The 111907-nt window shown below is 63.7% G+C and carries 104 protein-coding genes, 1 tRNA gene, 1 pseudogene and 1 riboswitch (2 of these 107 cut by a window edge); of the genes and pseudogenes, 55 read left to right on the forward strand and 51 right to left on the reverse strand.

Features of this window, described 5'->3' with window-relative positions; genetic code table 11:
• Positions 1–96: the final stretch of a single-stranded-DNA-specific exonuclease RecJ gene (recJ, locus tag QAZ22_RS18375; RefSeq protein ID WP_278202158.1), read on the forward strand. The gene continues 1689 nt to the left of window position 1, outside the view; the window shows 96 of its 1785 coding nt (coding positions 1690–1785); the start codon falls outside the window, past its left edge; its stop codon occupies positions 94–96.
• A 20-nt stretch (positions 97–116) separates the two neighbouring features.
• Here recJ and QAZ22_RS18380 read toward each other — a convergent pair whose 3' ends face one another.
• The 3 genes from QAZ22_RS18380 to folE all read right to left on the reverse strand — a co-directional run bounded on the left by QAZ22_RS18380 (position 117) and on the right by folE (position 2530).
• Entirely contained in the window at positions 117–1088 is a 972-nt protein-coding gene (locus QAZ22_RS18380; protein WP_278207880.1) for a patatin family protein, read from the reverse strand.
• Positions 1089–1172: 84 nt separating this feature from the next.
• Complete coding sequence (gene hisI / locus QAZ22_RS18385; RefSeq protein WP_278202159.1) at positions 1173–1631, reverse strand: phosphoribosyl-AMP cyclohydrolase; 459 nt, start codon at positions 1629–1631, stop codon at positions 1173–1175.
• Between the two features lie 272 nt (positions 1632–1903).
• Positions 1904–2530: a GTP cyclohydrolase I FolE gene (folE, locus tag QAZ22_RS18390; RefSeq protein ID WP_040969653.1), complete on the reverse strand. Its 627-nt coding sequence runs from the start codon at positions 2528–2530 to the stop codon at positions 1904–1906.
• Between the two features lie 236 nt (positions 2531–2766).
• Here folE and QAZ22_RS18395 point away from each other — a divergent pair, with 236 nt between their 5' ends.
• Positions 2767–3213 carry an iron-sulfur cluster assembly scaffold protein gene (locus tag QAZ22_RS18395; RefSeq protein ID WP_278202160.1) on the forward strand — a complete coding sequence of 149 codons (447 nt, stop codon included), beginning with the start codon at positions 2767–2769 and terminating at the stop codon, positions 3211–3213.
• 13 nt (positions 3214–3226) lie between these two features.
• On the opposite strand, the gene QAZ22_RS18400 is transcribed toward QAZ22_RS18395, so the two are convergent.
• The gene (locus QAZ22_RS18400) at positions 3227–4132 is read right to left on the reverse strand and encodes a LysR substrate-binding domain-containing protein (RefSeq protein ID WP_278202161.1); all 906 of its coding nucleotides are present in this window, start codon (positions 4130–4132) and stop codon (positions 3227–3229) included.
• Positions 4133–4460: 328 nt separating this feature from the next.
• Between QAZ22_RS18400 and yidD the strand changes: the two genes are divergently transcribed.
• A complete protein-coding gene (yidD, locus tag QAZ22_RS18405; protein WP_278202162.1) occupies positions 4461–4835 on the forward strand; it encodes a membrane protein insertion efficiency factor YidD in 375 nt (124 codons plus the stop codon).
• 140 nt (positions 4836–4975) lie between these two features.
• The gene (gene blaOXA, locus QAZ22_RS18410) at positions 4976–5785 is read left to right on the forward strand and encodes a class D beta-lactamase (protein ID WP_278202163.1); all 810 of its coding nucleotides are present in this window, start codon (positions 4976–4978) and stop codon (positions 5783–5785) included.
• Positions 5786–5788: 3 nt separating this feature from the next.
• On the opposite strand, the gene QAZ22_RS18415 is transcribed toward blaOXA, so the two are convergent.
• Positions 5789–6634 carry an SAM-dependent methyltransferase gene (locus QAZ22_RS18415; protein ID WP_347566916.1) on the reverse strand — a complete coding sequence of 282 codons (846 nt, stop codon included), beginning with the start codon at positions 6632–6634 and terminating at the stop codon, positions 5789–5791.
• 216 nt (positions 6635–6850) lie between these two features.
• Between QAZ22_RS18415 and thrS the strand changes: the two genes are divergently transcribed.
• Together thrS and QAZ22_RS18425 are read left to right on the forward strand one after the other, a co-directional pair.
• The gene (gene thrS, locus QAZ22_RS18420; RefSeq protein ID WP_278202164.1) at positions 6851–8824 is read left to right on the forward strand and encodes a threonine--tRNA ligase; all 1974 of its coding nucleotides are present in this window, start codon (positions 6851–6853) and stop codon (positions 8822–8824) included.
• 176 nt (positions 8825–9000) lie between these two features.
• Entirely contained in the window at positions 9001–9942 is a 942-nt protein-coding gene (locus QAZ22_RS18425; RefSeq protein WP_278202165.1) for a GNAT family N-acetyltransferase, read from the forward strand.
• A gap of 28 nt (positions 9943–9970) precedes the next feature.
• On the opposite strand, the gene QAZ22_RS18430 is transcribed toward QAZ22_RS18425, so the two are convergent.
• Positions 9971–10936: a hypothetical protein gene (locus tag QAZ22_RS18430; RefSeq protein ID WP_278202166.1), complete on the reverse strand. Its 966-nt coding sequence runs from the start codon at positions 10934–10936 to the stop codon at positions 9971–9973.
• A gap of 162 nt (positions 10937–11098) precedes the next feature.
• Here QAZ22_RS18430 and QAZ22_RS18435 point away from each other — a divergent pair, with 162 nt between their 5' ends.
• Together QAZ22_RS18435 and QAZ22_RS18440 are read left to right on the forward strand one after the other, a co-directional pair.
• The gene (locus tag QAZ22_RS18435) at positions 11099–11683 is read left to right on the forward strand and encodes a nitroreductase (protein WP_278202167.1); all 585 of its coding nucleotides are present in this window, start codon (positions 11099–11101) and stop codon (positions 11681–11683) included.
• 1 nt (position 11684) lies between these two features.
• Complete coding sequence (locus QAZ22_RS18440) at positions 11685–12293, forward strand: flavin reductase family protein (RefSeq protein WP_278202168.1); 609 nt, start codon at positions 11685–11687, stop codon at positions 12291–12293.
• Here QAZ22_RS18440 and QAZ22_RS18445 read toward each other — a convergent pair.
• Positions 12247–12984: a TetR/AcrR family transcriptional regulator gene (locus QAZ22_RS18445; RefSeq protein ID WP_278202169.1), complete on the reverse strand. Its 738-nt coding sequence runs from the start codon at positions 12982–12984 to the stop codon at positions 12247–12249. The genes QAZ22_RS18440 and QAZ22_RS18445 overlap by 47 nt on opposite strands.
• Positions 12985–13123: 139 nt before the next feature.
• On the opposite strand from QAZ22_RS18445, the gene QAZ22_RS18450 reads away from it, so the two are divergent.
• Positions 13124–13798 carry an isoprenylcysteine carboxylmethyltransferase family protein gene (locus tag QAZ22_RS18450; RefSeq protein WP_278202170.1) on the forward strand — a complete coding sequence of 225 codons (675 nt, stop codon included), beginning with the start codon at positions 13124–13126 and terminating at the stop codon, positions 13796–13798.
• Positions 13799–13802: 4 nt separating this feature from the next.
• Here the strand turns inward: QAZ22_RS18450 and QAZ22_RS18455 are convergent, their stop codons facing one another.
• Both QAZ22_RS18455 and QAZ22_RS18460 read right to left on the reverse strand, forming a co-directional pair.
• Complete coding sequence (locus tag QAZ22_RS18455; RefSeq protein WP_278202171.1) at positions 13803–14684, reverse strand: CoA ester lyase; 882 nt, start codon at positions 14682–14684, stop codon at positions 13803–13805.
• Positions 14684–15136: a MaoC family dehydratase gene (locus QAZ22_RS18460; protein WP_278202172.1), complete on the reverse strand. Its 453-nt coding sequence runs from the start codon at positions 15134–15136 to the stop codon at positions 14684–14686. The genes QAZ22_RS18455 and QAZ22_RS18460 overlap by 1 nt, the downstream gene beginning before the upstream one ends.
• Positions 15137–15288: 152 nt before the next feature.
• Between QAZ22_RS18460 and QAZ22_RS18465 the strand changes: the two genes are divergently transcribed.
• On the forward strand, positions 15289–16410 hold the full coding sequence (locus QAZ22_RS18465) for a DUF2336 domain-containing protein (protein WP_278202173.1): 1122 nt from the start codon (positions 15289–15291) through the stop codon (positions 16408–16410).
• Between the two features lie 108 nt (positions 16411–16518).
• Here the strand turns inward: QAZ22_RS18465 and QAZ22_RS18470 are convergent, their stop codons facing one another.
• Both QAZ22_RS18470 and parE read right to left on the reverse strand, forming a co-directional pair.
• Positions 16519–18585, reverse strand: coding sequence for an FUSC family protein (locus tag QAZ22_RS18470; RefSeq protein WP_278202174.1), 2067 nt, complete (start codon positions 18583–18585; stop codon positions 16519–16521).
• 42 nt (positions 18586–18627) lie between these two features.
• Positions 18628–20685, reverse strand: a complete 2058-nt coding sequence (gene parE, locus QAZ22_RS18475; protein ID WP_278202175.1) for a DNA topoisomerase IV subunit B — start codon at positions 20683–20685, stop codon at positions 18628–18630.
• A 255-nt stretch (positions 20686–20940) separates the two neighbouring features.
• Between parE and cpaB the strand changes: the two genes are divergently transcribed.
• From cpaB to QAZ22_RS18520, 9 genes are all read left to right on the forward strand, one after another.
• Positions 20941–21879, forward strand: a complete 939-nt coding sequence (cpaB, locus tag QAZ22_RS18480) for a Flp pilus assembly protein CpaB (RefSeq protein WP_278202176.1) — start codon at positions 20941–20943, stop codon at positions 21877–21879.
• An 82-nt stretch (positions 21880–21961) separates the two neighbouring features.
• Positions 21962–23356 carry a type II and III secretion system protein family protein gene (locus QAZ22_RS18485; RefSeq protein ID WP_278207882.1) on the forward strand — a complete coding sequence of 465 codons (1395 nt, stop codon included), beginning with the start codon at positions 21962–21964 and terminating at the stop codon, positions 23354–23356.
• Positions 23357–23360: 4 nt separating this feature from the next.
• Complete coding sequence (locus tag QAZ22_RS18490; protein ID WP_278202177.1) at positions 23361–23636, forward strand: hypothetical protein; 276 nt, start codon at positions 23361–23363, stop codon at positions 23634–23636.
• Positions 23637–23649: 13 nt separating this feature from the next.
• The gene (locus tag QAZ22_RS18495) at positions 23650–24864 is read left to right on the forward strand and encodes a response regulator/pilus assembly protein (protein WP_278202179.1); all 1215 of its coding nucleotides are present in this window, start codon (positions 23650–23652) and stop codon (positions 24862–24864) included.
• Entirely contained in the window at positions 24861–26282 is a 1422-nt protein-coding gene (locus tag QAZ22_RS18500) for a CpaF family protein (protein ID WP_278202180.1), read from the forward strand. Before QAZ22_RS18495 ends, QAZ22_RS18500 begins: the two co-directional genes overlap by 4 nt.
• Before the next feature lie 3 nt (positions 26283–26285).
• A complete protein-coding gene (locus QAZ22_RS18505) occupies positions 26286–27251 on the forward strand; it encodes a type II secretion system F family protein (RefSeq protein ID WP_278202181.1) in 966 nt (321 codons plus the stop codon).
• Between the two features lies 1 nt (position 27252).
• Positions 27253–28218: a type II secretion system F family protein gene (locus QAZ22_RS18510; protein WP_278202182.1), complete on the forward strand. Its 966-nt coding sequence runs from the start codon at positions 27253–27255 to the stop codon at positions 28216–28218.
• Positions 28219–28496: 278 nt separating this feature from the next.
• Positions 28497–28970, forward strand: a complete 474-nt coding sequence (locus tag QAZ22_RS18515; protein ID WP_278202183.1) for a hypothetical protein — start codon at positions 28497–28499, stop codon at positions 28968–28970.
• A gap of 175 nt (positions 28971–29145) precedes the next feature.
• Positions 29146–30318: a GGDEF domain-containing protein gene (locus tag QAZ22_RS18520; RefSeq protein WP_278202184.1), complete on the forward strand. Its 1173-nt coding sequence runs from the start codon at positions 29146–29148 to the stop codon at positions 30316–30318.
• Between the two features lie 4 nt (positions 30319–30322).
• Here QAZ22_RS18520 and gcvP read toward each other — a convergent pair whose 3' ends face one another.
• From gcvP to gcvT, 3 genes are read right to left on the reverse strand one after another with little or no spacing between them, the layout of a single operon-like run.
• Entirely contained in the window at positions 30323–33133 is a 2811-nt protein-coding gene (gene gcvP, locus QAZ22_RS18525) for an aminomethyl-transferring glycine dehydrogenase (protein ID WP_278202185.1), read from the reverse strand.
• A gap of 16 nt (positions 33134–33149) precedes the next feature.
• On the reverse strand, positions 33150–33518 hold the full coding sequence (gene gcvH / locus QAZ22_RS18530; protein WP_126093472.1) for a glycine cleavage system protein GcvH: 369 nt from the start codon (positions 33516–33518) through the stop codon (positions 33150–33152).
• A gap of 7 nt (positions 33519–33525) precedes the next feature.
• Positions 33526–34626 carry a glycine cleavage system aminomethyltransferase GcvT gene (gene gcvT / locus QAZ22_RS18535; RefSeq protein ID WP_278202186.1) on the reverse strand — a complete coding sequence of 367 codons (1101 nt, stop codon included), beginning with the start codon at positions 34624–34626 and terminating at the stop codon, positions 33526–33528.
• A gap of 149 nt (positions 34627–34775) precedes the next feature.
• A riboswitch (glycine riboswitch) is annotated at positions 34776–34862 on the reverse strand.
• A 348-nt stretch (positions 34863–35210) separates the two neighbouring features.
• Here gcvT and QAZ22_RS18540 point away from each other — a divergent pair.
• On the forward strand, positions 35211–37184 hold the full coding sequence (locus tag QAZ22_RS18540; protein ID WP_278202187.1) for an acyltransferase family protein: 1974 nt from the start codon (positions 35211–35213) through the stop codon (positions 37182–37184).
• Positions 37185–37470: 286 nt separating this feature from the next.
• Here QAZ22_RS18540 and QAZ22_RS18545 read toward each other — a convergent pair whose 3' ends face one another.
• On the reverse strand, positions 37471–38301 hold the full coding sequence (locus QAZ22_RS18545) for a transporter substrate-binding domain-containing protein (protein WP_278202188.1): 831 nt from the start codon (positions 38299–38301) through the stop codon (positions 37471–37473).
• A gap of 239 nt (positions 38302–38540) precedes the next feature.
• On the opposite strand from QAZ22_RS18545, the gene QAZ22_RS18550 reads away from it, so the two are divergent.
• On the forward strand, positions 38541–38939 hold the full coding sequence (locus tag QAZ22_RS18550; RefSeq protein ID WP_278202189.1) for a hypothetical protein: 399 nt from the start codon (positions 38541–38543) through the stop codon (positions 38937–38939).
• A gap of 50 nt (positions 38940–38989) precedes the next feature.
• Here QAZ22_RS18550 and QAZ22_RS18555 read toward each other — a convergent pair whose 3' ends face one another.
• From QAZ22_RS18555 to QAZ22_RS18585, 7 genes and pseudogenes are all read right to left on the reverse strand, one after another.
• The gene (locus tag QAZ22_RS18555) at positions 38990–39418 is read right to left on the reverse strand and encodes a GNAT family N-acetyltransferase (RefSeq protein ID WP_278202190.1); all 429 of its coding nucleotides are present in this window, start codon (positions 39416–39418) and stop codon (positions 38990–38992) included.
• Positions 39418–40227 carry a molybdopterin-binding protein gene (locus tag QAZ22_RS18560; RefSeq protein ID WP_278202191.1) on the reverse strand — a complete coding sequence of 270 codons (810 nt, stop codon included), beginning with the start codon at positions 40225–40227 and terminating at the stop codon, positions 39418–39420. Before QAZ22_RS18560 ends, QAZ22_RS18555 begins: the two co-directional genes overlap by 1 nt.
• Position 40228: 1 nt before the next feature.
• A complete protein-coding gene (locus QAZ22_RS18565) occupies positions 40229–41101 on the reverse strand; it encodes a cytochrome b/b6 domain-containing protein (protein ID WP_278202192.1) in 873 nt (290 codons plus the stop codon).
• A 99-nt stretch (positions 41102–41200) separates the two neighbouring features.
• Positions 41201–41878: pseudogene (locus tag QAZ22_RS18570) on the reverse strand (DUF1345 domain-containing protein).
• A gap of 25 nt (positions 41879–41903) precedes the next feature.
• Complete coding sequence (locus QAZ22_RS18575) at positions 41904–42371, reverse strand: YaiI/YqxD family protein (protein ID WP_278202193.1); 468 nt, start codon at positions 42369–42371, stop codon at positions 41904–41906.
• Positions 42372–42451: 80 nt separating this feature from the next.
• Positions 42452–43021, reverse strand: a complete 570-nt coding sequence (gene gfa, locus QAZ22_RS18580) for an S-(hydroxymethyl)glutathione synthase (protein WP_278202194.1) — start codon at positions 43019–43021, stop codon at positions 42452–42454.
• A 67-nt stretch (positions 43022–43088) separates the two neighbouring features.
• Positions 43089–44216 (reverse strand): S-(hydroxymethyl)glutathione dehydrogenase/class III alcohol dehydrogenase, encoded by a 1128-nt coding sequence (locus tag QAZ22_RS18585; protein WP_278202195.1) that lies wholly within the window; start codon positions 44214–44216, stop codon positions 43089–43091.
• Positions 44217–44481: 265 nt separating this feature from the next.
• Here QAZ22_RS18585 and QAZ22_RS18590 point away from each other — a divergent pair, with 265 nt between their 5' ends.
• From QAZ22_RS18590 to QAZ22_RS18615, 6 genes are all read left to right on the forward strand, one after another.
• On the forward strand, positions 44482–46494 hold the full coding sequence (locus tag QAZ22_RS18590) for an acetyl/propionyl/methylcrotonyl-CoA carboxylase subunit alpha (RefSeq protein ID WP_278202196.1): 2013 nt from the start codon (positions 44482–44484) through the stop codon (positions 46492–46494).
• A 99-nt stretch (positions 46495–46593) separates the two neighbouring features.
• Positions 46594–50121, forward strand: coding sequence for a DNA polymerase III subunit alpha (gene dnaE, locus QAZ22_RS18595; protein WP_278202197.1), 3528 nt, complete (start codon positions 46594–46596; stop codon positions 50119–50121).
• Positions 50122–50499: 378 nt separating this feature from the next.
• On the forward strand, positions 50500–51720 hold the full coding sequence (locus QAZ22_RS18600; protein ID WP_278202198.1) for a glycosyltransferase family 2 protein: 1221 nt from the start codon (positions 50500–50502) through the stop codon (positions 51718–51720).
• Between the two features lie 43 nt (positions 51721–51763).
• A complete protein-coding gene (locus tag QAZ22_RS18605; RefSeq protein WP_278202199.1) occupies positions 51764–52714 on the forward strand; it encodes a glycosyltransferase in 951 nt (316 codons plus the stop codon).
• 128 nt (positions 52715–52842) lie between these two features.
• The gene (locus tag QAZ22_RS18610; RefSeq protein ID WP_278202200.1) at positions 52843–53217 is read left to right on the forward strand and encodes a GtrA family protein; all 375 of its coding nucleotides are present in this window, start codon (positions 52843–52845) and stop codon (positions 53215–53217) included.
• A gap of 2 nt (positions 53218–53219) precedes the next feature.
• A complete protein-coding gene (locus QAZ22_RS18615) occupies positions 53220–53843 on the forward strand; it encodes a class I SAM-dependent methyltransferase (RefSeq protein ID WP_278202201.1) in 624 nt (207 codons plus the stop codon).
• Positions 53844–53938: 95 nt separating this feature from the next.
• Here the strand turns inward: QAZ22_RS18615 and QAZ22_RS18620 are convergent, their stop codons facing one another.
• Entirely contained in the window at positions 53939–54802 is an 864-nt protein-coding gene (locus tag QAZ22_RS18620) for a methyltransferase domain-containing protein (RefSeq protein ID WP_278202202.1), read from the reverse strand.
• 310 nt (positions 54803–55112) lie between these two features.
• Between QAZ22_RS18620 and QAZ22_RS18625 the strand changes: the two genes are divergently transcribed.
• Positions 55113–56813 (forward strand): hypothetical protein, encoded by a 1701-nt coding sequence (locus tag QAZ22_RS18625; RefSeq protein WP_278202203.1) that lies wholly within the window; start codon positions 55113–55115, stop codon positions 56811–56813.
• A gap of 56 nt (positions 56814–56869) precedes the next feature.
• On the opposite strand, the gene QAZ22_RS18630 is transcribed toward QAZ22_RS18625, so the two are convergent.
• The gene (locus tag QAZ22_RS18630) at positions 56870–57751 is read right to left on the reverse strand and encodes a DMT family transporter (RefSeq protein WP_278202204.1); all 882 of its coding nucleotides are present in this window, start codon (positions 57749–57751) and stop codon (positions 56870–56872) included.
• Between the two features lie 178 nt (positions 57752–57929).
• Here QAZ22_RS18630 and QAZ22_RS18635 point away from each other — a divergent pair, with 178 nt between their 5' ends.
• Positions 57930–58433, forward strand: a complete 504-nt coding sequence (locus tag QAZ22_RS18635; protein ID WP_278202205.1) for a hypothetical protein — start codon at positions 57930–57932, stop codon at positions 58431–58433.
• A 24-nt stretch (positions 58434–58457) separates the two neighbouring features.
• On the opposite strand, the gene QAZ22_RS18640 is transcribed toward QAZ22_RS18635, so the two are convergent.
• Positions 58458–59786, reverse strand: a complete 1329-nt coding sequence (locus QAZ22_RS18640; RefSeq protein ID WP_278202206.1) for a DNA polymerase IV — start codon at positions 59784–59786, stop codon at positions 58458–58460.
• Positions 59787–59851: 65 nt separating this feature from the next.
• Here QAZ22_RS18640 and QAZ22_RS18645 point away from each other — a divergent pair, with 65 nt between their 5' ends.
• Entirely contained in the window at positions 59852–60427 is a 576-nt protein-coding gene (locus QAZ22_RS18645) for a GNAT family N-acetyltransferase (protein WP_278202207.1), read from the forward strand.
• 102 nt (positions 60428–60529) lie between these two features.
• Positions 60530–62038, forward strand: a complete 1509-nt coding sequence (locus QAZ22_RS18650) for a hypothetical protein (protein ID WP_278202208.1) — start codon at positions 60530–60532, stop codon at positions 62036–62038.
• A 9-nt stretch (positions 62039–62047) separates the two neighbouring features.
• Here QAZ22_RS18650 and QAZ22_RS18655 read toward each other — a convergent pair whose 3' ends face one another.
• Positions 62048–62701 carry a hypothetical protein gene (locus QAZ22_RS18655; RefSeq protein ID WP_278202209.1) on the reverse strand — a complete coding sequence of 218 codons (654 nt, stop codon included), beginning with the start codon at positions 62699–62701 and terminating at the stop codon, positions 62048–62050.
• Positions 62698–62997 carry a DUF3572 domain-containing protein gene (locus QAZ22_RS18660; RefSeq protein ID WP_278202210.1) on the reverse strand — a complete coding sequence of 100 codons (300 nt, stop codon included), beginning with the start codon at positions 62995–62997 and terminating at the stop codon, positions 62698–62700. Before QAZ22_RS18660 ends, QAZ22_RS18655 begins: the two co-directional genes overlap by 4 nt.
• A gap of 238 nt (positions 62998–63235) precedes the next feature.
• On the opposite strand from QAZ22_RS18660, the gene QAZ22_RS18665 reads away from it, so the two are divergent.
• Positions 63236–63607 (forward strand): response regulator, encoded by a 372-nt coding sequence (locus QAZ22_RS18665; RefSeq protein WP_027166515.1) that lies wholly within the window; start codon positions 63236–63238, stop codon positions 63605–63607.
• A 21-nt stretch (positions 63608–63628) separates the two neighbouring features.
• Entirely contained in the window at positions 63629–65002 is a 1374-nt protein-coding gene (locus QAZ22_RS18670) for a PleD family two-component system response regulator (RefSeq protein ID WP_278202211.1), read from the forward strand.
• 777 nt (positions 65003–65779) lie between these two features.
• On the opposite strand, the gene rpmG is transcribed toward QAZ22_RS18670, so the two are convergent.
• From rpmG to QAZ22_RS18715, 9 genes are all read right to left on the reverse strand, one after another.
• Complete coding sequence (gene rpmG, locus QAZ22_RS18675) at positions 65780–65947, reverse strand: 50S ribosomal protein L33 (protein WP_040995604.1); 168 nt, start codon at positions 65945–65947, stop codon at positions 65780–65782.
• Between the two features lie 155 nt (positions 65948–66102).
• On the reverse strand, positions 66103–66465 hold the full coding sequence (locus tag QAZ22_RS18680; RefSeq protein WP_278202212.1) for a nuclear transport factor 2 family protein: 363 nt from the start codon (positions 66463–66465) through the stop codon (positions 66103–66105).
• Positions 66466–66505: 40 nt separating this feature from the next.
• Positions 66506–66946, reverse strand: a complete 441-nt coding sequence (locus QAZ22_RS18685) for a hypothetical protein (protein ID WP_278202213.1) — start codon at positions 66944–66946, stop codon at positions 66506–66508.
• 98 nt (positions 66947–67044) lie between these two features.
• Complete coding sequence (locus tag QAZ22_RS18690) at positions 67045–68220, reverse strand: MFS transporter (protein ID WP_278202214.1); 1176 nt, start codon at positions 68218–68220, stop codon at positions 67045–67047.
• 20 nt (positions 68221–68240) lie between these two features.
• A complete protein-coding gene (locus QAZ22_RS18695) occupies positions 68241–68981 on the reverse strand; it encodes an NUDIX hydrolase (protein ID WP_278202215.1) in 741 nt (246 codons plus the stop codon).
• A 205-nt stretch (positions 68982–69186) separates the two neighbouring features.
• Positions 69187–69603 carry a DUF983 domain-containing protein gene (locus tag QAZ22_RS18700; protein ID WP_278202216.1) on the reverse strand — a complete coding sequence of 139 codons (417 nt, stop codon included), beginning with the start codon at positions 69601–69603 and terminating at the stop codon, positions 69187–69189.
• Positions 69603–71921 (reverse strand): ribonuclease R, encoded by a 2319-nt coding sequence (rnr, locus tag QAZ22_RS18705; protein ID WP_278202217.1) that lies wholly within the window; start codon positions 71919–71921, stop codon positions 69603–69605. The genes QAZ22_RS18700 and rnr overlap by 1 nt, the downstream gene beginning before the upstream one ends.
• A gap of 6 nt (positions 71922–71927) precedes the next feature.
• Entirely contained in the window at positions 71928–74495 is a 2568-nt protein-coding gene (gene topA / locus QAZ22_RS18710; protein WP_278202218.1) for a type I DNA topoisomerase, read from the reverse strand.
• Between the two features lie 318 nt (positions 74496–74813).
• Positions 74814–75191, reverse strand: a complete 378-nt coding sequence (locus tag QAZ22_RS18715) for a hypothetical protein (protein WP_278202219.1) — start codon at positions 75189–75191, stop codon at positions 74814–74816.
• 167 nt (positions 75192–75358) lie between these two features.
• Between QAZ22_RS18715 and QAZ22_RS18720 the strand changes: the two genes are divergently transcribed.
• From QAZ22_RS18720 to QAZ22_RS18750, 7 genes are all read left to right on the forward strand, one after another.
• Entirely contained in the window at positions 75359–76105 is a 747-nt protein-coding gene (locus tag QAZ22_RS18720) for a cytochrome c biogenesis CcdA family protein (protein ID WP_278202220.1), read from the forward strand.
• A complete protein-coding gene (locus QAZ22_RS18725) occupies positions 76063–76626 on the forward strand; it encodes a nuclear transport factor 2 family protein (protein ID WP_278202221.1) in 564 nt (187 codons plus the stop codon). Before QAZ22_RS18720 ends, QAZ22_RS18725 begins: the two co-directional genes overlap by 43 nt.
• Positions 76627–76752: 126 nt before the next feature.
• Complete coding sequence (gene glmU, locus QAZ22_RS18730; protein WP_278202222.1) at positions 76753–78120, forward strand: bifunctional UDP-N-acetylglucosamine diphosphorylase/glucosamine-1-phosphate N-acetyltransferase GlmU; 1368 nt, start codon at positions 76753–76755, stop codon at positions 78118–78120.
• Positions 78121–78371: 251 nt separating this feature from the next.
• Positions 78372–80195: a glutamine--fructose-6-phosphate transaminase (isomerizing) gene (gene glmS / locus QAZ22_RS18735; protein ID WP_278202223.1), complete on the forward strand. Its 1824-nt coding sequence runs from the start codon at positions 78372–78374 to the stop codon at positions 80193–80195.
• 154 nt (positions 80196–80349) lie between these two features.
• The gene (locus QAZ22_RS18740; RefSeq protein ID WP_278202224.1) at positions 80350–80637 is read left to right on the forward strand and encodes a GIY-YIG nuclease family protein; all 288 of its coding nucleotides are present in this window, start codon (positions 80350–80352) and stop codon (positions 80635–80637) included.
• Positions 80638–80878: 241 nt separating this feature from the next.
• Positions 80879–81178, forward strand: a complete 300-nt coding sequence (locus QAZ22_RS18745; RefSeq protein WP_278202225.1) for a HigA family addiction module antitoxin — start codon at positions 80879–80881, stop codon at positions 81176–81178.
• An 84-nt stretch (positions 81179–81262) separates the two neighbouring features.
• A complete protein-coding gene (locus tag QAZ22_RS18750; RefSeq protein ID WP_278202226.1) occupies positions 81263–82018 on the forward strand; it encodes a DUF502 domain-containing protein in 756 nt (251 codons plus the stop codon).
• On the opposite strand, the gene recG is transcribed toward QAZ22_RS18750, so the two are convergent.
• Complete coding sequence (gene recG, locus QAZ22_RS18755) at positions 81970–84078, reverse strand: ATP-dependent DNA helicase RecG (RefSeq protein WP_278202227.1); 2109 nt, start codon at positions 84076–84078, stop codon at positions 81970–81972. The genes QAZ22_RS18750 and recG overlap by 49 nt on opposite strands.
• A gap of 93 nt (positions 84079–84171) precedes the next feature.
• On the opposite strand from recG, the gene QAZ22_RS18760 reads away from it, so the two are divergent.
• The 4 genes from QAZ22_RS18760 to QAZ22_RS18775 all read left to right on the forward strand — a co-directional run bounded on the left by QAZ22_RS18760 (position 84172) and on the right by QAZ22_RS18775 (position 90477).
• Entirely contained in the window at positions 84172–84459 is a 288-nt protein-coding gene (locus QAZ22_RS18760) for a succinate dehydrogenase assembly factor 2 (RefSeq protein ID WP_278202228.1), read from the forward strand.
• Between the two features lie 14 nt (positions 84460–84473).
• Positions 84474–87971, forward strand: coding sequence for a transcription-repair coupling factor (mfd, locus tag QAZ22_RS18765; protein ID WP_278202229.1), 3498 nt, complete (start codon positions 84474–84476; stop codon positions 87969–87971).
• A gap of 237 nt (positions 87972–88208) precedes the next feature.
• Entirely contained in the window at positions 88209–89582 is a 1374-nt protein-coding gene (locus tag QAZ22_RS18770; protein ID WP_278202230.1) for a 3-deoxy-7-phosphoheptulonate synthase class II, read from the forward strand.
• A gap of 190 nt (positions 89583–89772) precedes the next feature.
• Positions 89773–90477 carry a hypothetical protein gene (locus QAZ22_RS18775; RefSeq protein WP_278202231.1) on the forward strand — a complete coding sequence of 235 codons (705 nt, stop codon included), beginning with the start codon at positions 89773–89775 and terminating at the stop codon, positions 90475–90477.
• A 68-nt stretch (positions 90478–90545) separates the two neighbouring features.
• Here the strand turns inward: QAZ22_RS18775 and QAZ22_RS18780 are convergent, their stop codons facing one another.
• The 3 genes from QAZ22_RS18780 to QAZ22_RS18790 form a co-directional block, all read right to left on the reverse strand.
• Positions 90546–91313 carry an RES family NAD+ phosphorylase gene (locus QAZ22_RS18780; RefSeq protein ID WP_278202233.1) on the reverse strand — a complete coding sequence of 256 codons (768 nt, stop codon included), beginning with the start codon at positions 91311–91313 and terminating at the stop codon, positions 90546–90548.
• Positions 91273–91650 carry an antitoxin Xre/MbcA/ParS toxin-binding domain-containing protein gene (locus QAZ22_RS18785; protein WP_059185195.1) on the reverse strand — a complete coding sequence of 126 codons (378 nt, stop codon included), beginning with the start codon at positions 91648–91650 and terminating at the stop codon, positions 91273–91275. The genes QAZ22_RS18780 and QAZ22_RS18785 overlap by 41 nt, the downstream gene beginning before the upstream one ends.
• A gap of 85 nt (positions 91651–91735) precedes the next feature.
• Positions 91736–92806 (reverse strand): GGDEF domain-containing protein, encoded by a 1071-nt coding sequence (locus tag QAZ22_RS18790; protein ID WP_278202234.1) that lies wholly within the window; start codon positions 92804–92806, stop codon positions 91736–91738.
• A gap of 319 nt (positions 92807–93125) precedes the next feature.
• On the opposite strand from QAZ22_RS18790, the gene QAZ22_RS18795 reads away from it, so the two are divergent.
• Complete coding sequence (locus QAZ22_RS18795) at positions 93126–93545, forward strand: GFA family protein (RefSeq protein ID WP_278202235.1); 420 nt, start codon at positions 93126–93128, stop codon at positions 93543–93545.
• A 78-nt stretch (positions 93546–93623) separates the two neighbouring features.
• Positions 93624–93983 (forward strand): diacylglycerol kinase, encoded by a 360-nt coding sequence (locus QAZ22_RS18800; protein WP_278073989.1) that lies wholly within the window; start codon positions 93624–93626, stop codon positions 93981–93983.
• A 16-nt stretch (positions 93984–93999) separates the two neighbouring features.
• On the opposite strand, the gene QAZ22_RS18805 is transcribed toward QAZ22_RS18800, so the two are convergent.
• Both QAZ22_RS18805 and QAZ22_RS18810 read right to left on the reverse strand, forming a co-directional pair.
• Entirely contained in the window at positions 94000–94614 is a 615-nt protein-coding gene (locus QAZ22_RS18805) for a DedA family protein (RefSeq protein ID WP_278073990.1), read from the reverse strand.
• Complete coding sequence (locus QAZ22_RS18810; RefSeq protein ID WP_278202237.1) at positions 94614–95174, reverse strand: DUF1003 domain-containing protein; 561 nt, start codon at positions 95172–95174, stop codon at positions 94614–94616. The genes QAZ22_RS18805 and QAZ22_RS18810 overlap by 1 nt, the downstream gene beginning before the upstream one ends.
• A 200-nt stretch (positions 95175–95374) precedes the next feature.
• Between QAZ22_RS18810 and QAZ22_RS18815 the strand changes: the two genes are divergently transcribed.
• From QAZ22_RS18815 to QAZ22_RS18830, 4 genes are all read left to right on the forward strand, one after another.
• Positions 95375–96094 (forward strand): DNA-3-methyladenine glycosylase I, encoded by a 720-nt coding sequence (locus QAZ22_RS18815; RefSeq protein WP_278202238.1) that lies wholly within the window; start codon positions 95375–95377, stop codon positions 96092–96094.
• Between the two features lie 106 nt (positions 96095–96200).
• On the forward strand, positions 96201–97913 hold the full coding sequence (locus QAZ22_RS18820) for an NAD+ synthase (RefSeq protein ID WP_278202239.1): 1713 nt from the start codon (positions 96201–96203) through the stop codon (positions 97911–97913).
• A 26-nt stretch (positions 97914–97939) separates the two neighbouring features.
• Positions 97940–98347, forward strand: coding sequence for a GNAT family N-acetyltransferase (locus QAZ22_RS18825; RefSeq protein ID WP_278202240.1), 408 nt, complete (start codon positions 97940–97942; stop codon positions 98345–98347).
• A gap of 377 nt (positions 98348–98724) precedes the next feature.
• The gene (locus tag QAZ22_RS18830; protein WP_278202241.1) at positions 98725–100530 is read left to right on the forward strand and encodes an ABC transporter ATP-binding protein; all 1806 of its coding nucleotides are present in this window, start codon (positions 98725–98727) and stop codon (positions 100528–100530) included.
• A 155-nt stretch (positions 100531–100685) separates the two neighbouring features.
• Here QAZ22_RS18830 and QAZ22_RS18835 read toward each other — a convergent pair whose 3' ends face one another.
• The 5 genes from QAZ22_RS18835 to QAZ22_RS18855 all read right to left on the reverse strand — a co-directional run bounded on the left by QAZ22_RS18835 (position 100686) and on the right by QAZ22_RS18855 (position 104231).
• Complete coding sequence (locus tag QAZ22_RS18835; protein WP_278202242.1) at positions 100686–100997, reverse strand: PilZ domain-containing protein; 312 nt, start codon at positions 100995–100997, stop codon at positions 100686–100688.
• A 114-nt stretch (positions 100998–101111) separates the two neighbouring features.
• Positions 101112–101600 carry an NUDIX hydrolase gene (locus tag QAZ22_RS18840; protein ID WP_278073996.1) on the reverse strand — a complete coding sequence of 163 codons (489 nt, stop codon included), beginning with the start codon at positions 101598–101600 and terminating at the stop codon, positions 101112–101114.
• Positions 101601–101806: 206 nt separating this feature from the next.
• Entirely contained in the window at positions 101807–102307 is a 501-nt protein-coding gene (gene gpt, locus QAZ22_RS18845; protein ID WP_278202243.1) for a xanthine phosphoribosyltransferase, read from the reverse strand.
• A 278-nt stretch (positions 102308–102585) separates the two neighbouring features.
• A complete protein-coding gene (locus tag QAZ22_RS18850; protein WP_278202244.1) occupies positions 102586–103419 on the reverse strand; it encodes a universal stress protein in 834 nt (277 codons plus the stop codon).
• 71 nt (positions 103420–103490) lie between these two features.
• Complete coding sequence (locus QAZ22_RS18855; protein ID WP_278202245.1) at positions 103491–104231, reverse strand: competence/damage-inducible protein A; 741 nt, start codon at positions 104229–104231, stop codon at positions 103491–103493.
• A gap of 126 nt (positions 104232–104357) precedes the next feature.
• Here QAZ22_RS18855 and QAZ22_RS18860 point away from each other — a divergent pair, with 126 nt between their 5' ends.
• Complete coding sequence (locus QAZ22_RS18860) at positions 104358–105332, forward strand: alpha/beta hydrolase (protein ID WP_278202246.1); 975 nt, start codon at positions 104358–104360, stop codon at positions 105330–105332.
• 170 nt (positions 105333–105502) lie between these two features.
• The gene (locus QAZ22_RS18865) at positions 105503–105790 is read left to right on the forward strand and encodes a hypothetical protein (protein ID WP_126093523.1); all 288 of its coding nucleotides are present in this window, start codon (positions 105503–105505) and stop codon (positions 105788–105790) included.
• A 69-nt stretch (positions 105791–105859) separates the two neighbouring features.
• On the opposite strand, the gene QAZ22_RS18870 is transcribed toward QAZ22_RS18865, so the two are convergent.
• The 3 genes from QAZ22_RS18870 to QAZ22_RS18880 form a co-directional block, all read right to left on the reverse strand.
• Positions 105860–106099, reverse strand: a complete 240-nt coding sequence (locus tag QAZ22_RS18870) for a DUF2188 domain-containing protein (RefSeq protein WP_278202247.1) — start codon at positions 106097–106099, stop codon at positions 105860–105862.
• Between the two features lie 31 nt (positions 106100–106130).
• On the reverse strand, positions 106131–106409 hold the full coding sequence (locus QAZ22_RS18875) for a DUF982 domain-containing protein (protein ID WP_278202248.1): 279 nt from the start codon (positions 106407–106409) through the stop codon (positions 106131–106133).
• 93 nt (positions 106410–106502) lie between these two features.
• The gene (locus QAZ22_RS18880; protein ID WP_278202249.1) at positions 106503–107606 is read right to left on the reverse strand and encodes an NADH:flavin oxidoreductase/NADH oxidase; all 1104 of its coding nucleotides are present in this window, start codon (positions 107604–107606) and stop codon (positions 106503–106505) included.
• 268 nt (positions 107607–107874) lie between these two features.
• On the opposite strand from QAZ22_RS18880, the gene QAZ22_RS18885 reads away from it, so the two are divergent.
• The gene (locus QAZ22_RS18885; protein WP_278202250.1) at positions 107875–108453 is read left to right on the forward strand and encodes an NUDIX domain-containing protein; all 579 of its coding nucleotides are present in this window, start codon (positions 107875–107877) and stop codon (positions 108451–108453) included.
• A 21-nt stretch (positions 108454–108474) separates the two neighbouring features.
• Here the strand turns inward: QAZ22_RS18885 and QAZ22_RS18890 are convergent, their stop codons facing one another.
• Positions 108475–110286, reverse strand: a complete 1812-nt coding sequence (locus tag QAZ22_RS18890; RefSeq protein WP_278202251.1) for a hypothetical protein — start codon at positions 110284–110286, stop codon at positions 108475–108477.
• A gap of 329 nt (positions 110287–110615) precedes the next feature.
• On the opposite strand from QAZ22_RS18890, the gene QAZ22_RS18895 reads away from it, so the two are divergent.
• Positions 110616–110700 (forward strand) — tRNA-Leu (locus QAZ22_RS18895).
• 1101 nt (positions 110701–111801) lie between these two features.
• Positions 111802–111907, forward strand: partial view of a hypothetical protein gene (locus QAZ22_RS18900; protein WP_278202252.1) — the 5' portion only. It continues 98 nt past the right edge of the window; the window shows 106 of its 204 coding nt (coding positions 1–106); the start codon lies at positions 111802–111804; its stop codon lies beyond the right edge, outside the window.

The raw sequence follows: 111907 nt of genomic DNA on the forward strand, positions 1-111907 counted from the left end.
GGCAAGACCGTGCATGTCGCCGGTTCGCTGTCGGGCAATTACTGGAATGGCAACCGGACGGTCCAATTCCGCATCACGGACGCCGCGGTTGCTTGAACTTTGACTGCGGTTTCGGATCAGGCGAGCACCGTCTGCAACCGCGTCAATTCGCTGATCTGGGACATCGTCGCCTGATAGCCGAGGCGGATCGCCTCGTCGGCGCGATGGAATTCGGTCAGGCCGATATGGCTGAGCTTCGGCTGCAGCGACATGTCTGGTGGGTCGCCGGCGAGCCTGGCGCGCGAAATCCGGTCCTGGATGATGTTGAAGGCCTCGACCATGACGCCGGTGATGCCGAGGCGCGTCTGGTGCGGCTGATGCTGAGGGTTGACCTGGCCGGGGCGCGGCGCGTCGCTCTCGACGACGAGCTCACCCGCGCTGTGCTTGATGACCGCGGCACGTCCGAACAGATCGTAATGCAGGTTGACGGCCACCACGAGCGGCTGCTCGTAGGCACGGCAGACAGACACCGGCACCGGATTGACCAGCGCGCCGTCGACCAGCATGCGGCCGTTGCAGTTCACTGGCGAGAAGACGCCGGGCAGCGCGTAGGACGCGCGCATGGCGGTGATCAGCGAGCCGTGCGACAGCCAGATTTCGTGGCCGGTGCGGATTTCGGAAGCGACGGCGACGAAAGGCTTCGACAGGTCCTCGAAACGGATACCGTCCACGTGCTCACGCAGACGCGCATCGAGCTTCATACCGCCGAACAGGCCGCTGCCGCGCAGATTGAGATCGAGAAGCCCGAAGATGCGGCGCTTGGTCAGGCTCCTGGCGAATTCCTCCAGCTCGTCCAGCTTGCCGGCAAGATAGCAGCCGCCAACGAGCGCGCCGATCGAGGTACCGGCGATCATCGACACTTCGATGCCGGCTTCGTCCAGAGCGCGCAGCACACCGATATGCGCCCAGCCCCGGGCGCAGCCGCCGCCGAGCGCCAGCGAAATGCCCGCCTTCCTCGCCGTTTTCGATCCGGGCACGCCGCCGGACGATGCAGGGCCGTTGGCTTCCTGAACGTCAGGTCTGCTGCGCAATGACGCCCATTCGAGCATCATGATCTCCCTTGTCCCGTATCCCTTCTACATCAAGGATATTTGAGAATAGTGAATGTGAGTGGTTTGTGAATATTGAATGGTTCACACCGGCTTCCGATACGTTTGTTGCGCATCGAACAGCGGCTTGCTGCCATCGTCGGCAAGCGTCGCCTTGCCGTCGTCGAGCCCCACCGTCCGATAAAAGCAGGAACGCCTGCCAGTGTGACAAGTTGCGTCGTGGCCCAATACTTTGACGCTCAACCATATCGCGTCCTGGTCACAATCCGTGCGCATCTCGACGACGCGTTGGAAATTGCCCGAGGTCTCGCCCTTCTTCCACAGCGCGTTGCGTGAGCGCGACCAATAATGCGCGACGCCGGTTTCCAGCGTCAGCGCCAAAGCCTCCGCGTTCATATGCGCGACCATCAAAAGCATGCCGTCGCCGGCGTCGGTGACGACGACGGTGACGAGGCCGGCTGCATCGAAGCGCGGAGAAAGAACGGTGCCTTCCTCCAGCGCCTTCTTGTCTGCTGGAGCTTCGGGAAATTGCAGTGCCGACATCGCCGGTCCTTGTTTTGATCCATGCTGATATTCAGCGGAGGCCGGGCCTGCGTAAACGGCGGCTCCTTGCGCTTCCGGTGCTCGCGTACTTCAAATACGCTCCGCTCCGGATTTCGGAAACCACCATTTTCGACTCAGCCTACGCCTTTAGCAGGTGACGGCGGGCGCTTAAAGCGCGTCGCGATCTTTCAGATTCGCTCCATGCGCTTTAGGTTTTTGATTTTAAGCATGTCTTTATCCCGAAACCGGTTCCCACTTTCGGGAGACATGCTTTAGGCGCGCACCATGGTGACGAAGCGCACCTGCTCCTCGGGCGTGTCCTTGAAGACGCCGGTGAAGGTCGAGGTGAGCGTGGTCGAACCCTGCTTGCGGATGCCGCGCATGGCCATGCACATATGCTCGGCCTCGATCATGACGGCGACGCCGCGCGGATTGAGCACGTCCTGGATGACGCCGGCGATCTGCGCGGTCATCGCTTCCTGCGTCTGCAGGCGATGCGCGAAAATGTCGACGACGCGGGCGATCTTCGAGAGGCCCACGACCTTGCCGTCCGGCAGGTAGCCGACATGCGCCTTGCCGATGATCGGCACCATGTGGTGCTCGCAATGGGAGTGGAACTTGATGTCCCTGACGATGACGAGATCGTCATAGCCGGCCACTTCCTCGAAAGTGCGGCCAAGCTCCTCGGCCGGGCACATGTCGTAGCCGTTGAACATCTCGCGGAAGGCCTTGGTGACGCGCTTCGGTGTATCGACGAGGCCTTCGCGATCCGGATTGTCGCCGGTCCAGCGCAAAAGCGTGCGCACGGCGGCCTCGACCTCAGCCTCGCTCGGGCGATCGGTGACAGGCTTCTCCATATAGGAGGCGGGGGGCATGAGTTTCTTGATGACGGCATCCATAAAGGCGTCTCCCGTAGTCCCACTCAAAGGTGGGACGAGTTGAACGGACCACGACCTTTCGGGTGAAACTCGCCCGGTTTCCAGCCCGTAAGCGGCGTGAACAGATGAGCAATGACAATGGCTTGAGCTTGCCTTGTCGATGCCCGGCTGCCAGCATTATATATGGTCGTGCAGAGCGAAAGGAAGACGCAACAGCGGCAAACCCTGTTCGCTTGGCGGCGACGGATTGGAAAAATATGATCGACGACGTCTACAATGCGAAAATTCTGGGCTTCGCTGGAAACATTGCGCGGATCGGCCGGCTCGACCACCCCGATGCGACCGCCAGGGCGCACTCCAAATTATGCGGCTCGACGGTCACCGTCGACCTCAAGATGGATGGCGATATCGTAACCGATTTCGCTCATGACGTGAAAGCCTGCGCGCTCGGCCAGGCATCCTCGTCGATCATGGCCCAGCATGTCATCGGCGCCAAAGCCGGCGAGCTGCGCGCGGTGCGCGAGACCATGCTGAAGATGCTCAAGGAAGACGGCGCGCCGCCGGAAGGCCGGTTTGCCGACTTGAAGTATCTGGAGCCGGTGCGCGACTACAAGGCGCGCCACGCATCGACAATGCTGACCTTCGACGCGGTGGTCGACGCGATCGGCCAGATCGAGAAGAAGCGCGCCGGACAGGCGGCTTGAGGACACTCCCCTACTAGGCCGCGCCCCTGCTTTGGGCAAATTCGCTCCGTATCCAGTCGGCGAAAGCCCTGGCCGGCTCGGAAAGATCCCGCAAATTTCTCGCCACCAGCCAGTAGGCGCCGGACGCGACGTCGATGTCGAAGGGCTTGACCAGCGCGCCGGAGGCGAGCTCGTCGCCGATCTGCAAGAGATCGCCGAGGGCCACGCCATGGCCGAGGAGTGCGGCCTGCTTCGAGAGCGAAGCGTCGGAGAGCATCGGACCGCGCGCCGGCACGGCATCGGCCGGCACGCCGGCCGCCTCGAACCAGCGCGCCCAGCCCTGGCGGTTTTCCTCATGCAGCAGTGTGTAGTGGCGAAGGTCGACCGGCTTCTCAAGGGGAGGGCCGGACGCCAGCAGCGCCGGCGACAGGACCGGTGAATCGACGGTCGAGGCCAGCCGTTCGGCATTGCTGCGCGGCCACGCGGTCGCGTGCGCGCTGAAGCGCAAGGCGAGCTCGGGCTGGTCGCCGCGGAACTCGATCAATCTCGGATCGACGTCCAGGGAAACGTCGATATCGGGGCGCAACTGACGAAACCGGTTGAGCCGCGGCACCAGCCATACCGCTGCAAGCGAAGGTTCGACGCTGACGCGCACTAGCGACTGTGCCGGCGAGCCCGCAAGTTCCGAAAGCAAGCGATCAATGTCGTCGAAGCTTCTAACCAGTTGGTCGAGCAGCCGGCGTCCGGCATCCGTCAGCTCGACGCGGCGGTGGAGGCGGACAAACAGCGGCTGTCGCAGGAAGGTCTCGAGCTCGCGGATCTGCCGGCTGATCGCGGCCTGCGAAACATAAAGCTCCTCCGCCGCGCGGCTGAAGCTCAAATGCCGGCCGGCCGTTTCGAAACTTCGCAATGCCGTCAGCGGCAGCCGGCCCCGCTTCATATCGCATAACCTCAAGTTATCTGACGCGGAAATTATACTCGTTTGAGGGCCAAGGCCAGCGGCGGTCTAATCGGACTCGAAGGAGCAACTGCCATGAACCAGTTCCTGGCCATTTTGAGCGACGTCATGCGGATCGCCACCTTTCAGTGGCACGGCGAAGCCCGGCACGGACGCGGCTGCCATGACCATCGGCATATTTCATGTCACCACTCACCGTGGACGGACAGGTATCCTAACCGTCGCTCCAGACCATGAGGGCAAAAGATCATTGCGTTCACGATTCGAAGCCCACATCTATCGCGAAGAAGAACGCTGTGGAGCAAGGTGGTTGGCTGACCACGATGGGCATACGCATGGCGCCCGGCCGATCCGGCACGGGCGCAACTGGCCGGGACCTTGGCGCAAGACTCCGGGACGCATCCTTGGCACGTCGCTGGTGCGCCTTTACCAACTGACGCTTTCCGGCTTCGTCGGCAACAGCTGCCGGCATCTGCCGACCTGCTCCGAATATGCGCATGAAGCGATCGCCCGCCATGGCCTGTGGGCCGGAGGCTGGATGGCGCTGTTTCGGGTTTCTCGCTGCGGACCGTTCGGAACGCACGGCATCGACCGCGTGCCGGAGACGCTTGGCGCGCGCTATGTCTGGTTCATGCCGTGGCGCTACTGGCAGCTCGGCCGGAAACGCGGGCAAGCGGAGCGCTGACCGCATCGACTTTCCGCAGGCCGTGTTTACGATCTGGTAGGGTTAACGCCAAGCTGCACAAACACTGCCAATTTGAAACAAAATCGAGACAAGACGCCTCGCTAAGCCGCTTCCCGTAATCCCTTTCCGGAGTGGCTTCGATGCGCCAAATGGACCGCTATCCCTTCTTTATTGCCATTATTCTGTTCCTTCTGGCCTGGATGCTCGGCCTGCCGATGCGGGCGCAATCGGCACCGCTCGAGGACATCCACTGCACGCTGATCCAGGATTCGGAAAGCGGCGCGACGCTTTACCAGGACGGTGTGTGCGACCGGCGCGTCAGCCCGGCTTCCACCTTCAAGGTGCCTTTGGCGCTGATCGGCTACGATTCCGCAATCCTGAGCGACCAGCATACGCCGAGCTGGGACTACAAGCCGGAGTTCAACGCGGTGAAGCGCGACCGCAAGACCGTCGACCCGACGATCTGGGAACGCGACTCCATCATCTGGTATTCGCGCGAGATCACGCGCCGGCTGGGAGCGGATCGTTTCGCCGGCTATGTCTCGAAGTTCGTCTACGGCAACGCGGATGTTTCGGGGACCGCCGGCAAGAACGACGGCCTCACCAATTCTTGGGTGGATTCCTCGCTCGAAATCTCACCCGTCGAGCAGACGGCGTTCCTGCGCCGGCTGCTCGCCGGCAAAATGCCGGTTTCGGCCAAGGCGCATGAGATGACGAAAGCGATTATCCCAACCTTCGAGTCGGGGGACTGGACCGTGCAGGGCAAGACCGGCAGCACGAGGCTCGGCAAGAGCAAGCGTTCGCTCGGCTGGTTCGTCGGCTGGGCCGAGAAGGACGGACGTCGCATCGTCTTTGCAAGGCTGGTCGTCGACACGAAACGCACCGACACGCCGAAGGGGCTCGCCACGCGAGCGGCGTTCCTGAAGGATCTACCGCAACTGGTAAAGTAGTTCTCAGACGCTGCGGCGGGCGCGCAGGATGTGCCCGCCAGAATTGCGGCGGCCGGCTTCGGGAGTCCTGGCAAAACGGACGGCAATGTCGCCGTTGTCGAGATCCTCGATCTCATCGAAGCCGAGATCGGCGAGCGACTTCGCCAATTCATCGGGGACCAAGAAGCTGATCCAGGGCTCGCCGATCGCCGCGACACGCGCGGCATAGAAGGCAAGCGTCGCCTGGCCCGCGGCGTCGCGGTTCCCGGCCGGCTCGCTGTAGTCGAAGACGACTTCCGAACCGGGGATGCCTGCAATGTAGTCAAGCGTGGTAAAAATCGCTTCGCGCGTCAGGTAGGGCACGACTCCCAGCCAGATGAAGAAGCTCGGCTCGGTCGTGTTCAGACCAGCCGCCGCCAATTCGCCTGCCAGACTCTGGCGTTCGAAATTGACCGGCACGAAGGCGGCCCCTGCCGGCTCGGCAAGACCGGCCTCGGCGATGCGTTGGCGTTTCCAGGCCTGTGTGGCCGGATGATCGACCTCGAACACCGTGACGCCCGGATATGGATTGCGCAGCGCAAAAGTGTCGAGGCCGGCGCCAAGCACCACGACCTGTCGCACGCCGCGCCGCACCGCCGCCGCCAGCCAGTCCTCGGCAAGGCGAGCGCGTGAGGCAACGAACAGGCGCATGCGACGCCCGTGCTCGTCTTCCTGCGAGAGTTCCCCGGCGTTCGGCGCGGCCTCGCCCAGAATCGCGAGCGCATAGGGATCGCGAAACAGCGCCGCCTGCGGTGAAAACTGATGCAGCGCCCGCAAGCGTGCGACGCGAAGGGCGGTTCGGCTGGGTGTGGCGTCTTCCATTCCGGTCATCCAAATCTGTCCCGGCATTATTCGCAAGCCTTCGCGACCGGCCTGCGACATCGCTGGCGACAATTCCTGACGGGCCGCTCTTTACCTGAGGCGGCGCTGCCTCTAAAACCGCGCCCGCCGGCCCTCCGGCTAACCCCTCTGCATGCCCCAGCGCATTCCTGCGACATGCATTTTCACCACCCGCGCTCGTTTGCGGGACTGGATAGGAGAAGATTGATGCTGAATTCCGTTTCCCTGACGTTTCCCGATGGTTCGGTCCGCGAGTACGACGCGGCGATGACCGGCGCCGGTCTTGCCGAATCGATCTCGAAGTCGCTGGCCAAGAAGGCCGTGGCCTACAGCCTCGATGGCACCGTGCGCGATCTTTCCGATCCGCTCGGCAAGTCCGGCAAGGTCGAGATCATCACCCGCGAGGATCCGCGCGCGCTGGAACTCATCCGCCATGACGCGGCACATGTGCTGGCCGAGGCCGTGCAGGAGCTTTGGCCGGGAACGCAGGTGACCATCGGGCCGGTGATCGAGAACGGGTTTTACTACGACTTCGCGCGCAACGAGCCGTTCACGCCGGACGATTTCCCGGCGATCGAAAAGAAGATGCGCGAGATCATCGCCCGCAACAAGCCGTTCACCAAGGAAGTCTGGTCGCGCGAGAAGGCGAAGAAGGTCTTTTCCGACAAGGGCGAGCGCTACAAGGTCGAGCTGATCGACGCTATCCCCGAGGATCAGGAGATCAAGATCTACGCGCAGGGTGATTGGTTCGACCTCTGCCGCGGTCCGCACATGGCCTCGACCGGGCAGGTCGGCAATGCCTTCAAGCTGATGAAGGTGGCGGGCGCCTACTGGCGCGGCGATTCCAACAACCCGATGCTGACGCGCATCTACGGCACCGCCTTCGCCGACCAGGCGCAGCTCGATGCCTACCAGACGCTGCTCGAGGAAGCCGAGAAGCGCGATCACCGCAAGCTTGGCCGCGAGATGGACCTGTTCCATTTCCAGGAAGAGGGGCCGGGCGTCGTGTTCTGGCATGCCAAGGGCTGGAAGATGTTCCAGAACCTGGTCAACTACATGCGCCGCCGCCTCGACGAGCACGGCTACCAGGAAGTCAACGCGCCGCAGGTGCTGGACAAGAGCCTTTGGGAGACGTCGGGCCACTGGGGCTGGTATCGCGACGCGATGTTCAAGGTCACCGTCGCCGGCGACGATACCGACGACGACCGCATCTTCGCGCTGAAGCCTATGAATTGCCCCGGCCATGTGCAGATCTTCAAGCATGGGTTGAAGTCTTACCGCGAACTGCCCGTGAAGCTTGCGGAGTTCGGCAACGTGCACCGCTACGAGCCATCGGGCGCGCTGCACGGGCTGATGCGCGTGCGCGGCTTCACGCAGGACGATGCGCATATCTTCTGCACCGAGGAGCAGCTCGCCGCCGAATGCCTGCGCATCAACGACCTGATCCTGTCGACCTATGCCGATTTCGGCTTCGACGAGGTCGCCGTGAAGCTGTCGACGCGGCCGGACAAGCGCGTCGGCACCGACGAGGCCTGGGACCATGCCGAGGCGATCATGAGAAACGTGCTGGAGACGATCCGCACGCGCTCCGGCAATCGCATCAAGACCTCGGTCAATCCGGGCGAGGGCGCTTTCTACGGCCCGAAGTTCGAATATGTGCTGAAGGATGCCATCGGCCGCGAATGGCAGTGCGGCACCACGCAGGTCGACTTCAACCTGCCGGAGCGGTTCGGCGCCTTCTATATCGGCTCGGATTCGGAGAAGAAGCAGCCGGTCATGGTGCATCGCGCGGTGTGCGGCTCGATGGAACGCTTCCTCGGTATCCTGATCGAGAACTATTCCGGCCATTTCCCGCTGTGGTTCGCGCCGCTGCAGGTGGTGGTGGCGACGATCACCTCGGATGCCGACGAATACGCGATGAAGGTCGTCGATCGGCTCAAGGCGGCTGGCCTGCTGGCCGAAGCCGACCTGCGCAACGAGAAGATCAACTACAAGGTGCGCGAGCACAGCCTGGCCAAGGTGCCGGTCATCCTCGTCTGCGGCAAGCGCGAGGCGGAAGAGGAGACCGTCAACATCCGCCGGCTCGGTTCCCGTGACCAGGAATCGCTCAAGCTTGCGGATGCGGTGACGTCGCTCGCCGAGGAGGCGGTCTCTCCGGACCGCAAGCGCCGCGCGGCCTGATTTTTCCCAAACACTCTTAAAGCGCATCGCGCTGCGACGCGCTTTAAGTTCTTCGTTTTGATGCATGTCGTTTTCCCAAACCGCCGCACACTTTTGGGCGACATGCATCGGAATGGCGGTGGCATGGTCCACCGCCATTTCACACGCCTGTCACGCCAAACCTGTAACGAGCCGCCATGCTCAAGCTGAAACTGCGGGAAAGGCCGTTTCCCGAGCTCTCCTACGCCAACCAGCATCAGCCGGCGCTGACGCGATGGTTCATCCATTCCGTCGAAGGCCTGTCGGGCCGCGACCGGTTTGCCGTGCTCTATGATTTCTGGCGGCGCCAGGTGGCGCCGACCGGTGAGCGCGTGTTCAGCCGCATGCTGGAACTGATCGACGTCAGGGTGCGCAACGCCGGCCATTGGCCGCCGGTGAATTTGCCGGACACGCCGCTGGTTATCGTCGCCAACCATCCGTTCGGCATCGGCGACGGCATTGCCGTGCTGTCGCTCGCCGAGCAACTCGGGCGGCCGTTCCGGGTCATGATCCACAAGGATCTGCTCAAGATCCGCGAGATGGAAGCCTATTCGCTGCCGATCGATTTTTCCGAGACCAAGGAAGCGCTGAAGAACAACATGGCCGTGCGCCACGAGGCGGTGCGGCTGCTGAAGGAAGGCGTCACCATCGTCGTCTTCCCGGCCGGCGGCGTCGCCACGGCGCCGAAGGGTTTCGGCCGGGCGATCGACCTGCCCTGGAAGATGTTTCCGGCCAAGCTCATCCAGGAGGCCAAGGCCTCGGTCATTCCGATGCATTTCTCCGGCCAGAACGGCCGCCTGTTCCATCTGGTCAGCGGCCCCATGAACATGGCCGAGCGCGACAGCCGCGTGGCGAAGTTCGTCGGCAAGGCGTCGCTGACGCTGCGCACGTCCTTGCTCATCCGCGAGTTCGCGCGGCTCTCCGGCAAGGCGATCGAGGTGCGCCTCGGCGATGTTCTGAGATGGGGTGAGCTCGAGCCGCTGCGCGACCGCAAGACGCTGCTCGACCGGCTCTATCGCAGCGTCTTCGACCTCGCGCCGCCGGCTGCGCCGCGCGGGCGCGTGCCGTTCCTGCCAAAGCGGATGCGGAAAGCCGCCTGAGCCTTTTGGCAATTCCGGACCGAAAACCTCAGTCCGCGCCTTCCTCGGGATCGATGGCGGACGTTTCGTTGGCCACGACCTCGATCTCCTGGTTCTGGCCCGCCACGACGGTGAAATCCTTCTGGTAGATGCGGTCGCGGTTCTTGGCGATGATGGTGTACTGGCCCTCGGCCAGCACCATCGAGGCGAAGGCGCCGACGGCTTCCTTGATCGGATCGCCGGATTCGTTGAGCAGCGACCATGAGGTGTCGGCGATGGCTTCGCCGCCGGGCTCGCGCACGAGCTTCATCGTCATCTCGGCCGCGCGATGCTCGACGGTGGCTTCGGTCAGCTTGCCGGCCTCGACTCGGATGTCGGAGCGGATCACGGCGTTGACCGCGCCATAGGTGGAGACGACGTGGTAGGTGCCGGCATTCAGCCGCACCACCGTATTCGGCTCGACATCGGGGACGATCAGCGCGCGGTCGCCGTTGGTCGCGGCCTGGCCTTCATAGATCGCAAAACGGAGCTTCTTCGGCGGAATATGCGCGCCGCCCGAGGTCACGGCGTCGAGCTTCAGGCCGCCGGCATCGAGGACGAGGTTCTCGCGCTTGGCATCCTTGCCGACGGTGATGCGCTTGGTGGCGCCGGCCCGCCCGTAAGAGGCATGGACCAGATAGCTGCCGGGGTCGAGCTGGAACACCGCCGTGCCGCCATGCGCGGACGCCACCATCGGCAGCTTGCCGTCGCTGGCGGGTTCCGGCTTGAACACGCGCCAGACGATGCCGCGGGTGATGTCGGCGCCCTTGTCGGTCAGTTGCGCCGAAAGGGTGATCGCGCCGCCGCTACCCAGCGCCAGCGACCTCTCGCTCTTCGGCGTCGCATAGCTTGAAATGCCCGGCAGCTTGATGTTGCCGACGTCGTTGGCGTTCTGGGCCAGCGCGAACGAAACCGGCACCGCGAACAGCGCGGCGATGAGCCCGATCACGAAAAGGCGCAGAGTCCCCTCAAACATGCCTTGCGTTGAAGCCCAAGGCGGTGGCAATTTCAAGGCTCAAGAGCCTGCCGCCTCCCGCCAGGGCTCTTTATCCGGCGCATAACGCGCCATTGCCCGAGCCGCCCGACCTCCCGATGGCGTGCTTCAGCTCAAAATTGAATGCTTAGGAGACTTGCGCCCATGGCGTCGCCGATCATCGACTTCCTGCTGACCCGCAATTCCGCGCCGATTCCCGACCTCAAGGAGCCGGCGCCGAGCGATGCGGAGATCGCCACGATGATCGCGGCCGCCTCGCGCGTTCCGGACCACGGCCGGCTTGAGCCCTGGCGGTTCGTCCTCTACCGCGGCGAGGCACGGGTCGAGATCGGCAGGAAGCTCGCGGCCCTTGCAGAGCAGCGCGAGGGGCCGCTGCCCGAGGGGCGGCGCAATCAGGAACTGGCGCGCTTCTCGCGCGCGCCGCTGGTGATCGGCGTGGTGTCGGTGCCGCGGGAGAACCCGAAGATCCCGCAATGGGAGATGTTCCTGTCGGGTGGAATGGCGGCTATGAATCTGATGATTGCGGCCAACGCGCTGGGCTATGGCACCAACATGATCAGCAACTGGTATTCCGACGTCGCGGAGGGCAGGGCGATCCTCGGGCTGTCGCCGCAGGAGCGCGTCATCGGCTTCGTCCATATCGGCTCATACCAAGGGCCAGCGCCCGAGCGGCCGCGGCCCGATCCGGCGAAGCTCTATGCCGACTACGCGGGACCCTGGGCCGGCTGACATGTTCTACGAGCCGTCCAAGGGGCACGGCCTGCCGCACGATCCATCGAAGGCGATCGTGGCTCCCCGCCCCATCGGATGGATATCGACGTTGAACAGGGCCGGTGAGATCAACCTTGCGCCCTATTCTTTCTTCAACGCGTTTTCGACGCGTCCCTTCATCGTCTGGTTCTCATCGGAAGGCGCGAAGGACAGCGCCACCTTCGCTGAAGAAACAGGCGAATTCGTCGCCAATCTCGTCAGCCGCGAGCTGGCCGAGAAGATGAACCGCACGGCCGTGGACGCGCCGCGCGGCGTCAGCGAATTCGCCTATGCCGATCTCGCCATGGCGCCGTCGCGCCTCGTCGCGCCGCCGCGCGTGGCGGAGGCGCCCGCCGCCCTCGAATGCAAGGTGACGGAGATAATCCGGCCGCGGGCGCTGGACGGCACCGAGACCAGCGCCATCGTCGTCGCCGGCGAGGTCGTCGGCGTCCACATAGACGATGCTTATCTCAAGGATGGCCTGTTCGACATCGTCAGGGCCGGCAACGTCGCCCGGCTCGGCTACATGGACTATGCCAGCGTCAACGAGATCTTTTCGATGCGTCGGCCGCGCTGGGGGAAGGATTAGCGCGGCGCGCGGTCATCACGGCGCGCACATAGCCTGGCTCGCCGATCCTGATGCTGCCGTCGGGAAGCCCGAGAATGCGGTCGAGCGCGATCTCATAGAGCCTGACGCGCTTTTCCAAGGCTTCGATCGCAACTTCCATGTCGGCATCGCTGCCGCTGGCAAAAGCCTTGGCGATGACGTCGTGCGTGGCCATGCCGAACTGCATGACGATATCGGCGACCCCTTCCGGATCGAAGGTGCGGAACGTGCCGTCCGCGACGCCTTGCCGGATGATCTCCACCAGCACGGGGGAAAACGACGCGCTGGCCGCCAGATTGATGCGGTGGAACAGCACCAGGTTTTCCGGCCGAAACAGCGTTTCGAACAGCGCCCAGGCTTCCGCGGCGGTTTCGATCTTTGCCTGCCGTGATTTCGCCAGGAGCGCATTTAGTCGACCCAGCGGGTCGAGGGCCGGATCGGCGACAATGTCCTCGACGCCGGCGAGCGCCTGTTTCGCAAAGCGCCCGGCCAGCGCTTCCAGCAGCGCCTCCTTGGAGGGAAAGTAGTGGTAGAAAGCGCCCTTCGAGATGCCGGCTGCGGCGATCACGTCGTTGAGGCTCGCTTTGTCATAGCCATGCGTGAGGAACAGGGCCTGGGCATGGTCCAGCAGTTCTTCGCGCCTGAGTTCCGGGTGCTTGACGATACGGGGCATGACGAAACCTTGTGCATGCGACGGCCGTTCCCGTCCAGATGACGACAGTCGACGCTTGAGCTATAGACCGTTGGTCGGTATGATAGACCAGTGGTCGGATTCGACCAATAGCGGCGGGGCATGTCATGGCAGGTGGGTCATGGTCGCGAAATTGATTATCCAGACATTCCTGTGGTTCGGCTTCATGGGCGCGTTGCTCTTCATGTCGGCCGGAACGCTGCATTGGCCTGGAGCATGGGCCTATCTGGTCCTGATGGTGGGGCTCAGCCTGACACTGGGCGTGGCGCTGGCGCGGCGTGATCCCGGCCTGATGAACGAGAGGCTCAGCCCGCCGATCCAGAAGAACCAGACGGCGGCCGACAAGGTCCTGCTCTCCGTTCTGCTCGCCGGCATCTTTGCCTGGCAGATCCTGATGGGTCTCGATTTCCGCTTTGGCTGGTCGGCCGTTCCCGCTTGGCTGCAGGTGACCGGCGCGATCGTGCTGCTGGTCAGCATCTGGATCTGCTACCTGACGATGCTGGAGAACAGCTTCGCGGCGCCTGTCGTGAAGATCCAGGACGAGCGCGGCCAGAAGGTCATCACCACCGGCCCCTACAGCTATGTCCGCCATCCGATGTACGCCGGGGCCATCCTGTTCTTCGCCGGCACGGCGCTGCTGCTTGGCTCGTGGTGGGGGCTGGTATCGGTCCTCGCCTTCATCGTTCTGCTCGCCATCCGCACCTTCATCGAAGAAAAGACGCTGCGTACCGGCCTGCGCGGCTATGACGACTATGCAGAGAATGTCCGCTACCGGCTGATCCCGATGGTCTGGTAACGGTTCAGGCGGAAATGCCGGCGGCTTTGGCGCGGGCGAGCAGCCGCTGGGCGAGCCGCAGATGCGGGCGGTCGTACATCTTGCCTTCGATGCCGACGACGCCCGGATTTCCCGCCGCCGCGAAGGCGTCGACGATCGCCTGCGAGCGCTCGATCGCCTCGGCCGACGGTGTGAAGGCGGCGTTGATGACCGGCACCTGCGCCGGATGGATCGCCATCTTGCCGGTAAAGCCGTCGCGTTCGGCCTCGCGGCACTCGGCCTCGAAAGCGGCCATGTCGCGGAAATCCGGAAAGACGGTGTCGATCGCCGCAACCTCGGCCGCGCCGGCTGCCAGGATCGTCAGCGTGCGCGCAAGGCGGAATAGATCGGTATAGCGGCCGCTCTCGTCGCGCGCCGAGCGCGCGCCGATCGCGGCGGACAAATCCTCGGCTCCCCAGGTAAGCCCTGCGAGCCGGGTGCTCGCTCCTGCATAGCTTGCCGCCGCCAACACGCCTGCCGCGGTTTCGGTGATGATCGGCAGGATTCTTATGCCGCCGTCCGGCAATCCGTTTTCGGCCTCGTGCACGCGAAGCTTGGCCGCCAACTGCTGCACATCCTGACCGCTGTTCGACTTCGGCAGCATGATGCCGTCGGGCTTCACCGGGACAAGTGCGGCAAGGTCGTCATCGGTCATGCCGGTCGTGAGGTCGTTGACGCGCACATAGATGGCGGAGCTGATCTGCTGGCTTCTATCCGAGATGAAGCGAGCCGCGACTTCGCGAGCGGCCGCCTTGTTGGCGGCGGCCACGGAATCCTCAAGGTCGACGATGACCACGTCAGCGCCGGCGCCGAAGCCCTTTTCCAGCTTGCGCTCGGAATCGCCGGGCGCGAAAAGCAGTGAGCGCATCAGGCCGCCTGCTTCTTCATCATCGCCTGCCTCGTGCATTTGGCGACGAGCACGTCGTCCTGATTGTAGGCGCGGTGCTCGAACTCGACGATGCCGCGATCCGGCTTCGACTTGGATTCGCGCACCGAAACGACCGTGGTCTCGACTCTGATGGTGTCGCCATGGAAGACCGGGTGCGGAAACACGGTTTCCTTCATGCCGAGATTGGCGACGGTTGTGCCGATGGTGATGTCGTTCACCGAAATGCCGATCATCAGGCCGAGCGTGAACAGCGAATTGACCAAGGGCTTGCCCCATTCGCTCTTCGCCGCGAAGTCGAAATCGATATGCAAGGGCTGCGGGTTCAGCGTCATCACCGAAAACAGCATGTTGTCGCTTTCGGTGACGGTCTTGCGCAGCGAGTGGCGGAAGACATGGCCGACGACGAACTCTTCCAAATAAAGCCCGGCCATGGTCGATCTCCTCCGCTTGTCCCTGCTTGATAGGCGTTGGTCGCGGCTCCATCAAGCCGGTTAAGAAACATGGTGAACCGTTCGTAAACCATTTCCAGACTACCGTTCACAACGGGGCCGGGAACATTCCGGCGAGGGCGTAGCTGGTCGGCATGATTGTTTCGCATTTTCTAAAATGGATTGATACGGCAAGGGTTTCCGAGCGCGCCGCCGCCGCGAGCGCGCTGGCCCGCGCCTACATAAACTCCGACCTGCCGTTCGAGGATCGCTGCGCCGCCGAGGCAGCGCTCACGCTGCTGCTCGACGACGTCTCCGCCAAGGTTAGGCAGTCGCTCGCCGAGGCGTTGTCGATGAGCCACCACGCGCCGCCGCAGGTGATCGCAGCACTCGCTTCCGACCAACCTGAAGTGGCGGCGCTGGTGCTGGCGCGTTCGCCTTTGCTTACCGACGCCGATCTCATCGACCGCGTCGCCGGCCGCCAGAAGGCCACCCAGAAGCTGATAGCCAACCGTCCCGTCGTCTCGATGTCGTTGGCGGCAGCCATTGCCGAGATCGGCGAGCCGGAAGCCTGCGCAACGCTCATCGCCAATAGTGGCGCCGACATTGCATCGCTGAGCTTCCGGCGCATGGCCGAACGCCACGGCCATGTGCCGCTGGTGCGCGAGGCGCTGATCGCTGACGCGCGTCTGCCTGCCGATTGCCGGCACATGCTTTTGGTCAAGCTCGGCGAGACGCTGAAAGGGTCGCCTCTGGTCTTGGCGCTGATGGGCGCCGCCCGCGCCGATCGCGTGATGCGCGATGCCTGCGTGAAGGCCTCGGTGACATTGATCGAGGGCACACGCGCCGAGGAGCATGCCGCGCTGATCGAGCATCTGAGGCTGCGCGGCGATCTCACCGCAGGCTTCATCATCCGCACCATCGCGCATGGCAAGGTCGACTTCTTCGGCTCGGCGCTGGTCGCGCTTGCCCAGCAGTCCGAACAGCGGGTGAGGGCGCTGCTGGCCGGCGGCCACGACGTCGCGCTGCAGGCGCTGTTCCGCAGCGCCGGCCTCGCCGCCGCCACGCACGGCATCATCTTGCGGGCGCTGAAGGTCTGGCGCGAGGTCGCCAACGGCAAGCGCGTCGCGGGCGTTCAGGAAGTGAGCTGGCTGATGCTGAAGGAGCTCGGCGGGCAGACGGCCGAGGGCGATCTGGCAGGGCTGGTGAAGTCGATCCATCTCGACGCGCTGCGCGAAAACGCGCGCGGACACGCGCTGGCGATAGCGGCGGCTTAAAGCGCGTCGCGCTGAAGCGGATTCAGGCGATGCGCTTTAAGCTTTTGTTTTGATGCATGTCGTTTCCGCAAAACCGCTGCACACTTTTGCGCGACATGCATTAAGGCGTCAGCCTCGACCTCTCGCGAAGAAATCCGGATAATCCTCCATCGCCGCGGCGATGATGCGCAGCGAGGCCGCGACCTGCAGCATTTCGGGCCGGTCGCTGCGATCGGCGATGCCCGCCGCATATTGCCTCGCCACGGCGACGGTCGACGTCTGCGGCTCGCCATGTCTCCTGAACAGCAATTCCCGCGCCAGGCCCCTCAGGAAATTGCCGATCGATTCCACCGTCTCGTGTGGGATCGCGGAATTCAGCTGCGCGCCGCGCAGCCGCAGCACTTCGAGCCCGACGGTGACGGCGGCGATGCTGCCGCCCAGTATGGGATCGCCCTTCCTGCCTGTCTGCTGCAGCTGCGGCATCAACTGGTTGATCCGGTCATAGGCCAGGCTTTCGAAGGCCGAACGCCTGGGAATGCGCTCGTGCAGGCAAAGGCGCGCCAGGTCCTCGCGCATTGCCTGCGAGATGCGCTCGACGGTGACCCAGGGGTTGGCCGGCAGCACGACGATGAAGACGCCGATGGCGATCAGGATGCCGACCAGGATCGACGCCGACCCGGCGAAGAACGGGCCGGGATCATAGGTCATCAGCTGGTGCGGGCTGAGGAAAGCCAAGAAATTGATGGCGAAGGCGGTGGCGACGCCGACATAGCGCGGATTGGCCATGCCGAGCGCCGCCGGCACCATGATGGGCACGACAAAGAGTGCGAACCAGCCGAAGCCGGGGAGTGCCGGGAGAGCGATCTGGCCGACAAGGAAGGCGAAGGGCAGCGCGAGCAGCGTTCCCCTGAAGAAACCCCAGGCGGACTGGACCGGATCGGGCCGTGCCGCGAACAGGCTGGAAACAACGGCAACGAGGATGACGGTGCCTGCGGTCTCCGACCATTTGGTCGTCAGCCAGAAGGCTGCCACCAGAAGCGTGGCGAGTGCGGCGCGCACGGCGTTGCGCCAGGCGGCGTGATAGTCGCGATGCACGACCAGCGCCGGCTGCTGTCGTTCACGAGACGACCTGGAAACCGGCGAGCGAAGCGCATCCAGGCCACGCATCACCTGTTTCAGCGCCTCCGCGAAATCGGCGGCGATGGTGAGGCGGGTGATGGTGCCGACCCTGTCCTCGCCGGGTTCGGCCGGCGTAGCCGGCGCCTCCCGCGCCTTGGTCGCGATCGCGTCGAGCCGCGCAATCCAGGGGCCTGTGTCGTCAAGTGCGCCTGGCGTTGCCGAGAGCTCACCGACGAAAGCCTGCAAGTCGCTGCGCACGGGGAGGAGCGTCGCGTTTTTCGGCGCGGCATGAGTGTGCAGCGCGCGGGCCGCCGACAGCGCCCACAGCAGCTGTCCGATCGTGCGCCGCACCGGATGGGCGCGCGTGGCGAAACTTGGCGCCTCCAGACGCGCATAGGTGCGCATCTCGGCAAGCGTCTGAGCGTCGGTGATCAGCTTGCGCTGCAGGGCCGCAAGGCCAGCCGGGTCTCCGCCGGAAAAGGCGCCGGAGGCATAGTCGGCAAGATCGAGAATGCTGCGCTTCAACCTCGAGATGATGGCGTCCGCCGCCAGCTTCGGCAGGATCAGTCGGCTGGTGACGCCGGCGCAGACGATGCCCAGCACGATTTCGGCGCAGCGCGCAATGGCGAGATCGACGACGAGATGCGGCTGACCGAAGGCCGGCAGGCTGATGATCATCGCGGTGTAGCCGGCAAGGGCGGCACCATAGGCCTCCGGATTGCGCAGCAGCGAGGAGACGAGCGTGCAGACGCCGATCCACAGCGCCAGTGCCGTCACCAGGAGCCAGGGATTGATGCCGAACAGCGACGTGATGCCGATCGCCGCAGCGCCGCCGGCCAACGTGCCGAGCAGCCGGTAGAAACCTTTCGCCAGCACCATTCCGGCCACCGGTTGCGCGACGATGAAGACGGTCATCATCGCCCATTGCGGATGGTCGAGCTTGAGGGCGTAGGCGACAAGCAGCGCGATCAGCCCGGCCGAAACCGTGCGCAGTGCGAAGATCCAGTCCGAGCGCGTCGGCTGCGTCAGGCCGCTCAGCGGTGTCTCGACAAGCTCTTTCAGCCGCGTCCAGGTCACGTGCAGGTCTCCGTATCGGAGCCTGTTATGACCGGCAGGTGCTCAGATATCCAGCACGTCGGTCTCGGCGAATTCGGCGCGTTCCTGGATGAAGCGGAAGCGCGCCTCGGGCTTGGTGCCCATCAGCGCGTCGACGGCATCCTTGGTCGCCTCCTCGGCATCGATCACATCGACCCTGAGCAGCGTGCGCTTCCTCGGGTCCATGGTGGTCTCCTTGAGCTGCGAGGCCATCATCTCGCCAAGGCCCTTGAAGCGGCCGATCTCGACCTTGCCGCGCCCGGTGAATTCGGTGCGCAGCAACTCGTCCTTGTGCGCGTCGTCACGGGCATAGGCGACCTTGCCGCCCTGACGGATCGAATAGAGCGGCGGCACGGCCATGTAGAGGTGGCCGCCACGGACCAGGTTCGGCATCTCCTGATAGAAGAAGGTGATCAAAAGCGAGGCGATGTGCGCGCCGTCGACGTCGGCATCGGTCATGATGATCACGCGATCGTAGCGCAGGTCCTCGTCGCGATATTTCGAGCGCGTGCCGCAGCCGAGCGCCTGGATCAGGTCGGAGATCTGCTGGTTGGCGGCAAGCTTGTCGTTGCCGGCGCTGGCGACGTTGAGGATCTTGCCGCGCAGCGGCAGCACCGCCTGGCTGGCGCGGTCGCGCGCCTGCTTGGCCGAGCCACCGGCCGAGTCGCCTTCGACGATGAAGATCTCGGCCCCCGCTGCGGCGTTCTGCGTGCAGTCGGCCAGCTTGCCCGGCAGGCGCAGCTTGCGCACCGCGCTCTTGCGCGACACTTCCTTTTCCTGGCGCCGGCGCACGCGTTCGTCGGCGCGCGCAATCACCCATTCGAGAAGCTTCGAGGCTTCCTGCGGATTGTCGGCCAGCCAATGATCGAACGGGTCGCGGATGGCGGTTTCGACGATGCGCATCGCCTCGATGGTGGCCAGCCTGTCCTTGGTCTGGCCGACGAATTCCGGCTCGCGGATGAACACCGACAGCATGCCGGCGGCCGATATCATGACGTCCTCGGTGGTGATGATCGAGGCGCGCTTGTTGCCGATCAAATCGGCATAGGCGCGAAGGCCGCGGGTCAGCACATTGCGGAAGCCTGCCTCATGCGTTCCGCCTTCGGGGGTGGGAATCGTGTTGCAGTAGGAATTGAGGAAGCCGTCGCCGCCGAACCAGGTCACCGCCCATTCGAGCGAGCCGTGGCCGCCCTGCTTGTCGCTTTTTCCCGCGAAGACCTCGCGGGTTACCTGGAATTCGTCGCCGAGGGTAGCCTTGAGATAGTCCTTCAGGCCGCCCGGGAAATGGAACTCGGCCTTGGCCGGGGTCTGGTCCTTTTCCTTGATCAGCGACGGATCGCAGGTCCAGCGGATCTCGACGCCGCCGAACAGATAGGCTTTCGAGCGCGTCATGCGGTAGAGCCGGGCCGGCTCGAAGGCGGCGCCCTTGCCGAAGATCTGCTCGTCGGGATGAAAGCGGGTCCTGGTGCCGCGGCGGTTGTGCACCTCGCCGAGGTGCTCCAGACCGCTTACCGGGACGCCGCGCGAGAAGCGCTGACGATAGAGCTGGCGGCCGCGCGCGACCTCGACCTCGAGGTGATCGGACAGTGCGTTGACGACCGAAACGCCGACGCCGTGCAGACCGCCGGAGGTTTCGTAGACCTTGGAGTCGAACTTGCCGCCCGAATGCAGCGTCGTCATGATGACTTCGAGGGCCGGCTTCTTGAATTTCGGATGCGGATCGACCGGGATGCCGCGGCCATTGTCGGTGACGGTGAGAAACCCGTCGGCCGAAAGCTCGACATCGATGAAGGTGGCATGGCCGGCGACCGCCTCGTCCATCGAATTGTCGATGACCTCGGCGAACAGGTGATGCATCGCCTTGTCGTCGGTGCCGCCGATATACATGCCCGGGCGGCGCCGCACGGGTTCCAGCCCCTCCAGCACCTCGATGTCGGCGGCGCTGTAGCTCTCGCTTCCGTCGCGCGAGGCCGTCGAGCGCTTCGCGGCCTGTACGATCGGATCCGCGGCGCGCGATGGCGTGCGCACTGGTTGTGGCTGCTGCTTTTCCAGGTCGCCGAAAAGGTCGTTTCTGTCGTCCATGCTGGCCCTAGCGTTGGGTACTGCGAATCACTCCTCGATACTGCCACGCTTTTGGCGGGCGAACGAGGTTCCTGTTCCGTTCAGGGATCAAAGTCTCTCTTATTCTAAAACCATTCGATAACCAAGCCGCCGGAAATAGGGCGGTCTCCATACCCTTGGATTCCCGATTCTTTAACATTAACGCCTAGGGTGAGCCTCAACGACAAAAGACCACGGGGCGTCAGGGGTTTCGTTGTGAGGGGCAGGGCCATAACCATGATCGGCATCGCCGCCGTTTTCGGCGCGATCTCGATCTTTGCCGCGGATTTCTGGGTCAAAAGCCAGGCGAAAGCCCAATCCGAGCAGAAGGTGGCGTCGATCGCGGCGCCGCAAGAGCCCAAGGTCGAGTTCAAGACCATAGTCGTGGCGAGCGCGCCGCTTCGTTACGGCACCGAGCTCGATCGGTCGCAACTCACCGAAATCCCGTGGCCGCAGGATTCCTTGCCGCAAGGCGCCTTCCCGACCATCGACAAGCTGCTTGCCGAAGGCAGCCGGGTGGTGCTGTCGCCGATCGAGGTCAACGAGCCGGTGCTGCTCGCCAAGCTGTCGGGGCCGAACGGCCGCGCGACGCTTTCCAACATGCTGTCGCCAGGCATGCGGGCCGTCACCATCCGCATCGATGAGATCGCCGGCGTCGGCGGCTTCATCACGCCGGGCGACCGGGTCGACGTCGTGCTGACGCGCGATGCCGGCGAAATCCAGGAAGTGGCCAAGAACGCCCAAGGGGCGGCCGGCTCGACGGTCACGTCCGAAATCGTCGTTTCCGATGCCAGGGTGCTTTCGGTCGGCCAGGGTGCCGACGAGCGCAAGACCGAGCCGCAGGTCGCCAATTCCGTGACCCTCGAGGTGACGAACGAAGGGGCACAGAAGGTCGCGCTTGCCCGCACCGTCGGCACCTTGTCGCTGTCCTTGCGGTCCGCCGCCGACGCCAGCGCCAGCAGCAATGGGCTCACCACCATCTCTTCCTTCGGCGGCTCGGTTGCCGCGCGCGCGGAGGCGAGCGCCGCCTCGCTGGTCAATGCGGTGGCGAAGGAGCCGGAAGGGCCAAAATTCAAGACGGTGATCGTGTCGCGCGGCGAGAAGGTCGAGGAATACAAGGTTCTTTCCAAGCAAGCCGAGGGAGACGTCGTTCCTTCCAAGGAACAAGAACAATAGCCGGTGGGGACCGGCCGGGGACGGGACAATGCCTGTGTTGAACAAAGAACGGACAACCAGAGGGCTGCGCCTTCTGCGCGCGATGGCTGCGGGCGCCTTCCTGGCAGCCGCGGGAACGCTTGCCTTCGGGGCGCCGGCCCGGGCAAACAACGATGTCGTCTACGTCTCGGCGACCAAGAATGCCTCGATCAAGGTCGCCAAGGGCAAGCCCAAGACGATCATGACGAGCGCCGCCTTCTACCAGATCGTCATCGGCGATCCGGAGATCGCCAACGTCAACCCGCTGACCGACAAGTCCTTCTATGTGCTGGGCAACAATCTCGGCACCACCGGCATCGCGCTGTTCGACCAGAACAAGCAGCTCGTCGGCACCATCGACGTCGAGGTGACGCTGGATACCGACCAGCTCGCAAGCACCATCCGCGCCAGCGTGCCGGATGCCAAGATCAGGGTCGGTTCGGCCAACGGCCGCGTGGTGCTGTCGGGTGAGGCCGACGACGCGGTCGCGGCCGAGAAGGCGAGCAAGATCGCGTCGCGCTTCTCGGGCAACGAGGAAGTGATCAACTCGGTCAACATCTCGTCCTCGCAGCAGGTTCAGCTCAATGTCCGATTCGTCGAGATCAACCGCCAGGCGGGACAAGATCTCGGCGCCAAATACGGGGCCAACTTTGCCTTCGGCATGGGCGGCCGTGACGTCATCCTTGATCCCGGCACCGTGCCGACGGCCGGCACCGGCGAGATCATCGGCCGGTTGCTCTCCAACGGCGTTTCGATCGATATCGCCATCAAGGCGCTCGAAGAGCGCGGTCTGGCCCGGCGGCTGGCCGAGCCGAACCTGATCGCCCGCTCGGGCCAGACGGCAAGCTTCCTCGCCGGCGGCGAGTTTCCGATCCCGGTCTCCGAGGACAACGGCAAGATCAGCGTCACCTATAAGAAATACGGCGTCGGCCTGGATTTCACGCCGACCGTGCTCAAGGATGGGCTGGTCAGCCTGGATATCGCGCCTGAAGTGTCCTCGATCGACACTTCTGCCTCCATCCAGGTCAGCAACGGCATTTCCATTCCGGCTTTCATCGTGCGTCGCGCCAAGACGTCGGTCGACCTGAAGAACGGCCAGAGCTTCATGATCGCCGGCCTTTTGCAGTCGCAGAACGACATCACGACCTCGCGTCTGCCGGGGCTCGGCAAGCTGCCGGTGCTGGGCTCGCTGTTCTCCTCGAAGTCCTATCAGCGGCGCGAGACCGACCTCGTGATCATCGTCACACCTTATCTGGTCAAGCCGGTCGACCCGTCGAAGAAGATGGTCGAGCCGACCGACGGAACGCAGCCGCCAAGCAATGTCGACTACTTCCTGAACAACAACGAGGAAGTGAGCGCCTCGGCGCCCAAGCGCCCGGTGGCGTTGGCCGACGGCAGTGTGGCCCGTCCGGCGGCCGCCACGACCTCCGGCCACTTTCTCGATCTGCCGAAGGACTGAGCTCATGCGTCTGGCTCCCTGTATCGCTCTGCTGCTTGCCGGTGCCTTCGCAGGCTGCACCAGCGACGACTACGTGCGCAGCGAAGGCGTGACGACGGCTGCCGGCAACGCCCAGGCGTCGAACACGGTCATGCAGATGGTCGACCCCTGGCAGTACGGCGTCCAGAACACCAGGCTTCTGGTGCCGGCCCAAAGCACGAGCCCCACGGCCGGCGCCGCCGGCGCGAAAGCCGGTTCGGAGTCGGCATCGACGACATCGGCATCGACGACATCAAACTGATTGGCTGGCGATCATGGCATCCGGCACCAAGACAAAGAAGATCCTGCTCGTTTCAACCGACAGGGCGTTCTCGCAGGACACGCGGACGGCTTTCGCAGCCTCCGAGGTCATCGAGCTTTTGACAGTCGAGAGAAGCGTCAACGAGCTTCGCGGTGAAGTCCAGGAAGCCGAGTTCGGTGCCGTCATCGTCGACATGGATGCAGCCAAGCTCGAGGAGATCGAGTCGCTGCAGCGCATCATGCGCCGGCTCGAAGGCCGGGTTCCGGTGGTCGTCGTCACCCAGGAATTCAATGCGGCGGCGGTGCGCATCCTGGTGCAGCTCAAGGTCGCCGACTTCCTGGTCAAGCCGATCACCACCGCAGACCTGGTGCGTTCCGTCATCCGCGCGCTGCAGGGGCCGGGGCGCGAGGAAAACACCGAGTCTCAGATCTACACCTTCATGCCGGCCGCCGGCGGCGTCGGCACCACCACGCTTGCGCTCCAGACCGCCTTCCAGCTGCATCATTCGGTGACGCGCGGCGCCTCTACCTGCGTGGTCGACCTCAATTTCCAGCAGGGCGCCTGTGCCGAATATCTCGATCTCGAGCCGCGCTTCGACATCACCGAAATCGAGAACCAGCCCGAACGCCTCGACCGGCAGCTGCTTGATGTCATGCTCTCAAAGCATGCGAGCGGGCTCTGCGTGCTGGCCGCGCCGACGCGTCCCTCGGAAATGCGTTCGTTCAAGACCGATGTCGTGGTGCGCATGCTCGACCTCGTCTCGGCCTATTTCGACAATGTCGTCATCGACATGCCGCGCACCTGGTTCCCATGGACCGAGACGGTGCTGCTCGGCTCCAACAAGCTCTATATCGTGGCCGAGATGACGGTGCCTTGCCTGCGCCACACGCAGCGTCTCATCCAGGCCATCTACGAGACTGCCGGCAAGGAAGTGAGGCCCAACGTCATCGTCAACCGCTTCGAGCAGAAGATGTTCGACAGCGGCATCAAGCAGGCCGATGTCCAGGACATTCTCGGCGAACATTTCGTCGGCGGCATCTCCAACAACTACCGGCTGGTGCGCGAGGCAGTCGACCGGGGCGTGCCGCTGCACGACATCGACCCCAACGCCAATGTCGTCAACGACCTGAAGAAGATCATCCTGCCTGAGGAGGCGGTGACGACGACGGCAAAATCGAAGTCGCTGTTCGGCCTCGGCAAGGGCCTCTTGAAGAGGAGAGCAGGATGAGCAGCCGCTTCTCCAACCTGCAGAATCGCGACGTCCGTCCGCTGCGCCCGCCCGAACCCGCGCCCGTTGCGCACCATGCCGTGGTCATTCCGACGACCCGCAAGCCGGCTCCGCCGAAGCCGGATGCGGCACCGGCAAAAAGCGCCAACAAGGTGCTTGACGCGCGCGTGCGCATCCACCGCATGCTGCTCGAGGAGATCAACCTCGTCGCGCTGGAGCGGCTGCCCAAGGATGAAATGCGCCGTCAGGTGCATGAGTTCGTCTCGGAAAAGACGCGCGAGGAGCGGATGGCGATCAACACTGCCGAGCTCGACGCCCTGGTCGACGACATCGTCGACGAGATGGTCGGCCTCGGCCCGCTGGAGCCGCTGCTCAAGGACCCCGAGATCAACGACATCCTTATCAACGGTCACCAGAACTGCTTCGTCGAAAAACGCGGCAAGCTGCAGCAGGTTCACATCCCGTTCAAGGACGAAGCGCATCTACTTAGGATCATTAACAAAATCGTCGCTGCAGTCGGACGCCGGGTCGATGAATCGCAGCCGATGGTCGACGCCCGCATGCTCGACGGCTCGCGTTTCAACGCCGCCATCCGGCCGGTCGGCGTCGACGGGCCGCTGGTGTCGATCCGCAAATTCTCCAAGAACAAGCTCGGCCTGCACAAGCTGGTCGAGTTCGGCGCCATCACCCAGAACATGGCCGAGGTGCTGGCGGCGGCCGTGCATGCGCGCAAGACCACGATCATCTCCGGCGGTACAGGTACCGGCAAGACGACGATGCTCAACGCATTGTCGGCCTTCATTCCCGAGGACGAGCGGTTGATCACCATCGAGGACGCGGCCGAGCTGCAGCTGCAGCAACCGCATGTCGCGCGCATGGAAACGCGGCCCGCGAACATCGAGGGTCATGGCGAGCTGAAGCAGCGCGACCTGGTCAAGAACGCGCTGCGCATGCGGCCCGACCGCGTCATCCTCGGCGAGTGCCGCGGCGAGGAGGCCTTCGACATGCTGCAGGCGATGAACACCGGCCATGAAGGTTCGATGGCGACCATCCACGCCAACACGCCGCGCGACGCCATCTCCCGCCTTGAGCAGATGCTCGGCATGACCGGCATGCCGATGACGGTGCAGTCGATCCGCAGCCAGATCGCCAGCGCCCTCGACATCATCGTGCAGCTGACGCGCCTGTCCGACGGCAAGCGCAAGGTGACCAGCGTCGCCGAGGTGACGGGCATGGAAGGCGACGTCATCCAGATGCAGGAGATCTTCCGCTTCGTGCGCACCGGCATGGAGGCCGACGGCAAGATCGTCGGTCACTTCGAGGCGACGGGCATCCGTCCGCGCTTCCTCGAGGACCTGCGCAACATGGGCATAGAATTTCCGGGCAAGTATTTCGAACCCGGCCGGCCGCAGGAGTAGCCGGTGCTCGAGGGGTTCGGTCCGATCTACGCCGTCTACGCCGCTGCTGCGCTCACCGGCATCATGGTCGCCGAAGGCTGCTACCTGCTCTATGCCGGCCGCAGCGACAAGCGCACGGCGATCAACCGCCGCATGAAGCTGGCGGAGAACAAGATCAGCCAGGAGCAGGTGCTGATCCAGTTGCGCAAGGAGCGCGGCGTCGAGGGCGGCGCGTCCCTGTTTTCCCTCGATCGCTTCCGCGCCTTGCGCACGCAGTCCGGCATGATCACGCCGTTGCCCAAATTCCTCATGATCACGTCTGGGGCGGCTTTCGCGCTGGCCCTTTTCGCCATGTGGTACGGCCTGCCCTTGCTTTTCGGGCTGGTCCTGTTCGTCGTGCTGCTGCCGATCCTGCCGGTGATGGCGTTGCGCTTTCTGCGCAAGCGCCGGCATAAGCGCTTCGGCCTGCAACTGCCGGAAGCGCTGGAGCTGATCACGCGCGGCCTCAAGGCCGGCCACCCGGTGCCGGTGGCGATCGCGATGGTGGCGCGTGAGATGGCCGATCCGATCGGCACCGAGTTCGGCGTCGTGGCCGACGAGGTGACCTACGGCTCCGATCTGGTCTCGGCGCTCAACAACCTTTTCGAGCGGGTCGGCCACGAAGACCTGCCGCTGTTCGTCACCGCCGTGTCGATCCAAAGCAGTTCCGGCGGCAATCTGCGCGAGATCCTGGACGGGCTGTCGGCGACGATCCGCGAGCGCGGCAAGCTGCGGCGCAAGGTGCGCGCGATTTCGACCGAGGGCCGCATGTCGGCCTATATCCTGACCGCCGTGCCGGTGCTTCTGTTCACCGCCATCATGGCGCTCATGCCGCAATTCTACCGGGAAGTGTGGGGGATACCGAAGACCTGGTACATGCTGGGCGGCTCCATCCTGTGGCTGCTGCTCGGCAACGCCATCATGTTCAAGATGTCGAATTTCAGGTTCTGAGATGGAGGACATCATCCGCTTCCTCGCCTCGCTCGCGCCGACATCGCTGATGCCGGTGGCGGTGCTGCTGCTGGTGCTGGGTGGCGGCGCGATGGCCTGGCCGCTGGTCGTCGCCAAGGGCGATCGCAACGAGGTCAAGCGCCGGCTGAAGGTCGAGGTGGTCCAGCCGATCGAGCAGGCGGAGCCGGCGGCACCCAGGAAGAACGCAAACGCCGTGCGCGAGAAGGCGGTGAGGCGGGCGCAGGAATTCTACGCCAAGAGCGACCCGGAGAACGTCGCGCGGTTGCGCATGAAGCTCATCCAGGCCGGCTACATGGAGCCGCGCGCCGTCGGCATGTTCTTCCTGATCCGCTTTGCCGCTCTGGTCGGCGTCGCGCTTGGCGCATTCCTGGTCAACCATTGGGCGGCCAGCGCCGAGTCGACCATGACCAGCCGCTGGACCTTCATCATCCTGTCGGGTGCGGCAGGCTATTTCCTGCCGGGCCTGGTCCTGACGCAGAAGGTGCGGGAAAAGATGCGCGAATACCGCAACGGCTTTCCCGACTTCATGGATCTGATGATCGTCTGCTCCGACGCCGGCATGAGCATGGAGGCCGGCATCGAGCGCGTCTCGAAGGAACTGGCAAAGACCTATCCGTCGCTCAGCCAGAACCTGCAGCTGGTGTCGCTGGAGCTCAGGGCCGGCCGCAGCCTCGACGATGCGTTGAAGGCGCTCGCGGACCGATTGAGCCTTGATGAGGTCCGTTCCTTCGCGACGCTGTTGCAGCAGTCCAAGGAACTCGGCACCAGCCTGTCGGGCGCGCTGCGCGTCTTTTCCGACGAGATGCGCCACAAGCGCATGTCGCTTGCCGAGGAGAAGGCGCATGCCCTGCCGGCCAAGATGTCGGTGCCGGTGACGGTGTGCATCCTGCCGGTGGTGCTGATGGTCGCCATCATTCCCATTGTCGTGAAGCTGACGGCGCACTGAGGCATGTTGATATTCAGATGATGCCGGCCTGCAGGCGGCAGTTTTCTGCGCTTCCGGTGCTCACGTACCCAAAAGTACGCTCCGCTCCGGTTCTCGAAAACCACCACTTTCGGCTCGGCCTGACCTGAATCTCAACATGCCTCAAGCTCCGCGTATTGGTTAACGCATCCTTTGCACGCAACTGAAATTTAGGGGCTTTTCGGCACCGAAGCTTAATCGCTGTGCTCTATGGTCCTTGCTGAAGAACGACCCGGCAAATCGGGCGATGGGGCAGGGGCATGCGTCACGGACTTTCCAGGGCAGCAGCGGCGTTGGCAGCCGTCTTGATGATCACCGGCTGCACGACGAACAGCAACGTCGACACCACCAAGACCACCGCGATCCAGCCGACGGCCAAGGACGTCAGCGCAACCGACCTGGTGGAGGGCAAGGCGCAGTTCCGCGAGGCGAATTTCGGCCTTGCCGAGCAGCATTTCCGCAAGGCGGTGGAGCTCAAGGCCGACAATGCCGAAGCCTGGATGGGGCTCGCCGCGTCCTATGACGAGCTCGGCCGCTTCGACTTCGCCGACCGCGCCTATGCCCAATTGCTCAGGGTCGCCGGACGCAAGCCGCAGATCGTCAACAATATGGGCTACTCGCAGCTGCTGCGCGGCAACAAGAAGAAGGCAAGGGCGCTGCTGCTCGAAGCGAAGGCCGGCCTCGCCGACCAGACCGTCGTCAATGCCAACCTTGCGCTGCTCGACAAGAGCTGATCCGCTTCCACGCTCCTTGCCGTCGCGGATCCGCGCCGGCATTTCAGGCGGCACGTCGACGCTTTGTAAACCCTTTACCGACGTAGCGGCGGGCGCCAGCTGAAAACGGTTTGCGCCGGGCGTCTACAACCTACATTGAGGAAGCAACGAGACTCCCCAAGGCAGATCTTCAGAGATGTTGGATTTCAGCTCGCTCCTGCTCGCGGCGGCGCTGTCGGGCACTTGCCTCAGCATCACCTTGTTCGCGATCTGGTTCACCGCGCCCAGCGCGCGTTTCATTCCCACGGTCGCTTGCGGCATGCTCGTGCTCGTTGCCCATGTCGTCCTGTTCTGGCGCTATACCAAGGATGCCAATCCGTGGCTCTGCCACATCGTGCTCGCCCTGCTCAGCCTGGGCTTTCTGGCCATCTGCCTGTCGGCGATGCAGTATCTCGGCTTTCGCAACTACCGCCGCGCGGTTCTGCCGACGCTTGCAGCCATGGCCGCCTGCGCCGCTTTCACCTATCTCGGTTTCGACGGCATCGGCTTCCAGATCACCTACACGGCGGTGACGGTGCTGCTCGCGGCGATCGGAACGATGTTCTGGATGAAGGGCGATCACGACCGCCGGATCCTGCTCGTCGTTTCGTTCCTGAGCGGCGCCTGTGGGGTATCTTTCGCGCTGTGCGGCCTGGTGCTGCTCGTCCACGGGCAATGGGTGCTGGGCGCCGCCCCGGACAATTGGGCCGAGCGGGTGAACTCCGTCGTGGCGGTCGCCTGCATGACCGGCCTCGGCGCGCTGGCGCTTTCGCTGCACCATCTGCAGGCGCAGATCGAGCTCAAGGCCGAGACGATGACCGATCCGCTGACCGGCCTGATGAACCGCAGGGCGCTCGGCGAGCTTTACGGCGATCGCAGCTTCGGTCCGTTCATGGCGATCGCGATGTTCGATCTCGACCATTTCAAGGCGACCAACGACGTCTTCGGCCACCCTGTCGGCGATCAGGTCCTTTGCCGCTTCGCGGCAGTGATCAAGAAATATGGCAGGGCCGGGGTCGACGCCTTCCGGCTGGGCGGCGAGGAATTCGCGCTCGTCATCTCGCGCATGACGCCGGAAAAGGCGCATGACATGGCAAGCAGGATCGGCGTCGCCTTCGGCACAGAGATCGTTCCGACCCATCGCGGCCCGCTGCGCAGCAGCGTCAGCGGCGGCATGGGATTTGGCGCCGCCGTCGGCCGGAGCCTGGACGAAGTGCTGGCGGAAGCGGACGCCGCGCTCTATGCCGCCAAGCGCGCCGGGCGGAACCGCGTGATCGCCCAGCACAAGGAAGGCCAGCCCGACAGCGGGCCGGCCCTGAAAACCGCTTGAACGACTACTCGGCGGCGCCGAGATATTCCGTCAGCGGCGGGCAGGAGCAGACCAGGTTGCGGTCGCCGGCGACATTGTCGATGCGTGATACCGGCGGCCAGTACTTTGCCGCCAGATCGACGTCGCCCGCCGGATAGGCTGCTTCCAACCGCGAGTATGGATGGGTCCATGCGCCTGCCAATGCCTCGGCTGCGGTGTGAGGAGCGTTGACCAACGGGTTATCGGCCAAGGGCCATTCGCCCTTTGCCACCTTTGCCGCCTCGCCGGCGATCGCGATCATCGCCTCGCAGAAGCGGTCGAGCTCGCGCTTGGGCTCGGACTCGGTCGGCTCGACCATCAGCGTGCCGGCAACCGGGAACGACATGGTCGGCGCATGGAAGCCGTAATCGATGAGACGCTTGGCGATGTCGTCGACGCTGATGCCGGCGCTGTCCTTGAGCACGCGGGTGTCGAGGATGCATTCATGGGCGATGCGATCACTCCGGCCCTTGTAAAGGAGCGGGAAATGCGGCGCGAGCCGGGTCGCCACGTAGTTGGCGGAAACGATCGCCGTCTCGGTCGCCTGCTTCAGCCCTGCGCCGCCCATCATGCGGATATACATCCAGGTGATCGGCAGGATCGAGGCACTGCCGAAGGGCGCGGCCGCCACGGCGTGCGCGGAGCCTTCGGTGACATGGCCCGGCAAGTAGGGCTTCAGATGCGCCCTGACGCCGATCGGGCCGACGCCCGGGCCGCCGCCGCCATGCGGGATGCAGAAGGTCTTGTGCAGGTTCATGTGGCAGACATCGGCGCCGATGTCGCCCGGGCGGGCGAGGCCGACCAGGGCGTTGAGGTTGGCGCCGTCGAAATAGACCTGGCCGCCGTGCTCGTGGATGAGAGCGCAGAGATGGCGCGCGCCTTCCTCATAGACGCCGTGCGTCGAGGGGTAGGTGAACATCAGCGCCGCGAGGTTCTTGGAATGCTCGTTGGCCTTGGTCCTCAGATCGTCCATGTCGATATTGCCGTCGTCGGTGCAGCGGATGACGACGACGCTCATGCCCGCCATTGCCGCACTGGCCGGATTGGTGCCATGCGCGGAGGACGGGATCAGGCAGATGGTGCGATGGCCCTCGCCGCGCGCGCGGTGATAGGCGCGGATGGCGAGCAGGCCGGCATATTCACCCTGACTGCCGGCATTGGGCTGCAGACTGACCGCGTCGAAACCGGTGATCTCCGACAGCCAGGCTTCCAAGTCGCCGGCCATGGCGCGGTAGCCCGCCGAATGGCCGGCTGGCGCGAAGGGGTGCAGGTTGGCGATGCTCGTCCAGCTCACCGGCATCATCTCGGCGGCGGCGTTGAGCTTCATCGTGCAGGAGCCGAGCGGGATCATGGCGCGGTCGAGCGCGAGGTCCTTGTCGGCCAGCCGGCGCAGGAAGCGCATCATGTCGGTCTCGGAATGGTTCTCATGGAAGACCGGCTGCGTCAGGAACTCCTTGCCGCGCGGCTTGCCGGGCATGGAGCCGGCTTCCACCGTGCCGGGCTTGGCGCCGAACAGCGCCGCGATCGCCTCCAGGTCGGCTTCCGTCGAGGTTTCGTCGAAGGCGATGCCGACGCGGTCGGCATCGATGACGCGCAGCAGCCTGCCGATCTTTTCAGCGGCGGCGGCAATCGAGCTTGCCTTGCCCTTCACCTCGACCGTCACCGTGTCGAAGCGATGCGCGCCGAGGACTGCTACGCCTGCTGCCTTCAGCCCCGCCGCGAGGCGGTTGGCAAGGGTGTGGACGCGCTCGGCGATAGCCTGCAGGCCGGCGGGGCCGTGCCAGATCGCATAGGCAGTCGCCATGTTGGCAAGCAGCGCCTGCGCGGTGCAGATGTTCGAGGTGGCCTTGTCGCGGCGGATGTGCTGTTCGCGCGTCTGCAGCGCCAGGCGATAGCCCGGGCGGCCCTTGGTGTCGGTCGACTGACCGACGAGACGGCCGGGCATCAGCCGGGTCAATCTGTCGGAGACGGCGCAATAGGCGGCATGCGGGCCGCCAAAGCCCATCGGCACGCCGAAGCGCTGCATCGAACCGACGGCGATGTCGGCGCCGAGCTTCGCCGGAGAGTCGGTCAGCGTGAGCGCAAGCGGGTCGGCGATGAAGACGACCAGCGCGCCGACGGCGCGGGCCCTCTCGATCGCCGCCTTGTGGTCGCCATAGACACCAAATGTGTCCGGCCAGGAGACGAGCAGGGCCGCGGTGTTGTCGTCGATCGTCTCGCCGTCGACCTCGGTGCCGAGGGGCTCGGCGCGCGTGCGCACGACATCGAGCGTCTGCGGATGCGGCGCGCCGGCGAGCGCCACCTTGGTGCGCTTGTCGCGGTGATGGCGCAGCGCGATGCCGACCGCTTCGGCGACAGCGGTGGCTTCATCGAGCAATGATGCCGATGCCACCGGCAGGCCGGTCAGCTCGGTGACCAGGGTCTGGAAATTGAACAGCATCTCCAGCCGGCCCTGGCTGATCTCGGCCTGGTAGGGCGTGTAGGCCGTATACCAGGCCGGGTTCTCGAACATGTTGCGCTGGATGACCGGCGGCACAAAGACGCCGTGATAGCCGGCGCCGATGAAGCTCTTGAGCACCGTGTTCTTCGCCATGATCGCCGACAATTCGGCCAGCGCTTCGGCTTCGCTGGCCGCGGGAGGCAGATTGAGCGGCTGATCGAGGCGTATCGATCTCGGGACGGCCTGGCTTATCAGCGTCTCGACGGACGGCACGCCGATGGTGGCAAGCATGGCCCTGACATCGTTGACGCTGGGGCCGATGTGGCGGGCCGAGAAAGGAACAGGTGCTGCGGTCATGTCCAAAATCCTGCTATCAGCCGATATGGGCTTTGTAGGCGGCCTCATCCATGAGGCTGGCGAGCTGGCTTTCGTTCGATAGCTTCATCTTCCAGAGCCAGCCGTCGCCGGTCGCCGCCGAGTTGACCAATGAAGGATCGGACGACAGCGAGGTGTTGGCTTCGATGATCTCGCCGTCGACCGGCGCGTAGACATCCGAGGCCGCCTTGACGGATTCGACGACCACCGCAGTGTCGCCCTTGGCGAGCTTGCGGCCGATTTCCGGCAGTTCGACGAAGACGAGATCGCCGAGCTGCTCCTGCGCGTAGTCGGTGATGCCGACTGTGGCGACGCCGCCCTCGACGCGCAGCCATTCATGGTCTTCAGTGAAATAGGTGTTTGCCATCGGGAATTCATCCTTTGCGGTAGCAGTGTGGCGTGAAGGGGAGCGAAGTGACGTCGACCGGAATTTTCGTGCCACGGACATCGGCGAACAATCTGGTGCCGGGCCTGGCCATCGCGGTGTCGACATAGCCCATGGCGACCGGGTGGCCCGTCGAGGGGCCGAAGCCGCCCGAGGTGACGTGGCCGGTCGGATTGCCCTCGGCGTCGACCAGCGCCGCTGCCGCGCGCACCGGCTGGCGACCATCGGGCTTCAGGCCGACGCGCTTCTGCGACGGGCCGCGCTCGAGGATCGAGCGCAGCGCGTCGGCGCCGATGAAATGACCGGAGGCGCGGACCTCCTTGGGGATTGCCCACATCAAGCCGGCGCTCGCCGGGTCGATATCGGGTGTCAGATCCTGGCCGTGCAGGCAGAGCCCGGCTTCGAGCCTAAGGCTGTCGCGGGCGGCAAGGCCGATCCATTGCACGCGCTCGTCCTGCAGCAGCTTCGCGACGAGATCGCGGGCATCCGCTTCCGGCAGCCCGATCTCGAAGCCGTCCTCGCCGGTGTAGCCGGAGCGGCTCATGAACCAGTTTTGCCGGGGCTCGACACCGTGCATGAACAGCAAGGAGCCGGTTTCAATGCCGGCTCGCGAAAGGGCCGCCCAGGCGTCCGGGCCCTGGATGGCCAGGAAGACGCGGTCGAGCGGCTGGACCTTGGCGTCGAAATCGGCCGCCAGCGCGCGGAGGTGCTTTTCATCCTCGACCGCGTTGCCGGCATTGGCGACCACCATGAAACGCTGGTCGCTCAGCCTGGTGACGATCAGGTCGTCGATGATGCCGGCCGCCTCATTGAGGAAGAAGGTGTATTTGGACTGGGAGATTTCCAGCGCGCCGGCTTCGAGCGGGCAGGCGCGATCGAGAAGTGAGGCGGCGCCCGGACCGCTGACCTCGAACAGCTTCATGTGCGAGATGTCGAACAGGCCGGCATGCTCGCGCGTGTGGAGGTGTTCCTTCATCACGCCCGCTGGGTAAGTCAGCGGCATCGACCAGCCGGCGAACGCGCCGAAGCGCGCGCCCGCGGCGTTATGCAAATCCTCGAGGGGTAGGTGTTTGGTGCCTTCGCCTGTCATGTCTTCTCCAGAGTCGCACGCAATCGACCGCCATTGGCGGTCCAGTCCGTGCCCCTCTGTCTGAAGCCTGAGAGACTCGCGCCCCGGAACTCTGTCGGCAGCGCTTACACCTTCGGCGCGGGACGAATCCCGACTTTCCAGAGTTGTCTTTCCCGTCCACGGTTCTTTTGCCTGAGAGATTTCGGGCGATTTCCCCTTCGGCGACAGCTTTCGCTGTTCTCTCCCGCAAACAGGTAGGACTCAGTCGCCTGAGTCCCCGACGCGCCATCCATAGCCCGTCGGCGACACCTTGTCACCTCCCAGCGACATCTAAAGCGCTGAGGCGACCCGCTTCGATATTTGTTTGATGCATGTCGTCCTCCCAAAACCGCTGTACACCTTTGGGCGACATGCATCGGCCGACAAGTCTTCGACAACCGCGCGGTTTGCCAAGCTCCAAGACGGAAGCGGCGGCCCGGTTTCTAGGAGCTGGTATTTCCGGAAGAGGACCTTTAAAGGCGGCCTGTCGGCAATCGGTACCAAAGTAGTTGAGCACGTCACAATTCCGCCCGGAGATACAGGGGCTGCGGGCAATCGCAGTCTGCATGGTGGCGGTGTTCCATGTCTGGCCATTCCTGATCCCGGGCGGCTATGTCGGCGTCGACGTGTTTTTCGTCATTTCCGGATATCTCATCACCGGCGTTCTGGTGCGCGAGGCGGAGGCAACCGGGAAAATAAACATCCCAGCCTTCTATTTGAGGCGGGCGCGACGGCTTCTGCCAACGGCGATGCTGGTGCTTCTGGTTGTCGGCGCGCTGACGCCGCTGTGCCTTCCCGCATCACAGTGGGTCGACGGCATGGCCGAAATGGCACTCAGCGCCGTTCAGTTGGAAAACTGGCGTCTGGCTGCGAAGTCTGTCGACTATCTGGCCAGGGATAGCGCGCCGAGCCCCGTGCAGCACTATTGGTCGCTGTCCATCGAGGAACAGTTCTATGTCGTCTGGCCAGGACTGATCATGGCCGGACTGTCGGCGTCACGCTTATTCAAACTGTCCTGGCGAGCGATGCTCCTCGCGCTCTTCGGAACCGTCATCATTGCCTCGCTGGCTGCCTCGATGTGGCTGACCGCTGTCGACCCGGCCCCAGCGTATTTCGTCACATTTACCCGTATTTGGGAACTCGCCCTCGGCGGCTTCGCGGCGCTCGAGTTTCCGGCGATCGGCAACGCGAAGCGGCGCATCCTGGGCGTTCTCGGCATCGCGGGCATTCTCGCGGCTGGCTTTCTGTTCTCCAGCAAGACGCCTTTTCCCGGCTATGCCGCGCTGCTGCCGACCTTGGCAACCATATTGGTGATCCTGTCGGGACGGAGCAGCTCACCGCTGAGTGTTTTTGCCTTGCTGAAAAGTCGCCCGTTTCAGTTCGTCGGCGATATCTCCTATTCGCTCTATCTCTGGCATTGGCCCATTGTCGTATATGTCTCCCAGCGAACGGGCGAGACGGTAGGTCCGCTGGCCGGCACAGCCATTTTGCTCGCAAGTGTTGGCCTGGCTGCGATTTCGAAAGTTCATGTCGAGGACCGTTTCCGTTCGCCGCGGTCATCACATTCCGTGCGCCGCAGGCTAGGCGAGCTGGCCGCCGCCCTGGTCGTTTTCTCGCTCGTCCCACTGGTCGCGCTTTTTGCCCAACACGCCGGCCTAGCGAGGGAGCGCGCATTCATCGCCAGCCATCCCAACGACTATCCAGGCGCCAGATCGTTGTTTGCCAACGAGCCCGTGCCTGTCGTGACGGCCTTTGCGCCGCCCCTTGCGACAATCAAGCAGGACCTTCCGCCCACCGAAGCATGCCGTGTCACCCTCGATGGCGCCGAACCCCTCCGTTGCCGGTTCGGCGACCCAAACGGCCACTTCAAAGTCTTTCTGATCGGTGATTCGCATGCCGAACAATGGGTGCCGGCGTTTGAAGGAGTGGCTGCGGACCGCGGCTGGAATGCCTCCAGCTTTACCAAGTACGCCTGCCCCCTATTCCCAGCCATGCTGGCGTTGAACGATCGCCCCTATACGAATTGTCTGAACTGGGGGCAGCGCATGCTGGAGATTATCCAGCAGGAGAAGCCGGATCTCATCATCTTGGGGCAGAGGCTCGATCTGCTGCCATATTTCAAGGAAGGCGAGGCGCAGGTACCGGTCCCCGCCACTCTGATACAATTGTGGCGCAGGCTCGAGGCGTTGGGCGCAAAGGTAATCGTGATCGCCGACACACCTTCCTGGGGGGTGAAGCCTGAGAATTGCCCGGACTGTTCCATCCCCTACAAGTCGATTGCCCGGCCCGATCCGCTGATCGCCGCGCACCAGGCCTATGGACGACCGGTGGGGTTGATCGATTTCAACGACTTTATCTGCCCTAACGAACACTGTCCTGCGGTCATCGGCAACGTCTATGTATGGCGTGACAAGGATCATTTGACCGCAACCTATTCAAGCTCGATGACCGAGGTCTTCGGCAAGCGGCTCGATGCCGCAATTGCAGCAATCGGAACCGGAAACTTTGCCACAGGGGGACTGTCGACAAGCCTTCGCTAACCACGCCGTTTGCCGGTTTCTCAAGATACTTCCGATATGAAACGACGCACTACAGCGCCGCGTGTCCTCTTGGACGCGCAAAGGACGCCAGGAACCGTGCGGCCGAGGCGCTCGCTCGACGCGCCGAGACGATCGACGCAGGCGAGGCCAGGTGGCTGGCCGAGCGGGTTGGCGACGGCCTACGTCCGCTGCGCGACAACGAACGCGCGCTGCTGACATTGATCAAGCACGCGTAGCCGGAAATCCATCCGGCGCTGAAGCCGCTGCTTGACAAGGTGGCTTGAGGTTATTGCTTCGGCTTTGCCTGTTCCGGCTTGGCGCCGGTGTCGAAACGCGACATCCATTTGAAGCCGCCGAACCAGTAGCGGCGAACACCCGTGATGGTGCCATCGGCGGTGCGCGCGCTGATCCAGTTGTCGACGTATTGGACGAGGCGGACGTCGTCGGGGCGCAAGGCGAAGGCTTCCGGCGTGCGCAGCAACGGGCCGCCCACCAGCTTGAATTTCGCGTCATAGAGCCTGGCCGCCATCTGCGGCGTCGGCGACGTGGCCACCATGGCCTGCGCGTCGCCGCCGATGAGAGCGGCAAAGACGGCGGTCGTGTTGTCGAAGGACAAGATGTCCGCCTTCGGGAAGGCCTCCTTGGCGGCGGCCTCGTCGGTGGAATTGGACAGCACGGCGATCTTGTAGCCAGGCGCCATCAGCGCCTTGTCCGGCCGTTTGCCGAGGCCGGCTATCGACGCGACCATGCGGATGTCGGCGGCGCCGGTGGGATTGGAGAACACCACCTCGCGGGCACGCTCCGGCGTGTTGGCATAACCGGCCGCGATCAGATCGAAGTCGCCCTTGAGCAGCCGCGCCTTCAGGTCGTTCCATGGTACCTCGACCAGCTTCAATTCAACGCCGAGATCCGAGGCGAGCGCGTTTGTCAGATCGACGTCGTAGCCCGCGAACTTGCCGTCGGCCTTTTTGAGGATCCAAGGCGGATTGATTGCCACACCGACCGTCAGCGTCTTCTGGTCGATGACGCGCTTGAGGCTGTCATCGGCGCGTGCCGGCAAAACAGTCAGCCAGGCAGAAAGAGCAAGTATAATCGTCGCGATTACCTTAGCGCGCATGAATATAACCTCGCTGCTGGCCCCTCTGGTTGTCAGATTTACACAGAGGTGCCATTCTGTCGATAGCGGACCCCTGACGGAGATTTGCAAATGTCGGTGCGGATGGCAGTTACCGGTTCGATGATGTTCCTGGCCAGCGCCTTCGGCAATCCGGCAAAACTGTCGCTGCTGCCCGACGCGGCGCAGGCCGCAGGCCCTCAACGCGTGGTCTGCTCCAGCGCGGATTATCGCTATTCCTATTGCGGGGTCGACACGCGCGGGGGCGTGCAACTGACCAATCGGCTGTCGAAGTCGCGCTGCCAGTACGGCAGCAGCTGGGGCTACGACGGCGGCGGCATCTGGGTCGACAAGGGCTGTTCGGCCGAATTCGTGGTCGCCGGGTCCGGCCGCAGGCCGTCCCCGGCGACGCGGCGGCGGCGATCATCGTCGGGGGCATTGTCGGCGCGATCCTCGACAACAACAACCGCCACGGCCACCATTCGGACAATTACTATCCGAGGCCCCAGCCGCGGCGCGACGATCAATGGATCGACCCGACGCCGCAATTCGACAGGGACGGCAATCCCAATTTCGATACCCACGGCAACTATCAGGGATGCCACGGTGTCGGCTGCATGGTGGACGATCCGGACGAATGATCGCGTCGCCAAGGTCTGCGTGCTGAACTCCAGACGCGTCCGGCCGTTGCCTATCGGGGACCCATTGTCATGCAAAGGACGATGTTGGAATGGCCTTCGGGCCACCCGATGAATTCGGCCATACGCTCGAAGCCGGCCTTTTCGTAGAGGCCCGGCGCCTGGAAGTCGTGCGTCGTGACCCACACGCGCCGCGCGCCGCGAGCGGCGGCCTCGGAGACAAAAGCATCGAGCAGCTTCCTGCCATGGCCGACACCTCGGCAGGTTTCCTCGACCCACATCAGCTCGAGCTCGGCGATCCCCGCCCAGGAATAACCGGCGGCGACGCCGACGGCGCATCCATTTTCGTCTCGCAACGCAAAGATCAGGTTCCGGTCATCGTCGCGGCCGACAAGGCGCCGGTTGCCACCGTTCAAGCGCTCCTCGATGGCATCGAGTTCGGTCGGCGCCAGATCATGCTCGGCCAGCAGGCGAGGGGTCATCAAATGCCGCCATACCAGTCGTAGCCATTGTCTTCCCAATAGCCGCCGCGGCCGCCGCCGATATTGGCGAAGCTGTCGACCAGCTCGATCTTGTGAATGTATTTCGGCATCTTGTAGCCGAGCTGGCGCTCGACGCGGACGCGCAGCGGCGCGCCGTTCTCGACCGGCAGCGGCTTGCCATTGAGGCCATAGGCCAGGATGGTCTGCGGGTGGCGGGCGTCGATCAGGTCGATGGTGCCGTAATATTTGATGTCGCCCGACAGGCTTTGCTCGATCGTGTCGAGGCAATGGAACATGACGTAGCGCGCCTCAGGCTTCACCACGGCCTGGTCGAGCACCAGCGACAATGGCGTGCCGGTCCATTTGGCGATGCAGCTCCAGCCTTCGACGCAGTCGTGGCGCGTGATCTGGGTGCGGCTCGGCATGTTCTGCAATTGCTCGCGGGTGAGCGACAGCGGTTTTTCGACGAGGCCGGCCACCTCCAGGCGCCAATCGGCGAAATTGTTGGCGAGCAGACCCTTGTAGGTGTCGTCGTCGGGCGCGGTGACGCCGTTCGGCCGCTGCGGTTGGCGGATATCGGCCTCGGTGAATTCCGGCGCCAGCGCGTCGCGGCCGGCAAGCAGGCGCTGCGCACGCCAGGTCAGGCCATTGGCGTTTTCGAGGAAGCTGCGCAGGCCGCCGCCGATGCCAAGGCCACTGTCGAAGGCGTCGCAGCCCGACAGCGCGATGCCCGACAGCCCCAGGCTGGCGGAGGTCAGGAACTTTCTTCGGTTCATCTGGAACTTGGGGCTGATCTGGAATTTTGCCATGTCAGGCGCTCCTCTCGGTTGGCTGGTCGCGCTTCGTTGGCGGATCGGTCCGGTACCAGCCGGTGATGATCGAGCGCAGCTCGTTGATCGGGCCGGCTGCCATGATCATCAGCATGTGGATGATGAAGAAGAGAACGAGCAGCACCATGATGGTGAAGTGGATGGTGCGCGCCGTCTGCCGGCCACCCAGGATTTCATTGAGCCAGGGCAGCACCGAATCCATGCTCGGCGACATGGCAAGGCCGGTCGCGATCATCAGCGGCAGGAGCACGAAGAGCACGCCGCCATAGGCCATTTTCTGCAGCGTGTTGTAGTCACGCGTGTGATGGAACTTCAGCTTCGCGTGGTCGACGATATCGCGCGGCAGCTTGCGCAGATCATCCAGGCGAGGGGCAAGGTCGCGGCGGATATGGCCGTTGACGAGGCCGGCGACCAGCCAGATCAGCAAGGTGGCGGAAAGCACCCAGGCGAAGAAGAAATGCACGACGCGCGCGGTGCCGAGATCGTAGTAGGACGGTATCGTCGCCCAGGCAGGGAATGCACGCGGCGTCTCCTGTCCAGGAGGGCCCGACCAGCCGAGCACGCCGGTGGTGTCGAAACGGTGACCGAAGACTTCGGTGTAGCCGCGCGGGCCGTTGTCGGTGTCCTCCGCGCCGATCTGGAGGATCGTATTGTTGAACGCGAAGCCGGACTGCTTGCCTATGTAGAGCTGCGGACGAGCGTTGAAGATCTGCAGGCCCGAGAGCAGCATGAAGAACAGCGAGATGGCCCACAGCCAGTGGGTCAGCCGTGTCCAGCGCGACTGCCGGTAGATGAGGGTCGTGTCCTTCGCGTCCGCCTGGGCGGCGGGTTGGCTCGTGCCAGCAGAATCCATTCTATCCTCCGGCCGCATGATCCCACGGCCTCTTCAGGGCATTGTCTTTTCCCCAATACGTCGCGGCGCAAGGCAATGTTTCATGCGATCACGTATTTATTACGGAGCGCCCAGGCTGACCGCGAGATTGACCGCGGCGGCCACGATCACCGTGTTGAAGAAAAACGTCAGGATCGAATGAATGAGTACGACCTGGCGCATGTGCGAGGTCGTGATCGCGGTGTCGGCCGTTTGCGCGGTCATGCCGATGACCGTCGCGAAATAGAGGAAATCCCAGCCTTCCGGCCTTTGTCACCGGGGGAAATCAAGGCCGCCGCCCGGAATCTTCTTGTTGGTTTTCTCGTCGATTTGATCGCCGTCCACCCAATAGACATGCGCGTAGTGCAGCGCCGCCATGGCATGGATGGTGAACCAGCCAAGCGGGATCGACAGCATCGCGAACAGAATCTCCAGCGGATGCGCGGCATCCTTTTGGTTGATGAGCTGAAACAGCGAGCCGATGGCGATACCCACGACGAAGAGCGTGACGGCAAAAATCAGCAGCACCGGAAGGTCAGTGGCGCGCGCGTTCTTGCTGAGATAGCGGCCTGTAAGCCTCGGCATCAGGGCGAGGACCAGAATGATGAAGGTCAAAAAGAACACGTTGGCGCCGATCGAGTAGGGAAGCGGCAGGCGCAAAAGCAGTGCAAGAAGCAGCGCGACGATGCCGATGGCCGCGGCCAAAGCGAACTGCATGTGCCGATGCATCGGCGTCTTGACGGATGTGTCGTCACCCATGGCCGGCCTCTGAAAGGCGTTCGGATCAATCCGGTGTGGCGGATTTGAAGGCCCGCCGCAAGATGCGGTCGAGCTCGCCGAGAAAGTTCGACCTGTCCTTCTGTGTGAAGGCGGCGTTGAAGCCACGGCTTTCGCCGGTCTCTCGCAGATGCTGCTTGAGATCGCGCATCGCCACCGCCATGCCGATGGTCTCGGGCGTGAAGGGGCGGCCTGTAGGCCCCAGCACATGCGCGCCGAGCGCCACCGTGCGCGCGGCAAGCGGGATATCGGCCGTCACGACGATGTCGTTGGGCCTGGCATTCTCGGCGATCCAGTCGTCCGCGGCATCCGCGCCCTTGGAGACGACGACGTTGCGGATCATCGGATCGCGCGACGGGCGCAGCCCGCCATTGGAGACATAGGTGACGACGACGCCATGGCGCTCTGCAACCTTCTCGACCTCGGCTTTCACCGGGCAGGCGTCGGCATCGACATAGATGATGGGCGCAGGCAATCGTCTCTCCAAATGTACAAGGGGCCAAATGTGCAAGGGGCCGGCGAAGGCCGGCCCCTTGCCTGAAATTTCGGGAATTGTCAGGCCGCCAAGGCGCCTGACTTCTTGGCTGTCCAGGTGGCGATATAGTCCATCAGGCCTGGGTTGAGGCAGTCATAGGGTTCGAGCCCGATCGACTTCAGCTGGGCGCGGATGCCGGCCATGCGGCTCGGGTCGACGCCGGATTCGATGATCGAGGAGACGAAGGCGGCGAAGCCCGGCGGCGACCAGCCGTCCTCCTCGAAGCGCTCGGGATGGATGAAGGACAGGCCCTTGAAGGGATGGTCGCGCTCGACCGGGCCGTACATGTGCACGCCGCAGCCGGTGCAGGCATGGCGCTGGATCAGCGCCGCCGGATCGACCACCTTCAGCTTGTCGCCGTTCTCGGTGACGGTGACGTCGCTTGTGCCGGCAACCGCCACCACCGAGAAGATCGCCCCTTCCGGCTTCCAGCATTTGGTGCAGCCGCAGGCGTGGTTGTGGGCGATCTGGCCCTTGACCTTCACCCTCACCGGGTTGCTGGTGCAGGCGCAGACCAGCGTGCCGCCAGAGAAGCTCGCGCTTTCCTTCGGCAGGCCGTTGTCGATCTTCGGATGCAGTTTTTCCGCCATTTACACTTCCTCCCATGTTGACCACAAAGGGCGCGGGCGTTTCGGCCCGCGGCCTAGCGGCATTGCTTCAGTAAACCACGACACTGCGGATCGACTTGCCCTCATGCATGAGGTCGAAGCCCTTGTTGATGTCTTCCAGCTTCAGCGTATGGGTGATCATCGGATCGATCTGGATCTTCTTTTCCATGTACCAGTCGACGATCTTCGGCACGTCGGTGCGGCCGCGCGCGCCGCCGAAGGCGGTGCCCATCCAGGTGCGCCCGGTGACCAGCTGGAAGGGCCTGGTCGCAATCTCCTGGCCGGCGCCGGCGACGCCGATGATGACCGACTTGCCCCAGCCGCGATGCGAGGCCTCCAGCGCCTGGCGCATCACCTTGGTGTTGCCGGTGCAGTCGAAGGTGTAGTCGGCGCCGCCGATCTGGTCGGCGCCGCGCTTGGTCATGTTGACCAGGTAGGGCACGATGTCGCCGTCGATCTCCTTCGGATTGACGAAATGCGTCATGCCGAACTTCTCGCCCCAGGCCTTCTTGTCGTTGTTTAAATCGACGCCGATGATCATGTCGGCACCGGCAAGGCGAAGACCCTGGATGACGTTCAAGCCGATGCCGCCGAGGCCGAAGACCACCGCGGTCGCGCCCTGCTCGACCTTGGCCGTGTTGATGACCGCGCCGATGCCGGTGGTCACCCCGCAGCCGATGTAGCAGATCTTGTCGAAGGGAGCGTCGGGATTGACCTTGGCAACCGCGATCTCCGGCAGCACGGTGAAGTTGGAGAAGGTCGAGCAGCCCATATAGTGGAAGAGCTTTTCGCCATCGACCGAGAAGCGCGAGGTGCCGTCGGGCATCAACCCTTGCCCCTGCGTGGCGCGGATGGCGGTGCACAGGTTGGTCTTGCGCGACAAACACGACGGGCACTGCCGGCATTCGGGCGTGTAGAGCGGGATGACATGGTCGCCCTTCTTGACCGAGGTCACGCCCTTGCCGACGTCGACGACGATGCCGGCCCCCTCATGGCCCAGGATCGCCGGAAAAATGCCTTCCGGATCGGCGCCCGACAGCGTGAACTCGTCGGTGTGGCAAATGCCGGTCGCCTTCACCTCGACCAGCACCTCGCCCTCGCGCGGCCCCTCGAGGTCCACCTCCATGATCTCAAGCGGCTTTCCCGCACCAACGGCAACTGCGGCTCGCGTTTTCATGAGGCATTCCTCCCAAGACAATCTTCAAAGTTTCGGCTTATGGCAGGCTGCCAGGCCTGCCCGGCGAGGCATGTACCGCCTGCCGTTTATCATGCGCCCACCGCCACCTTATCGGGTTCGAGGATGGCGGCCAACGTCTCTTGCGACGTTTTTCGGCGCGGTTTCCGCAATCGGTATCGGGCGCCGAGGCCAGGGCTGCAGACACTTGAGACGCGCCGGAATTGTCCATAGAACTGGGCGGCTTTGCCGGAGGGACGACATCCGAATGTTCAAGAAGATCCTGATCGCCAATCGCGGCGAGATCGCCTGTCGCGTGATCAAGACGGCGCGCAAGATGGGGATTGCCACGGTGGCGGTCTATTCGGACGCGGATCGCGATGCCGTGCATGTCGAAATGGCCGACGAGGCCGTGCATATCGGGCCATCGCCGGCCGCGCAGAGCTATCTCCTGCCTGACAGGATCATCGCCGCCTGCAAGGAGACCGGCGCCGAAGCGGTGCATCCGGGCTATGGCTTCCTGTCGGAGCGCGCCTCCTTCTGCGAGGCGCTGGAGAGGGAAGGCATCGTCTTCATCGGCCCGAAGCCTAAAGCGATCCGCGCGATGGGCGACAAGATCGAATCGAAGAAATTCGCGAGCCAGGCCACGGTCTCGACCGTGCCGGGCTGGCTGGGCGTCATCGAAAATGTCGACCATGCCGAAAGGATCGCCGGCGACATCGGCTACCCGGTCATGATCAAGGCGTCGGCCGGCGGCGGCGGCAAGGGCATGCGCATCGCCTGGAGCGAGGCGGAAGTGCGCGACGGCTTCGAGCGCGCACGCTCGGAAGCGAAAAGCTCCTTCGGCGACGACCGCGTCTTCATCGAGAAATTCGTCGTCGATCCGCGCCATATCGAGATCCAGGTGCTGGCCGACGCGCACGGCAACGCGCTCTATCTCGGCGAGCGCGAGTGCTCGATTCAGCGCCGCAACCAGAAGGTGGTCGAGGAAGCGCCGTCGCCGTTCCTGGACGCCAAGACGCGCAAGGCCATGGGCGAGCAGGCGGTGGCGCTGGCGAAAGCCGTCGACTACCAGAGCGCGGGCACGGTCGAGTTCATCGTCGACAAGGACAAGAACTTCTATTTTCTTGAAATGAATACGAGATTGCAGGTCGAGCACCCGGTGACCGAGCTCGTCACCGGCATCGATCTGGTCGAGCAGATGATCCGCATTGCCGCAGGCGAAAAGCTCGGCATCAGGCAGAGCGACGTGAAGCTCAACGGCTGGGCGGTGGAAAGCCGTCTTTACGCCGAGGACCCTTTCCGCAACTTCCTGCCCTCGATCGGCCGGCTGACGCGCTACCGGCCGCCGGAAGAGGGCACGTCCGGCGATATCGTGATCCGCAACGACACCGGCGTCGCCGAAGGCTCCGAGATATCGATGTTCTACGACCCGATGGTGGCGAAGCTCTGCACCTGGGCGCCGACGAGGCTGGCGGCGATAGATGCGATGTCCGAGGCGCTGGACAGCTTCGTCGTCGACGGCATCGAGCACAACATCCCGTTCCTGGCGGCGCTGATGCAGCATCCGCGCTGGCGCGAGGGGCGGCTGTCGACCGGCTTTATCGCCGAGGAATATCCGGACGGCTTCGCGCCGGTCGAACCGGACAGCGAGGAAAGGGCGGTGTTCGCCGCCGTCGCCACCGCGATCGAGCTGCTGCGCCGTGACCGGCTCGACCGCCTCGGCGGCCGGCTGGCGCCGCATTCCGGCCATCTCAAGCGTGACTGGGTGGTGAAGATCGGCACGGATTATCTTTCCGCCAGCATAGTCGACGGCATGGTCTCGATCCCGATGGAGGTCGACCTCTCGATCGATGGCGGCAAGCCGTTGACGGTCGCTTCCGTCTGGCGACCGGGCGACGCGATCTGGCATGGCACGGTCAACGGCAACCGGATCGCAGCGCAGGTCCGGCCGGTGCTGAACGGTCTTCGCATCGCATGGAAAGGCATGTCGGTGACGGCGCGCGCCATGCTGCCGCGGACTGCGGAGCTGGAAAGGCTGATGCCGGAAAAGCTGGCGCCGGACACCTCGAAAATGCTGCTCTGCCCGATGCCTGGCCTCGTCGTGTCGATAGCCGTCGCGGAAGGGCAGGAGGTCAAGGCGGGCGAGACGCTGGCCGTGGTCGAGGCGATGAAGATGGAAAACGTGCTGCGCGCTGAGCGCGACCTCACCGTGGCGAAGCTCAATGCCAAGCCGGGCGACAGCCTGGCGGTCGATGCGGTGATCATGGAATTTGCCTGACGGCTTTGCTGTGCGCAGGCGAAGGCTGGACTCGCATCGCGCGCTTGCGGACAATACATCTCACCCGAATGTTGAGTCCTTTCGAGCGACACGAGCCCCATGGCGGATGAACGACTTCCACGCGACCCGTTGCAGCGCGAGGCAGCGGTAAAGGCCGCTCAACCGGAAGCGCAGGCGCGGACCTTCATCCATCTGCGCGTGCATTCGGCCTATTCGCTGCTCGAGGGCGCCTTGCAGCTCGGCGCCATCGTCGGACATGCGGTCAAGGACGAAGCGCCGGCGATCGCGGTGACCGACACCAACAATCTGTTCGGCGCGCTCGAATTCGCCCAGAAGGCTGTCAAGGATGGTATCCAGCCGATCATCGGCTGCCAGATCGACCTTGCCTTTGCCGGCGAAGCGACCGATGCCCAGCGCGACCGCCGCCGGCATGGCCCCGAGATGTCGCCGATCGTGCTGATCGCCGCCAGCGAGGCCGGCTATGCCAACCTGGTTCGGCTGATCAGCAAGGTTTATCTGGAGACGCCGCCCGGCGAGCCTGTGCATCTGACCAGCGCCATGCTGGAAGGTCATTGCGATGGCTTGATCTGCCTGACCGGCGGCCCGCGCGGCCCGATAGGCAGTGCGCTCAAGGCGGACCGCCGCGACCTTGCCGAGCAGCGGCTGCTCTTCCTCAAGGGCCTGTTCGGCGACAGGCTCTATGTCGAGCTGGAACGGGTCGCCGGCTATGACCGCATGGTCGAGAAGTCGACGGTCGACCTTGCCTACACCCACGAATTGCCGCTGGTCGCAACCAACGAGGCCTTTTTCTCCAAGCGCGAAGACTATGAGGCGCATGACGCGCTGATTGCGATTGCCGAAGGCTCGGTGGTGGCCGCCGACAACCGCAGGCGGCTTTCGCCGGACAATTTCCTGCGCAGCCAGGCCGAGATGGCGCGGCTGTTCTCGGACCTTCCGGAAGCGATCGACAATACGGTCGAGATCGCCATGCGCTGCGCCTACTATCCGAAGAACCGCAGCCCGATCCTGCCGCGCTTCACCGGCGCCGACGCCGCCGACAAGGACGCGGCCGAGAAGGCGGAAGCTGCGGAACTCGCACGCCAGGCGCGCGAGGGACTGGAGGCGCGGCTCGCCAAGCATGGGCCGACGCCCGGCTATACAGTGGAGCAATATCGCGAGCGGCTCGAATTCGAGCTCGGCATCATCGAGAAGATGAAGTTCCCCGGCTACTTCCTGATCGTTGCCGACTTCATCAAATGGGCAAAGGCGCAAGGGATTCCGGTGGGGCCGGGGCGCGGTTCAGGCGCCGGCTCGCTGGTCGCCTATTCGACCACCATCACCGACATCGACCCGCTGCGCTTCTCGCTGCTGTTCGAGCGCTTCCTCAATCCTGACCGCGTCTCGATGCCGGACTTCGACATCGACTTCTGCCAGGACCGGCGCGAGGAGGTCATCCGCTACGTCCAGCAGAAATACGGCCGCGACCAGGTCGGCCAGATCATCACCTTCGGAACGTTGCAGGCGCGCGCCGTACTGCGCGACGTCGGCCGCGTGCTGCAGATGCCCTACGGCCAGGTCGACAAGCTCTCCAAGATGGTGCCGCAGAACCCGGCCAATCCGGTCAAGCTGGCGGATGCCATCGCCAACGAGCCACGTTTCGCCGAGGAGGCCGAGAAGGAGCCGATCGTCCAGACGCTGCTCGACACGGCGCAGAAGCTGGAGGGCCTCTACCGCCATGCCTCGACCCATGCCGCCGGCATCGTCATCGGCGACCGGCCGCTGTCGGAGCTGGTGCCGATGTACCGCGATCCGCGGTCGGACATGCCGGTCACCCAGTTCAACATGAAATATGTCGAGCAAGCGGGGCTGGTTAAGTTCGACTTCCTCGGCTTGAAGACGCTGACCGTGCTGGAAACGGCGGTGAAGCTCATCCGCCGCCGCGGCGTCGACATCGACCTTGCCCGCATTCCGCTCGACGACAAGGACACCTACGCCATGCTGTCGCGCGGCGAGGTGGTCGGCGTGTTCCAGGTTGAAAGTGCCGGCATGCGCAAGGCGCTGATCGGCATGCGGCCGGACTGCATCGAGGACATCATCGCGCTGGTGGCGCTCTACCGCCCCGGCCCGATGGAGAACATCCCGACCTACAACGCCAGAAAGCATGGCGAGGAGGAGATGGCCTCGATCCATCCCAAGATCGACCATCTGGTGAAGGAGACGCAAGGCGTCATCGTCTACCAGGAACAGGTGATGCAGATCGCGCAGGAGCTTTCCGGCTATTCGCTCGGCGAAGCCGATCTGCTGCGCCGCGCCATGGGCAAGAAGATCCGCGCCGAGATGGACAAGCAGCGCGAGCGCTTCGTCTCCGGAGCGGTCGAGCGCGGCGTTGCCAAGCCGCAGGCCGACTTCATCTTCGACCTACTGGCCAAGTTCGCCGACTACGGCTTCAACAAGTCGCACGCCGCCGCATACGCCGTCGTTTCCTACCAGACCGCCTATCTCAAGGCGCATTACCCGGTCGAGTTCCTGGCGGCGTCGATGACGCTCGACATGAGCAACACCGACAAACTGGCCGATTTCCGGCAGGACGCGCTGCGCCTCGGCATCGAGGTGGTGGCGCCGTCGGTGATGACCAGCTTTCGCCCCTTCGAGGTCGGCGAGAACAAGATCTTCTACTCGCTGGCGGCGCTCAAAGGTGTCGGCGACGCGGCGGTCGAGCACATCGTGGCCGTGCGCGGCGAAAAACCATTCAAGAGCCTTGCCGATTTCTGCGAGCGCGTCGATCCGAAGATCGTCGGCAAGCGCGTCTTCGAGAGCCTGATCATGGCCGGCGCGCTGGACTGCTTCGGGCATGATCGCGCCGTGATGATGGCCGGCGTCGAGCGGATGATGGGGCTGGCCTCGCTGGCGCAGCAGAACGCCATCTCCGGCCAGGCCGACATCTTTGGCGCATCGCTTGGGAGCCAGTCGCAGGCGCTCAACCTGCCGGCAACCGAGCCGTGGCTAGCCGCCGACCGGCTGCACCGGGAATTCCAGGTGGTCGGCTTCTATCTCTCGGCGCATCCGCTCGACGAGTACAAGGCAGCGCTCGAGAAGATGCGCGTCCAGAACTGGGCGGAATTCTCGGCCGCGGTGAAGCGCGGCGCCGCAGCCGGCCGGCTCGCCGGCACCGTCACCACCAAACAGGAGCGCAAGACCCGCACCGGCAACAAGATGGGCGTCGTGCAGTTTTCCGACACGACCGGCCAGTACGAGGCCGTGCTTTTCTCCGAAGGCCTGGCGCAGTATCGCGACATGCTCGAGCCCGGCCGTTCCGTGGTGATCACGGTTTCGGCGGAAGACCGGCCGGAGGGCATCAATCTGCGTATCCAGACGGTGCAGTCGCTGGAGGACGAGGCAAGCCGCATCCAGAAGGCGCTGCGCATCTTCGTGCGCGACGCCCAGCCGATCAACATGCTGGCCAACCAGCTTGCCGTGAAGGGCGAGGGGCAGGTGAGCTTCGTGCTGATCAAGGAAGCCGGCCAGGGCGAGGTCGAGATCGAGCTGCCCAACCGCTATCGCATCTCGCCGCAGGTCGCGTCGGCCATGCGCGCGGTTCCGGGAGTGGTGGAAGTGGAACTGGTGTAGAAGCCTGGCGCGATGCGTCGCGGCAAGCCCCACCACCCTGCCAGGCAACTCCGCTCGAAAATATCCCCGAACTGTCGAAAGCCGCAGAGGTTTGCCGAGGCTTGAGCAACCGGCTGGATGGACTTTTTGAGGCAACGTCAAATTCGCAGTGCGACGCCGGCAACTGGCCATGTCGGCATATCCGGATGTGCCGCTCTTGTGACGAGAGCACAAAAATCCCGCCAAGTACTCGCCAAACCATGTCATTCGCTCAACGGTGAATGCTTCTGTATATCATTGACTAACTTGTTCTTGCTAAGGTTGCAGGTAGGCTGCGGAAATGTTGGGGCGTATGTCTGCTTGTCAGTAAGGCTGGCGATTGGGCAGGAGCGGGGCACGATGGTAGACAAGTCGAATTTCGCGACGGTCCAGACCGATCTGGACTCTCTGCGCAGTGATGATGCGGCTGCACCTCTCGTATCGGCCATTATCCCTTGCTTGAACGAAGAGCGCACGCTCGGCATCTGCATCCGCAAGGCGCTTGACGTTTTTGCAAAGCGGGGCCTCATCGGTGAGGTCGTCGTCGGGGACAACGGGTCGAGCGACCGATCGGTTGAGATTGCCGAGTCCCTCGGCGCGCGTGTCGTGCACCAGCGGGTCAAGGGATACGGCGCGGCGATCAGCGCGGCGGCTGAAGCTGCGCGAGGCAAGTACCTCATCATGGCGGATGCGGACGATTCCTACGACTGGAGCAGCCTCGGCGACTTCATCGACGCGTTGGAGGACGGTGCCGAACTGGTCATGGGGGATCGCTTCGCCGGCGGTATCGAGCCCGGCGCCATGCCCCCGCTGCATCGTTATCTCGGCAATCCGCTGCTTTCGACAATTGCCCGCTGGCTTCACCAGTCTCCGATACACGATTTTCATTGCGGCATGCGAGGGTTCACCCGCGATGCGTTCCGCAGGATGGGCGCCCGCTCGCCCGGCATGGAATTCGCCTCGGAGATGGTCATCAACGCGCATCGCGCGGGCCTCGTGATCCGCGAGGTACCGATCAAGCTCTATCCGGACAAGCGCGGCCGCCCACCTCATCTGCGTTCGTTCCGCGACGGTTGGCGGCATTTGCGGCTGATCGTGGCCCATGCACCCAACACCATGTATCTCATACCCGGAGCGACCTTGCTGATGGCTGGCACTGTTGGCCTTGCGGCCCTCGCCGCGGGACCTGTCCGGATCGGTGGGTGGTATTTCGGAATTCACTTCGTCGCGCTCTCGGCAATGGCCACGCTGATCGGCCTTTCGGCGATCCTTTTCGGCATGTTGGCCAAGGTGGCGATCGCTATCTATCACCCGGGCCACGGAGGTCGGATCGTGCCCTGGCTGATGCGCGGCCGCCCGCTGGAATGGCTGGTCTTTTCCGGTGGCGTGCTCGCGGCGGCGGGCTTTGTCGCGGACGTGTTGCTGGCGCTGCACTGGATTTTTGTCGGTGGTCCGATGGAGCAGTCGGTGCACCTGACCTTTGTGATCACCACCGCCTGCGTGGCCGGCATGTCCATGGTGCTGGCCGGCTTTGTGCTCAAGCTGCTGCTTGATAATCTGGATGACAGGCGTGCGTTCTGACCGCCCGACTGGCTTTCAAGCCGAAACTAGAGCAGGTAGCTGTGTGGACGAAAAACCATTTCTATCTGTCGTCATGCCGGTCCACGAGGGGGCTGCATGGATTGAAGCAACACTTGACTCGCTGGTTGCCGAGCCGACCGGCGATCTGGAGATAATCATTGTCGACAGCAGCCCGACGAGCGCTACCGCAGCCATCGTCGAGCGATTTGCCCACCGATTACCGCTCCGGCTGCTTCAGCGAAGGGACCTCACGCCTTGGCAGACGAAGACCAACTTGGGCGTCGAGCTAGCGACCGCTGATCACGTCTGCATCCTCCACCAAGACGACCTGTGGCTGCCCGGGCGCGTCGAGGCCGCTCGCCGCTGGCTCGGTGGCTCGCCCGAAGCCGCGCTTCATTTGGCTCCGACCGCCATCATTGACCGCTACGGACGCCGAGTTGGGCGCTGGAACTGCCCTTTGCCGGCCGACAAGGTGCTCGGAGCTCAATTCCTGCTGGAGCGGCTGCTTGTGCAAAACTTTGTCTCTGTGCCCGCTCCGATATTCCGTCGAACCGCATGGCTGGCGTGCGGGGGCATGGATGAGAAACTATGGTATACGGCGGATTGGGACATCTGGGCGAAGCTCGCCGGTACCGGTCCGGTCCTTTATCACGACGAGATCACGACGGCCTTTCGGGTTCACGGCAGTTCGCTGACTGTCACCGGGTCCCGTGACGTCAGCGAGTTCCGGTCGCAAATGCAAATTGTCATGGAGCGCCATCTTCCCGGGCTTCCGGCGAGCAGCCGACGCAGGGTCGAACCTGCCGCCCGGGCGTCGATCAGCGTTAACGTGTCGCTGGCCGCCGCGTCAGGAGGCGACTCGAAGGCACTGCTTCGCGCTGCGCGTGTCGTACTCTCGCTCGGACCAAGCGGCATGAGGCGCTACTTGCGTGACTCGCGGTTGCGGGAGCGTGTCGCATGCCGGCTTCGCGCGAAACTGACAGGGGCTTTCTGACGCCGATGCCTGGTCCAGCTATGCCCATGGACGAGCAGGGCGCGGGTCCCCGCAAAAGACCGCTTGTGGAACGAGGGTGGCGATACACGCTGGTGGGGCTGACATGCGCCATTGCGCATAACGCCATCATGATCGCGGTCGATCACCTGGGGGGACACTACCTGCTGGGCATCCTGGTTTCGTTCCTGACTGTAACGCCGATCGGATACACATTGCACAGCCGGTTCACCTTTGCCGAGCCACTTCGCTTGAAGGCATTCACGCGCTTCGTAGGAGGCGTGGTGGCGGCTTATCCAATCTCGGTGGCCATGATGGTTGTCCTGTGTTCCGGCTTCGGTCTTAGTGTTGCGATTGCCACTCCAATCGCCACCATCGCCCTATTCGTCTGGAACTTTGCCGCTGCGCACTGGGCCATCTTACCGCGTCTCTGTCTGCGCCCCGCAGCCATGCCGACATCATCCATCCGCCTGGCGAACCGCCAATCAATGAGAAACGAGGAGTAAGAATGCTGGCACCAGGTCAGGTCGCGCGGAAGGTTCTTGGCCGGCATTTTGAGCCGGTTGGCAATGTCTATCGTCGTGTGTTCGTCAATCTCAACCTCATTGCCGATTTTCTTGATCGCGAATTGCCGAACGGCGCGAAGATATTGGACATTGGCGGCGGCGACGGCGCGCTTATCGAGCGGCTCCTAAATCGACGCCCTGACTTGGCGGTTACGATGTGCGATCTAGCTCCTTCAATCGGCACATTCTTAAGCGACGTAAATAGGGCGAGGGTTGAACTTCTGCCTGCGACTGATCTCGTCAGCGTAACCGGGCTTTATGATGCCGTGACAATCTCCGACGTCATCCACCATGTGCCGGTCGATCAACGCGGCGCGTTCTTCAAGTCGCTGGCCGACAGCTGCGAACGCTGGGCTTGCCGGAAGATCATATTGAAGGACATCGAGCCGGGTGGCGTGCGCGCTACGCTCTCACTTCTTGCGGACCGACACATAACCGGAGACAAGCATGTCGTGCTGTTTTCACGCTCGGACTTTGCAGTCATGGCGCGACGGTATTTTCCGAAAGCGCAGAGGGTATCGGGTTTGCCTGACTGGCCGAACTATTGCGAAGTGTTGACTTGGTAGTCTCTAAACCGATTGTCCCGCGATCAAAGCCACCGCCTGTCGGCCTGTGCCGCGGGTGTTAGGCGTGATGTGTGCCGACTTACACGCCAGTCGAATTATTTGATCGCGATGGTGCTGAGCATACTGGCGATCCGGTGACTCTCTGGGCGATCGACAAGCAATTTGTCGATGAACTTGAGCGGGAATGTTAGCGTTAAGACTGCGCCCTTCGCCAACATGTAGCGGGTCCGGTTCTCCCGACCCACAATTACCCCAACGTACTCGGAAAGGATGTTGACGATTGCACTCGTCGGTCCCTGATGCGTTTGAACCTCAACGCTTCCAAACCGCCGAAGAAGCTGCTCGATTCCGTCCTTCGTGAAGTTGCAGTAATGAGCGGGGTAGCCATGATACGGAAACAGGAACGGATTGATGCACAGCAGCTTGCCTCCTGGCCTCAGGACGCGCATCACTTCATCGACCACCGCAGCCGGATTGGGAACATGCTCGATCACGCTATCCAGAATGACGTAATCGACTGAGTTGCTCGGAAGGGGGGTGTGCTCGATATCCGCGACGAGATCGACATTCGGTGCGGGGAACAAGTCTATATTGAGCACGTCGGAGCGGATGCGCCGAGCGCCGGAGCCGAACTCAATGACTATAGCGTGTTCAGGCACCGATGCTAGAAACGAGTTCAGCGTGTCGTGCGGTGAATACTCGCTTGTGATGAGTCGTTTCAGCGAATTGTAGAGGCGGGCGCGGGTGCTGGTGCCGGCATACGCCTCTTCATGGAAGCTGGCGTCGAAGCCTTGCCTTACCGGTGGCTCGGCAAAGAACGGAATGCCCTGTCGTATGGGATAGATGGCGGAGCAAGACTTGCATGTTAGGGTAACTGGGTCGGCCGCAAGCTCAGCATAGCAGGTTGGGCAGACAAGGCCCGACGTGAATTTGGATTGCAGCACGCGCTGTCCTTTCAAGTCTCCACATTATTTGGGAGAGCAGGTTATCATGCATGAATATAGGCATTTCTTAACGGGAGAAGGCTAACAGTTGTTAAAATCCGCTCGATGCAAGCTAAACGGGCGGACTCGGCAAGAACCCACTATCCACATGCGCGACCAAGATAACGCAACGCGGTTTCGGCATGGTGTTCGGGCAAATAACCACGTCGAGACCGAGGTGAAGTTGCCCTCCTCAAATTCGCTGTTTGCGGGCGGGGCGGTAGCGATCGGGGGCGCAGCCGGCGGTACGCGGGTGGCTCTCTCTGAGCCAGGGGTCGGGGGTATCTTGGACACGCGAGCACTTGCACACAGATCAAGCCTGCTGTTCGGTTTCGGGCAGCGCCAAGCAATGACTTTTCTGAGCGTCCTGATTGCGCTCAAGATCATTTTGCTCTTCACCTTGGCTTGGAACGCTCGCTTTGTCATGGACGAATTCGTCCAACTCGGATGGGCCAAGTATTTCTCCAATGGCCTGTTCGGCACGATTTGGCATGCCAAGGCGGTCGGCTATGCGGTTTTCTACGAGATCGCCCACCAGGTTGGCTGGGATGCCACGTCGATTCTGCTTGCCGGCCGTATGCAGACTGCACTGCTGGCGTGCGGGACCATTGCTTTCGTTTATGCATGCGCCCGCGCCCTTGGCGAAGACCGCGTGCGTGCCTTGATCATCGTCCTTCTCCTCCTGTGCTTCTCGAATTTCATGGAGCGCATCTTTCGCACCGTCGCCGAACCGCTGGCGGTGTTCTTCGCCATTGCGTCGCTGCTGGTCGTTTTGCGGGCGCGTGAATTGAGGGGATGGCAACTGGTCGCCGCCGGCGTACTAAGTGGCCTGTCGTTTCTCGCTACTCAGAAATCGCTCTACTTCAATCTTGCGCTCGGCCTTGGTCTGGTCGTTGACGCAGCGTTGATGAGACGCTACGCGACAGGCATCGTCCGCGGCGTATGGCTCGTGCTGGGGTGGACCGTTCCCATAGTTGCCTATTGCTTCATCTTCGGCGGCACCGATCCTGTTCCGATTGCCAGGAACCTCATATTCGGCCCTCTTGAAATCGCGGCGCGCGGGGGCGGTGACTACGGGGGGCTGAGGCGCTTCGTGGTTCAAACGCTGGCGCGGAACTATGTTCTTTACGTCTTCTGTTTCGCCGGCATGGCTCTGTCCCTGACGCAGATCATGAAGCTCGATGAACGGAGGCGGATTGCGCTGATCTTCTCCGTCGTCATCACGGTGCTGGTTTTCGCGCACGACCAGCCGTGGCCATACGTGTTCATCATGGCGTTGCCGTTCATGTCGCTATGGTCATTGACGATGCTCGACGGTATCGCAACCCGTACGCGTTACCTGCGCCTCGCGTGGATAGCTCTGGCCACGGCGATGGCGATAAGCTTCGTTGCCAATCTGCTCTACCTTCGCTTCGACAATGCGGCTCAACTTGAACTGGTGGCGCGCGCGGAGTCGTTGCTTGCACCGAATGAGCGGTACTTCGACGGCGTGGGAATGCTGCCCAACCGGATGGAGCCGACCACCTTGTGGCTCGACAAACACTATGTGCTCAAGACTTTGCGGGAAAGCGGGCGCTCCGAGGCGTACAGCGTCCTGAGCAAATCTCCGCCGAAGTTGATCCTGTGGTCCTATCGGATGGACTATATCTATCCAGTGGTCGCGCCCGTGATCTTGAACAGCTACGTCCGTGTCGCGCCAAATCTCAGGATCGCCGGTGCTCGCCTTCATCCCGGTGAGCGGAAGATCTTTGAGGTTCCGATCGCTGGAAGCTACGCGCTCTACGGCGCCGATGGAACACCGTTGCCGGGCCAGGTCGAAATCGACGGCGCCGTGCTTGATCCGCCATTTCAGCTTACGACCGGACCGAAGACTGTAGTATTGCGCAACGGCGCAGGCGAAGCCTTGCTGCTGCCGACGGGCTCGTACGCCGGACATTTCAAGGCCGGCGGTGACAACGAATTTCTATTTGATGGCGTCTACGACTGAGCGCTGCTGTGGACGCGGCGGCTGAACCAGGCGACCGACCAGTGAATGGCTTGTAGCTACGAGGCGGCGACTTCGGCCGTCTGCGGCGCCTTCTTCTGCAGGTTGAGCAGGTTGCCGGCCAGGATCAGCGCGGCGCCGCCGGCGGTGAAGACGTCGATCTGTTCGTGATAGAGCAGCCAGCCGATCAGCGCCGACAGCGGCACGCGCAGGAAATCCATCGGCGAAATGACGGTCGCATCGGCGTGGCTGAGCGCGCGGGCCATGCAGAAATGCGAAGACATGCCCGTGAAGGCGACCACGAATATCGACGGCCAGAGTTCGACGGCCGGGCTGCGCCAGACGTAGAGCGCCGGAAGGAGGCCGACCGCGGACTGGATGATCAGCATCCAGAAGATGATGCGCACGACGCTGTCGGTGCGCGTCAGCGACTTGACCATGACCACCGACACGCCGAAGCACATCGCGGCGCCCAGCACGACGAGGTGACCGGGATCGATGGAGCCGACGCCCGGACGCACGATGATCACCACGCCGATCAGCCCCAGCACGATCGCCGTCAGCCTTGGCCGCGACAGCCTTTCGCCGAGAAAGCTCACCGCCAGGATCGCGGTCCAGATCGGGGTCGTGAACTCGATCGAGATCAGCACGGCCAGCGGAATCAAGGTCAGCGCATAGAGCCAGGCGGCCTGGCCGGCATAATGAACGACGTTGCGCGCGAGGTGGGCGAGCGGGCGCTCGGTGCGCATCGCCTTGAAGCCGCCGCTCGTCATCACCAACGGCAGCAGGATGAAAAAGCCGATCACCGAACGCAGCTCCAGCACCTGGAAGACATTGAGCGCGGCCGTCGCGGTGCGGCCGGCGACCGACATCGCCAGGAACGAGGCGATCGACAGCGCCATCCAGAGGGCGGCCTTGGTGATCGAGGGAGCGGGTGCCATGGCGCTATTTCGCAAGCCGGACCTTCGACTGCAACCGCTAGTCGACGCATTCGACTGGGCCAGTCCGGGCCGCGCCGGGGCGGCGTTAAAAAACAGTCACGATGAAGGCGGAACCTGCGGCCGTCGCAGGCGTTCGAGTCGTCATATTCGCAGCCTTTCGATGCTGGGGGAGATTCCGATGAAATCGATGATGTTGTGTCTGCTCGCCGGCTGCCTGACGGCGGCGACGGACGCACGTGCCGACGATGCCGATTTCTTGCGCTCGTTTCAGGGCAGCTTCGCCGGCAACGGCACCTACAAGGTAAGCGCCAGCGCGCCGACGGTGAATATCTCCTGCGACTTCAAATCCGGCGCTACCTCGACCTCGCTGTCGCTCGATGGCAAATGTCGCGGGCTCATCCTGATGACGCGGGAGATCAGCGCGGATCTGAAGGCCACCGGCAGGGGCTATAGCGGCGTCTATATCGGCTCGCGCACGGGACCGGCGCAGTTGAACGGCAGCCGCTCGGGCAATGCGCTCAATCTCGGCATCCGCTGGGCAAAGGAGGTCAATGGCGACCGCAAGGCGCAATTGACCGTCGAAAAGACCGGCAGCGACGGCATGCGGCTGACCGTGACGGATGTCGATCCGAAAACCGGCAAGACCATGGTGACGAGCCGGATCGACCTGAAGCGCACCTGACCACCGCTGCACTGCCGGCCGGCTTCAATCCTCAAGCGGCTCGGGCGGATTGGCGCTGCGGCCCTTGCCGAACGTATAGCCTGTCTCGACGGCCTTTCTGCCGAACTTGTCGCGCAGCTCGTCGATGGCCGTTTCGGCCAGCGCGCGCTTGCGCGACTGAAGGTCGACCAGATCCGGCGGGTCGGCCTTGCCGTCGTCGGAGAGATCGCTGACGCCGATGCCGAGCAGCCGGAACTTCGTGCCGTCGGCCTCGCGGCGCAAGAGATCAAGCCCGGTCTGGAAGATGCGGTCGGCAAGTCGTGTCGGGTCGCCGAGCTGGCGGTTGCGGGTACGGAGCTTGAAATCCTGCGTCTTCAGCTTCAGCACCACTGTGCGTCCAGCAATGCCGGATTTCTTCAGCCGCGCCGAGACTTTCTCCGACAGCCCGCGCAGCACCGGCGCCAGTTCCGCCAGGGAGCCGATATCGTTGTCGAAAGTGGTTTCGGCCGACACGCTCTTGGCGTCGCCGTCCGGGTCGACGCGGCGGTCGTCCTCGCCGCGCGAAAGCCGGTAGAGCCGGTCGCCCATAACACCGTAGCGGCGCATCAGCTCGCCGCGCTCCATGCGCTGCAGCTGGGCGATCATGCGGATGCCGTCGCGCTCCAGCGTCGCGGCCAGCGCCTTGCCGACGCCCCAGATCATTGTCACCGGCTGCGCCGCGAGGAAGCTTGGCGCTTCGGCTTCGCCGATGACCGAAAAGCCGCGCGGCTTGCGGAAGTCCGACGCGATCTTGGCCAGGAATTTGCAGTAGGAAAGGCCGGAGGAAACGGTGATGCCAAGCTCCTTTTCGACGGTCTGCGCGAAGCGGGCCAGCACAAGCGCCGGCGGCATGCCGTGCAGCCGCTCGGTGCCGGCGAGGTCGAGAAACGCCTCGTCGATCGACAGCGGCTCGACCAGCGGCGTCAGCGCCTGCATCAGCGCGCGCACCTGGCGGCCGACGCCGACATATTTTTCCATGTTGGGCGGAATGACCACGGCTTCGGGGCAGGCCTCGAGCGCCTTGAACATCGGCATCGCCGAGCGCACGCCCTGGATGCGGGCGATGTAGCAGGCGGTGGAGACGACGCCGCGCCTGCCGCCGCCGACGATCACCGGCTTGTCCTTCAGCGCGGGATTGTCGCGCTTTTCGATCGCCGCGTAGAAGGCATCGCAGTCGATATGGGCGATGTGCAGCCGGTAGAGCTCGGGATGGCGCACAAGCCGCGGACTGCCGCAGCGCTCGCAGCGGCGCGTCTCGGCACGCTGCAGCGCCAAGCAGTCGCGGCAAAAACCGTGTTCGGGATTATTGACAGGAGCCGCCATCGCTGCGAACATAAAGAGAACAAATGCAATGGTACGACAGCGCAGTGCCGGCAACAAGCTTGGCCTGGGGAGAATGCATGAGCACGACCATAGCACCGCTGACACCTGAGCGCTGGGTCGACTTCGAGGACCTCTTCGGCAAGCAGGGCGCCTGTTACGGCTGCTGGTGCACGCATTTCCGGCTGACGCCGGCGGAGCGACGCGCCAGCGACCGCGAACGCAACAAGGATCACATCAAGGCGCGTATCGAAGCCGGCCCGCCGCCGGGGCTTCTGGCTTTCGAAGACGGCAAGGCGGTCGGCTGGATGCAGATCGGCCCGCGCGCCGACGTGCCCGAATGGAACAATCAGGGCAGGGGCTCGGCGCCGGTAGATCCTGCCGATGCCGGCGATCCGAACGTCTGGGCGATCTCCTGCTTCTTCATCCGCGTCAAGGCGCGGGGCAGGGGCATCACGCACCGCCTCGTCGACGGCGGCATCGCCTTTGCCCGCGACAACGGCGCCAGGCTGCTGGAGGCCTGCCCGATCGACCTGTCGCGCGATTCGCGCTCGATCGGGCTGTTCGTCGGCTCGTCGCGGGTGTTCGAGAAGGCCGGGTTCGAGAGGCTTCTTGAGCGCAAACCCGGCAGGCCGCTGATGCGGCTGGTGCTTTAGCGGCATGAGCTTTTGGCGTACAGTCGTCGTCTTGCGGCTGTAACGCATCTTTCCTACCAGAAGCACGAAACGATTTTCGCCTTCCGAGAACGGAGAACCGACGTGAAGCATATTTTGCCAATTGTTGCGGCTCTTGCGTTCAGCGTGCCTGCTGTGGCCCAGACGGTCGACAGTCAAGGCGCCAAGCAGCTTTCCGACAATCTGGCGCGCTATTTCGGCAAGCAGGCGTTCGACAAGGGCGTGCTCAAGGTCTCGGTCGAAGGCGGCGCCTACAAGATCGCGCTCGACATCAAGGCGCTGGTCGATGCCATGCCGAAAGAGAAGCCGCTGAGATTCGATCTCGCGCCCTATGCCTTGATGGTGAAGCCGCGCAGCGACGGATCCTGGGACGTCGCCTCGGATTTCTCGCAAAGCATGGCCTTCGAATTCAACGGGCCGGAGGGCCCGCAAAGCATGCAACTCGCGGTCAAGGACGGCAAGGGCACCGCCGTTTACGATCCGAATCTCGCCGCTTTCACCAGCGGCGCGAGCTCAATGGCCGGCATGACGATGACATCGCGGGAAGCCAAGCAGCAGGCGGACGTCACCGCCGGCGCCGGCACCGCGACCATTGCCGCCACCAAGTCGGCCAATGGCGGCGTCGACTTCACGGCGACGCAGAAGGTCTTGAGCTTCGTCGAGACGATCAAGATCGACGATCCCGACAATGGAATGAGTTTTCCGCTGACGCTGAGAACGCCGGAACTGTCGGTGGAAGCGAAGGGCAAAGGCGTGCGGACGAAGCCGCTGCTCGACCTGCTTGCCTTTGCCGTGGCTAATGAGGACGAGGCCAAGCTCAAGGCCAACCAGGCGGAGCTCAAGACGCTGCTGCAGGCCGCGCTGCCCGTGTGGGAAAGGATAGACGGCAACTACGGCTTCAAGGATTTCGAGGTGGAGAGCCCCGTCGGCAAATTCGGGGCGAAGCAGTTCAGCACGACGGTCGGCATGGACGGCGTCTCCCAGAGCGGCAAAGTCGACTACGCCATCAAGGCCTCCGGCCTGACGATCCCGCAGCAGACGCTGCCCGGCTGGAGCATCGCGCTGCTGCCGACGGATGTCGACCTCAATTTCGGCGGCGCCAATATCGATCTCGACACCATGGCGAAGAAGGCGATCGAGGCCTTTGATCTCAATAAGAATCCACCGCTGTCGGATGAGTTCGGCGACGCTCTGGTTGCCGATTTCCTGGCCAAGACGCCGAAATTGGTCCTCGGGCACAGCACGGTGAAGAACGGCAGCATCGAGGTCGCGATGGAAGGCGAGATGACGTTTCCGGGCAAGAAGCCGGATGCAACCGTCACCGTCGATGTCGCGGGCTACGACAAGATCGTCGAGGCCTTGCAGGAGGGTGCCAAGAGCGATGCGCAATTGGCACAGGCGTTCCCCTTCGCGCTCGCCGTCAAGGGCTTCGGCAAGACGCTGCCCGACGGCCGGCTGGAATGGGTGATCAATGCCAAGGCCGACGGCTCGGTCACGGTCAATGGCGCCATGCTGAAGCCAGCCGATGCGGTTCAGGACGACGGCTCGGGCCAGGATGACAATGGCGGGGCAGGGGCGAAACTGCAGCCCTGAGCGCGTTCGCTAAAGCCCGAGAGCGCCCGCGATCTTCGGCGCGGCCTCGTGCCAATTGTCGACGGCGATGATGTCGGCAGGCGTCGGCGGCAGGAAGGCGCGCAGCGCATTGTCGGCCATCAGGTGGAAGAGGTGCGCGTCGGCGACCGAGTTGCGCGCCGACATCAGATTGGAGGGCTGGTCGTCGACGAAGGCGACGGGCCTGCCCTTGGCGCCGCGCAACTTGGCGATGGCCGGTCCTTTGGCCATTTCCGTGGTCAGCAGCGGATAGTTCAGGCCTAGCGCGTCGAGATGCGCGCGGCGCACGGCACGATGCTTGTGCGGCATCGCGGTCAGGAGCACGATCTCGGCGCGCCGCCCGAGCGACGCCAGCGCTTCCGCCGCACCGTCGGTGATGCTTTGCCAATCGGCCTGCGCGTCGAAGAAGTCGCCGAGAAGGGCCGTGACTTCAGCCTGCTCGATCAGCCGGCCGGACACCGTCTCGGCGATGTTGCCGGTGAGGCGGAAGGAGGCGAGCGTCAGCCGGAAGCCGCGCGTCTTCAGGAAATGCGGGAACGGCCGGACGAATTCGAGCACGACGTCGTCCACGTCGAGCACCAAGAGCGGCCGGTCGTCGGCGGCTAGCTCCTCGATCTGGCGCGCGGTTTCGGGATCGTCGCTCATGTCGAGCGCTCGTGATCGTCATTGCCGAGCGGCAGCGCTCGCAAGGCCTTGCCGACGGCGGCCGGCGGCGTGCCGGTCTCCTCGGCGAAGCGCAGGAGCGTCGGCTCGTGGGCGAGGATGAACTGCAGCACGCCGGCGAGAAAGCCCGGCTCCTCAGACGCCTTGCGGATCGAGCTTGCCTCGATCCCGGTGATCGCCAGGAAGCGGGGCAACAGCTCCGGATCGCCGGCGATGAAGCCCAGCGCCCTGACGGCAAGGGTTTCCGCCTCCTCGCGCATTGACGCTGCGTTCGCCATCGCTACCTTTGCTGATGTGGATTTTGAGTCTTCCATCCGAAGTAAGGGCAAGCGTCGCCTGCGGCAAGCCTCAGCCGCTTCAGCCCCTGCACCCGCAAGCGGAATCGGTGTGCTTTTCCAACGGCCGATTTGCGTTTCGTCAATGATATTGACGTAAGGTACGTGCGGGTTGGGTGCGATCCGGCAAGGACGCATGACGGCGGTCTTCGGTTCCGGGGACAGTCGGGACGGGAAATTGATGGCTAAGAAGGTCATGATCGTCGAGGACAATGAGCTCAACATGAAGCTCTTTCGGGACCTCATCGAAGCCAGCGGTTACGAGACGGTTCGCACACGCAATGGCCTGGAAGCGCTTGATCTCGCGCGCCAGCATCGGCCGGACCTGATCCTGATGGACATCCAGTTGCCCGAGGTTTCGGGCCTGGAGGTGACCAAATGGCTGAAGGAAGACGACGAATTGCATTCTATCCCGGTCATCGCCGTCACCGCCTTCGCGATGAAGGGCGATGAGGAGCGCATCCGCCAGGGCGGTTGCGAGGCCTATATCTCCAAGCCGATCTCGGTGCCGCGCTTCATCGAGACGATCAAATCCTATCTGGGCGATGCCTGATGCCGAGCCGGAGCCTTTGAAATGACCGCGCGGATCCTCGTCGTCGATGACATTCCCGCCAATGTGCGGCTGCTGGAGGTCCGGCTGCTTGCCGAATATTTCGAGGTGCTGACGGCCGGCAACGGCCCGGACGCGATCGAGACCTGCGAGAACGGCAAGGTCGACGTCGTGCTGCTCGACGTTATGATGCCCGGCATGGACGGCTTCGAGGTGTGCAGGCGGCTGAAGAGCGACCCGGCGACCTCGCATATACCGGTGGTCATGATCACCGCGCTCGACCAGGTGTCGGACCGAGTGCGCGGCCTCGAGGCCGGCGCCGACGATTTCCTCACCAAGCCGGTCAACGACCTGCAGCTGATGACGCGGGTGAAGAGCCTGGTCAGGTTGAAGTCGCTGACCGACGAATTGCGGCTGCGCGCCTCGACCACGCGCAACATCGGCATCGAGGAGCTTTTGAGCCGCAACTTCGCCACGGAAGACACCAAGCCCAGCGTGCTTCTGGTCGACGAGCGCAAGTCGTCGATCGAGCGCATCCGCAAGATGCTGCGCGGCAGCGCCGAGCTCGACGTCGCCACCGATCCGAATGCCGGCTTCTTCCAGGCCGCCGAAACTTCCTATGAGTGCGTGCTGATCTCGACGGCCTTCACCGATTTCGATCCGCTCAGGCTCTGTTCGCAACTGCGCTCGCTCGACCGCACCCGCTTCCTGCCGATCATCCTTTTGGCCGATGCAGGCGAGGAGGGGCGCATCATCCGGGGCCTCGAGCTCGGCATCAACGACTATCTGACGCGGCCGATCGACCAGCACGAGCTGACGGCGCGCCTGCGTACGCAGGTGCGGCGCAAACGCTACAACGACCAGCTGCGCGCCAGCGTCACCCAGACCATCGAGATGGCGGTGACCGATGGGCTGACCGGACTGCACAACCGCCGCTACCTCGACAGCCATCTGCAGACGCTGTTCGACCGCGCCGTGGCGCGGCGGCGGCCGCTGTCTGTGATGATCACCGATCTCGACCGCTTCAAGTCCGTCAACGACGCTCACGGCCATGACGGGGGTGACGACGTGCTGCGCGAGTTCGCGCGGCGGCTGCGCAAGAACGTGCGCGGCATCGACCTCGCCTGCCGGTTCGGCGGCGAGGAATTCGTCGTGGTCATGCCCGACACCGATGGGCTCGTCGCCGAGAAGGTGGCCGAGCGAATCCGCGCCGAGATCGCACAGGTGCCCTTCGCAGTCGGGACCGACGGCAAGACGATCGACGTGACGGTCAGCGTCGGCGTGTCGTCGGTGCTTAAGGGATCTGATACGGTCGCGGCGCTGATGAAGCGTGCCGATCTTGCGCTCTACGAAGCCAAGAGCGGCGGCCGCAACCGGGTTGTCGCCAAGGCTGCCTAGGCGCGTCGCGCTGAACGGATTTGGGCGACGCGACTTAGGTCTTTTGATCTATGCATGCCGTTTTCTCAAAACCGCCACATACTTTTGAGCGACATGCGTTGGTGGAAGCAGCGAATATCGGATCATCCAGCAAGGTTAGGAATTTACCTTAACCCAAGCGATTCGCCAGCCGTGGTTAAGAAATGGTTGATTTTCATACGTTCTTGCGCAAATCTGCGTCGCATAGACCGAAGACGAAGCCGGCACGAGGGTAGACTGCCCGGCTCGATCCGAAAAATACCCCATGATGCTCAGGTCCGCCGCATCTCCTGGGTCCGTGGGGTCGGCCGGCCGGCGCTGGCACATAGTGGCCTCCTCGTACCGCTGCCAACCGCCGACCGGCCCCCATTTCCCGCAAATATGTTCAACCTCGCGCACAAACGGGCTGGAACCGTTTTCGCCCTGGGCCCTCGGCCACGGGCAGGAAACGGCCCATAGATCCGTTGGCTAAAGCGCGTCGCGATCCTTCGGATTCGCTCCCTGCGCTTTTAGGCTTTTGATTTTGCGCATGTCTTTGTCCCGAAACCGGTTCCCACTTTCGGGAGACATGCTTTAGCTCCGGTGCACGGCGGTCTAACGACCGGTCGCAGCGCCCATCGCTTCATCATCGCAGGGTTTCCGCGACGCCACTTCGCGGCTTGCTCCGCCTGGGATGAAACGAACACTGGATCTTGGCCGCCAGTTCAAACAAAAACGCCGCCCAGTGGGCGGCGTTTCGGCATTTCCAGGATGACCAGATTACTTGATCTTGGTTTCCTTGAACTCGACATGCTTCTTGGCGATCGGGTCGTACTTGCGGAACGACAGCTTGTCCGTCTTGGTGCGGCTGTTCTTGCTGGTCACGTAGAAGAAACCGGTGTCGGCGGTCGACAGAAGCTTGATCTTGATGTTTGCGGCTTTGGCCATGATGTTCGTCCGTTAATGTTCGTGGAGTTTTGGCCGCTGGAACACGGGGAAACACCCGGACGCGGGAAACTTGGCGCGACACATAAAGAACGCGCCCGGAAAGTCAAGCCCGCGAGGGCTTTCGCGATCGTTTCGGTTCGGGTGCCAACCGCGGGTTATGGAAGTATGGACGGCTGATCGATCACCCAAAGCCAAGTCCCGTCGCCTTGCCGGCGGGCAATTTCCACCGTCACGGCTCCATCGGGAAGGCGTGTTGAAGTGAGTGCCAAATCACCGTTGACGATGGCCGGGCGCTGATCTCCAAGCTCAAACCTTTGCCCCGCGGCCACCAGCTTGGCGTAGAAGCTGCGGATGGTATCCCTGCCGCGCGCCAATTGTGCGCCGCCGGTGTGGAGGACGGCATCGGGCTCGTAGAGAGCCGCCATGCCTTCCGCATCTCCCGCCTGCTGGCGAGAGACCAACAGCCGCGCCAGATCCTGAGGGTCGTATGCAGGCTTACGGGTTGCCTCGTCACTCATGGCGCGACTTCGTTCATCGGGCGAATTCCCAGTTCCGGCGTCACTCCGCCGCGACCTTCCAGTCGCCGGTCGTGTTCCACCAGCGGTTCGGATTGGCTCGATCGTCGAGGCCCTTGGAACGGCTGGCCAGCAGCGGCTGGATGCGGATGACCGGCTCCTCGTAGGAGTGCGCCTGGAATATGGCCTCGGCGACGCGAGCGGCAAGCGCCTGGTCGTCCGGCAGTTCGAACGACACCTCGACCGTGCCCGGCCGCCGGCGCAGCTCGATCTCGGCACCTGCGGCAGCACCTTCCAGCGTCCGGTAGCGCTCGATGCCTTGCGCCGACTGATAGGCGTTGCCGTCATACTTGCCCATGCGCAGCGGCGTGACCGCCACGACCGCCTCCATGATGCGCTCGACATCGGCCGCCGGCGCCTGGAAGCTGACAAGCAGAAGCAGTTCCATCCTGAGGGATTTGGTTTCAAAGCCGCTGTCGATCATTGCTCTGTCCTCGCTCTTCCTGCATTGGAGCGAGGTATAGCAGGGGTCCTGCTGACACGGTGATGTCAGCAGGCCAAATCTTCGGCGGACATTTTCCGCTAAAGAATCTTCCGCACCAAACGGACGCAGACCAGCAGCATATAGGCGGCAAAGAACAGGGCCAGCGACCAGCCGAAGCCCGAGGGGCCGAAGGCGTCCATGCCGATGCCGATCGCCTGCGGGCCGATCACCATGCCGACACCGTAGCAGAGCACGAACGCGGCATTGGCGGAGGCAAGCTCATGACCGGAGAGCTGCGAGCCGAGATGCGCGAGGCCGATCGTGTACATGGCGGCGACCACGCCGCCCCAGACGAACAGAAGTGCCGCCATCAGATGCCAGTTCTGGGCGAAGAATGGCATGAACACGGTGCCCGCGAGACCGACCGTGGCGCAGGCCAGAAGCAGGTAGCGGCGGTCGGAGACGCGGTCGCTGATCATGCCGATCGGGATCTGCAGGAGCACGTTGCCGAGGCCGATCATGGTGAGCAGCAGCGCGGCGTCGGCCTCCGAATAGCCGATGCGGTTGCCATAGACCGGGAACAGCGAGAAGCCACCGGTTTCCACGGCGCCGAATACCAGCACGGCGAAGGTCGCGGTCGGCACCATCCAGATATAGCGCAGGAAATGGCTGGTCTCGCCGTCGGCGACGATCGCCGGGCTCTCGTTGCGGGCTGCGAGCACCGGAATGGCCGCGAGCGTCACCAAGCCTATGGTGACGCCGAACGGCAGGAAGCCGCTCGAGCCGAGATGCGCGAACAGCCAGGGGCCTGCGGCGAAGCCCAGCGACAGCACCGTGGCGTAGATGCCGAGCACGAGGCCGCGGCGATGCGGCGGCGCCGAGGTGCTGATCCAGAATTCCGACAGGATGAAGAGCACGGTCAGCGAGATGTGCAGCGCGACGCGAAGCGGGAACCACATCCAGAAGTCCGGCGCGAAATGGAAGCCGACGAAGGCAAGCGCGCCGGCGGCAATCATCAACAGCATGGTCCAGGCGACGCCGAGCCGCGTGGCAAGCGGCGTGGCGAGCGGGGCCCCGGCGATCGAGGCGAGGCCGGCGACCGCCGTGTTGAGGCCGATCATCGAGGCCGAGTGGCCGCGCGTTTCGAGGATGACGCTGAGCAGCGGCATGCCGAGGCCGATGGCGATGCCGACCACGCTGATCGAGGAGATCGCCGCGACCATCGGCAGCCAGTGTACGCGTTCGTCGCCCTTTTGCTGGGTATCGACCGTCATGGGATATGGATGCTCTGCTTCTAAAGGACTTCGCGGACGAAGCGGTTTCGGATGAGCCGGAAGAACGGCACGGCACCGCCAGGGCACAGCAAGGGATCGTGGGCGAGCCGCTTTTCCAGTTCTTCCAGGATCATGCGGGTGATGTCGGGAATATCGGCCTTGCGCGCCTCGGCGAGCGGCAGCCAGACGAGCTCTTCAAGCTCGTTGGTCGGACCGCCATCCGGCAACTCCACGGCGACGTCATCGCGCCAGGCGCTGAAGAAGCGCGTATCGAAACGGCGCACGCGGTTGGGTGGAGTTATCGCGCGGGCGATGAAGCGCAGGGCGTCCAATGACGGCGTCACGCCGTGTTCGACGAAACCCTGCCAGTCGCGCTTGGCGGTCGCGAACGGGCCCTTGCGGCCGATGAGCAAGCCGGCCTCCTCGTAAGTCTCACGGATCGCAGACAAGGCGATGGCACGCGCCCGAGCAGTGCTCGCGCGGCCTGGACCGCTGGCAAGCCTTGCCGCTTCCTCACGGTGCAGCGGAGCGGCGACGGGAATACGGCTGTCGGCAGGATCGGTGCGGCCGCCGGGGAAGACGAATTTTCCAGGCATGAAGGCATGCCCGGCATGGCGCCGGCCCATCAGCACCAGAACGTCGCTGCCGCTGCGGTCAAGCAGGATCAAGGTTGCGGCGTCGCGCGGACGAAGCGGCCGGCCGCCGTGCACGGCCAAGCCTTTATCGAGTTTATCGACATCCGCCTTGGTCATTCCTTCCATGCGCTCGACCTAGCGGAAACTTCTCGAATGCGAAAGTGGCTTGCGCGTTCGGGTCCTGCACCAGCCCGGACGAAAAGTCGCTGCTGGAGCAGCTCCAGGAAAAGTGTGCTGCGGCTTTCCATTCAAAATTGCTTAAAAACAGATGCTTGGAGCGGGACTGCGTTCTACCCGAACGTTGAGCCGCGGCCTGAGCCTAGGGATGCGGCTAAAACTCGTCCTTCTCGCTGCCGAAGCCATGCATATAGAGCGCCCATTGCAGGCCGATGACGGCGCCCTTGACCGGCTGCAGCAGCGCGACGGCCAGACCAAAGGTCAGGGGCACCCAGATCAGCGCGTGCTGCCACAGCGTGAGCGTCGAGGTCGCCTCCACGCCCATGAAGGCGCCAACCACGATGTGGCCGACGATGACGATCACCAGATAGGCGGGCAGGTCGTCGGCGCGGTGGTGATGCAGCTCCTCGCCGCAAACGCTGCATTTGTCGACGGACTTGGTGAAGGCATAGAACAGCTTGCCTTCGCCGCAATGCGGGCAGCGGCCAAACAGGCCGCGCTTGATCGCCGTCCACAGCGGACGCGCGACGCGGCCCGAATGATGCTCGCCGCCGAAAACCTGTTCTTCCATCACCTTCTCCTGCCGCGGGGCCCGAAGCGCGACTGCGATGCGCGGGCGCGGCCCTTGGCCTTGTGGAACGACCGTCGCGAGCCTGGCAGCGGCTTCGGATCGCTCAGCATCTCGAAACGCATCGCGCCGGCCATCGGCGCGACCTCGAGCAACCGAACCTCGACGCGGTCGGCAAGCTGATAGCCCTTGCCGGTGCGTTCTCCGAACAGGGATCGAGCGGTTTCGTCGTAGATATAGTAGTCGCCGCTCAAACTTGACACCGGGATGAAACCATCCGCGCCATATTGCGGCAATTGGACAAAGAGTCCCGCCTTGGTGACGCCGGAGATGCGCGCGTCGAAGGTATCGTTGATGCGCTCGGCGAGATAGGCGGCGATCAGCCGGTCGACAGTGTCGCGTTCGGCGGCCATGGCACGGCGTTCCGTGGCAGAGATCAGCGCTGCGACCTCCTCCAGCCGATCGGCCTCCTGCTGTGCCAGGCCGCCGGGGCCGAGGCCCAGCGCGGCAATCAGTCCGCGATGCACGATGAGGTCGGCGTAGCGGCGGATCGGCGAGGTGAAATGCGCGTAGCGCCTCAGGTTGAGACCGAAATGGCCGATGTTCTTCGGCGAATATTCGGCCTGGCTCTGCGAGCGCAGCACAACCTCGTTGACCAGCGCCTCGTTGTCGGCGCCGCGCACGCGCTCCAGAATACCGTTGAACTGTCCCGGCCGCATTTGCGCGCCACGCGCCAGCGACAGGCCAAGCGTGTGCAGGAATTCCCGCAGCGATTCCTGCTTGGCCAGAGAAGGCGCGTCATGGATGCGAAAGACGAGAGGTTCCTTCTTGCCTTCAAGCGTCTCGGCGGCAGCGACATTGGCCTGGATCATGAACTCTTCGATGAGCTTGTGGGCGTCGAGGCGCTCCGGGACGACGACACGGTCGACGGTGCCGTCGCTCTTGAGCAGTATCTTGCGCTCCGGCAGGTCGAGCTCCAGCGGCTGGCGGGCGTCGCGGCCCCGCTTCAGCACCGCATAGGCATCCCAGAGCGGCTTCAAGACGCTGTCGAGGATCGGCCCGGTCTTGTCGTCGGGCATGCCGTCTATCGCCGCCTGCGCCTGCGGGTAGGCGAGCTTCGCAGCCGACTTCATCATGACACGGTGGAAGGAGTGCCTGAGCTTGCGGCCTTCCGCGGAAAAGGTCATGCGCACGGCGATGGCCGGCCGATCCTCGCCTTCGCGCAATGAGCAAAGGTCGTTGGAGATGCGCTCCGGCAGCATCGGCACGACGCGGTCCGGGAAATAGACCGAGTTGCCGCGCTTCAACGCCTCGCGGTCGAGCGGCGTGCCGTAGCGGATATAGGCCGCGACGTCGGCGATCGCCACGGTGGCGATGATGCCGCCGGGATTCTTCTCGTCGGTATCGGACGTGGCAAAGACGGCGTCGTCATGATCCTTGGCGTCGGCCGGATCGATGGTGACCAGCGGCAGGTCGCGCCAGTCCTCGCGGCCGGCAAGCATTGCCGGTTTCATCGCATCGGCTTCGGCAATCACATCGGCCGGAAAGACGTGCGGAATGTCGTGGGCGTGGATGGCGATCATCGAGACCGCCTTCTCGCTGGTCAGCGAGCCCAGCACTGCCAGCACCTTGGCGCGCGGCAGGCCGTAGCGAGAGGCGCGGGCCGGCTCGACCTCGACCAGGTCGCCGTTTTTGGCGCCGTTCTGGAATTCCTTGTCGACGATGAGCTCGGGCTGGCGCCGCTCCGCCGGCTCGATCCGAAAGCTGCCGTCCTTCAGCACGCGGAAGACGCCGAGCACCGCTTCGCTGCGCTTCTCGAAGACCTTCATCACCCGCCCGGTGTAGGCGGGGCCGCCATGGACGGCACTTGCATCGTCAGTCGGGAAGGTCTTGGCGAGCACGCGGTCGCCGACGCCGGGGACGGGGCCGCTGGCGCCGCGCGAAATGCGGATGGCAATGACGGGCGGCGAGCCGGGACCGGTATATTCGCTCGGATTGGCCAGCAGCACGCCGTCGGCGTCGCGACCGACAATGTCGAGCACGGCGACATGCGGCACGGCGCCGGCGCGGGTGTGGCGTTTGCGGTCCTTCGTCAGCAGGCCCTCGTCCCGTAAGTCGCGCAGCAGGTCCTTCAGCCAGATGCGGTCCTCGCCACGCAACGCGAAAGCCTTGGCGATCTCGCGCTTTCCGGAGCGATCGGGATTCTCGGCGATATAGCGCAGGATTTCGTCACGCGAGGGCCGGTAGTCGTCCTTGACACTGGCCCTGGTGTCGGCGCTGCGCGGATCGCCGTGGCTTCTTCCGGAGATCCTGCGCGCCACGTCCTGCTATCCTTTCTTGGCTGCCCTGCGGAACGGCTTCTTGCCGCCTCCGCCCTTGGCTTCCTTTTCGGCGATCAAAGCGAGCGCCTCTTCCATCGTCACCGACTGCGGGTCCTTGCCCTTGGGCAGCGTCGCATTGACCTTGCCGTAATTGACGTAAGGCCCATAGCGTCCGTCCCGGACGACGATCTTGCCGCCGCCGTCGGGGTGGTCGCCCAGTTCCTTCAACGCCGCAGGCGTGGCGCCGTTGCGGCCGGCCTTGCCCTTCTGCTGCTTCTCGGCGATCACCGAGACGGCGCGGTTCAGGCCGATCGAGAAGACGTCCTCGATGCTTTCCAGATTGGCATAGGTGCCGTCGTGCAGCACAAAGGGCCCGTAGCGCCCAAGGCCGGCGGAGATCATCTTGCCGGTCTCCGGGTGCTTGCCGACGTCGCGGGGCAGGGCCAGCAGGGCCAGCGCCTTTTCATGATCGATCGACTCGGCCGTCCAGCCCTTGGGCAGGCTCGAGCGCTTGGCGTCCTTGCCTTCGCCGCGCTGGATATAGGGGCCGAAACGGCCGCTGCGCAGCGTGATCTCCTCGGCAGTGTAAGGATCCTTGCCGAGAAGCTTGACCCCGTCCTCGCCATTGCCATTCTCGCCATTGGGATTGGCGGCGTCGCCAAGCTGGCGGGTGTAGGAACATTCCGGATAGTTCGAGCAACCGACGAAGGCGCCGAACTTGCCGAGCTTCAGCGACAGATTGCCTGAGCCGCATTTCGGGCAGATGCGCGGGTTCGAGCCGTCCTCGCGCGCCGGGAAGACCAGCGGCGCCAGTTCGTCGTTGAGCGCGTCGAGCACGTCGGTAACGCGCAGTTCCTTGATGTCGTCGACCGCGCCGGAAAAATCCTTCCAGAAGTCGCGCAGCACATCCTTCCAGGCGAGCTTGCCGTCGGAGATCTCGTCGAGCTTTTCCTCGAGCGAAGCGGTGAAGTCATATTCGACATAGCGCTCGAAAAAGCTTTCGAGGAAAGCCGAAAGCAGCCGGCCCTTGGCCTGCGGCACCAGCTTGCGCCGGTCGATGGCGACATAGTCGCGATCCTCCAGCGTCTTCAGGATCGCCGTATAGGTCGACGGCCGGCCGATGCCGAGTTCTTCAAGCTTCTTGATCAGAGATGCCTCGGAATAGCGCGGCGGCGGCTCGGTCGTGTGCTGGGTGGCGTTGATCGCCTCGCGTGCAAGCTGCTCATTGGCTCGGATCTCGGGCAGGCGGCGGCTTTCCTCGTCCTCGGCGTCCTCGTCCTTCTGGTCGGTGTAGGCGGCGATGAAGCCGTCGAAGCGGATGACTGAGCCGACCGCGCGGAGCTCCGCCGTGCGGGCGCCGTTGACGGCCTCGATCTCGACCGTGGTGCGCTCGATCTCGGCCGGCTGCATCTGGCTGGCGATGGCGCGCTTCCAGATCAGCTCGTAGAGCCGTGCCTGGTCGGCATCGAGATATTGCCGGACCGATGCCGGCGTGCGCTTGAAATCGGTCGGGCGGATCGCCTCATGCGCTTCCTGGGCATTCTTGGCCTTGACCGAATAGTAGCGCGGCTTTTCGGGCAGGTATTTTGCGCCGAACTCGTTCACGATGGCATCGCGCGCGGCATCGATCGCCTCCGGCGCCATCTGCACGCCGTCGGTTCGCATATAGGTGATGAGGCCTGCTGTCTCGCCGCCGATGTCCATGCCTTCGTAGAGCTTCTGCGCCACCTGCATGGTGCGGTTGGCCGAGAAGCCGAGCCGCGAGGAGGCGGCCTGCTGCAGCGTCGAAGTGGTGAAGGGCGGTCCGGGGTTGCGCTTGGTGGGCTTGGCTTCGACCGACAAGGCCTTGAAGGTCGCGCCTTCCAGCATCGCCTTGATGTCGTCGGCCTGTGCCTTGTTGGCGATGTCGAGCTTCTGCAGCTTCTTGCCGGCATAGGCAGTCAGCCGCGCCTCGAAGCTGTCGTTGCGCGGCGTGTTGAGGATGGCGGCGATCTGCCAATATTCCTCGCGGATGAAGCGCTCGATCTCGGATTCGCGATCGCAGACGAGGCGCAGCGCCACCGATTGAACGCGCCCCGCAGAACGGGCGCCGGGCAGCTTGCGCCACAGCACCGGCGAGAGCGTGAAGCCGACCAGATAGTCGAGCGCGCGGCGAGCGAGATAGGCGTCGACCAGCGGCGCGTCGATCTGGCGGGGATTGGCCATGGCTTCGAGCACGGAAGACTTGGTGATGGCGTTGAAGACGACGCGGCTGACCGGCTTGTCCTTCAGCGCGCGCTTCTGCCGCAGCACTTCCAGCACATGCCAGGAAATCGCCTCACCCTCGCGATCCGGGTCGGTGGCGAGGATCAGCCCGTCGGCGTCCTTGACCGCCTTGGCGATGTCGGCGAGACGCTTGCCGGAGGCGGTGTCGACCGACCAGGACATGGCGAAGTCCTCGTCCGGGCGCACCGAACCATCCTTGGCCGGCAGATCGCGGACATGGCCGAACGAGGCCAGGACCTTATAGTTCTTGCCCAGATATTTGTTGATTGTCTTCGCCTTGGCCGGCGATTCGACGACGACGACGTCCATGAGGTCTCTTATCAGCTGTGAGGCGGCGGAAGAACTCCGCGGCGCACGACGAAATCCCACTCTTTTCGTCGCTCACATGGCCGCGCTTTTGCAATCGGTCAAGGGGAAGGACCCAATTTGCGGACCCGCCGGGGGCGATACACTCTTAGAGTGTATGGCGAAGATCACATTTTTTGGGAGGAAGGTTCGTATCTCGGAGCACGGAAGAATCGGGTCACCGACGCATGTCGACACACAAGCGACATCGACGCAGGCGCGCCATCAGCGACGCAACCAGGCGGGCGCCGAAAGATATCCGGCAGCCCACCCGGATAAAAATCAGTCGGCCGCGACAACGTGCCATGCGCCGGCGACGCCTTCGCCGGTCACGTCACCGGCCTTCTTGTCCTTAACGTAAGTGTAGACCGGCTTACCGTCATAGGCCCACATCTTGGTGCCGTCGGTGCGCTCCACGATCGTCCATTCGTCATCCGCCTTGGCACCGGCCTCGGCGTTCAACGGCGGCCAGTTGGCGGCGCATTTGTCGTAGCAGTTGGATTTACCCTTCTCGTCCTTGTCATAGGTGTAAAGCGTCATGCCCATGGCATCGGTATAGATCTTCTTGCCGCCGACTTCGGCCTCTTTCCATGCCTCGGCGGCGTGGGACGCGGCGGTGCCGAGCAACAGGGCCGCGAGCCCGAGTGCAATCGATTTCATGGCAATCTCTCCCTGAGAACAAGCACGCGGCAATCGCGCGCTGCCAAATCAACGCACGGGGAAGGCCATTTCTTCCTCGGTCGGGCGACCGCGTGCCACACAATGGTGATTGGCATGGAGGCCCGCGCATCGCTATATCGGCGCCAGCACAATCGGGGCCAGATGAAATGGCATTGGACATCGGCTATGTCAGCGCGGTCGGGGCAGGGGCGATCTCGTTCCTGTCGCCATGCGTGCTGCCGCTGGTGCCGCCCTATCTCTGCTACATGGCGGGCGTGTCCGTCGACGATTTCCGCGGCAATCGGGGCGTGACGGCACGGGAAGGCGCGCGCGGCGCGCTGCTCTATGCCTCTTTTGCCTTCGTGCTCGGCTTCTCGACCGTCTTCGTAGCGCTCGGCGCGGGCGCCTCGACCATTGGCCGTCTGCTGCGCGTCTGGCAGGAGCCGTTGGCGATGGTGGCGGGCGCGCTGATCATCGTCATGGGGCTGAACTTCCTCGGCATCTTGCGCATCCCGCTGCTGTCGCGCGAGGCGCGCTTCCAGTCGCAGGGCAAGCCGGCCAACATGGTCGCCGCCTACGTCATGGGACTGGCCTTCGCCTTCGGTTGGACGCCTTGCATCGGCCCGGTGCTCGGGCCGATCCTGACGCTGGCCGGCGGCCGCGAGACGGTGGGCGAGGGTGCGTTGCTGCTTGCCGCCTATTCGCTCGGCCTCGGCATTCCTTTCCTGATCGCGGCGCTGTTTTCCGGCGCCTTCATGCGCTTCCTCGGCAAATTTCGCGTCCATCTCGGCCGTGTCGAGAAGGCGATAGGCGCGCTTCTGGTCGTCGCCGGCGTGTTCTTCCTGACCGGTGGCGTGCAAAGCGCGTCCTATTGGCTGCTGGAGAATTTTCCGATGCTGGGGAGGTTGGGGTAAGCCGGGTTCAGGAACGGGAGCGAGCGCTCGCGTTGATGAAACCGAATCCGCGGACTTTTTCGCAAAGGAGCGATGCTGGCGAGATGATATCCAGGGCGGACGCCGAGACGTTCTTCAAGACGTATGCGAAGGTCTTCAACGACGCAATTGCCGGCGACGTCGGTCTGGACGACGTTGCCGCGATCTACTCAACCGGCTTTGTCTCGGTGACGCCGGCAGGTGTCATGGTCGGCGAGAATGGCCAGCGATTGAAGGAGGTCATGAAGAAGGGCTTCGAGGCCTATCGGGCGATCGGCACGAAGAAAATGACCTGCGGAGGCGTTACGGTGATGCCCATCGACCAGGATCATTGCGTGGCCAAAGTGCAATGGTCAGGCGACTACGAGCGCAAGAACAAAGATCGCCTTACCATCGACTTCGAGGTTAGCTACCTCGTCGAGAGGCGCGATGGCGATCTGAAGGTCTTTGGCTGGATTGCAGGTGACGAACAGGCTGAATTCAGAAAGCACGGCCTTTTGTAGTCGCCGCCGGAGACCTGCCAATTAAGCGTGAACTGCTTCGCCATCTCACCGGAATTTAACCGCATTGGTACAGCATCACGCCGCTGTTAGCATGCATTGATTCAGCTTTCATATGGTTGCCCTTTCATGAGCCAGAGATCCTGCCTGTCCGTCATCCTCGCCGCCGGCGAAGGCACGCGCATGAAAAGCGTGATGCCCAAGGTGCTGCACGCCATCGCCGGCCTGCCGATGGTGGCCCATGTCGTGAAAGCCGCCGAGGCCGCAGGGGCAACGGGTCTCGCGCTGGTGATCGGCCATGGCGCGGAAGAGATGAGGAAGGCGGCGCAGAAATTCGCGCCGAAAGCCGAGACTTTCGTCCAGGAGGTACGGCTCGGCACCGCACATGCCGTGCTTGCCGCGCGCGAAGCGATCTCAAAGGGTTACGACGATATTCTCGTGATGTTCGGCGACACGCCGCTGATCGATGCGGGGGCGCTCGCCGCCGCGCGGCAGAAGCTGGCGGAAGGTGCTGCCGTCGCGGTGATCGGCTTCCGCCCGCCCAATCCGACCGGCTACGGCCGGCTGATCGAAAAGGGCGGCCGGTTGGTCGCCATCCGTGAGGAAAAGGACTGTTCCGAGGCGGAAAAGAAGATCGGCTTCTGCAACGCCGGGATGATGGCGGTCGCGGGCAAGCATGCGCTTCGACTGCTCGACAAGGTCGGCAACAACAACGCGAAGGGCGAGTTCTATCTCACCGACATCGTCGAGATTGCCGGCGCGGAGGGCCTCGACGTGGTGGCCACCGAGGCGGGGTTCGAAAATGCGCTCGGCATCAACAACCGGGCCGAGCTCGCCGAGGCGGAAGGCATCTGGCAGGCGCGCCGGCGGCGCGAGGCGATGCTTGCGGGCGTGACGCTGATTGCGCCGGAAACCGTCTATTTCTCGCACGACACCGAAATCGGCGCCGATACGATCGTCGAGCCGAATGTCTGGTTCGGGCCGGGCGTCAAGATTGCCACCGGCGCCACGATCCATGCCTTCAGCCATCTCACGGGCGCCACCATCGGGGAAAACAGCGAGGTTGGGCCGTTCGCGCGACTGCGTCCCGGTGCCGATCTCAGAAAGAGGGCCAAGGTCGGCAATTTCTGCGAGGTCAAGCAGTCGACCGTCGAGGAAGGCGCCAAGGTCAACCACCTGACCTATATCGGCGACGCGCGCGTCGGTGCTGGGGCAAATATCGGCGCCGGCACCATCACCTGCAACTATGACGGCTATTCGAAATTCTTCACCGACATCGGCGAGGGCGCCTTTATCGGCTCGAACTCGTCGCTGGTGGCGCCGGTCTCGATCGGCAAGGGCGGCTACATCGCCTCGGGCAGCGTGATCACCGAGAGCGTGCCCGACGATGCGCTTGCCTTCGGCCGCGCCCGCCAGAAGACCCTGCCCGGCAAGGGCAAGGAACTGCGGGAACGCTTCGCCTCGGTCGCGGCGGCAAGGAAGAAGGCTGCGGAGTAACGCCGGCACGTAGTTAGGCGGCTTTGCCGAAGGCCGCCGCGGTCGTGATCTGAGCCAAGGGATGAACGATCGGAAACCAAGGCTCTGAAAAGCCGAGCAATTCGAGTAATGGGATTGCAACGACGGCCTGGCATGGTGCATCGGTCGCAAAACCGTTCCTGATGACACGGAACGAAACGCAAAGTGACTTTCGCGGCAGTCCGGCAATCCCTAGATAACGCTGGGTTTCCGCATGAAATCGGGGGCAGGGCATGTGCGGTATCGTTGGAATTGTCGGCCATTCGCAGGTCGCGCCGCTGATCGTCGATGCGCTGAAGCGGCTCGAATATCGCGGTTATGACTCTGCCGGCGTCGCCACCATCGAGAAGGGCGAGCTCGGCCGACGCCGCGCCGAAGGCAAGCTGATCAACCTCGAACGCCTTCTGAAGGAAGACCCGCTTGACGGCACGATCGGCATCGGCCACACGCGCTGGGCGACGCATGGCGTGCCGAACGAGACCAACGCGCACCCGCATTTTTCCGACGGCGTCGCCATCGTCCACAACGGCATCATCGAAAACTTCGCCGAGCTGCGCGACGAGCTCTCCCGCGATGGCTACAAATTCTCCTCGCAGACCGACACCGAAGTCGTCGCGCATCTGGTGGCGCGGGAACTCACCAAGGGGCTGAAGCCGGTCCAGGCCGCGCATCAGGCGCTGAAGCGGCTGTCCGGCGCCTTCGCGCTGGCGATCATGTTCAAGGGCGACGAGGACCTGATCGTCGGCGCCCGCAACGGCCCGCCGCTCGCCGTCGGCCATGGCGACGGCGAGATGTTTTTGGGGTCGGACGCCATCGCGCTGGCGCCTTTCACCAACGCGGTCACCTATCTGGAAGACGGCGACTGGGCCGAAGTGCGTCGAAACAGCGTCACCATTTATGACATCGACGGCAACAAGGTCGACCGCAGGCGCCAGCAGTCGCTGTCGACCAGCTTCATGGTCGACAAGGGCAACCGCCGGCATTTCATGGAAAAGGAAATCCATGAACAGCCGGAGGTGATCTCGCACACGCTGGCCCATTACGTGGATTTCGTCGCCGGCGTCTCGAAGCCGCTCGAGCTGCCCTTCGACTTCGCCGAGATCGGCCGGCTGGCGATCTCGGCCTGCGGCACCGCCTATCTCGCCGGGCTGATTTCGAAATACTGGTTCGAGCGCTACGCGCGGCTGCCGGTCGACATCGATGTCGCCTCGGAATTCCGCTATCGCGAGATGCCGCTGTCGGCGAACGACGCGGCCTTCTTCATCTCGCAGTCGGGCGAGACCGCCGACACGCTGGCCTCGCTGCGCTATTGCCGCAAGGCCGGCATGACGATCGGCGCGGTCGTCAATGTGCGGGAATCGACCATGGCGCGCGAATCCGACGTCGTGCTGCCGACGCTTGCCGGCCCGGAGATCGGTGTCGCTTCGACCAAGGCCTTCACCTGCCAGCTATCGGTGTTGGCTTCGCTGGCTGTGCGGGCTGGCGTGGCGCGCGGCTCGATCTCGCGCGACCAGGAAAAGCAGCTGGTGCGCGAGCTTTCCGAGGCGCCGCGCTACGCCACCCAGGTGCTGAAGCTCGACGAGCAGATCGAACGCATCTCGCGCGAGCTCTCCCGCTACAAGGACGTGCTCTATCTTGGCCGCGACACCAATTTCCCCCTCGCCATGGAAGGGGCGCTGAAGCTCAAGGAAATCTCCTACATCCATGCCGAAGGCTATGCCGGCGGCGAGCTGAAGCACGGGCCGATCGCGCTGATCGACGAGAACATGCCGGTGATCGTGATCGCGCCGCATGACCGCATCTTCGAAAAGACGGTGTCGAACATGCAGGAAGTGGCGGCGCGCGGCGGCAAGATCATCCTCATCACCGACGCCAAGGGTGCGGCGCAGGCGGGCATCAAGGCGATGGAGACGATCATCCTGCCCGATGTGCCGGAAATCATCGCGCCGATCATCTACGCGCTGCCGATCCAGATGCTCGCCTATTTCACCGCCGTGTTCATGGGCACTGACGTCGACCAGCCGCGCAATCTGGCGAAATCCGTGACGGTGGAGTAGGCTTCGCCAGCGGTGGACCGAAACGCACCTTCGTCATCCACGGGCGGAGCAGGAGCGGAGCTCCTGCGCAGACCCGAGGATCCATTCCGTGACCTTACAAAGAATGCAGCCCATCAGAATGGTCGCTTGATCATCCATCCGTTATACTTCATGCATGACGGGTTATGTTTATATGACTGCGAGCAAGAAGCGCGGCACCATCTACATCGGAGTAACAAACGATCTGGCCCGTCGAGTGCCAGAGCATAGGTCCGGCGAAGGCTCGCGCTTTACCGGGCGTTATGGCGTGCAGCGCTTGGTCTGGTACGAGGAATATTTCGACATCCGGGATGCCATCCAGCGCGAGAAGTCGCTGAAACGCTGGCCGCGCCAATGGAAGATCGAACTGGTCGAAAAGACCAATCCGGAGTGGTTTGAGCTTTTTCGCGGCACCGGGTGGTAGCGCCTATTCTGCACCGCTTCTATCCGGCCGAAGCGTCACGGAATGGATCCTCGGGTCTGCGCGCGTCGCTTCGCTCCATGCTCCGCCCGTGGATGACGAGGGGAAGGATGTTTCGGCTAATCGCGAACCTAAGCAGCTTTCATTTGGAGCGTTGAAAGCCGTTACCTTGCAGTGGCTTTGTACCATAGCATGATACATGCTGGGAGGCGCGCTCGCCCTAACCCTTTGAGGATACCGAGCTATGCTCAACTTCGCACGCCCTATCCATCCTGGGGAATTCCTGCGCGAGGAGTATCTTGTTCCCCTTCGCATGAGCGCCGGCGCATTGGCGCGGAAGCTCAACCTGCCGCGTACTCGTATCGAGCGTATCGTAAAGGAGGAGGTCGGCCTTACTCCCGATACAGCTCTTCGCCTTGCCAGATTCTTCAACACCACACCCGAGTTCTGGATGAACTTCCAGAAGGCCTACGAGCTTGAGACCGAGGCGAGAAAGATCGCGGCGGAACTCGAAAAGATTGTGCCGCTGGACGCAGCGGCATGACCAACGCTCTTTAAAAACTTCGCAGTTCCAAACCGGCTCGCGGTTCACTAATCTCGGCGCTGCAACCTGCGCCGCGGTGAACCTATGTCCGATGCTCTGAAGACCTCTGGCATGACCCGGCTCAGGAATTATTTCCTGACCGGCTTCATCGTCTGCGCGCCGCTGGCGATCACCGCCTATATCGCCTGGTCCCTCATCGGCTGGGTCGATTCCTGGGTGAAGCCTTACATCCCCGCCCGCTACAATCCCGACACCTATCTGCCGTTCCCGGTGCCCGGCTTCGGGCTGATCGTGGCGCTGGTGCTGATCACGCTGATCGGCTTCCTGACGGCGAACATCGTCGGCCGCGCCATCGTCAATTTCGGCGAGCGGCTGCTCGGCCGCATGCCGCTGGTGCGCGGCATCTATGGCTCGCTGAAGCAGATTTTCGAGACGGTGCTGTCGAACAAGGGCGATATGTTCCGCCAGGTCGGCCTTGTCGAATATCCGCGCAAAGGGGTCTGGTCGCTGGTCTTCGTGGCCAGCGAGAAGGAAACCGAGATCAACCAGAAGCTCGACCAGGAAGGCGATCCGCTGGTCGCGGTGTTCATGCCCTGCACGCCGAACCCGACCACCGGCTTCCTGATGTATGTGCATAGATCCGAGATCGTGCTGCTCGACATGACGATCGAGGACGGAGCCAAGCTGATCGTTTCGGCCGGCATGGTGGCGCCGGAGGTCAAGGCCAAGCTGGTGACGCTGAACGGCGAGCCTGTCGAGGGGGCGCTCGCCAACCCGGCGCTGGGTGCCGCTCAGCCGGCGCGCAGAAGCCGCACGGCCTCGTCGCGCCCGAACAGATAAAGCAGCAGCCGGAGCGCCTGGCCGCGTTCGGACTGCAGTTCCGAATCGCGCGACAGGATCAGCCGGGCGTCGTCGCGCGCGGCCTCGAGCAGATCGGCATGGAACTCGATGCGCGCCACCTGGAAGCCTGGGGTGCCGGACTGGCGGGTGCCCAGCAGCTCGCCTTCGCCGCGCAGCTTGAGGTCCTCCTCAGCGATGCGGAATCCGTCCTCGGTCTCGCGCATCACCGACAGCCGGCGCTTCGCCGTCTCGCCGAGCGGATCCTTGTAAAGCAGCACGCAAGAAGAGGGCCGGTCGCCGCGCCCGACCCGGCCACGCAACTGGTGCAACTGCGCAAGCCCGAAGCGTTCGGCATGCTCGATGACCATGATCGTCGCGTCCGGCACGTCGACGCCGACCTCGATGACGGTGGTCGCTATCAGGATGCGCGTCTCGCCCTGCTTGAAGGCGCGCATCGCCTCGTCCTTCTCCGCACCCTTCATTCGGCCATGCACCAAGCCGATCCGGTCGCCAAACAGCGGTTTCAGAGACGCGAAACGGTCCTCCGCCGACATCAGCTTGATCTCTTCGGATTCCTCGACCAGAGGGCAGATCCAGTAGATTTTCTGACCTTCGGCGACGGCATCGCGCATGCGCCCGACCAATTCGTCCAGCCGCTCCATTGGCAAGGTGACGGTGCGGATCGGCTGCCGGCCGGCCGGCTTCTCGGTGAGCTTCGAGACGTCCATGTCGCCAAAGGCGGTCAGCACCAGCGTGCGCGGAATGGGGGTCGCCGTCATCACCAGCATGTCGGGCGCATCGCCCTTGGCGGTAATCGCCAGCCGCTGGTGGACGCCGAACCGGTGCTGTTCGTCGACGACGGCAAGGACGAGGTCGTGGAACGTCACCGTCTCCTGGAACAGCGCATGCGTGCCGACGACGATGTCGATCGCGCCACTGGCAAGGCCTTCGAGCGTCTCAGCGCGCTCGCGGCCTTTTTCGCGGCCGGTGAGGATGGCGACGCTGAGGCCGGCTTTCTCCGCGAGCGGCTCGATCGTCGCCAGGTGCTGGCGCGCCAGGATTTCGGTCGGCGCCATCAGCGCCGCCTGGCCGCCGGCCTCGACCGCGCGCCCCATGGCGAGCAACGCGACCACCGTCTTGCCGGAGCCGACGTCGCCCTGCAGCAGGCGCAGCATGCGCTCGGGATCGGCGAGGTCGGCATTGATTTCGCCGAGCGCGAATTCCTGGCTGGGCGTAAGCTTGTAGGGCAGGGCAGCGCGCAGTTTCTCGACGACGCGGCCGTCGCCGGTGAGCGGCCGGCCCGAAAGACGGCGGATTCTGGCCCGCACCAGCGCCAGCGACACCTGGCCGGCCAAGAACTCGTCGTAGGCAAGGCGTCGCCAGGCCGCGCCCTCGACGGCAACGTCGATGGGGTCCTTCGGGTAATGGATGCGGCTGAGCGCATCGCCGAAAGACGGAAAGCTGTGCCGGCGCATGAAGGCCTCGTCCTGCCATTCCGGCAGCTCCGGCAGGCGGCCGAGCGCCTGTCCGATGGCGCGGCGCAGCACTTTTGCCGACAGGCCGGCGGTGAGCGGATAGACGGGCTCGACCAGCGGCAGGCCGTCGGCCTCGTCGATCGGCGCGATATGGTCGGGATGGACCATGGTCGGGCGGCCGTTGAACCACTCCATGCGGCCGGAGATCACGACACGTTCGCCCTCGGGAAGCATCTTCTGCAGATAGGCGGCATGGGCATGGAAGAAGGTCAACGCGACCTCGCCGGTGTCGTCATGGGCGTAGACGCGGTAAGGCACGGACCTGTTGCCGCGGGGCGGCGGCTGATGGCGGTCGACCCGCACCTCGAGGGTCACGATCTGGCCTTCGGCCGAGAGCGCGATGCCCGGCCGGTTGCGGCGGTCGATCACCGTGTTGGGCAGCACGAACAGAAGATCGCCGGCGCGCGCGGCGCGATCGCCGAGATCGGCCGGCACGACCCGCTCGATCATGGTCGCGACTTTCGGGCCGATGCCGGCGAGCGAGGTGATCGGGACGAACAGGGGATCGAGGATGGAAGGACGCATGGTGTCAGCTTATGTCGCGACGGCCGCAGCGCAAAGGCTGACACCGGTCGCTATCCACGCTATATGCGCCGCTTCGAACAGGGATACGGCGCGATGACCGGAACACAGCGATCAAGCGAGGGGTTGGATGCCCGCCGCCGCAAGCTCCTGTTCCGCTCCTGGCATCGCGGCATGCGCGAGATGGACCTCATCCTCGGCTCCTTCGCCGATGCCGAGATCGGCGCCTTGACCGACGACGAAATCGACCAATATGAAATGCTCCTCGAAATCCCCGATACTGAATTCCTGCCGATGATCATCGGCGAACGCCCGGTTCCGCCCGATATCGATTGCGCGGTGCTGCAAAAGATCCTGGCGTCGCGCCGGACCGTGACATTTTGAAAAACGCATAACCCATGAGCCTCATTCCTTCCATCGGCCTGCCCAAGGGCCGCGCCGGTCAATTCATCGTCGACGGCGTCGCCGACGGCTACGAAGCCTTCGCGCTGGTGCGGACGGCGCAGGAGATCGCGCCCGACAAGCCGGTGCTGTTCGTCGCGCGCGACGGCCAGCGGCTGCCGGCGATCATCGATGCGCTCGCCTTCGCGGCGCCCGGCCTGCCGGTGCTGGAACTGCCTGCGTGGGATTGCCTACCCTACGACCGTGTCTCGCCGGGCGCCGATGCCGCCGCGCGGCGGCTCGACGCGCTTTCCGCCCTCATTGCGCTCGCCAAGAAGCCGCATCGCGCCGTGGTTCTCACGACGGCCAACGCGCTGCTGCAACGCATTCCGCCGGCCGGGCTGATCGAAGCGCAGACATTTCATGCCAAGCCCGGCAACCAGATCGATATGAACGTGCTGATCGCGCGGCTGGAGACTTCCGGTTTCGAGCGCGTGCCGACCGTGCGCGACGTCGGCGAATTCGCGGTGCGCGGCGGCATCCTCGACCTCTTCGCACCCGGCTGGAGCGAGGCGCTGAGACTGGACTTTTTCGGCGATACGCTGGAATCGATCCGCGTCTTCGACGTGGCGACCCAGCGCACCACCGGGCAGCGCAAGTCGATGGCGCTGCAGGCGATGAGCGAGGTGGCGCTGACGCCGGAGACGATCAGCCGCTTCCGCCGCGCCTACATCGAAGCCTTCGGCGCGCCGTCGCGCGACGACGCGCTCTACGCTGCCGTCAGCGAGGGCCGGCGCTTCGCCGGCATGGAGCACTGGCTGCCGTTCTTCTACGAGCGGCTGGAGACGGTGTTCGACTATCTGCCGGATGCGCCTGTCATCTTCGACCATCTGGCGCATGAGGCACTGGCCGAGCGTCACACGCTGATCCTCGATCACTACGAGGCGCGCCGGAAGCAGGCCGACGGCGCGCTGAAGGATGCGGTGCCCTATAAGCCGGTGGCGCCGGACCTGCTCTATCTCTCGCCGGAGAATCTCCGCGCTTCGCTCGGGCCGCGCGAAGACATCGACTTCACCGTCTTCGATGCGCCCGATGTCGGCGGCAAAAAAGTCTTCCACGCCGGTTCACGGCAGGGCCGCAGCTTTGCCGAGGAGCGCGCCGACCCCAACATCAACGTCTTCGACATCGTGGTGAAGCATATCGCCGATGAACGCGCCGCGCGCCGCCGCGTCATCGTCGCCGGCTGGACCGAAGGCTCGCTCGACCGGCTTGGCCAGATTCTGGCCGAGCATCATCTCGGCAATCTGAAGCCGGTCGCGACGCTTGCCGAGGTCGAAAAGCTCGAGCCGGGGCAAGCGGGGCTCGCCGTGCTGCCGCTCGAATCCGGCTTCGAGACCGACAATATGGTCATCGTCGCCGAGCAGGACATTCTCGGCGACAGGCTGATCCGGCGTTCGAAGCGCAAGAAGAAGGCCTCCGACTTCATCGCCGAGGCGTCCTCGCTGTCTTCCGGCGACATTGTCGTCCACGCCGACCACGGCATCGGCCGCTTCGTCGGACTGCGCACCATCGAGGCGGTCGGCGCGCCGCATGACTGTCTCGAAATCCACTATGCCGGCGACGACCGGCTGTTCCTGCCGGTGGAAAACATCGAGCTTCTGTCGCGCTACGGTTCGGATTCGGCGGAAGCGACGCTGGACAAGCTCGGCGGCGGCGCCTGGCAGGCGCGCAAGGCAAGGCTGAAGCGGCGCCTGCTCGACATGGCCGGACAACTGATCCGCATCGCCGCCGAGCGGCAGATGCGTGCCGCGCCCACGATGATCCCGGCCGAAGGCCTCTATGGCGAGTTCGCCGCGCGCTTCCCCTATGAGGAAACCGACGACCAGCAGACGGCGATCGATTCCATCATGGACGACCTCGGCGCCGGCAAGCCGATGGACCGGCTGGTTTGCGGCGACGTAGGCTTCGGCAAGACGGAGGTGGCGCTGCGTGCCGCTTTCATCGCGGCGATGGAAGGCTTCCAGGTCGCGGTCGTGGTGCCGACGACGCTGCTGTCGCGCCAGCATTTCAAGACCTTCTCGCAGCGCTTTTCCGGCCTGCCGATCCGCATCGCTCAGGCCTCGCGCCTGGTGGGTACCAAGGAACTGGCCGAGACCAAGAAGGGGATCGCCGACGGCACGGTCGATATCGTGGTCGGAACGCATGCGCTGCTCGGCAGCTCGATCTCGTTCAAGAATCTCGGCCTCCTGATCATCGACGAGGAGCAGCATTTCGGCGTCAAGCACAAGGAACGGCTGAAGGAGCTGAAGAACGACGTGCATGTGCTGACGCTGTCGGCGACCCCGATCCCGCGCACGCTGCAGCTGGCGCTGACCGGTGTGCGCGAGCTGTCGCTGATCGCCACGCCGCCGGTCGACCGCATGGCGGTGCGCACCTTCATCTCGCCCTTCGATCCGCTGGTCATCCGCGAGACGCTGCTGCGCGAACGCTATCGCGGCGGCCATTCCTTCTATGTCGTGCCGCGTATCAGCGATCTTTCGGAAATCCATGATTTCCTGAATGAATCCGTGCCGGAGCTGAAAGTGGCGGTCGCCCACGGGCAGATGCCGGCCGGCGAACTCGACGACATCATGAACGCCTTCTACGACGGCCAGTACGACGTGTTGCTGTCGACCACCATCGTCGAATCCGGCCTCGACATTCCGACCGCCAACACGCTGGTCATCCATCGCGCCGACATGTTCGGGCTGGCGCAGCTCTACCAGCTGCGCGGCCGCGTCGGCCGCTCGAAGGTGCGCGCGTATGCGCTGTTCACGCTGCCGGCCAACCGCAAGCTCACCGACACGGCCGAGCGCCGGCTGAAGGTGCTGCAGTCGCTCGACACGCTCGGCGCCGGCTTCCAGCTCGCCAGCCACGACCTTGACATCAGGGGCGCCGGCAATCTGCTGGGCGAAGAACAGTCCGGCCACATCAAGGAGGTCGGCTTCGAGCTCTATCAGCAGATGCTGGAAGAGGCGGTGGCCGAGGTGAAGGATTCCGGAGAGGTGCAGGACGGCGGCTGGTCGCCGCAGATCGCGGTCGGCACGGCCGTAATGATCCCGGAGAGCTACGTGCCGGACCTGCAGCTCAGGATGGCGCTCTACCGCCGCCTCGGCGACCTCGAAACCACAGAGGAGATCGATGGTTTCGGCGCCGAGCTGATCGATCGGTTCGGGCCGCTGCCGGAGGAAGTCACGCATCTCCTGAAGATCGTCTTCATCAAGGCGCTGTGCCGCAAGGCCAATGTCGAAAAGCTCGATGCCGGCCCCAAGGGCGTCGTCATCCATTTCCGCAAGCGCGAGTTTCCCAATCCGGTCGGGCTGGTCAAGTTCATCGGCGAGCAGGGCTCTCTGGCCAAGATCAGGGCTGACCACAGCGTGGTCTTTATCCGCGACTGGCCGAATGCCGAGAAGCGCCTGGCGGGCTCGGCCGTGGTGATGACGCAACTGGCGCGGCTGGTCGACAAGGCCGCCTAACGGCTTCAACACGACGCTCCGGTGGCCCAAGTCATTCGCCACCACTGAAAAACCCGGCTAGAATAGGCAATCGGCTTCGTGTAAGGAGCCGCCACCTCATACCGGGGCTGAAATGGCGAGCGAGGGCGTTCGCCGGTTTGTTTGACGCAATTCCGGAGGGCGGGCTACGGCGAAGTCGCCGAGCCTAACCGCTTCGCATTTCCGGGAATTGCTCTGAAAGGGCGTTTGGGTGCAGCGATGACGAAATGGTCGCCGAATTCGTGGAGAGCAAAGCCGATCAAGCAGGTCCCGGCCTATCCGGACCTTGCGGCACTGCAGGCCACGGAGGCCCGGCTCGCCACCTACCCGCCGCTGGTCTTTGCCGGTGAGGCGCGCAAGCTGAAGAAGCAACTGGCTGCGGTCGCAGCCGGCGAAGCGTTCCTGCTCCAGGGCGGCGACTGCGCCGAGAGCTTTGCCGAGCACGGCGCGGACAACATCCGCGACTTCTTCCGCGTCTTCCTGCAGATGTCGGTGGTGCTTACCTTCGCCGGCGCGCAGCCGGTGGTGAAGGTCGGCCGCGTCGCCGGCCAGTTCGCCAAGCCGCGCTCTTCCGACAACGAGACCAAGGGCGGCGTGACGCTGCCGAGCTACCGCGGCGACATCATCAACGGCATCGAATTCGACGCCTCCTCGCGCATCCCGGATCCGGCACGGCAGGAGATGGCGTACCGCCAGTCGGCAGCGACGCTCAATCTGCTGCGCGCCTTCGCGCAGGGCGGCTATGCCAGCCTGGAGAACGTGCATCGCTGGATGCTGGGCTTCGTTGCCGATAGCCCGCAGGGCGAGAAATACGAGTCGCTCGCCACCCGCATAACCGAGACGATGGATTTCATGCGCGCGGTGGGCATTACCTCCGAGACGAATTTCGCGCTGCGCGAGACCGATTTCTACACCAGCCACGAGGCGCTGCTGCTCGGCTACGAGGAGGCGCTGACGCGCGTCGACTCGACCTCCGGCGACTGGTACGCGACCTCCGGCCACATGATCTGGGTCGGCGATCGCACCCGCCAGCCCGACCATGCGCACGTCGAATATTGCCGCGGCATCAAGAACCCGCTCGGCCTGAAATGCGGTCCGTCGCTGACGCCGGACGGCCTGCTCGAACTGATCGACCTGCTCAATCCCGAGAACGAGCCCGGCCGGCTGACGCTGATCGCGCGCTTCGGGTCCGACAAGGTCGCCGAGCATCTGCCGAAGCTGGTGCGGGCGGTGAAGAAGGAAGGCCGCAACGTGGTGTGGTCGTCCGACCCGATGCACGGCAACACGATCGAAGCGGCCGGCTACAAGACGCGGCCGTTCGACCGCATCCTCAAGGAGGTGCAGACCTTCTTCGAGGTGCATCGCGCCGAGGGCACGCACCCGGGCGGCATCCATGTCGAGATGACCGGCAAGAACGTGACCGAATGCACGGGCGGCGCCCGCGCCATCACCGCGGAAGACCTGCAGGATCGCTACCACACGCATTGCGATCCGCGGCTCAACGCCGACCAGGCGATCGAACTGGCCTTCCTGGTCTCGGATCTGCTCAAGAAAAGCCATCCAGTCCAACACAAGCAGGCCGCCAACGCCTGAAAGGTTTGCCGGCAATCGGACCAGGCGCCGGAGAGATCCGGCGCTCGTTTCGTTTTAGGGCTCGGTCGCGAGGCGCCATCCGCCAAACCTTACGAAAATTTATAGTTCCACGACCATCGCGAGACCAAGATTGAGGTGGAGGTGTCGCCGCCGCGGCCGAGAAAGCCGCGCACACGGCACAGGTTCCACCATGCGGCACGAGCATGCCATCATCCATCACCGCGCGATCGACTTCTGGTCGGCGCGGGCGGCGGTGCTTGTCGTCATCTGCCTGCAGCTTCTCGTCATCAACGATCTGTCGTTCGGACCGCGCTGGCTCGCGCCCGCGATCGAGGCGGCGCTGCTCGTGCCTTTGTCGATTGCAACGGCCTGGACGCAAATGGCGACGCATAAGGCCGTCGACCACGAGCATTGGTACGCGATCGGGCGGTTCCGCGTCTGCATCCGCCGCACCGCCTTGGTCATGACCGGCGTCATCAGCATCATGAATTGCGGCTCGCTGGTCTTTCTGGTCCAGAAGCTGCTCGAAGGCCATGCCGGCGCCGGCACGACGCTGCTGGTCGATGCGCTCAACATCTGGGTCACCAACGTCATCGTCTTCGCGCTGTGGTTCTGGAGCACGGATCGAGGCGGCCCGCCGACCTGCGGCCTGGTCAAGCGCGCGCATGCCGATTTCCTGTTCCCGCAGATGACGCTGCCCGATCGCGAAACCCGCGACTGGCTGCCCGGCTTTGTCGATTACGCCTTCCTGGCGTTCACCAACGCGACGGCGTTCTCGCCGACCGACACCTTGCCGCTCAGCCAGCGCGCCAAGTTGTTGATGATGGCCGAAGCGATGATCTCGCTGCTGACGATCGCGCTGGTGGCCGCGCGCGCCGTGAACATCTTGGCATGAGCCTTAAAGTCTTTGCTCCTATGCATGTCGTTTTCGCAAAACCGCTGCACACTTTTGCGCGACATGCCTTAACGCCCGCGCTCCCAGCGCATGTTCGCCAGCCTGGGATCGGCAAAGGCCGTCCTTGAGAATTCGAGCCGCTTGTCCGGGAATTCGCAGATCGCCTGGACGCCGCGCGAGCCGATGCGGATGCGCCAGGTGTGAGGTTCCAGCGGCTTGGCCTTGGCAAAGCCCCTGCACGTCAGAAGCGCGATGTTGGCGCCCTTCGGGTCGCGCGCCGAGCGGTAGCGGATCGCCTGCATCTCGGCCTCGCGCGCGACATCGGCGATGGCCTGGCAGGCGGCATAGTCGGTCGGATGCGTCCATGCCTTCTCGTCGCGGTCGAGCGGCGGCCTGGTGAGGTCGATGGCCTTCTCGCATTTGATCGAAGCGGCAAAGGCTGTGTATTCGGCGGCGTCGTTCGGCCATTGCGTCTGCGGCGATTCGGCGAAGAACAGCAGGCGATAGAAGGCCATCTCCGCCACCGCCGTCAGCACCGTCTCGGCGGCATAGTAGACGCCCTTGGTCTTGCCGGCGCGGCGGAAGCGCGAGCCGTACGGATAGACCGAGCCGTAACGGAAGGGCGTCGCCAGAAGATAGTGGAGATGGCGGCATTCGAGCGGGATCTGCGGCTTGGTCTCCTCGATCAGGTCCTCCAGCAGGCCCTGCTCGTCGAGCGTGTCGATGAGCTTCAGGGTCGAGACGCGGTGCTGCGCCTCGACCATCCGCCAATACTTGCCTTCGAGCCTGACGGCCTCAGACGAGAGCGCGTCGGGAGTCCAGGTAGGCGATGACATCGACAAGTCCGGCAATGGTCAGGATTTTTTCGAGCGGCGTGCCGTCGAGCGCCGTGTTCGGGTTCTTCAGCCATGCTCGGGCGACGGTCTCGTCGCCGCCGACGATGGCGTCGAGCGAGCGGAACAGCCGGACGAACAGCACCGCAAGCTCGAACGGCTTGGTGCCGCGCTCGAGCAGGAATTCCTGCTTGCGCATGCGCGAGACGGTCGCTTCCGAGACGCCGATGACCAGCGCCAGCGTTCTCGCGGTGATGTCGAGCAGGTCGGCCGCGCGCAGCGTGGCCTTGGTGATGACGGCATTTTCCGCCGCCGTCGCGGCGGCGACTGGACGTTGCATTCAGCGCACCCTTTCATTTCTGTGGAAAATATAGTCCACAAAAATTCATTTGGAAAGGGATTGGTCGAATGCGTGCGCCGAAATATCAGTCTTTCTTGTAGAGCAGCCAGCCCTTGCCGGCGCGGCCGGCCATGGTGGAATGCCTGGTCACGCGGTTGCGGCCGCTGACCTTGGAGCGATAAAGCGCGCGGTCGGCCTTGGTGTAGAGGTCTTCCGGGCTGTCGGCCTCGGAAGCCATGCAGATACCCATGGAAACCGTCACCGTGCCGTAGTTCATGCCGGTCTGGCTGCTGGTGAAGGGCGTCTGTTCGATCAGCACGCGGATGCGCTCGGCAATCTGGTAAGTGGCGTCCTCGCTGGCACCTTCGACGATGAGCGCGAACTCCTCGCCGCCGGTACGGGCCACGAACATGTCGGCGCGAATGCTGCTTTGAAAGATCTCGGCGACGATCTGGATGATCTTGTCGCCGACCGGGTGACCGTAACGGTCGTTGATGTCCTTGAAGCGATCGATATCGGCAAGGATCAGCGCATTGAACAGGATGCCGCGGTTGCTGTTGTAGATGCGCGTGATTTCCTTGTCGAAGGCGCGGCGATTCCAGATCTGCGTCAGCGGATCGGTATCGGCGAGCCGCTTGTATTCCTCGAGCTTCGATTTGACGCTCTCGAGCTCGGCGGTCTTTTCGCTGAGCGTGCTGGAGATCTGGCGGTTGTGATCCAGCGTCGAACTGGTGGCGGCCGACATGGCGCCGGCGATCTTCTGCAGCAGTTCCTGCGAAAGCAGGCTGCGATTGCTCAGGCCGCTCGACGTCTCGTCGAGGATGCGGCCGTACTTCTCGATATGCGAGCGCTCGCTGCGCAACAGCGCGGCGATGTCCTCGAGCTCCTTGGCGACGATCTCGCGGGCGTGCTCGACGATGGCAGGCCCGTGGTGCTGCGGGAAGAAGGTGCGGCCGATGCCGTCGAGCTCCTCCTGCGTCGGCCGGTTGCTCAACGAGACGACGGCGAGGCTGAGCTCGTGGTTGCTGCCGCTCAGCGCCTCGTAGAAGATTTCATAGTTGCGCGGCAGGCCGAGCACGCCGAGCTGGCGCATGGTCGCCACCACGGTGCTGGCGATGTCGCCATTTCGGTCGGTCGGGACGGCTGCGGGTTGCATAGTCTTTCACTGCCCTTCAGTGCGACCGGAGACCTGCCACCGCCGGGAGTCGCCTACGCGGGGATTTGAATGAGAATTGCGAATGCGACGGTGCGTCCCCAACGCGACCTTCGCTTGCAGGAATCATAGATGCAGTTGCGCTAAAGTTTCCTTAATGGCCTGCATTTCCTCATTGTCTCTGCTACCACAGGCTGCAATTCGCTGCGGGCGTGGCTTTTGAAAGGCGCCTTTTCGGTGTCGCATTTGCCTGCGCCCGGCAGCCGCAAAACTGGAATCTTGTCCGGCACGATCGAGGCGAACGACGTCGAAGGAGGCCGGGATGGACGAAAATCACAGTGGATCATGCCTGTGCGGGGCGGTGCGCTTCAGGACGAGGGGCCCGTTGCGCGGAGTGGTCTATTGCCATTGCTCGCAATGTCGCAAGCAAACCGGCCATTTCGTTGCCGCGACGTCCTCGAGAGACGCCGACATCGACATAGAGGGGGCCGACACGCTCGCCTGGTACGGCGCTTCGGACGTTGCGAAACGCGGCTTCTGCCGCAGCTGTGGCTCCGTGCTGTTCTGGAAGCATAACGAACTGGACACCATCTCGATCATGGCCGGCTCGTTCGACAAGCCGACCGGCCTTTCGGCCGAAAGCCACATCTTCGTCGGCGACAAGGGAGATTACTACGCGATCGACGACGGACTGCCGCAATTCGAGAAGTCGACACCGTCGATCAAGGTCGCGGACGAATGACTTTTGGAGTGACTGCCTTATTCCCTTGATCCGGCCGTTGCGATAATCCCCTGACGGTGATTCGAAACGGGTCTGGGCATGCAGCGGCTTATCGACGCTTTCATCAATTCGGTGCGGGCCTTCCGCAAGCTGGCCGCCCACGAAGCGGCATTCCAGCAGGAACTGCTGCTGCTCGCTCTTGCCCTGCCGGCCGGCTGGTTCATTTCGGTGTCATGGCGCGGCTATGCTTTGCTGATCGGTGCGGTCCTGCTGATGATCATGGTCGAGGTCATCAACACGGGCATCGAAGCCGCGTGCGACGCCATTTCCCGCGAATTCCACATCGAGATTCAGCTTGCCAAGGACTGCGGCTCGCTGGCCGTGCTGATTTCGATCGTGATTGCCGCCGGTGTCTGGGGTATCGCTCTGATCGAACGCATCGTCGGGGCGCCGATCTGAGCTTGCCGGCATAGGCTTAAGACGGGCGATCCAACTGATCGCCTTCCGCGTCCTTGGCTCGTTCCCTTCCGGCAACGCGGTGCGCGACCAGCCACGCAAGAATCGCGACGCCGAGGCCGACCGCAAGCGCAACGAGCAGGCGCTCGTGGCGAATGAGCGCCTGGCCGATCAAATGCTCCGCGCTGAGGCCGAAGACGTAGCCGAGGGTGCCGAACAGCGCGGCCCAGACTGCCGACGAGACGGCGTTCAGGATGACGAAGCGTGGCAGCGACACGGTGGACAATCCTGCGGCGATGCCGCCGACCAGGCGCATGCCATAGATATAGCGGTTGGTCAGCACGTAAATGTTGGGATGGGTGTTGAGCAGTCGGTAGGCACGGCGGAAGCCCGGCCGCCGGCGCATCCTGCGTACGTAGGGATGATCGGCGAAGCTGCGACCGAGGATGAAGAAGAAGGTGTCGCCGGCGAAGGCGCCGAGAAAGGCGGCGGCGAAAGCCTGCCAGAGCACGAAGACTTGCTGGTGCGCGAAGAAACCGCCGAGGATGGCGGCGCTTTCGCCCTCGGCGACGCAGCCCAGGAAGACCGCGACAAGTCCATACTGCTCGATGAGACGGTGGATGGTCTCGGTCATCAGCTTGGCGACCGTGCCGAGAGCTTCTCGTCGATCCGCCTGATCTGCTCGGCCATGCGCAGGATCTCGTCGCGCATGGCGATGATCTCGCTGTGGCGCAGCTCATCGAGCTTCTCATGCAGTGCCATGATCTCGATCTCCGCCTTCAGGTTGACCTCGTAGTCGTGTGCGGCGTCGATGCGGTCGCGCTCGGTCTGGCGGTTCTGCGACATCATGATCACCGGCGCCTGCAGCGCGGCGACCATGGAGAGCACGAGGTTCAGGAAGATGAAAGGATAGGGGTCGAAGGCGTTGCGCGTGAGTAGCCAGACATTGCCGAAGGTCCAAAGAAGCAGGAAGGCGATGAAGCCAAGGATGAAGGACCATGAGCCGCCGATCCGGGCGATGGTATCGGCGATGCGATCGCCATAGGTGGAGTGGAAAGCAACGGCCTTGTTGGTGTCCCTGGTGATGGTGGTGCGGTCGAGCGCGCTCTGCAACACTCTGCTCTCGAGGGCCGTGAGGCCGTCGGGCTTTCGCTTCAGCCAACGCTTTGCCAGATCGTCGATCGTCTTGTTCATGGTCCCTCCATCCCTCAGTCTGTCATCTGTTCCCGCACAATTCCGGATGGAAACTGCAGCACACTTTTCGTGGAATGCTCTTGTTCTCACGCAATTCCTACGGAAAACCGTGCGCAATTTTTCCTGGAATTGCTCATAGAGGTAGAGGCTACCGAGCCCGACGGGAAGTGATAGATTGGTTGGAACAGACGAGGGCGGAGATGGCCGATTTCCAGAAAATTCGTGCCCGGGCGGCAAAGCGCAAGGGCGGTGAAGGAGCGCTGGCGTCGTTGCTTGGACCGATGCCCGACAACGCTGCCGTGGCGAAAGTTTCCGATGACCGCATCCTCTCCACCATGGCCGAACGCATCTTTGCCGCCGGCTTCGTCTGGCGCGTGATCGAGCAGAAATGGCCAGGTTTCGAGGAGGCGTTCCTTGGCTTCGAGCCGAAGCGGCTCCTGTTCCAGCCGGACGATTTCTGGCACGAGCTGGCATCCGACAAGCGCATCGTGCGAAACCCGCAAAAGATCAAATCGGTTCGCGACAATGCGGCCTTCGTCGACCGCGTCTCCAACGAGCACGGCGGCTTCGGCAAGTTCCTCGCCGAATGGCCGGCCGACGATCAGGTCGGGCTGACCGCCTATCTCGGCAAGCATGGCAGCCGTCTGGGCGGCAACACCGGCCAGTACTTCCTGCGCTGGCTGGAGTGGGACACCTTCATCGTTTCCGCCGACATGGCGGCGGCGTTGCGCGATGCCGGCCTCGACATCGCCGAAAGCCCGACCTCGAAGCGGGACCTCGACAAGATCCAAGCGCAGCTCAACCAATGGTCGGCCGAAACGGGGCTGCCGCGGCGGCACATCTCGCGCATCCTGGCGATGTCGATCGGCGAGAACCATTCGCCGGATACGCTGCGCGAATATATGGGCGAGCAGGCCTGACCGGCTGCGACCGTAGTCCGGAAATCGTCGGCGCTTGCCGATCACGTACAAGGTGGCACAAGCAAACGTCATTGCTCGGCGAATTCCGCCACGCTAAATCCACGTCATGACCCAAGCCGCCCCAGACATCCTGCGCATTGCCGTCGCCCAGCTCAACCCCACCGTCGGCGACGTCGCCGGCAACCTCGCCAAAGCGCGCGAGGCGAGGGCGGATGCGGCACGTCAGGGCGCCGACCTCGTGCTCTACACCGAGCTCTTCCTCGCCGGTTATCCGCCGGAAGACCTGGTGCTGAAGCCGGCCTTCCTGAAGGCTTGCGAAAAGGCGGCGCAAGATTTCGCCAAGGACACCGCCGATGGCGGTCCCGGCGTCATCATCGGCACGCCGCTGAAGCGCAAGAGCGGCACGCATAATTCGATCGTCTTCGCCGACGGCGGCAAGATCATCGCCGAGCGCTACAAGCTCGACCTGCCGAATTATGGCGAGTTCGACGAGAAGCGCGTCTTCCAGGCCGGGCCGGAGCTGCAGGGGCCGGTGAATTTCCGTGGCGTGCGGCTCGGCATTCCGATCTGCGAGGACATCTGGGGCGACATCGCCGTCTGCGAGACGCTGGCTGAAAGCGGCGCGGAAATCCTGCTGGTGCCGAACGGATCGCCCTACTATCGCGCCAAGATCGACGTCCGCCACCAGGTCGTCATCCGCCAGGTCATCGAAACCGGCTTGCCGATGATCTACGCCAACCAGCTCGGTGGCCAGGACGAGCTTATCTTCGACGGCGCGTCCTTTGCCATCGGCGCGGACAAGACGCTTGCCTTCCAGATGAGCCAGTTCGAGGAAGCAGTCGCCGTCACCACCTGGAAGAGAAGCCGCGTCGCCACAGGCGCGCAAAATGCAAACAATTCCGACCATTGGGTCTGCTCCGAAGGCCCGATGTCGAAGATCCCCGAGCGGGAGGAGGCGGATTATCGCGCCTGCATGCTCGGGTTGCGCGACTACGTCAACAAGAACGGCTTCAAGAACGTGGTGCTCGGGCTCTCCGGCGGCATCGACTCCGCGATTTGCGCCGCGCTCGCGGTCGACGCGCTCGGCGAGGAGCGGCTGCGCACCGTCATGATGCCCTATCGCTACACGTCCAAGGACTCGCTGAAGGACGCCGAGGACTGCGCCAGGGCGCTAGGCTGCCGCTACGACATCGTGCCGATCTCCGAGCCGGTCGAAGGCTTCAAGCATGCGCTGACCCAGCTTTTCGAGGGCACTCAGGAGGGCATCACCGAGGAAAACCTGCAAAGCCGCGCGCGCGGCACGATCCTGATGGCGATCTCGAACAAGTTCGGTTCGATGGTGGTAACCACCGGCAACAAGAGCGAGATGTCGGTCGGCTATGCCACGCTTTACGGCGACATGAACGGCGGCTTCAACCCGATCAAGGACCTCTACAAGATGCAGGTCTACGCGCTCTCGCGCTGGCGCAACGCGCATGTGCCACCGGGCGCGCTCGGCCCATCGGGCGAGGTGATCCCGAAGAACATCATCGACAAGGCGCCGTCGGCGGAACTGCGCGAGAACCAGACCGATCAGGACTCGCTGCCGCCCTATCCGGTGCTGGACGACATTCTCGAATGCCTGGTCGAGAACGAGATGGGCGTCGACGATATCGTCGCGCGCGGCCATGACCGGGCGACGGTGACGCGCGTCGAGCACCTGCTATACATCGCCGAATACAAGCGCCGGCAGGCGGCGCCGGGCGTGAAGATCACCAGGAAGAATTTCGGCCGCGACCGCCGCTACCCGATCACCAACCGGTTCCGCGACCGCGGCTAACCTAATTTCACGACAGACCAGCAACCATGCCTGACGTTGAAATCAGCTTCGACCTGTCACGGATCGATTTCCGGGCGACCTCGGACCAGTTGATGGCGAGCTATTGGGGCAGCGCGCGCAACGACGAGATGCATCGTCGAGCCTTCGCTCACTCGCTTTGCGTCGGCGCCTATGTCGACGGCAAGCAAGTCGGCTTCGCCCGAGCGATCACCGATTACACAGTCTTCGCCTATCTTGCCGACATCATCATCTGGCCGGAGCATCGCGGGCGTGGCATAGGCAAGCGACTCGTGCAGGCCCTCCTCGACCATCCCGAGGTGAAGACCGTGTCCCATTGGAGCCTCACGACCAGCGACGCCCACGGCCTCTACCAGAAATTCGGGTTCGAGACCGACGGGCGCTACATGCGACTGGAGCGCAACCCCCTAGCCTGATGGATCGGATCGGGCACAACCGGCCGTTGTTGCAAATTCATCGCAGTGCTTGGGCCAAATGTCGTTTTGGCGACAGCCTGCCTTGGCGAGGTGGTGAGCCGCCTCTATAAGAGCCTCTCCGCGATTCCCTTTCGGGAGGACCGTATGGCAGGATTTTACATCGTTATGCGAGGCCGCGAAGCCTAGGTCTGCACTGGCTGCCCGAAATCCCTTCGGAAAGCCAGATGCGGAACAGGCATTTGCCGCTGCCGGTCGCCGCCTCCGGGCGGGCGCCAGCCCATACTGAACCTTCCGCTTTAGAGGGCGCCGTCGGCGCCGACGCGAGTTTTCCGATTTGACTTTACCGGGACCGGGCCTGTCTGCGCCCGGATGACATCATGGCTCGTTTCAAGATCGACCTGCGCGCAAGCGCCTTTCGCAGCGTGCTCGGCTTCACGTTCGACCACTGGCGCCGCCAGCCGTGGCGGCTGTCGCTCATCATGGGCGCATTCCTCCTGGCGACACTCGCCGACGTGCTGACGCCGCTCTACTCCGGGCGGCTGGTCGACGCGGTCGCCAGCAGTGCCGGCGCCGACGAGGTGGCTTGGCACGCCGCGATGTCGGCGTTCTCCATCCTGGTAGCGCTGGCGTTGGCCGGTGTCGTGCTGCGCAACGCCGCCTTCATGTGGATCGTCGAATTGACGTTGAAGATGATGTCGGACATCGCCGCCGACGCCTTCCACCGCGTCCAGCGCTTCTCGACGGACTGGCACGCCAACAGCTTCGCCGGATCGACGGTGCGCAAGATCACGCGCGGCATGTGGGCGCTCGACCTGCTCAACGACACGATCCTGATCGCGCTGCTGCCTTCGGTCGTCATGCTCGTCGGATCGACGCTGCTGCTCGGCTGGTTCTGGCCAATGATGGGATTGGTGGTCGCCGTCGGCTCGGTGCTGTTCATCGCCGTCACCGCACTGCTGTCGCTCGGCTATGTCGCGCCGGCGGCACGCCTTGCCAACAGCTGGGACACGCGCCTCGGCGGCGCGCTGGCCGACGCGGTGAGCTGCAACGCGGTGGTCAAGGGCTTTGGCGCCGAGACCCGCGAGGAGGCGCGCCTTGCCAGGGTCGTGGCCAAATGGCGCCTGCGCACGGGCCGCACCTGGATGCGCGGCACGGTCAACGGCACCACGCAAGGCGCGATGCTGCTCCTGATGCGGGCCGCGGTGATCGGGCTGGCGCTGGTGCTTTGGACGTGGGGCGAGGCAACCGCCGGCGACATCGCCTTCGTGTTGACCTCGTTCTTCGTCCTGCAGGGCTACCTGCGCGACATCGGCACGCATATCCGCAACCTGCAGCGCTCGATCAACGACATGGAGGAACTGGTCGATTTCCAGTCGGAGCCGCTCGGCATCGAGGACCGGCCAGGCGCTCGGCCGATCCGGATCACCGAAGGCCGCATCACGTTCGACAAGGTGACGTTCCACTATGGCAATCACCGGTTGCCGCTCTACCGCGACTTCTCGGTCGACGTAGCGGCGGGCGAACGCATCGGACTGGTCGGGCATTCTGGGTCCGGCAAGACGACCTTCGTCAAGCTGATCCAGCGCCTCTATGACGTGAATGCGGGCAGGATCCTGATCGACGGCCAGGACATCTCGAAGGTCGCGCAGGCATCGCTGCGCGGCCAGATCGCCATCGTGCAGCAGGAGCCGATCCTGTTCCACCGGTCGCTGGCCGAGAACATCGCCTATGCCAGGCCGGGCGCCACGCAGGCAGAGATCGAACATGCGGCGAAACTCGCCAGCGCGCATGACTTCATCGCCAACCTGCCCAAGGGCTACGGCACCCTGGTCGGGGAGCGCGGCGTGAAGCTGTCGGGCGGCGAGCGCCAGCGCGTGGCGATCGCGCGCGCCTTCCTGGCCGATGCGCGCATCCTGATCCTCGACGAGGCGACATCGAGCCTCGATTCGGAATCGGAGGTGCTCATCCAGAAGGCGATGGAGCGACTGATGGTCGGGCGCACGACATTGGTCATCGCACACCGGCTGTCGACCGTGCGGGCGCTCGACCGGCTGCTGGTCTTCGACCGCGGCCGCATCGTCGAGGAAGGCTCGCATGACGAGCTGATCAGGCTGAACGGCGGCATCTACCGGCGGCTGTTCGAGCGACAGGCGCTCGAGCTGACAAAGGGGCTCGTCGCGTGAAACAACGGCATCCGGCTTCGGCCGGGTGCCTTCCCGGCTAAGGCGCGTCGCGATCTTTCGGATTCGCTCTCTGCGCCTTAGTCTCTTGATTTTACGGCATCTTTGTCCCGAAACCGGTTCCCACTTTCGGGAGACTGCATTAGCGGGCGGACCCGTCAGCCGTAATGCAGCCTAGGCTTGGGCTCGGTGCCGGTGAACTTGACACCGACGCGGTCGTTGCGGCGCCAGCGGACTTCCGCCCGATAGGCTACCCCATCGACCGGAACATAGAGCAGGAAATGATCGGGGACGCGCGATTCCGGTGCGACTTTCAGCTCGGCACCGCCGGGATTCTGATTGCGCAGCGTACAACTGACCTCGGAATTCTGTATGCCCGTAATGATCGTCCCGCCCTTGAGCACGCGCTGGCGATGCTCGCGCCGGTGTTCGCCGGAGGTCTCTTCGGGTGGTTGCGCGGGGTTCATCATTGATCGACGCCATTAGCCGAATCGCACTTGCAGCGGCAACAAAGCACCGATGCCCGTGCACCGCAATGCGCAGCATGCTCGTCGCACTGCATATGTGGTTATGTGATCGATGATTTAGGCGAATCTATGCGGATCGGCGCAGAAATAGGCGATGATCTGGCAAAGGTCGGGCTCGTTGACCATGCTGACGGCCTCGGCGGAGCCGACCCATTTACGGGTGCGGGCGCGCTTTTCCTTCCAGCGGTCGGCGACGCGGTCGACCTTGAGCGGGAAGACCAGGACCTCGCAAGGCACTTCCTCACCGGAGGCCAGAACCTTGCCGTAGAAGTAGCGCCCGGCTTCGAGATGCGAGACGGCGCCGCGCAATCCCGCCTCTTCGCTCGCTTCGCGGGCGGCAGCCTCGCAAAGCGGCTCCCTTGCCTCCGGCCAACCTTTGGGCAGGACCCAGCGTCCGGTGTCGCGGCTGGTGATCAGCATGATCTCGACGCCGCTTTCACCTTTGCGCCAGGGCAGGGCGGCAACCTGCAGGCGGCACGGCGCCGTGCCGAAGAGTCGCCGGACTCTTTCGGCCATCTGGTTGTGCGTCGTCGGCCTCGTCAACATTGGAGAAGCTGCCCCCAGCCTCCGGAATCGTTTGCCATCTTACGAATCTTACGGCGAATTATGAGCTTTAAAAGTAAAAAACTTCACTCGTTCGGGAAAATCCCCCCAGAAAAAGTCGATCTCACAAAGTAATTGGGCCCATGAGGCGCAAATCTTAGGCGTGCGCGCGCCTTCGCGGCCGGATTCTTGGAAGATATGGCGGCTACTCAACCGGCGTGATCGTCGGCGATCGGCTTCTGATAGGTGAAACCCATGTCCCAGGGGAAGTAGATCCAGGTGTCCTGGCTGACCTCGGTGACGAATGTGTCGACCAGCGGCCGGCCCTTCGGCTTGGCATACACGGTGGCGAAATGCGCCTTCGGCATCATCGCGCGCACGATGCCCGCCGTCTTGCCGGTGTCCGTGAGGTCGTCGATGATCAGCACACCGGCGCCATCGTCGGCAAGAAGCGAGGGCGAAATCTCCTTCAGCACCTGCAACTGACCCTGGCTGGTGTAGTCGTGATAGGAGGCGACGCAAACCGTCTCGATGACGCGGATACCGAGCTCGCGGGCGATGATGGCCGCGGGCACCAGGCCACCGCGCGTGATGCACACGATCGCCTTCCATTGTCCCCTGCTGGCGCCGGAGAGCCGCCAGGAAAGCGCGCGGGCATCGCGGTGGAACTGGTCCCAGGAGACCGGGAAGGCTTTTTCGGGAAGGGACATGGTTCGCGCACTCCTGAAGCGCGCTCCGTGGCGCGCAGATACTATGGAATGCAGGCGGAATTAGCCGGAAAGCGCCAGGCTTGGCAAGGTGGCAGCCAGCGATGGCTGTGGACTTGAAGCGCGTCGCGCTAAATGCGTTCAAGCGACGCGCTTCAGTCTTTGTTTTGATGCATGTCGTTTTCCCAAAGCAGCTGCGCACTTTTGGGCGACATGCATCAAGTTCTTGTTCGATGCGGGTCTTTGTCCCGAAAGCCGGTTCCCACTTTCGCGAGACGTGCTTATCTCGACAGGAAGGCGGCTACGTTTGCCGTGCGCAGCACGGTGCGGGTGACGCCGCCGAACAGGAACTGGCGCAGCCAAGAGTGGCTGTAGGCGCCGAGCACCAGCAGATCGGCGCCGGATTCGGCGATCCTTTCCTGAATGATGTCGTCGACGGAGGCTCCGTTCGATTTCTGCACCGAAACGCTGACATTGGCGCCGTGGCGGGACAGCGCGGCCGCGATCTCGGCGCCGGCCGCCTCGGGAGCTTCGTCGAGCGTTTCCGGCGGATCGATGACGAGGATGTCGGTCTTGTCGGCTTCGCTGATGAATGGCAGGGCATCGAAGGCGGCGCGCGCCGCCTCCTTGCTGCCGTTCCAGGCAAGCAGCACGCGCCTGAAGGTGGTGACCAGCGGCCCGGCATGCGGAACGACCAGCACCGGCCGGCCGGCGTCATAGACCAGCGTGTCGACATCGGCGCCCGGGTCGCCACCGGACTCGCGCTGCGCGGCGACGATCAGATCCGCCGCCCGCACGCTCGATATGCCGGTCAGCGCGCTGTCGCCGGAGAAGCTCTCCAGGCTGCGCCATTCGAAGGACAAGCCGGAATCCTCGATGCGTCTGAGGAAGACCGCCTGCAGCTTGTCGGCGCGCTCCTTGTTCATTTCGGACGAGACCTGCAGGAATTCCGTGTCGGGGAAACCGGTGGCCGACGTATAGGGGACCGGCAGCGCTTCCGCATGGATGCCGACGAGGTGGCTCTCGAACCGCTCGGCGAGGGGGATGGCGCAGTCGAGCACGCGCTCGGCGTCCTGTTCGTTCTGCAGAATGGCGACGATCGTCTTGAAGCGCATGACGTCCCCCTCAATGGCGGCACGAGAATGCCGTTTCAAAAACGCCAGTGTAGCCTTTCTGGTTCCGGAGATCAGCTTGCGGCCGACAAGCCCGCCACCATGGCCTCGACGTCCTTGCGCGCGGCCTCGAGGGCCTCTTCGTTGCGGGCGCGTACCACAAGCTCGGTCCAGAACTTGCCGTCGCCATATTTCGGGTAGGAGCCGATGACGGTGTCGGGATGCGCTTTCTGGATGTCGGCCAGCGGTCCGCCGATCAGGCCTTCGCCGAACGGGCAATCCACCGTGGCCGACAGCATCTTGGTGCCGGTCTTCAGCGTCGGCACGACATTGTCGAGCATCGCCTGGAAGATCGACGGCACGCCGGCCATCACGTGAACATTGCCGATGCGGAAGCCGGGCGCGATCGATACCGGATTGTCGATGTGGTCGGCGCCGCGCGGCATGCGCGCCATGCGTTTGCGCGCCTCGGTGAATTCGATGCCGCGCTGGGCATAGCTTGCTTCGAGCATGGCATAGGCCTTGGCATCGTATTCGCAAGGCACGCCGAAGGCCCTGGCTATCGAATCGGCGGTGATGTCATCGTGTGTTGGGCCGATGCCGCCGGTGGTGAAGAGATAGGTATAGCGGGCGCGCAGCGCGTTCACCGCGGCGACGATCTCGTCCTCCTCGTCGGGAACGACACGCACTTCCTTCAGATCGATGCCGATCGCCGTCATGATGTCGGCAAGATGGCCGATGTTCTTATCCTTGGTCCTGCCGGAGAGGATCTCGTCGCCGATGACGAGCATGGCGGCGGTGACGATTTCAGGCATGGCTCACTCCGGTAACGGGTCGCCTGAGATAACGCGGCCGGCAGCCGGCCGCAATGCGCAAGCAGGGTAGGCTCTTGTGGCAGAGACAGTTGCGGCTAAGGTGCGCCGGTCCGGCTCGGGTGGAAGATGCTGATATCGGTTTTGTCGTGGCTGATCGGCGGCCTTTTCGTTGCGGCGGCTGCCGTCGTGCTCAGCTTTGTGCTTGCAACATGGTGGATCGCGGCCAAGGCCGAAAGGCTGGTGCCGGCTTGCGGCAAGTTCGTCGAGATCGACGGCAACCGCATCCACTATGTCGAAGAAGGCGAGGGCAGGCCGATCGTCTTCCTGCACGGCCTCGGCGCGCAGCTTCACCATTTCCGGCACACGCTGTTTGGACGTTTCGGGGCCGGCTACCGGCTGGTCGCGCTCGACCGGCCGGGTTCGGGATATTCGGTGCGGGCGGGTGGAGCGAGCGGCCGTCTGCCTGAACAGGCGGAAGTGGTGCGGCGCTTCATCGAGGAACTTGGGCTGGAAAGGCCCTTGGTCGTCGGCCATTCGCTGGGCGGCGCCATCGCACTTGCGCTCGCGATCGAGCATCCGAAAGCGATTTCCGGCATCGCCTTGCTCGCGCCGTTGACGCACCTGGAGGCAAGGGTGCGCCAGAAATTCGACCTGCTCTACGTTCCCTCGCGTTTGTGGCGGCGGGTCTTGGCTCATACGGTGGCGATTCCGCTCAGCCTGAAATATGCGGAGCCCACGATGAAATTCATCTTCGCGCCGCAAGCCGTGCCTGAGGACTATATGATCGCAGGGGGTGGTTGGCTCGGGCTGCGGCCCGCCCATTTCCATGCGACCTCGACCGACTTTGTGGCGGTGGAAGAAGACCTCGGCCGTCTTGAGCGGCGCTATGGCGAGATCGCCATGCCGGCCGGCATTCTGTTCGGCGCGCAGGACCGCGTCATAGGCATCGCGGCCCATGGCGATCCGATGCCGGGCAAGATCGAGGAACTCGACTTCGAACGGGTCGAAGGGCTCGGCCACATGCCGCAATTCGTGGAGCCGGAACGCGTTGTCGCCTTCATCCAGCGCATCGCCGCATGCGCGTTTGCCGGCGTGACCTGAATTTCGACGGCAATTGCGCCGAGCCGAATGATCCGGCTGCTCACGGCCTCGTCACACAAACGTGTCGCGCATCCCGCTCCACGCCGATTTTCTCTTGGAACTTTGCATCCAACCCAGGGTTTCATTGGCGTCGCCGTCACACCTCGGCGACCAACCAGATGGAGTATCCAATGCTTACGAAAATTCTTGCAGCCTCCGCGCTCATGCTGGGTATGGCAACCTCGGCCATGGCGCAGTCCTCGGACATGTGGTCGTGGTGGCACCATGATCGTCCGGTCTCGAACGAACGGACGGTGCCGGTCGATCCTTACGCCACCGGCAGCATCTCTTCGAGCAGCGAAGCCACTGGCCTAAACAGCCTCGGCAATCCAGGTCCCATCGGCCCATGCGCCTCGAATACGCCCGGACCCGACGCCAATGCCGGGCAGAACGTCAACGATCAGTACTGCGGCAAATAACAACTGACGCGTCCGCCAGCGGCCGGCATGAAGGCAAGGGCATGGTCGGTCGCGGCGCGGGCGTAAAAACTAGTCGGAGACTTCGGTTTGCGGCCGGTCGCGACCGTCGGCCAGTTCGTCATGCCAGACGCCCTCGGAATCCTCATACTGGATGCCGTCGGTGTTGCCGGCGACCTGCTGCTCGGCCGAAGCAATTTCGGCGGCGCGCAGCGCGTCCTGGTGCGTGGGAAATGTTTCTGAAAAAGTCGTGCCGACCTTGTAGGCCCAACCGCCGTCATGCTCGACGATCTTGTAAGTCAGTTTCGCCATGGAAATCCTCCGGTAGAGAAACCCTTAATGCTCAATGCAGCTTTTCGTCGGGCAACCTGTCTTCAGGAACCAGCACTTCAGATTCCTCGGCTGCCTCGATCAATGCGCGGCGTGCGTCCGCAGTCGAACGATAGCCCTCCAGCGCCTTGAGGCAAGTGTCTAGAGCATCACGATGCCGCTGGCCGCGATTGAGCGGCCAGACCGTCATCAGGCACTCGGCGGCTTCGCGGGTGCTGCGGATCTGGCGATATTTGCCGACATGGCCGAGTTCGACCACCACCGGCTTTTCAAATGGCTTGTTGTCTGTCATGGCGCGCCAACGCAAAACGGCCAATTTGGTTGCAATCGTGGCAAGACCCCTGCGCCCAAAGGTCTCAGCCCTTGCGTCACCTGTGGAAGCGGTTCAACCGGCCGCCTTCATCCAGTGCCGCATCGTCGTCACCGAGCGCGCCAGCTGCGGCGCCGGACGGATTTCCTCGCCGAACGTCGCCGCCGCGCGCCAGCCCCAGCGCGGATCGGCGAGGAAGGCGCGCGCCAGCGCCACCATGTCGGCGCGGCCATCGGCGACGATCGCCTCAGCCTGCTTCGGATCGTCGATCAGCCCCACCGCGCGCGTCGGAATGCCGGCGCCGTTGCGCACGGCTTCCGCCAGATGCACCTGATAGCCGGGACCGCTGGGCAGCTTCTGCAGAGGCGAATTGCCGCCGCTGGAGCAGCAGAGATAAGCGATGCCTTCCGCCTTCAGCGCCTTGGCCACTTCGATCGCGTCTTCGACATCGAAACCGCCCTCGACCCATTCCTTCACCGAAAGACGCGCACCGAGCATCAGGTTCGGGACGGCTTTCTTCACAGCCCTGGCGATCTCGACGGCGAAGCGCATGCGGTTTTCCAGCGAGCCGCCCCAGCGGTCGGTGCGCCGGTTGGAAAGCGGCGACAGGAACTGGAAGATCAGATAGCCGTGCGCGGCGTGCAATTCGATGAAATCGAAGCCGGCACGCTCCGCCCGCTTGGCCGCCTCGGCGAAACGCTGGATGACTTGCCGGATCTCGTCTTCCTCCAGCGCGTGCGGCACATTCCATCCCGTGTCATAGGCGATGGCCGAAGCCGAAACCGTCTGCCAGGGATCCTCGCCCGGCTGCAGGGGACCGCCACCTTCCCAGGGTCTCCGGTTGGAGGCCTTGCGCCCGGCATGGGCAAGCTGGACGCCGAATTTGGTTCCGGGCGCTGCGACGCGCCTGGCGGCATCGAGCGTGCGCTTGGCCGCCGCCTCGTTGTCCTCGGAGTAAAGGCCAAGGCAGCCGTGCGAGATGCGGCCGCGCCGCTCGACGTCGGTCATCTCGACGGTCACCATGCCGGCACCGGATATAGCGAGGTTCATCCAGTGGTGGAGATGCCAGTCGCTGGCGGAGCCGTCCTCGGCCGAATACTGGCACATCGGCGCCACCGCGATGCGGTTGGGGAAGGTGAGGTTGCCAAGGGTGATCGGCTGGAAGAGAGATGGCGTCATGAAACGGGGCTCCTGGGAGAGATATCGCTATCTAAGGAGCCGCGGCGCCTCGCGCCAGACACGAGCCGGTGAAAGTCTTGCTGGACCAGCCGGTTTCCAGGATTGCGCAGGCGCCCGTTCGCCGATAGAGCGGTTCCCCGCTCCCCGTTTCGCGGAAACAGGGAACCGCTCTATCTCTTTGTTTTGACTTGACGCAATTCCGGACGGAAAACCGTTTCACACTTTTCCTGGAATTGCTCTGAGGCTTGCCGGCAGCATGGAGTTCACCATGGAAGATCGCGTCCGCATCCGCTCTGAGGAAGTCCTGTCCGATGACTGGGCGGTGCTGAAGAAGACGGTGCTCGACTATCGCCGCCGCGACGGACGCTGGGAGACGCAGACCCGACAGACCTACGACCGTGGCGACGGCGCGGTCATCCTGCCCTTCGATCCGGAGCGCTCCACGGTGCTCCTGGTGCGGCAGTTCCGCTATCCGGCCTATGCCACCGGCCACCGCGAGCCGCTGATCGAGGCCTGCGCCGGCCTGCTCGACGAAAACGATCCGGAAACCTGCATCCGCAAGGAAGCGGAAGAGGAGCTCGGCTACCGGCTGAAGGACGTCGAGCGGCTGTTCGCGCCATTCATGAGCCCCGGCAGCGTGACGGAACGGCTCTGGTTCTTCACCGCGCGCTATTCGCCGGCCGATCGCATCTCCGACGGCGGCGGAGCGCCGGACGAGGGTGAGGACATCGAGGTTTTGGAGATGCCGCTCGACGAGGCGCTGGCCGGCATCGCCGCTGGCCGTATCGTCGACGCCAAGACCATCATCCTGATCCAGCATCTGAAATTGAACCCGATCACGCCCTGACGGGCGTCACCGCGTTACGGCTCATCGGCTCGCGACAGGGCATTGGCCGGACGGACCGCCTGCCGCCGGATATCGATAGATGCGCAGCGGGCCGGCAACGGGACACTCCGCCAGCCAGTCTGGAGGCTTTCCTGTGGCCAACCGGCTGGCAAACGGAAACCGGGCTTCGACCGGCTTGAGGGTCTCTTCCTCCACACGGCAGACCGCAACATGGGTGGCCTTGGTTTCATCAAGCAGCCGCGCCGGATCGGGCGTAGCCGGATCGAAAAATCGCAGGACGCGCTCGATGCCCTTGGCCGATGTGTGAAAAGGGACGGCCACGACCTCGAGCCCGACGGGAGATCCCAAAGCGGCGGCCCCGATATTGGGAGGCGCGAACAGCCGCGCGCCGTCCGGCCAGACGAAACCGGCGCCGGCTTTCTCGCAGGCCCTGGCGATATCGATGCCGAGAGGCCGCATTTCCGCCGGGGGCCAAACCATTTGGACTAGAAAGAGGGCGGCGATGATCGCCACGCCCGGAGCGGCTAGAAGCGAAACGCCCGGCAACCCGTCGTCGGACCTTGCGCCGAAATAGCCCCGCAGCGACAGCCGGGCAGGAAGGGCTTGGTGGATAAGCAGGGCGACCCCTGGGCCGACGAAGAGCGGGAAAAAGCGGAGATATCGCAGATAGAGCAGTCCCAGCAGGAGGCCGACCGTCGAGAAGGCTGCAAGAACGATCCAGGCTCGCCTTGTTGTCTTGCCGGGAATGGCCAAAACGCATGTCGCCGCAGTGCCCAGGATGGCGAGGAAAAACCTGGCGAAACGATCGGAGCTCAGAAAGTCCGGGCTGAGGAAAGCGCTGTGCTCCTGTTTGATGCGCGAAAGCCAATTGTCGCGTACGTAGTCGCTCACCCCGACGAGTGGACCGCCGGCGCACTGGGGGAAAAAGAAGACAAGCAGCGCGGCGGTCGCACCGGCGCCCGCGAGCAGGTACAACGCCCGTATCCGCCAGCTTCCAGCTCTCTCCGCTGCGGAGACGCCCGCAAGCACGACGCCGGTGACCACAAGCGCGGTGAGGTGCAAAAGCGAATAACGGTCGCAGGCGGCGCTTGTGTAGGCGTGGGGGCCTACCACCACAAAGAACGCGGCCGTGCCGGTTGCCGCCAGCACGAGACCGTATGCCCGAAGGTCTTCGCCAGCGTCTTTCTTCCCGGCGATGAACGCCAATGCGTAGAAGCCGGCCGGCAGAGCAAGGAACGGCGCCATTTCGGCGCTGATGGCCGTAGACAGAGCCATCAAGGCGCCGTTCAGCCCGGCGGCAAGGCGTCCGCCTCGGATCGTCAGCAGTGCTGCCCCCAGGAGGATGAGCATCTGCAGATTGTGGTAGTCGATACGCCAGGGTTGAAATTCCGCAAATGACGGCAATCCGGCGAAGGCGGCGACGGCCAATACCGCGCCGGGGTGTTCGAATTCGAACTCCCTGATCACCAGGAAAAGCAGGGTTATCGCGACCAGGAGCAGCAGCGGCGGCACGATGAACGCGGCGGTGGAGACTGCAGCTTCCAGCCCGACGAAAGGCGCAAGCGCGACAGCCAACAGCGCGTAGGGCGCGTCGACGATCCACGGCCAGTGCGAGACCATGGGTTCGGGCTGAGCGATACCGGTCAGCGTCCTGTCGAACGGATTGCCCGTTTGTAGAAGATGCCTGATTTCATGCAGTTTCAGCAGGTCGTCGACGTCGCCGTTGGGCATCTTGCCTTGCAACAGCAGCAGGCTCAGAACGGCGCTGAGCGCCAGCCAGACGATTGCGACCGACGGATGGGTACGGCGGTAGATCGCCCCGATTGTCGACATCCCAAGCCCTTCCCATGCGCGCCAGCGATAGATGCATGGAAAAGCTTTCGATCGGGTAACCTGCCACCCGAGGCTCGAAGTAACGAAGGGTGGTGCGGACGACGGGAATCGAACCCGTACGATCAGAGATCGAGGGATTTTAAGTCTCTTTTTTCTGCGGTGCTTCCCGCTCAACGGTCTGGAAAACCAAGACCTCGAGCTGATGGTGAAGTCCGGTTTTCTCCCACATGGGTGGGAAATCCCCACGATTTTTCCCACACAATCAGGTGTGCGAGCCTGTTCCCTTGCTCTTTGCAAAATCCCACACCACGCGTACATGTGCGGGCACTGCGGGCGTGGTGAAATTGGTATACACACCGGACTTAAAATCCGGAGGCCTCGGCCATGCGGGTTCAAGTCCCGCCGCCCGCACCACTAGGTTATTTGCTCTATGCGATTTGAGTTGTTCTTCTTGGGGCGGATACCGTCGGGCAACAAAGGTGGCCCGCACGCGAATTTTGCCGTCGACTTCCGGACCCAAATGCACCACCAGCTTGTTCGCCTCTGGCAAACTAACCCCCTCATTGAGCATACCGGGTGGTTATCCAAGCCTTACAATGGCAGCACGTGGGAGGGTGTCGCGACCTTCGAGCGACACGGGTTGGACTTCGTGGTCGTCGCAAGTCAGCGCGTGTCGTTGTCGATAAAGATGGATGTTCATTTTTATGAACCTGCCGGCGAGTTGTCGGTGGCAAGTGATGTTGCCGATGTCGATAACAGGGTCAAAGTCCTGTTTGACCTTCTGAGGCTACCCGACAACCCTAAGCATATTCCTCCAGGGTTGCTGCCACATTATTGTCTAATGGAGGATGACCGGCTCGTTTGGGAGCTAACAGTCAAGCGCCACAGGCTCCTTCGTACCTTGGAGAAAGCGGAGTACATGACAAGGCTTGATATTAGTGTCCTTCCATCCCGTGGAGCGATGGGAAATCTGTCAATCGTAGACACTTCGGTCTATTAGCAGCTGTATAGCCTGAGCTTGGAGGCTCATATTTTTCTCCCACACAATTTCCCACATGGTCCCTTGCGCGCTGCAAAAGTCGCTTGTGCGGGATCATTGCACCCCTGCATGTAACAATCGTTGCAAAAACAGTGGGTTGGCTGCACAACTTCAGATGGCCAGATACGCAGGCGCAACCAGAACGTTTACGAAGAATGGTCGTGGCATGCTAAAGCGTTGTTTTTGTTGACGCTGTATCGATTATTTTTTTAAGTCCCTTGCGTCTACCAATTCCGCCACGTCCGCAGGCGAGCCCTTTTCAGATGCCGGCCCGAAGCCGTCAAGCCATGTTTACGGGCGTGAGGTCCTTCCGCCAAGCACGACGGCGCAAAACGGCACTGTGGCGGCGATATATTAGTGATGTTTAAAATTCGAGATTGCCCGCACCGATATCGTTAGCGTTTCCTTGCCAACATTCCAACCTGCATTGACGGCAGATGCGTGTGACAATGCGCGGGGCAGGGTGGATCAAGGGATTGCGGGAAGCCGAAGCGCGGGAGCTGCGGCGCCAGATCACCCAGCTCGAGCTCGATTTGATCGAGGCCGCGAACTCGGGGGGCAAGGGGAAGCTTCACGACATTG

The sequence above is a fragment of the Mesorhizobium sp. WSM4906 genome, from assembly GCF_029674625.1.
GTDB lineage: Bacteria > Pseudomonadota > Alphaproteobacteria > Rhizobiales > Rhizobiaceae > Mesorhizobium.

Excerpts from the sequence above, each read along its gene's own strand:
- QAZ22_RS18380 (WP_278207880.1), bottom strand. The coding sequence starts at position 1,088 with ATGCTCGAATGGGCGTCATTGCGCAGCAGACCTGACGTTCAGGAAGCC.
- hisI (WP_278202159.1), bottom strand. The coding sequence starts at position 1,631 with ATGTCGGCACTGCAATTTCCCGAAGCTCCAGCAGACAAGAAGGCGCTG.
- folE (WP_040969653.1), bottom strand. The coding sequence starts at position 2,530 with ATGGATGCCGTCATCAAGAAACTCATGCCCCCCGCCTCCTATATGGAG.
- QAZ22_RS18395 (WP_278202160.1), top strand. The coding sequence starts at position 2,767 with ATGATCGACGACGTCTACAATGCGAAAATTCTGGGCTTCGCTGGAAAC.
- QAZ22_RS18400 (WP_278202161.1), bottom strand. The coding sequence starts at position 4,132 with ATGAAGCGGGGCCGGCTGCCGCTGACGGCATTGCGAAGTTTCGAAACG.
- blaOXA (WP_278202163.1), top strand. The coding sequence starts at position 4,976 with ATGCGCCAAATGGACCGCTATCCCTTCTTTATTGCCATTATTCTGTTC.
- QAZ22_RS18415 (WP_347566916.1), bottom strand. The coding sequence starts at position 6,634 with ATGACCGGAATGGAAGACGCCACACCCAGCCGAACCGCCCTTCGCGTC.
- thrS (WP_278202164.1), top strand. The coding sequence starts at position 6,851 with ATGCTGAATTCCGTTTCCCTGACGTTTCCCGATGGTTCGGTCCGCGAG.
- QAZ22_RS18425 (WP_278202165.1), top strand. The coding sequence starts at position 9,001 with ATGCTCAAGCTGAAACTGCGGGAAAGGCCGTTTCCCGAGCTCTCCTAC.
- QAZ22_RS18430 (WP_278202166.1), bottom strand. The coding sequence starts at position 10,936 with ATGTTTGAGGGGACTCTGCGCCTTTTCGTGATCGGGCTCATCGCCGCG.
- QAZ22_RS18435 (WP_278202167.1), top strand. The coding sequence starts at position 11,099 with ATGGCGTCGCCGATCATCGACTTCCTGCTGACCCGCAATTCCGCGCCG.
- QAZ22_RS18440 (WP_278202168.1), top strand. The coding sequence starts at position 11,685 with ATGTTCTACGAGCCGTCCAAGGGGCACGGCCTGCCGCACGATCCATCG.
- QAZ22_RS18445 (WP_278202169.1), bottom strand. The coding sequence starts at position 12,984 with ATGCCCCGTATCGTCAAGCACCCGGAACTCAGGCGCGAAGAACTGCTG.
- QAZ22_RS18450 (WP_278202170.1), top strand. The coding sequence starts at position 13,124 with ATGGTCGCGAAATTGATTATCCAGACATTCCTGTGGTTCGGCTTCATG.
- QAZ22_RS18455 (WP_278202171.1), bottom strand. The coding sequence starts at position 14,684 with ATGCGCTCACTGCTTTTCGCGCCCGGCGATTCCGAGCGCAAGCTGGAA.
- QAZ22_RS18460 (WP_278202172.1), bottom strand. The coding sequence starts at position 15,136 with ATGGCCGGGCTTTATTTGGAAGAGTTCGTCGTCGGCCATGTCTTCCGC.
- QAZ22_RS18465 (WP_278202173.1), top strand. The coding sequence starts at position 15,289 with ATGATTGTTTCGCATTTTCTAAAATGGATTGATACGGCAAGGGTTTCC.
- parE (WP_278202175.1), bottom strand. The coding sequence starts at position 20,685 with ATGGACGACAGAAACGACCTTTTCGGCGACCTGGAAAAGCAGCAGCCA.
- cpaB (WP_278202176.1), top strand. The coding sequence starts at position 20,941 with ATGATCGGCATCGCCGCCGTTTTCGGCGCGATCTCGATCTTTGCCGCG.
- QAZ22_RS18485 (WP_278207882.1), top strand. The coding sequence starts at position 21,962 with ATGGCTGCGGGCGCCTTCCTGGCAGCCGCGGGAACGCTTGCCTTCGGG.
- QAZ22_RS18490 (WP_278202177.1), top strand. The coding sequence starts at position 23,361 with ATGCGTCTGGCTCCCTGTATCGCTCTGCTGCTTGCCGGTGCCTTCGCA.
- QAZ22_RS18495 (WP_278202179.1), top strand. The coding sequence starts at position 23,650 with ATGGCATCCGGCACCAAGACAAAGAAGATCCTGCTCGTTTCAACCGAC.
- QAZ22_RS18500 (WP_278202180.1), top strand. The coding sequence starts at position 24,861 with ATGAGCAGCCGCTTCTCCAACCTGCAGAATCGCGACGTCCGTCCGCTG.
- QAZ22_RS18510 (WP_278202182.1), top strand. The coding sequence starts at position 27,253 with ATGGAGGACATCATCCGCTTCCTCGCCTCGCTCGCGCCGACATCGCTG.
- QAZ22_RS18515 (WP_278202183.1), top strand. The coding sequence starts at position 28,497 with ATGCGTCACGGACTTTCCAGGGCAGCAGCGGCGTTGGCAGCCGTCTTG.
- QAZ22_RS18520 (WP_278202184.1), top strand. The coding sequence starts at position 29,146 with ATGTTGGATTTCAGCTCGCTCCTGCTCGCGGCGGCGCTGTCGGGCACT.
- gcvP (WP_278202185.1), bottom strand. The coding sequence starts at position 33,133 with ATGACCGCAGCACCTGTTCCTTTCTCGGCCCGCCACATCGGCCCCAGC.
- gcvH (WP_126093472.1), bottom strand. The coding sequence starts at position 33,518 with ATGGCAAACACCTATTTCACTGAAGACCATGAATGGCTGCGCGTCGAG.
- gcvT (WP_278202186.1), bottom strand. The coding sequence starts at position 34,626 with ATGACAGGCGAAGGCACCAAACACCTACCCCTCGAGGATTTGCATAAC.
- QAZ22_RS18540 (WP_278202187.1), top strand. The coding sequence starts at position 35,211 with ATGGTGGCGGTGTTCCATGTCTGGCCATTCCTGATCCCGGGCGGCTAT.
- QAZ22_RS18545 (WP_278202188.1), bottom strand. The coding sequence starts at position 38,301 with ATGCGCGCTAAGGTAATCGCGACGATTATACTTGCTCTTTCTGCCTGG.
- QAZ22_RS18555 (WP_278202190.1), bottom strand. The coding sequence starts at position 39,418 with ATGACCCCTCGCCTGCTGGCCGAGCATGATCTGGCGCCGACCGAACTC.
- QAZ22_RS18560 (WP_278202191.1), bottom strand. The coding sequence starts at position 40,227 with ATGGCAAAATTCCAGATCAGCCCCAAGTTCCAGATGAACCGAAGAAAG.
- QAZ22_RS18565 (WP_278202192.1), bottom strand. The coding sequence starts at position 41,101 with ATGGATTCTGCTGGCACGAGCCAACCCGCCGCCCAGGCGGACGCGAAG.
- gfa (WP_278202194.1), bottom strand. The coding sequence starts at position 43,021 with ATGGCGGAAAAACTGCATCCGAAGATCGACAACGGCCTGCCGAAGGAA.
- QAZ22_RS18585 (WP_278202195.1), bottom strand. The coding sequence starts at position 44,216 with ATGAAAACGCGAGCCGCAGTTGCCGTTGGTGCGGGAAAGCCGCTTGAG.
- QAZ22_RS18590 (WP_278202196.1), top strand. The coding sequence starts at position 44,482 with ATGTTCAAGAAGATCCTGATCGCCAATCGCGGCGAGATCGCCTGTCGC.
- dnaE (WP_278202197.1), top strand. The coding sequence starts at position 46,594 with ATGGCGGATGAACGACTTCCACGCGACCCGTTGCAGCGCGAGGCAGCG.
- QAZ22_RS18600 (WP_278202198.1), top strand. The coding sequence starts at position 50,500 with ATGGTAGACAAGTCGAATTTCGCGACGGTCCAGACCGATCTGGACTCT.
- QAZ22_RS18610 (WP_278202200.1), top strand. The coding sequence starts at position 52,843 with ATGATCGCGGTCGATCACCTGGGGGGACACTACCTGCTGGGCATCCTG.
- QAZ22_RS18615 (WP_278202201.1), top strand. The coding sequence starts at position 53,220 with ATGCTGGCACCAGGTCAGGTCGCGCGGAAGGTTCTTGGCCGGCATTTT.
- QAZ22_RS18630 (WP_278202204.1), bottom strand. The coding sequence starts at position 57,751 with ATGGCACCCGCTCCCTCGATCACCAAGGCCGCCCTCTGGATGGCGCTG.
- QAZ22_RS18635 (WP_278202205.1), top strand. The coding sequence starts at position 57,930 with ATGAAATCGATGATGTTGTGTCTGCTCGCCGGCTGCCTGACGGCGGCG.
- QAZ22_RS18640 (WP_278202206.1), bottom strand. The coding sequence starts at position 59,786 with ATGTTCGCAGCGATGGCGGCTCCTGTCAATAATCCCGAACACGGTTTT.
- QAZ22_RS18645 (WP_278202207.1), top strand. The coding sequence starts at position 59,852 with ATGAGCACGACCATAGCACCGCTGACACCTGAGCGCTGGGTCGACTTC.
- QAZ22_RS18655 (WP_278202209.1), bottom strand. The coding sequence starts at position 62,701 with ATGAGCGACGATCCCGAAACCGCGCGCCAGATCGAGGAGCTAGCCGCC.
- QAZ22_RS18660 (WP_278202210.1), bottom strand. The coding sequence starts at position 62,997 with ATGGCGAACGCAGCGTCAATGCGCGAGGAGGCGGAAACCCTTGCCGTC.
- QAZ22_RS18665 (WP_027166515.1), top strand. The coding sequence starts at position 63,236 with ATGGCTAAGAAGGTCATGATCGTCGAGGACAATGAGCTCAACATGAAG.
- QAZ22_RS18670 (WP_278202211.1), top strand. The coding sequence starts at position 63,629 with ATGACCGCGCGGATCCTCGTCGTCGATGACATTCCCGCCAATGTGCGG.
- rpmG (WP_040995604.1), bottom strand. The coding sequence starts at position 65,947 with ATGGCCAAAGCCGCAAACATCAAGATCAAGCTTCTGTCGACCGCCGAC.
- QAZ22_RS18680 (WP_278202212.1), bottom strand. The coding sequence starts at position 66,465 with ATGAGTGACGAGGCAACCCGTAAGCCTGCATACGACCCTCAGGATCTG.
- QAZ22_RS18685 (WP_278202213.1), bottom strand. The coding sequence starts at position 66,946 with ATGATCGACAGCGGCTTTGAAACCAAATCCCTCAGGATGGAACTGCTT.
- QAZ22_RS18690 (WP_278202214.1), bottom strand. The coding sequence starts at position 68,220 with ATGACGGTCGATACCCAGCAAAAGGGCGACGAACGCGTACACTGGCTG.
- QAZ22_RS18695 (WP_278202215.1), bottom strand. The coding sequence starts at position 68,981 with ATGGAAGGAATGACCAAGGCGGATGTCGATAAACTCGATAAAGGCTTG.
- QAZ22_RS18700 (WP_278202216.1), bottom strand. The coding sequence starts at position 69,603 with ATGGAAGAACAGGTTTTCGGCGGCGAGCATCATTCGGGCCGCGTCGCG.
- topA (WP_278202218.1), bottom strand. The coding sequence starts at position 74,495 with ATGGACGTCGTCGTCGTCGAATCGCCGGCCAAGGCGAAGACAATCAAC.
- QAZ22_RS18715 (WP_278202219.1), bottom strand. The coding sequence starts at position 75,191 with ATGAAATCGATTGCACTCGGGCTCGCGGCCCTGTTGCTCGGCACCGCC.
- QAZ22_RS18720 (WP_278202220.1), top strand. The coding sequence starts at position 75,359 with ATGGCATTGGACATCGGCTATGTCAGCGCGGTCGGGGCAGGGGCGATC.
- glmU (WP_278202222.1), top strand. The coding sequence starts at position 76,753 with ATGAGCCAGAGATCCTGCCTGTCCGTCATCCTCGCCGCCGGCGAAGGC.
- glmS (WP_278202223.1), top strand. The coding sequence starts at position 78,372 with ATGTGCGGTATCGTTGGAATTGTCGGCCATTCGCAGGTCGCGCCGCTG.
- QAZ22_RS18740 (WP_278202224.1), top strand. The coding sequence starts at position 80,350 with ATGACGGGTTATGTTTATATGACTGCGAGCAAGAAGCGCGGCACCATC.
- QAZ22_RS18745 (WP_278202225.1), top strand. The coding sequence starts at position 80,879 with ATGCTCAACTTCGCACGCCCTATCCATCCTGGGGAATTCCTGCGCGAG.
- QAZ22_RS18750 (WP_278202226.1), top strand. The coding sequence starts at position 81,263 with ATGTCCGATGCTCTGAAGACCTCTGGCATGACCCGGCTCAGGAATTAT.
- recG (WP_278202227.1), bottom strand. The coding sequence starts at position 84,078 with ATGCGTCCTTCCATCCTCGATCCCCTGTTCGTCCCGATCACCTCGCTC.
- QAZ22_RS18760 (WP_278202228.1), top strand. The coding sequence starts at position 84,172 with ATGACCGGAACACAGCGATCAAGCGAGGGGTTGGATGCCCGCCGCCGC.
- mfd (WP_278202229.1), top strand. The coding sequence starts at position 84,474 with ATGAGCCTCATTCCTTCCATCGGCCTGCCCAAGGGCCGCGCCGGTCAA.
- QAZ22_RS18770 (WP_278202230.1), top strand. The coding sequence starts at position 88,209 with ATGACGAAATGGTCGCCGAATTCGTGGAGAGCAAAGCCGATCAAGCAG.
- QAZ22_RS18775 (WP_278202231.1), top strand. The coding sequence starts at position 89,773 with ATGCGGCACGAGCATGCCATCATCCATCACCGCGCGATCGACTTCTGG.
- QAZ22_RS18780 (WP_278202233.1), bottom strand. The coding sequence starts at position 91,313 with ATGTCATCGCCTACCTGGACTCCCGACGCGCTCTCGTCTGAGGCCGTC.
- QAZ22_RS18785 (WP_059185195.1), bottom strand. The coding sequence starts at position 91,650 with ATGCAACGTCCAGTCGCCGCCGCGACGGCGGCGGAAAATGCCGTCATC.
- QAZ22_RS18790 (WP_278202234.1), bottom strand. The coding sequence starts at position 92,806 with ATGCAACCCGCAGCCGTCCCGACCGACCGAAATGGCGACATCGCCAGC.
- QAZ22_RS18795 (WP_278202235.1), top strand. The coding sequence starts at position 93,126 with ATGGACGAAAATCACAGTGGATCATGCCTGTGCGGGGCGGTGCGCTTC.
- QAZ22_RS18800 (WP_278073989.1), top strand. The coding sequence starts at position 93,624 with ATGCAGCGGCTTATCGACGCTTTCATCAATTCGGTGCGGGCCTTCCGC.
- QAZ22_RS18805 (WP_278073990.1), bottom strand. The coding sequence starts at position 94,614 with ATGACCGAGACCATCCACCGTCTCATCGAGCAGTATGGACTTGTCGCG.
- QAZ22_RS18810 (WP_278202237.1), bottom strand. The coding sequence starts at position 95,174 with ATGAACAAGACGATCGACGATCTGGCAAAGCGTTGGCTGAAGCGAAAG.
- QAZ22_RS18815 (WP_278202238.1), top strand. The coding sequence starts at position 95,375 with ATGGCCGATTTCCAGAAAATTCGTGCCCGGGCGGCAAAGCGCAAGGGC.
- QAZ22_RS18820 (WP_278202239.1), top strand. The coding sequence starts at position 96,201 with ATGACCCAAGCCGCCCCAGACATCCTGCGCATTGCCGTCGCCCAGCTC.
- QAZ22_RS18825 (WP_278202240.1), top strand. The coding sequence starts at position 97,940 with ATGCCTGACGTTGAAATCAGCTTCGACCTGTCACGGATCGATTTCCGG.
- QAZ22_RS18830 (WP_278202241.1), top strand. The coding sequence starts at position 98,725 with ATGGCTCGTTTCAAGATCGACCTGCGCGCAAGCGCCTTTCGCAGCGTG.
- QAZ22_RS18835 (WP_278202242.1), bottom strand. The coding sequence starts at position 100,997 with ATGATGAACCCCGCGCAACCACCCGAAGAGACCTCCGGCGAACACCGG.
- QAZ22_RS18840 (WP_278073996.1), bottom strand. The coding sequence starts at position 101,600 with ATGTTGACGAGGCCGACGACGCACAACCAGATGGCCGAAAGAGTCCGG.
- gpt (WP_278202243.1), bottom strand. The coding sequence starts at position 102,307 with ATGTCCCTTCCCGAAAAAGCCTTCCCGGTCTCCTGGGACCAGTTCCAC.
- QAZ22_RS18850 (WP_278202244.1), bottom strand. The coding sequence starts at position 103,419 with ATGCGCTTCAAGACGATCGTCGCCATTCTGCAGAACGAACAGGACGCC.
- QAZ22_RS18855 (WP_278202245.1), bottom strand. The coding sequence starts at position 104,231 with ATGCCTGAAATCGTCACCGCCGCCATGCTCGTCATCGGCGACGAGATC.
- QAZ22_RS18860 (WP_278202246.1), top strand. The coding sequence starts at position 104,358 with ATGCTGATATCGGTTTTGTCGTGGCTGATCGGCGGCCTTTTCGTTGCG.
- QAZ22_RS18865 (WP_126093523.1), top strand. The coding sequence starts at position 105,503 with ATGCTTACGAAAATTCTTGCAGCCTCCGCGCTCATGCTGGGTATGGCA.
- QAZ22_RS18870 (WP_278202247.1), bottom strand. The coding sequence starts at position 106,099 with ATGGCGAAACTGACTTACAAGATCGTCGAGCATGACGGCGGTTGGGCC.
- QAZ22_RS18875 (WP_278202248.1), bottom strand. The coding sequence starts at position 106,409 with ATGACAGACAACAAGCCATTTGAAAAGCCGGTGGTGGTCGAACTCGGC.
- QAZ22_RS18880 (WP_278202249.1), bottom strand. The coding sequence starts at position 107,606 with ATGACGCCATCTCTCTTCCAGCCGATCACCCTTGGCAACCTCACCTTC.
- QAZ22_RS18885 (WP_278202250.1), top strand. The coding sequence starts at position 107,875 with ATGGAAGATCGCGTCCGCATCCGCTCTGAGGAAGTCCTGTCCGATGAC.
- QAZ22_RS18890 (WP_278202251.1), bottom strand. The coding sequence starts at position 110,286 with ATGTCGACAATCGGGGCGATCTACCGCCGTACCCATCCGTCGGTCGCA.